Genomic DNA, 103,981 nt, shown 5'->3' on the forward strand with positions numbered 1-103,981 from the left:
GGCCTCGTGCAAAAACTCCTCGATCCGACGACCGGCGAACAGACCATACAGGAAAATCGCGAAGAACAGCAGAGAATCCGCGAAAAGCAGGAAGGCATAAAGGCCGGCGCCGCAAGCGCCATGGCCGCTGCCGAAAAGACGCCCGAAGAACGCCGCTACCAATGCGACTGGAGCAAGTACCAGCCTGTGGAACCGCCGTTCATGGGCGAAAGCAAACTCCCGCCCATCGCGCTCGAAAAAGTCATCCCGCTTATCAGCTGGGAATACTTCTTCTTTACCTGGAAAGTCAAGGCCGACTGCGAAGAAGCGCAAAAACTCAAGGCCGATGCCGAAGCGCTCATCAAGTCGCTCGCAAAGCCCGAATATGCGCTGCGTGCCGTGCAGGCGTTCTACCCTGCAGCCGGTACGGCAAGTTCAGTCATCTTTAACACGGGCCGTACCGGCACCGACTCCGACCTTGTCGAAGTCGCCACGGCACGCCAGCAGAACCCCGAAGGCACTTGCCTCGCCCTCTGCGACTATGTGGCGCCTGCCAACGCGAACACCGCAAGCGTCTTCGCCGCTCCCGCCGGTAAAAACGTATTCCGCGACATCGTGGGCGCCTTCGCCGTCACCGTGAGCGACGCCTTCGTCAAGCGCTTGGAAAAGCTCAAGGCCGAACAGGGCGGCAGCGACTACGACGTTCTCTTGATGCAGACTGTCGCCGACCGCCTAGCCGAAGCTGGCGCCGAATACCTGAGCCAGGAACTTGCACGCATCAAGGGCTGGAAGGGAATCCGCCCGGCCGTCGGCTACCCCGTGCTCCCGAACATCAAGGAAATCTTCAACGTGGCAAAACTCATCGACTTCGGTAGCGTAGGTATCAGCCTCACCGAGAATGGCGCCATGTACCCCCAGGCATCCGTCAGTGGGCTCTACATCAGCCATCCCGAAGTCGACTACTTCCAAGTTAAAGTATAACGCCCTATTGACTTCAGGCTCCTTTTTGTATAGATTGTGACGAGGGTATAATCCCGCATAAGTTGCGCATTTTCGATATGGTGAGGTACTATTGTAATGAAAGACAGACAAGATCTTCCTGAACTGGCAAAAGGGTACCTTTTCACCATCAAAATCAGTTTCGACAACATTCTCCCCGACAAGGCTGAAGAATTCGCAGAGCTTGCGAACAACCTTTCGGCTCGTTGCCGCAAGATAAAGTTCCTCAAGGAAAACACCAGCGATGTCTTCACTATCGTCGAGATATCCTTCGACGAGTTCGAAGACTTCCTTGTCACGACCTGCATCAAGAACGAGTACCTCAAGAGTTTCCGCATGACCATCGATCACTACTCGTCGAACATGAAACTCGTATATAGCGAAAAGTTCTTTGACTGCAAGGCCGTGTACGTAGAGGAATTCGCCTACGACAAGTTCGATACAAGTCAGGAACGCCTAGTCAAGACCATCGGCGTCAAGTGCAAGCGCGGGCATTAAGCGCCCGGCAAGTCAGCGGCGTACCGTAGGCACGCTTTCCAGAAGTCTCTTTGTATAATCGTGCTGCGGTTTTACGAGTACATCGTTTGCCGCGCCACGCTCCACGACACGCCCAAAGTACATCACGAGCACGTCATCTGACAAGGCGCGGACAACCTGCATATCATGACTGATAAACAGGATGCTCAGTCCGAGATCGCAACGCAGGGTGTTGAGCAGATGCAGTATCTGCGCCTGCACCGAGACGTCGAGGGCGCTCGTCACCTCGTCGCACAGAAGAATCTTCGGCCTTACCATCAGGCTGCGCGCTATGCACAGGCGCTGCCTTTGCCCGCCAGAAAACTCGTGGGGGAATTTTGCAAGTGCTTCGCGGGGAATCGAGACACGATCCAGCAATTCGCACGCCCGGGCATGGGCTTCACTAAACGAGGCTTTTCGAGCCATAAGCGGCGCGGTCAGGATTTCTTCAACGGTCTGGCGCGGGTTCAGGCTGCTGTACGGGTCCTGGAACACCATCTGCACCATATCACAAACTCGCGCACCCTTTTCGTGAGCATCGTGAACAAACCTTCCACCCTGAACCTCGCGGCCAAAGAGCTTTATACTCCCCGACGCAAGCGGAGCAAGGCCGACCAGAGATTTCGCCAGGGTCGACTTCCCGCAACCCGACTCGCCCACTACGCTCAGGATTTTCCCCTGTTCCAGGGTAAAGGATACGCCGTCAACAGCGGTGAAGTAGTCCTTCACCTTGCCCAGTACGCCACCACGCACCGGAAACCTGACCGTCAACCGCTGCGCCTCTATGGCAGGGATGCCGCCCAAATCAGGCATCGGCCTCCCCATCCAGGCTTTCCAGTGCCCCTTGTACACTTTTTTCCGTATCCAGCAGGATTTGCCGGCACTTTTTCAACAGTTCGGTTGCCTCCTGGACCTTACCAGCAAGTTCGTCGATTTCCATTTCGGAATTGTCGATACGTTCAAGAATCGCCTCCAGGCGCTCCATCGCGTTCTTGTACTCGAAGTTTTCTTTGCTCATACAATGGAATATAGTTAATCGAAGAAAGAATAAATTACATTTACTCCCGGTGAACATGCACAAGCATCACACCCCGCATAAACTATTCGCGGGTATACTTGGGAGATTCCGTTACATTCTCGGGACGGTTTTTGCCTGTATGCTTTTTGCCGGGTGTCTGGACATCCCGGACAAGCCCAACACCGAAAGTCAGCTGGAAAGCATTGATGTCGTCGTGCTTCAAGCCGGCAAAGAGGATTCCACGTTGCTCAAGATCCGCCCGAACGACTCGTCCGAGGTCCGCGTGGTGGTCTATCCCAGACAATACAGGAAACAGCTCTCGTTCCAGTGGTCCCGGGTCATCGGAGACTCGTCCTACGTGCTTGGCGAAGGGTCCGAATACACTATAGCCCCGAACACGGATAGGGATAAGATACCGAATGAACTTCAGGTCATGGACGAAGCGGGCAATTCCCTAAAGAAGGATTTCGAAATTTTCGTGAACATGGAACCCATACTGAGCAGTACAACTATTCCCGCCAACGAGGACACTCTCTACGGGAATACGCACACGGCGTTCCTTTTCAAGTGGAAATCATACGACAACGATTCATTTGACGACGGCAAGCTAGAGCACACGCTCATCATCGACGGAGTCTACCACCCTGTCGGAAGACTTACCGAAATCCGGCAGTCCGGATTCAACGAAGGCCAGCACTCGTTCCAGGTTATCGTATTCGATACCTTCGGGGATTCCGACACGCTCGCCCCCATGACATTCTATGTGGTCGATACGCTCGGAGGCATGCAATGAGATTCAAGATTTTCTTTGCCATGGCCCTTGCGACCGCCTTCATCTACACGGCCTGCACCAACAGCAGCGACTATCTGTACGACGAGAGCGAATCCACATTCATCGAAGTTTCTGCCGAGATGGCCTATTCCTTTGATTCCGTAAGCGAACGGAGCAAGGCAGACACCCTCCATCCAGGCGACTCCCTCATTTTCATTGCAAACATCATCCCGTCGAAATCCATCAAGATCAAGCGCTATATCTGGACCCTTGACGGAATTCCGTTCTCAAACGACTTCAGTTTCAGGAGCGCCGTCTGGGAACCCGGCCTGCACAAGATTGCCTTTATCCTCGAGACGTTCTTCGGGGACACCCTGAGCGACACACTCACGCTCCAGATTTCAAACCCGCCCATACTGCAGGACAGTTCCTTCATCCCGGCAAAAGGCTCGCAGAGGATTCCCACGACTGGCGGACTGTCCTTTGCCTGGAACGGCTACGACCCGGACTCCATCGCCAAGCTGTACTACCGATTCACCATCGACGGGCTTATCGACACCATCCTGGATGTTCCCTACTTTACCTACTGGAAAGACCTCGAACCGCTAAACCACTACCGATGGCATGTACAGGCAATAAACGAGTTCGGCTTTGCTTCAGATAATACCATCGAAGGGAACTTCTTCACAAGCGGCGGCCCGAACGAAAGCGGCATTACCGGATTTATCGACCTGTCGGCAAGGGATGCCGGTAACGCTTTCGCCTACTCTGCAAAAATTTCCATCCTTGACACAACCAACGGTGAACTGTTTAGCGACATCGTCAAGGGAGGAAGCCAAAGTGCCCTACCATTTGTAATCTCGCCCCTGAACGAGGGTAAATACAGGGCCGTATTCAGCCTCCCCAACTACCCCGATTTCGTATGCGACACCATTGACTTCAAACTTTTCGCAAACGACGTCCTGGAACTCGATACGGTCCGGCTCCGCGACACCATCGCCCCCACGATAGCCTTTATCGGAAACGAGGGCGCAAACGTGGTTATTGACTCACTGGAATATGCCGACACGTTGCGATTCCTGATTACCGACCACGGTACTCCACAATCCAAGAAGACCGTGCAGGCCTACCTCGAGTCCGTCCTGCTTTCTGAAAAGAACAACGTGAGCGACACCTTTACCGTAGTACTCCCCTCCAACACGAAATCCTGGAACAGGCGTCTACTGGACATCGTCGCCACCGATGCAAGCAAGAACAGGACCATCCGCAACTACATCATCGAGCCGGCAGAAAACTGGATCCAGACAAACAAGCCCTTTTCCACAAGCGGGTCTAAGACTATCGACCTTTTCATCATCGACAGCAACCCCTACGGATTCGAGATCAACTCCTGCAAGTTCATCATTAACGATGATTATGTCTTCCAGAAGAGTTCTCCGGGTGGCAACGTTTGCACAGTACGTACATCCACGGCCTACCTCATAGAAGGCAACAACACCATACGCAGCATCATTGAGTACACCAACGGCATAAGTCACTGGAAAACGTGGAATATCACATACACCAAAGAAGAGTAAAACATGGATAGGCGTCACAAGACATACTGTTACGTTCTCGCCGCGGCGCTTGCGCTAGCCGCCATGTTTGCCGTATCGGGTTGCGGAGACGACTACCTTGTTTCCGAGAATAACGTTTCCAACCTGAAGCAGCATATCTTCGTATTGCCCGACCGCTATTCCGGACAGCCCTACCTGTTCTCCGTCCCCGTAAAAACGGTATACCTCGACACGAACGAGACAGTCAAGTTCTGGGCAGCCTACTCGATCAGCGAGACCTACATGACATCGGACTCTGCCGACAAGCACTACATAAACCACAGTTGGACTATTGAAGGCGAAGAATACAACATTTCCCCGCTGCGATTCAGTTTCAAGACACCTGGGTACCGGCAGGCGATACTGCAAACGGTGGACCTGCTCATGGACACCCTACGCGACACGCTCAACATTTATGTGAACACGCCTATCAGCATTTCGCTCATCGCTCCCGTAAACGGCTACAACCAGGTAAAGCCGAATTCTAGCAGCGAGGTTGAAATACGCTGGTCGCTAAGCGGGCTAGACCCGTGGGAAACCTCCTTATGCAACGTATATGCCTCCTTTGATCCGAAGGAGGTCTGGAACCACAACCTGGGCTTTGTCGACTGTAATGAAGATGCCCGCTTTGTCGGAAGTTTCATCGAAGATTCCCTGCAGGAATATCTGGATGAACACCCGGAAAAGGATACGTCCGTGACCATCTTCTGGGGTATGCGTGCGGCGTTCCACGCAAGCGAAGGCTTCGTAGAAGCCGACTCCACGGAAATATTCCACTTTTCCACCTTGTTCCTGCACGAGGACTCCTCGGTCGTCACCATCCCCATTGTATACGAAGACTACCGCAAGGCCAAGGTATCTACGCGCGTCATCATCACTGACAACATGGGCGATACACTATTCGTTCACGACGAAAAGACGGCGCCATCGACTGTATCGGCTAAGGTCGCTCCGCAAACAGGGCTTCATATCTATGTACAAGAACGTTCCCTGCGGGAATTCCAAACCGAGCCCACCATCGTCAATACATCTCCCGGAGCACAGACTCTACTCGATACCATAAAGATGCAGGACAGGGTTCAGCCGCAGATAGCCCCCCGTTCCATCATAGAAATCGGGCCCGACATCAATGCCGGCGCCATAACGGGCGACACCGTATATTTCTATGCGCTGGATAACGGCAGCGGAATCAACCAGAACAGGATTACTGTCACCGCGGATTCGGACACGCTTGACCACGTATTCGATGAGCCCTTTATCAAGTTCAAGACTCCCTGCAAGAAGATTTGCAAGGTTCGCATTTACGCCGAAGACTACGCCCATAATTCAAGTCCGAAGCTTTACTGGAACTTTATCCCGGATGCAAGCAAGCCCTCGTTCACCGGGCCGTATTCCGAACTGGGAGGCGAATAATGAAACTGGCCTTCCGATTCGCTACGATTCTGCTTGTTCTCGGCGCCGTTCTGACGGGGGCACAGGAGTCCCCGAAATACCTGCACATTTCGACGAACCCCTCGTATGCCGAAGCCTATGTGGGCAGCATGCGGGCAAGGATTGCATCGAATCCAGATGTCGACCTTCCCGGATTCATCAAGGTTCCCGCAGGCGAGTCGAGCATACTTGTCACGATTTTCAAGCCCGGCTATAAGGACACATCGATTGCGGTCACGCTCAGCCAGGCTGACACATCGTACCTAATCGTTTCTCTCACCCCGAGTTACGACGACGAACACTTGCAATACCAGCAAAAAGCCCTCATGCACCGTTCCCGCAGGAACATCGGGCACAAGCTCATCGCCATATCCGCCGTCCCCCTAATTGCAAGCGGCATTACAGCCCTCATTGCAAGCAACGAGATTGACGAAGCCAACAGCAAGAAGGATATCATCGAAAAAAGCCTGATCCGCGAAGGCAAGGAATACGAAGCCAACCAGGAAAGTTTTAAAGACCACCGAAAGAATGCCAACACGTCTAGGAACATCGCCATCGGAACTCTTGTCGCTGGAGGAATCTTCCTCGGCTGCGGGATAGTCCTCTCCTTCTAGGTAGCAATATGAATAGCCCTATGAAAAAAATAGTCTTGACTCTAGCCTTCTGCTTCTTCTCGCAAGTAGGCGCCGCAGACCAGCAAGGCATATACGCCCAAGTAGAGCTCCTCTCGGGCACAAAGCAGAAGGCTCAGTTCCTCGGTATCGAGAAAGATACCGTGAGCCTCGGCGGCTACATCAAGAACAAGTTTACCATCGTAAAGTTCCCGAAGGCGCAATTCAAGAGTATCGTAGACGAGAAGGGCAACGACCTCCTGAATCAGGCAAGCACACCTGCGGACTCCGCCAGCACCGCCCCTGCCAATTCAACACCAAGCGTAGACCCCATCGTAGCAGATTCCGCAAAGGCAGATTCTACCATTTCGGATTCTGCAGCCACAGATACCGCAATCGCCACCACAGGCATTTCGAACAAAGTATTCGTCAGCTTTGAGCCCTCGGAGATTGACCAGGGAACAAGCGACCTGTTCAGCAACATCGCCTTCAGGCTTCTACATGAACTGGACACCGCCTTCTACATGCAGCGCTGGGAGAACACCCCTGAATGTAGCGACAGGGCCTGCATCCAGGAACACCTGAAAGGCTCAGGAGCAAAGGACATTATCTTCGGGAAGGCGATTCATGCAAAGCACCCCGACTCCATAAGCATCGAACTCACGCGCGTTTTCTACGAAGAAGACCTACCCACCATCAAGAAATCGCAGATTACCGTTTCGCGCGATGGAATCTTGCAGGACGCCCTCAAGGGAAATTCCTTTACATCACTCGTCAAGAAGGCTGCGGGCTTCCCCGTACCCACCAAGCAGGAACGCAGCTACATCCATGTGGAGACCGACCCGGAAGCGGCAACCATCTCGCGACCCGAGAAGGACGCCATCTGCAAGTCTCCCTGTACATTTGCCGTAACGGACACAGGGCGCATCGAAGTGAACGCCTACTGGAGCGTTGACAAGCACCTCTGGGGTGCGCAGACGTTCGTACATCCGCTCCCGGGCGATACCGCAAAAGTCTCGCTCAAACTCAAGCGCATTAATCCCGAAATCAAGATCGTGAGTAACCCCGTAGGGGCTGAAATTTTCCCGGGTACATCTGAAATCGATCGCAACAGCAAGTCCATCGGCACGACGCCGAAGGTCGTTACCCTCACGACGCCCGGCATGACAGCAATGCGCCTGAGGAAGGCCGGCTACCGCGACACGCTCGTAAACTTCTACGTGGCCCCCGTTTCGGAAATCAACATTGACGTTTCGATGGAACACCTCACCGACTTCCACGAAATCCAGAAGCAGGAGGAATGGTACCACCAGCGCAAAGTCTCGTACATCGGCAAGGTGCTAATGGGTTCTTCCATCGCGCCCGTATTGCTGGGTTCACTGCTGCTCTACCTGGGTCAGCAGGACTACGAAGACGCCGAAGATATCAAGAACGAGCTCACAATGCCAAGCGCATCGAAAGGCGCCAAATACAACGAGAAGGTAAAGAAGAACAAGGACCTTGTCGATTCCGGAGACCGCTATTCCATCATAGGCGGGACCCTTATCGGAGCGGGAATTGCCGTGTTCGGCCTGGGTCTATTCCTCACTTTCTAGCAAAAAACGCCAAATAGGTAAAAAAACACGTCTTTTTTACATGCTTGTGCACAGCAACCGCCCTTTAAAATGTAAATTTTTGATGATGCGAAGAACAGTTATCAAATTATTGCCCCTTTTGCTTTTGACTGCGACTGTATACGCGGCTGATTTCGAGCGCTCGAATTGGCGTAGCCAGATATACCTGCAGGCAGAACCCGCCTTTATAGAATTCGAAGCCCAGAACCCGCAGCTCCTTAAGGAGCCGCTCGACAAGGAAATCTTCACGGTTCCCCTAAGCGCGGGTTTCCTGTTCAGCCCCCTCTACACCCCCCTGTTCAAGGCCGATATTCCCTTCACCATCTGGCTTGGTGCCGAAGTAAACTCCATCCAGTTCCGTGAGATAGCAAGCGACCCCGAATACTGGGGAGTCGACGACAATGGCAACGTCGACAAGGAAAGTGACCTTTCCGAGTGGGGCGACGGCCGTACGCTTTCGTTCCGCGCCTATGCTCCTTCCGTAGTGGGCGGTTTCTCCGTGAACCTCGCCGGCGACTTCGACATCCGCGTGCTCGGCGGCTACGGCTTCCAGTTCTTCACCTTCATTAACGACTATTCCTCAAGCACCAGGGACCATACGGAAATACTCCCAACGGCATTCGTCTCCGGAGCCCTTGAATACCGCATCACCGAAATATTCCAGGACGTAGACCTCAAGATTGGCGTGAACGTACGCAAGGAATTCCTCCCCTACGAAAACGTCAAGGCGACCGACGCCTACAAATACGACAAGGAAAAGGACGTTGTCCCCTTTGGATACGAAGGCATAACTTTCGACAAGATCTCTTACAAGTGGCCCGTCCGCGTCGGCATCGAACTTTCGCTTGACTTCGGCCGCGAGAGCCACCGCGACCGTGGCATGCGTTTCAAGCTGCGTGACCGCGACCAGGTACTGCGCGACAACAGCGAAGTCAAGGATACCCTCAGCGACTGGGACTGCATGGCCATCGAGCGCGACTACCGGTTCTTCCTCGACGAAGACGGCGAACTGCCCGACATGAGCGAAGCCTACACCAAGACCCAGTTCTCCGATGTGCTGGAAAGTTTCCTCGCCTTCTGCCACCCGGCAGACCTCGCCACGAAGGAAAAGCTCTACGCGTCTCTCGATTCCGGAAAGGTCGAACTCAAGGAATACCAGGTCCGCCAGGAAGACTCCCGCTTTGACCAGGTCATGGCAAGCAACGACCCCGAGATGCTCGAAATGTTCCTGCAATACTACCCCGACTCCCCGCGCCGTGGCGAAGTCGAGGCCAAGATCCGCACTCTTAGCGAATACCACAAGTTCCGCGAGATTCAGGCACAGAACACCTTCAAGGCCTACCTCTCCTACCTGAACGACAACCCGAACGGAGCATTCAGGGACGAGGCAGAAGCAGGCATCTTCGAACTGGTGAAGAACAGCAACCGCCTGAAGGACTACGAAATTTACCTGAAGCGCTTCCCCAACGGCAAGTACGTTGAAGAAGCGAAGGCTGCCCTCAAGGGCGCAAACTCCAGCGCGCCGTCGCAGATGGAATACCAGGCTCCCGAGTACGTGCAGCCTGAGGAACCGGCACCCGCGGTGGAAGAGGACGATGACGACGAAGAAGAAGTCGAAGAAGCTCCGGCCCCCAAGGTAAAGAACAAGAAGGCAGCAAAGAAGGCGGCCAAGAAAAAAGCCAAAGCAAAAGCAAAGTCCAAGAAAAAGAGAAGATAATCTTCCCAAGCTCCAGGACTCATGAAAAAACTCGTCATACTAGCACTCCTCGTCGCAAGCCTTGCGTTTGCGACAGAATCCGTTATTGATTCCGCTACGCCCAACGCAACCGCACTCGAAGTGACAACACCCGAGACAGAAGCCGCACAGCAGGCTGGCATCTACGACAGGGTTATCGATTGGTACAACGACAACCTAAACTACGGGACAGTCGCACTTCTCATGGCAATCGAGAGTTCGTTCATTCCCTTCCCTTCGGAACTGGTAGTGCCGCCTGCAGCGTACAAGGCCATGCAGAAGGACTCCGACCTGAGCATAGTGCTCCTGGTACTATTCGCAACGCTCGGAGCACTCGCAGGAGCTTTCATCAACTACTTCCTATCCAAGTTCCTCGGCCGCCCGATTGTATACAAGTTTGCAGAAAGCCGTCTCGGGCATTTCCTGCTTCTCGACGCAAGCAAGGTCGAGAAGGCCGAAGTGTTTTTCCGCGACCACGGCGCCATCTCGACACTCGTCGGCAGGCTTATCCCTGCAATACGCCAACTGATATCGATTCCGGCGGGACTTTCCAACATGAAGATCTTGCCTTTCGCCCTATACACGGCCATCGGCGCCACGTTCTGGAATATCATCCTCGCCATACTCGGCTACCTCGCCCACGGGCAGAAGGATGTCATCCAGGCTTACAGTCATGAACTTTCTATAGGGCTGGTCGGGCTCGGCGTGCTGTTCATTGCCTACATGGCATGGAACGCCTTCAAGCCCAAGAAACAATAGCTAGAACTCGCAGTTCTTGACACAACGGTTTTTCTCGAAAATCGCTTCGAGGACCTTTATTCCCTTGTTGTACCTGCGGTAGGGACCATTGCGCAATCCGTACTCGAAGGTCATTTCTTCCTTGAGCGCACCCAGTTCGTCATAGATCTTCGCGACGCCATGGATTTGCCCCTTGGAATAGGGAATCTTGCGCCACACGAGTCCACGCTCATTGTATTCCTCGCTCATGCCGTCAAGGACCCCCGCATTGTAGATTTCGCGCTTTTTTTTCCGACCGTTATCAAAGTAGTCCGTGCTTATGCCGTCCTCGATGCCGTCCTTGTAGCCAATGGTCTGCCACGGTTTTCCGTTCTCGTAGAAACTCTTGAACACGCCATCGAGTTTTCCGTTCTTGTACGGAGCCTCGACCGCGACCTTCCCGTTAGGGTGGTAACTTATCGCCACGCCCTCACGGATATCCGTACCCTGTTGAACCATATAGACCCTAGAGACGCTCCCATCAGGAAAATTTTCGCGGACTGTGTCAAGTGCGGCAACGTTCGCCGGGGCAGGATCCTTCTGGGGAACCGCCTTTTTTTGCGCAGCAAGGCCGTTGCTAATAGCACAACACAAAATAAGCACGAAAATTTCTTTTTTCATCGACTAAAAATGTAGCATATTCGCTCTAGATTATGTATTTTGTGGGGCGTAATGCGTATTACTTTTTTAAATCCGCCCTTCCATCCGATGTTCAGTCGTGAGTCGCGCAGTCCGTGCGTGACCAAGTCCTCTACACTTTATTGGCCCATGTTCCTGAGCTACGCAGCCGGTACCGTCGAAGCCGACGGCAACGAAATCCAGCTCATCGACAGCCCCGCCATGGAACTCGACCTTCCAAAGACTTTGGAAGGCATCAAGAAGTTTGACCCGGCACTCGTCGTCTGCAGCACGAGTACACCGAGTATATTGAATGACCTCAAGGTGGTGCACGCCATCAAGGAAACTCTCCCGAACACGAAGGTCGCCATCATGGGCACGCACGCCACCGCCGAGCCGCTGGAATCCATGGAGATGGAACCCGCCCTCGATTTCGTGATTATCGGCGAGGCGGACTACACCGCGAGGAACCTCGTGCGCTACCTGCGCGGCGACATCAAGGAAATTTCTAGTATCGCGGGCCTCGCCTACCGCAAGGCGGACGGCACGACCGACTTCCAGCCCGAAGGCCCGAAGATCGAGAACCTCGACGAACTCCCGTGGGTCTCGAAGGTCTACCGCAAGCACCTCTACAGCTGCTACAAGAAGTATTTCTACGGTGCAAACCTCAACCCACTGATTGTGATACTCTCGGGTCGCGGTTGCCCGAACCGCTGCAGCTACTGCGTGATTCCGCAGACGCTCAACGGCCACAAGTTCCGCCGCCGCACGCCGAAGGACGTGGTGGACGAACTACAGTACATCAAGGACAATTTTGAAGACCTGGGCGAAGTCTTCTTCGAAGACGACACGTTCACCGCAAGCCACGAGCACGTGCGCGAAATCTGCAACCTGATTCTGGAACGCGGCCTCAAGATTACCTGGAGCTGCAACGCCCGCGCCGACGTACCGCTCGACCTGCTCAAGCTCATGAAGAAGGCTGGCGGCCGCGAAATGTGCGTAGGCTTCGAGAGTGCAAGCCCCGTGGTTCTCGAGAACATCCACAAGGGTGTGAAGAACACCGACAAGGCCATCGAGTTCACGAAGAACGCCCGCAAGGCAGGCCTGCTGGTGCATGGCTGCTTTATGGTAGGCAACCCGGGCGACACTCCGGAAACTCTCCGCATGACGCTCGACTACGCCAAGAAGTTGAACCCCAACACGGCGCAGTTCTACCCCATCATGGCGTACCCCGGTACCGAAGCGTACAAGGAAGCCCTCGAAAGCGGCGCATTACAGACAAAGGATTACAACCAGTGGCTCGACAAGGACGGGTTCCACCGCACCACCATCCAGCGTGGCGAACTCACCAGCCAGGCACTCGTTGACTTCTGCGACAAGGCCCGCCGCGAGTTTTACCTGCGCCCGAGCTACATATTCCGCCAGGGAATCATGGCCATCAAGAACCCGCGCGAACGCTACCGCGTAATGCGTGGATTCGGCACGCTCGTGAAGCACCTGTTCCGCAAGCACGGGCAATTGGCCCCTGTGGCACGCCAGGCCCCGACGATAAAGCAGTAGCGAATCGGCAGGCAAACCAACCTTATTTAAATCCCGGTTCTTACGCCGGGATTTTTTCCATTTTGCTATATTGCCCCCAAAAAGGAGAAACGATGATTTGCAAGAAGTGCGGTAGAAAATACAACGACGACATGCCCAAATGCCTGTGGTGCGACGCACCGAACGAAGGTCCGGACAACGCCCCCGAAACTGAGACCCAAACATCCGACGAGCAGCAAAGCGCATTCAACCAGGAAGAGCCTGAAAATGTCGTGCGCGGCAAGAGCGCCATCCTCTGGACAAAGATTGTCATCGTCCTGGGCGTTATCGTCGGGCTTTTTTCTGAATTTGCCATTATTGTTGTCAAGCCCTACCTGGAATCATCAGTGAACAAAGCCGCGATTCAGCCAACAATGTTCCTCGGTACCGCATTTGCATTCCTCTTTTACCTGTTCCTGGTCTTCGTATTCTGCTGTGTTCTCCTCGTCGCGGCATTCAAGTCCTGTAGATGGCTTTACAATACCGTCAAGACATTGCGTAAGTTCACAGCAACGACCTTTTCGCCCATTGCCGCCGCAATCTGTACTCTAATTCCCGGGTTTTGCGGAATTTTCGACTACTACATTTTCAAGGATATCCTCAACCGCCAAGAAAAAACGCTCGCACAACGGAAGGCCAAGTTTGTCGCGCCGGCCCCCGGGATGCTCAAGTGGATTCTCATGTTGTCGGTCGTAAGCCTCATCCCCTCTGTCGGCTACGAACAGATCGCCCTCCGCATGCTCTCCCTCGCCTTAATCGTTTCTGCCGCTGTAGTCTACATCAAGGTCATGACGGTAATCATCGAGAACGAGAAGACTCTCTCTATCATCCGCGAGCGCGAACTCCTGGAACGCAAAGTCGATGAAATCCTCGCCCAGCGGGAAAAACAATAAACTTTTTTACTACTATTACTTATACTATGAGTGAAAACTGCCTTTTCTGCAAAATCATCAAGGGTGAAATCCCTTCCAAGAAAATCTACGAAGACGATGACGTTTTCGCCTTCTACGACATAGCCCCGCAGGCCCCGGTGCACTTTCTGGTGGTGCCGAAGCGCCATATCGCGACCATCATGGACATGAAGCCCGAAGACTGCGAGCTCGTGGGCAAGATGCTTTACCGCGCACAGCTCATCGCGAAGGACCTCGGCCTCGAAGAGGGCGGCGCCCGTTTCGTGTTCAACTGCAAGGCTGATGCCGGCCAGACGGTATTCCACATCCACCTGCACGTCGTTGGCGGGCAGCAGATGGGCTGGCCTCCGTTCCCGACCGTCTAGGCAAACCGCGCCGCCGGCGCTAGAAGATGATCAAGTCCCGTGCCATAGTCCTGCACCGCTACGCCTACAGCGACTCCAGCTGGATCGTGAAGGCGCTTACGGAGGAATGCGGCATTGTCTCCTTCATCGTGAAGGGAGGCAAGCGCAAGGAGTCGCCCTTCAAGGGCGCGCTCGACCCGCTCGCCCTGAGCGAAGTCGTATTCCGCGAAAACCCGAACGCAGAACTGCTGTTCGTGAAAGAAGCTAGCGTCATCGAATGGCACCCCCACCTGCGCGAAAACCTCCTGAAAACGGCGAAGGCGCAGGTCATGACCGAAATCGTATTGCGGTACGCGCCCGCAGGCGTCCCGCTCGAAGGGGAATTCTCGCTACTGGAAAATGCGCTCGCCGCGCTCGATGCCGTGAACAGTAGATCAGGCATTTTCGCCCGCTGGCTACTTGGCATCTGTGACCTGTGGGGCTATACGCTCGACATGCACACCTGCAGCCGCTGCGGTCAAGCGATCGAGGGCGCTCCAGCGGATTTCCACCCGGAAACGGGCGCTTTTGTCTGCAAAAATTGTCTCGGAGTCGAAACTCCCCGCGCCAGGAAGGAAACTCTCGACGGTTTTTACGCACTACGCTCAGACAACGAGCCTGCGACTCCGGAATATGTCGAAAATGCGCTCCTCGCCTACCTGCGCAACCACATCGGGTTCATGCGCGAAATAAACTCGCTCAAATTTCTAAATGAAACACGCAAGTTATTTCCGGAAGTACAATAAGACCAAACCCCAACATAATTGCTAAATTTTACACGCTGAGAAAAGCGCGGTTTATAAGCGCGGTTCATAAATAGGAGATGCTATGCTTACTGCGGAAAATATCCGCGCCTTGAAGGGCACGGGCAAGAAAGTTTCGATGATTACCGCCTACGACTTCGCATTCGCCCAGATGGCAGAAGCCGCCGGAGTCGACCAGATTCTCGTGGGTGACAGCCTCGCGAACACCATGCTCGGCTACAAGAGCACCCGCGAAATCGGCATGACCGAAATGCTCATCTTCGTTGCCGCCGTCTGCCGCGGCGCACCCAACACACACGTAGTGGCCGACATGCCCTACCTGAGCGACAAGGATCCGCAAACCGCATACGATAACGCTAAGCGCTTCATGGACTTAGGTGCGGCAAGCGTCAAACTCGAGGGCACCCCCGAAGGCGTCATCGAATACCTGCGCAGCAAGGACATTCCCGTCTGCGCACACCTCGGGCTGCTCCCGCAGACTGCCGAAAACTTCAAGCAGAAGGGCAAGACCGAAGAAGAGGCCCGCGCCATCGAAGAAGCCGCCAAGTTCGTGGATAGCCTCGGCTGTTTCGAAACCGTACTCGAGCACATCCCCGAAGAACTCGGCAAAAAGATTACCGGCGAGGTGAAAAGCGTCACCATCGGTATCGGCGGCGGCAAGTTCACCGACGGACACGTGCTCGTGATGCATGATGCGCTCGGAATGCACCCGCGCAAGCTCCCGCCGTTCGCCACGAAGTTCGTCGACATGTATTCCCTGGGCGTAGAAGGCATGCGCAAGTACGTGGAGAGCGTGAAGAACGAAGCTTGATCCCGTCGATAGAATTTTTTCCACCGACAATTGATAAAATTTTTGATGCTAGGCAAAAAAAATCTCGTCGCTGACGAGATTTTTCTGTAGATGTTACGAAAATCACAATTAATTCTTTGAGTATCATTAAGTTACAAGCAAAAAATATTGACGCCGGCAAAAGGAGCCAAATCGCCTGGAAAGCGCGTAGTTACTGGGCTCCAGCGATTTTACATACAAACTAATTTTCGCATTCCCTAAGACAAAAAAATTGTCTTGTCAATAGTTTTTTGAAAAAAAATGAAAAAATTTTTAAAAAGGTGTTGATTTTTTGTGAAAATAAAGTTATTTTAATGTCATCAAAACAATTAACCCTCAAAAAAGGAAGAATACAATGGCTACAACAAAGAAACCCGCTGCTAAGAAACCCGCTGCCAAGAAGGCTGTCGCCGCTAAGAAGCCGGCTGCCAAGAAGGTCGCCGCCAAGAAGCCCGCTGCCAAGAAGGCTCCGGCTAAGAAGGCTGCTCCGGCCAAGAAGGCTGCTGCTAAGAAGCCGGCCGCCAAGAAGGTCGCTGCCAAGAAGCCGGCCGCCAAGAAGGTTGCCGCTAAGAAGCCGGCTGCCAAGAAGGCTCCTGCTAAGAAGGCTGCCAAGAAGTAATTCTTCTTTGCTCTCTTTTTGGAAAGGACCCGCTCTGCGGGCCCTTTCTTTTTTGTCGCGCTTATTGCTATCTTTAACGCATGATTTCGGAAAAAGACCTCGAAGAACTCCAGAAAATTCCCCTAGACGAACGCGTCAAGCGCGTCGAAGCCCTCCTCGAAAAGAAGGAAAACCCGCGCGGATTCGAACTCGGACTCCTCCTCGCCCTCAAAATGGGTCAGGAAATCCGCGAGAAGAAACCTCTCGGGAGCGAATCGGGCGACCTCGTCGCCAGCTGGAGCGACAAGTATTCCGAATACCTCATCGAAGAAGCCATCGCCAGTGCGAAGGAATTCATGCTCCATCCGGGCGCCATCGCCGAAAAGATCAAGGCGGGCATGAACAAGTTTGAGCAGAAACCGGAAGAAGGGCAACAGGATGCCGCGCCGGAGGCCAACAATGGCTAACAAGCTGCTTGCCACCATCGATATCGGGAGCATGAGCTGCATTATGCTCATCGCCGCCTTCGAGGACGGGAAACTCGTCCCGAAACTCCAGAAAGTGAAAATCTGCAAGCTCGGCGAAGATATATACGAGCACGGGCGCATTACCGAGAAGAAAATCCAGGAACTTGTCGACGTGATGACGTCGTTCCGCATGGACCTGCACGCCCTGGGCGCCGACATCCAGGCAGCCGCCATGACAGAAGCCATGCGCAAGGCAGAAAACCAGGAAGAAGTCGTCGATGCGGTCGAAAAGGCACTCTGGTTCCGCCCGCAAATTATCAGCGGCGAAGAAGAGGGCAAGCTCACCTACCGTTCCGTGAAGGAATGGCACGGCGAAGGCATCGTCACCATCGACATCGGCGGCGGTTCGACCGAACTCAGTAACGGCGAGACCACGTTCTCGATTCCCGTGGGCGCTCTCAAGATGTTCAAGGCGATGGGCCCCATCCCGGGCCCCGAATACAAGAAGTTCGTCAAGGAAACTTTCAAGGAAGTGAGCTTCAAGGGCATGACCAAGAAGCCCGTCTACCTTATCGGCGGTACGGGAACCGCTCTCGCCATGGTATTCCTGGACAAGCAGAAGTTCGACTACAAGGCCATCGAAGGGCTCGAGATGAGCATCGCCGACCTCGACGCCGTCACCACACGCATTTCGAACCTCTCGAAGGAACTCCGCGCGATGCTTCCCGGACTCGAGAACGGCCGCAGCGACGTCATCATCTGCGGGCTGTTCTGGCTCAAGTCGCTCCTGGAGAAGTTGCGCGTCGAAAGATTCTTCATCAGCACTGCCGGCATCCGCTTTGGCCTGCTGTACCCGCCGGAACCCGAGCCAGAAGCAAAACCGAAGGCGAAAAAGACTCCGCCCTGGCTGAAGAAGAAGGAAGAGAATTCCGCCGTTGAAGGTGAGGAAGGCGCAACCGACGCTGAATAATCCATGGACCCTATCTCCCCAAAGGGGATAACTCTACTACGGCAACAAGTTGCCAAGTATCGTATAGCATCTTCGATGCTCCAGGGTGACAGTTGCTTACACTTCAACGAGTGTCGCGACGAGGCAAGAAACCTTCGTGGCGCCGCTACCCGCAAAATCAATATCCTGCCCGCGCTTCCATGCAGTGCGGGCTTCTTTATACACCGACTTGACGGCGGCAAGCACGTCACGCGCAAAGGAATCGAGCGCGAATTCGCTGTAGTTGGAACTCACCATGATGAACCCGTTCTGGTTCAGGGCCTGCGCACATTCTGCAACGAGCGGCATCAGGTGTTCGCGCACGTTGAAGTTCAGGCCCTTGAAGCGCGCGAAACTCGGCGGGTCGAGCACGATTCCGTCGAACTTGAAGCCCTTCTTGATAGCCCAGCGCACGTATTCGAGCGCGTTCCCGCGGAAAAATTCACCTGGGCGCAGGTCGAGACCGTTCAGCGCGTAGTTTTCGCGGCCCTTGTCGAGAATCTTGCCGCTGATGTCGGCGTTTGTCGCAACTGCAGCACCCCCGAGGCGCGCGTGCACCGAGAAACTGCACGTGTAACTAAAGAGGTTGAGGAAACGCGGCCCGTTTATACCAGTATCGGACGCAGGTTTATCGCTGGCGTTAGACTGCGCGCCGACAGGAACTGCACCGGTCATCGCGCGGAAGCGGTCTTCCACCTCGAGGCGCACGTGACGCATGTCGAGGAACAGCCCCGGGTTGACAGTATCAAGTAAGTCCACATGGAAGCGCGCGTTGCCTTCTCGTACCGTACCTACGGCAGCCTCGCGGGTTCCGAAAGCCACCTCCATAGGCGCGTTCTCAAGCGACTTGCCCGAGCGGGAGAGACGCTCCTTCACCACAATGCACGCGGGGTTGAACATCGCGGCCACCGCATCCACGAACTCGCGGCGACGCGGGAGCATCTCCGACCCAAAGAACTGCACCTGCAGGCGGTCGCCGAAGCGGTCGAGCGTAAGCCCCGGAAAGCCATCGGCGGCTCCGTTCACAATGCGATAAGCGTCCGTCACATCGAACAGCGGCGAACGTTTTTCATTTGCAATTTCTAGGAGATGACGCATGGTAAAAAGCCGCGTCAAGCCTTGTCCATCGACTTGATCTGGTCGACGAACTCGCCCACTTCCTTGAACTCGCGGTAGATGGAGGCGAAACGCACATAGGCGACCGGGTCGAGTTTCTTGAGTTCCTGCATCACGAGGTTGCCGATGGTATCGTAGCCCACCTCGGAATTGTCGTTCACCGGCAGGGCGTTCTCGACGCGGGTTGCCAGTTCTTCGATATCCTCGGACGTAAGCGGACGCTTCTTGCACGAGTTCATGATGCCGCGAATCAGCTTTTCGCGCTGGAAAGGTTCCTTCTCGCCACTCCGCTTGACAACCGTCAAAGGCTGCATTTCGATATACTCGCGGGTCGTGAACCTGCGGCCGCAGGCCAGGCACTCACGCCGTCTGCGGATGGCGGTTCCACTCACGCGGCTATCGACCACCTTGTCGTTGTCGTTCTTGCAAAAGGGGCAAATCATGGCTAGAATATAGGATATTTTGCGGGAAAAAGCAATTATTTTCTCGCTCAGTCCTTGATGCAGCGGACACTGATCAGAGTATTCTTTCGGTTTTCGAACCAGCCCGTAGTGTCATTTTCGAAGCGAAGGTTCAAGGTAAAGGCCTCGTCGTCATCGATTTCGGCGGAACTCCAGAAGAACGCCCCGGAATTAATGATGGAGAGACGCCCTTCGCCACGGGTTTCGCTCCTGTCAAGCGCGACTCCCCCGGGGAGCGCCGTAAAACCATAGTCATCCGTACCGGCAGAATAGTTGCCCTTCTCGTTCCAGGCCGTCGTCGCCTTGAGCTTACCGCCCGCAACCTTGGTGCCCCCGGCAAAATCGACCAGGGTCGTCCAGTCGTCTTCACTCGGCAGGCGCCAACCGCGCGGGCACGCCTTCATGGCGGCATCCCAGTCGTAGAAGCACCCGTACATGGTAAACGCCTCAAACTCCCGGCACACGCTGCCTTCCATATCGTAGTTGAGGTTCTCCGCCATCCACACCTGCTCGCCAATCTGCACGGTCTTGTAAGTCTGACCATCGCGCAAGTCCTTGAGTGTTCCGGCATCGACATCATAATTCACGAAGGAACCACTGGACGTATCGTCACCGCAGGCAGCAAGCATCAACGACAAGAAGAGTGCCGCACATCCCGTGCCCACTGCGCCCCAAAAATTCCTGACCTTGATACTCATTCCTGCCCTCCATCAAGTATTGCGTGCATAAGAAATATAAAAAGGAGATGGCGGCTCGGAGGCCGCCATGACGTTATAAATGGCGGCGCAATGGTCGACATGAAAATAAAAAAGGCGGCTCGGAGGCCGCCATGACGTTTTTTACAGAGGAATGTCGACGCGAATCGCGAGCGATTGCCTTATCCGTTCACCTTCTTGAAGTCGGCGACGTTCTGCGCGAACTCGGCGAGGTATTCCTTGGCCTTCGCGGCAACTGCCTCGGGCACGTAGCCGAATTCCTTCTCAAGCACGCCAGCCGGAGCGGAAGCGCCGAAGCGTTCCAGGCCGCAAGCCTTGCCGAACCCGCCGACCACGCGGTCGAAGAGAACCGGAAGGCCGCTGGAGAGAGCGAACACCGGAGTCCAGGGCACGAGCACCTGGTCGCGGTAAGCCTTGTCCTGCTTGAGGAAGAGAGCCGGGCTGATCATGGAGACGACGCGCACGGCCTTGCCTTCGGCACGGAGGAGTTCAGCAGCCTGGTGTTCCAGGAGCACGTCAGAACCGTTTGCGACGAGAGTGAGGTCCGGGTTCTTGCCGGCGGCGGTATTGTCGCTCACGATGTAGGCGCCCTTGCGGCAGGCCTTCGCGGCTTCGTAGCGGTTTTCGCCGGGGAGCGTGTTCACCACCTGGCGGGTAAGGATAAGCGCCGTCGGGCTGTCGTTGTTCTCGAAAGCCATTTCCCAGGCGGCGAGAGTCTCGAAAGCGTCTGCCGGACGGAGCACGAGCATTTCGGCCTTGCCGTTTTCCTTCGTGAGGTCTTCGAGCAGGCGGATCTGCGTTTCGTGTTCGATGGGCTGGTGCGTCGGGCCATCTTCGCCCACGCGGAAGCTATCGTGCGTGAACACGTACTTGACCGGGAGGCCCATGAGGGCGGCCATGCGGATGGCGGGCTTCATGAAGTCGCTGAACACGAAGAACGTGGCGCAAATCGGGAACAGGCCCTTCTGCAGCGCAATACCGTTCATGATGGCGCCCATCGTGAGTTCCGCGACGCCCACCTGGACAAACGCGCCCTTGAAGTCGTTAGCGCGGAAAATACCCGTCTTGTTGAGGAACGCCTGCGTGTTGTCGGAGTTGGAGAGGTCGGCGGAACTGCAAATGATGTTGTGGAAGTTTTCGGCGAGGTAGCCGAGCACCGTACCGCTCGTAACGCGGGTAGCCACGCCTTCCTTGATGGGGAGGCTGGAGAGGTTGAGCACCGGAGCCTTGCCGGAGAGCCATTCATTGAGGGTCGCGGACTTCTCGGCATTTGCCTTGTCCCAAGCGGCCTTGGCCTTCTTCCATTCGGCAACTTCCTTGCGAAGTTCGTTTGCGCGGGCTTCGAATGCAGCCTTCACATCGTCGAACACCTGGAACGGGTCGTCCGGGTTACCGCCAAGGTTCTTGACCGTCGCGGTAGTAGAAGCACCGGCAGCGTTGAGCGGCTGCCCGTGCGTAGAAACTTCGCCTTCGTAGCTCTTGCCGTCTTCGGCAACGGCGCCCTTGGCCATCGTGGTGTGGCCGAACACGAGCGTCGGCTTTTCCTTCTCGGCCCAGGCTTCCTTGAATGCCTTGCGCAGTTCGGCGATGTTGGAACCGTCGCATTCGATAACGCGGAAACCCCATGCCTTGTACTGGCCGACGAAGTCGTGGCTCATCACGTCTTCGGTCTTGCAGCTCAGCTGCACCTGGTTCGCGTCGTAGAAGAAGATGAGGTTCGAAAGCTTGAGGTGACCCGCGATGCGGCCCACGCCGTAGGCAATTTCTTCTTCGAGGCCGCCGTCAGAAACGAGGCAGACCGTCTTGTGCTCGAGGATGGAACCGAAGCGTTCCACCATGAAGCGTTCGGCGATGGCGGCGCCAAGGGCGATGCCGTGGCCGATACCGAGCGGGCCCGAGGAGTTCTCGATGCCGAGCATCACGTCCAGTTCGGGGTGGCCGGGAGTGCGGCTGCCGAGCTGGCGGAAGTTCTTCACGTCGTCGAGCGTGAGGCGGTTCGTGAGGACGAGCTCGGAGTACAGGAGCGGGCTCATGTGGCCCGGGTCCATGAAGAAGCGGTCGCGGCCCATCCATTCGGCGTCGTCCGGGTCGTAGCGCAAGAATTCCGCGAACAACAGCGTGATGGCGTCGGCGGCGCCCATCGCACCACCCGGATGCCCGGACTTCGCCTTCTGCACCATCGCGGCAGAAAGGATTCGGACGTTGTCGGCTGCTTTCGTAACTAGGGAGTCTTGCACGGTAAAACCTCTTTAGGGTATTGTTATTTACGCGCCAAATTTAGTTTTTTTTACGCATTATCTCAAGGCATCCGCGCCAAGTTAAAGCACGATAACATAAAAAGTTATATTTTTGCCTACGCACAAAACCCGATACAAGGTATCGTCAAATGAAGATCAAAGACTCTATTTTATTGTTGCTCAAGAACTTACTACATCCCGTCGGCATTGCAGGCCTAGTAATAGCCCTCGCCATACCCTTCCTTATTTATCTTGCCGGCGACCCCAGCGGCAGCCACAAGGAAATCATCCGCCAGCTTGATCTGAAACTGCCCCTCTGGCTGTTCATTGTCCAGCTACTAGCCGGCATCGCCCTCCTTTGCTCCCTCCACAAGGATTTCGGCAAATGGTTCAAGGGAATTCTCCCCGAAAAGTCGTTCTGCATTGTCTCCGTAATCTTCGCCACAGCCATAGCCATCTTCGCCGGAACGCAAATCGAGGCTCGTCACCGCGTGCAAAGCGACGAGAGCGTGTTCATGGCCGTCGCCCAGAACATGTACTACAACAACGAGTCGGGCACGTGCAACCAGGGCATATTCACAGACCACACCCTCACCTGCACATCCAAGTCCAATAGTTTCAAGACAAAGGGACTAGCCTTCCTCTACTACCTCGGCATGCCCGTGTTCGGCAAGGACCTCCACTGGATTTTCAATGCCGAACTCATGATGCTCCCGCTCGCGTTCCTGCTCATGTTCCTCGCGATTGTCGCCTGGACTAGGCAGCCACTACTCGCCTTCTTCGCTTCACTCCTCATGGCACTGCAGCCCACTGTGCTGTTCCAGTTCCGTGCCATGTCGGTCGAACCGCTCTACATTTTCCTCTCCGCGCTCTCCCTGTTCTTCTTCAAGTGGGCCTACGACCGCAACACCGTCAAGCACTGGACTCTGCTCGCACTTACGCTCGCCTTCTTCGCGCAGACCCGTCAGGAGACCGCCTTCTGCCTTTTCGCTTTCATCTTCTTCGCACTTCCGAAACTGCTCGACAGGAGGGATTTCAAGGCCCCCTCTTTCTTCGTGACACTCTCGCTATTCTCGGTACCGGCACTCCTTACCATCAGCTACTTCCAGGGATTCGGATTCCAGGGCGGTGAATTCGAGGCACACGGGCATTTCTTCGAAGATCTAGCCAAGAACTGGACCGAAATGACCCGCCCGCTCAAGGAAAACGGCGAACTCGAGAACCCATTCCTCACCTACTTCAACTACCTGTTCGCCATCGGAGCCATCTACCTCGTATTCCGCGCCATCTACGACGCCAGGAAGGGTGACAGGTTCTACCTGTGGACACTCGTGTTCCTGGTCCTCTACCACGTCCAGACCTACATGATCCTCGAGAACGTCTCGGGAGACTTTTCTATCCAGATTAACCAGCGCTATAGCCTAGTGATGCTACCCAGCATGGCCTTCGTCGGGGCGCTCCCCATCGCGCATGCCATCGAGTACTTTGCAGATAGCATAGACAACAAGAACCGCGCAAAAATCGCCTTCGCCGGGATGCTCATCGCCGCAATAGTCTTCAGCGGCTGGACGTTCCACTACAAGGAAGACTTCAACAAGAATATCATGTACAACCGTAACCACCTGACCACCGAGGAGTATGAGATTCTCGGGTGGCTCAAAGAACAGCCCGCAAAGGACCGCTTCTTCATTTACGGCAGGCCGTGGCACTTCGTGGGTTACGGGATTTCGTCCATCCATTACGACAGGGCGCGCCAGATGTCCACCGCGGAACTGGATGAACTCGTCGAAAAGTACAAGGGCGAAGTCTACTACATTCGCGGTCTGGACTGCTGGGACAGCCACACCTATCACAAGAAGGCCGTGGAGCACCGCATTCCCACTACCTGCGACGTTTTCGAACGCGAAATGGACCTCGTGGGCGTGAAGAACATCCTCATCACCAATAATTACTGGGTACAAATAGCGAAATTCAACGGACGCAAGACATACAACCCGGAAAAAATCATCGTCGTAAAGGACATCGAGCCTGTCCTCGACAGCCTGGGCGTCAGCTTGAAAATTCTGCTCAAGGAAACCTCCGAGGCAAGCAAGAACTGGAACTACACGGCAACCCTCAACGGGAAAATCATAGGAGCCGCTCCGTACCAGGAAGGGTTCTACGAAATTTGGAATGCGGCCGACAGCCTGCAGCAGGGCTACAACCAGTTCCGAGTCGTCGTCATGGACACGGAAAAGCACACGAAGCTCGCCGACATTTCCAAGTACTACTTCAACAATGCCGGCGGCGCCATGCCGCTTCCGCAATCAATGCTTGCCGAAAACCGCCAGGACTGGGGCAAACTTCACTGGGGCAAGAGCATCGAGGACCACGAGATGGTACTTGATGGACAGCACTTCACCACGGGTTTCTCGACCCACGCCTCATCCGAAACGGCCTTCAATCTCGAGGGCAAGTACCGCGCATTCCGCATCTCCTTCGGGCTGGATGACGAAAGCCTCTGCAGCGAGGGTGTATCCGTCCAGATTCTCGGTGACGGCAACGTGCTCGCCACAAGCCCCGTATTCCAGAATGGCGTGATACACACCCTTTCCGCAAATACGGAAGGCATCCAGAAACTCACCCTCAAGACCGTGCCCAAGGGGAGCATCGACTGTAGCCACGTCGACTTCGTGCACCCCTTCCTGATACCTTAATTGCTATATTAATCGCATGTTGTTATCCGTAATCATCCCCGTCTTCAACGAAGAAGAAATCGTCGCAGAAACCTACCGCGTCCTGGAAGAAGAACTCAAGGACGTGGAGCACGAACTCATATTCGTGAACGACGGCTCGAAGGACAAGACGCGCGAAATCGTCGAGGGCCTGCTTCCTAGCAACCCGAACAACAAGATTATCAATTTCAGCAGGAATTTCGGGCACCAAGCCGCATTCAGCGCCGGCCTCGACCACGCCATCGGCGATGCAGTGGTCATCATTGACGGGGACCTGCAGGATCCGCCCAGCCTCATTCACGAAATGCTTGAGAAGTGGCGCGAGGGTTACCAGGTCGTCTATGCGCAGCGCAACAAGCGCAAGGGCGAAACCATCTTCAAGCGCTTTACCGCGTTCTGCTTCTACCGCCTTATCGGCAAGCTCACGAATATCGAGATTCCGCCCGATACCGGCGACTTCCGCCTGATGGACCGCTGCGTGGTGAACCAGCTCAAGAACCTCCCCGAAAGGAGCCGTTTCTTGCGCGGGCTCGTCTGCTGGGTCGGCTTCAAGAAAATCGGCGTCAAGTACGACCGCGCCGAGCGCACCGCAGGCAAGTCCAAGTACCCGCTCAAGAAGATGGTGCACCTCGCCTTCGACGGCATTACCGGCTTCAGTTCCGCTCCGCTCAAGGTCAGTTTCTACATGGGTGTTTTCGCGACCATCGTGGGCCTCGGCGTACTCGTCTGGTCCATCCTCGAGAAGTTCCTCAGCCCCGCAACGACCGTTCCCGGCTGGGCATCGCTCATGACGGCCATCGTGTTCTTTGCCGGCGTGCAGCTCATGACCATCGGCATCCTCGGTGAATACATCGGCCGCATCTACGACGAAGTCAAGCAGCGTCCGCTCTATATCGAAGACAAGGGACAAGACCGGAAAGCCTCGTAATAGCAGATTTTCCATGGCCCGCGCACGCAAGACAATCACTCCGGACCCGTATGCGAAACCGATAGCGAAACCGCTACCGCCCGAGAAGAGCTTACCCGGAAAACTGCAACAGTTCCAGTCGCCGACACGAGCGAACTTTGAACTCGTCAGCCCTTACGGGGCAGCAGGCGACCAGCCGAAAGCGATTGAAGAACTCACCGAAGGTTTCAAGAATGGCGAACAGTTCCAGACGCTCCTCGGCGTGACCGGTTCGGGCAAGACGTTCACCATGGCAAACGTCATCAAGAACGTGGGCAAGCCGACACTAATCCTCACGCACAACAAGACGCTCGCGGCACAGCTCTACCAGGAGTTCAAGGCGTTCTTCCCCCACAATGCGGTGGAATACTTCGTAAGCTATTATGACTACTTCCAGCCCGAAGCCTACATCCCGCACACGGACACCTTCATCGAAAAAGACGCCAGCATCAACGACGAGATTGACAAGTTGCGCCTGCGCGCGACCGCGAACTTGCTCACCCGCCGCGACGTGATTATCGTCGCCTCCGTGAGCTGCATCTACGGTCTGGGAAGCCCGAGCGAATACTTCGACCTGATGGTACGAATCAAGAAGGGTGACGTCTACGACCGCGACAAGATTCTGCACGACTTGGTGCGCATCCAATATACGCGAAACGACTTCAGCCTAGAGCGCGGCTCTTTCCGCGTGCACGGCGACGTGATCGAGATCCACCCGAGCTATGACGAAGAAGGACTCCGCATCGAACTTTTCGGCGATGAAGTAGACCGTCTCGTAAGATTCAACATCATTACCGGCGAAGTCACGCAGGAAATGGACGAGATGACCATCGCTCCGGCAAAGCACTTCGTCACGAAAGAAGAAGGCCGTGCGGGAATTTTGCAACGCATGCAGGTGGAACTCACCGAGCGCCTCGCGGAACTCGACAAGGAAGGCAAGGTACTGGAATCGGCCCGCCTCAGCAGCCGTACCCGCTACGACATGGAAATGATTCGCGAGACCGGCCAATGCAGCGGCATCGAGAACTACTCCCGCATCATTGAGAACCGCGCACCGGGTACGCGCCCCTTCACGCTTATCGACTACTTCGGCGATGACTGGCTCCTGATGATTGATGAATCCCACGTGAGCATTCCGCAAGTGGGCGGCATGGCCGAAGGCGACAAATCCCGCAAGACAACGCTGGTGCAGTACGGGTTCCGCCTCCCCTGCGCGCTGGACAACCGCCCGATGAACTTTGCCGAATTCGAGTACATGTACCCCAAGCAGGTGCTCTTCGTGAGCGCCACTCCCGGCGATTACGAGTTGAAAAAGACTGGCGGCGTGGTGACCGAACAAATTAACAGGCCGACCGGTCTCTTGGACCCGAAAATCGAGATGTTCCCCATCAAGGGTCAGATGGACGTTTTGCTGTATCGCATCGAGGAAGTCGTCAAGAACGGCGACCGCGTGCTGGTCACGACCCTCACCAAGAAGATGGCGCAGGACCTCACCGACTTCTTTGTGGAAGCGGGCATCCGCGCGCGTTACCTGCACAGCGACATCAAGACGCTGGAGCGCCACGAACTCATCCGGGGCTTGCGCACCGGAGAATTCGACGTTCTCGTAGGCATCAACCTGCTGCGCGAAGGCCTCGACCTGCCCGAAGTCAGCATGGTCGCGATTCTCGATGCCGACAAGGAAGGATTCCTGCGCAACTACCGCAGCCTCATCCAGACGATGGGCCGCGCGAGCCGTAACGTGAACGGCACAGTCTTGCTCTTTGCAGACAACATGACCGACAGCCTGGAGAAGGCCGTCACCGAGACCGCACGCCGTCGCAGCGTGCAGGAAGAATTCAACAAGGAACACGGCATTACGCCGAAGTCCGTGACCCGCAAGCTCGAAGACGATTTGAGAATCAACGATCCGCTCGGCGATATCGGCGACGATTCTGTCGACGACTGGGAAGACGACAACACCGGTATCCGCCCGATGGAACCGCTGCAGCCCTCCAGCAAGACGAAGAAGAAGAAAGCCTCCCGCTACTCCAAGCGTGCGGAGAACGCAAAGCTGAGCGCAGCCGTCGGCGCCACCGCAGCACGTCATCCTCGCGCAGGCGAGGATCAGTCTTCCAAACTCGAAGACCTGGAGCGCCAGATGAAAGAGGCCGCCGCACGCCTCGACTTCGAGGAAGCCGCCCGCCTCCGCGACATTATCCGCGGCATGAAATAAGCCACATTCCCCCTCATTTCACACGCCCCGCTGTGAGGCCCGTCACACCGTCACCACAGCAAGGTACCCCGCATATCCTCACACGCTATTAAAAGTAAACTTTTATTTACATTTGTTGAACAAATAAAAACGCTATTATCGCGCACAAGCACATTTTGCTTTATAAACGCTCCTCGCGAATCTAATTTCAAAGAAAACAATACTGCAAGGAGCAATTATGAACCTTTTTGGAATGTTTGGAATCGTCTGTGGTACGGCACTTTTCGCCGCCACTAGCGCATTCGCCCTCCCCAAGGCAACCGAAATCTTCCCCAAGATGGGTCTCGGCTACAACATCGGTAACACGATGGAAGTTCCCAAGAATCCGACACTCTGGGGCAACCCCTTCCCGGATGCCGCTTACGTGAAGGCCATCAAGGACGCCGGCTTCAACACCGTGCGTATTCCCTGCGCTTGGGACAGCCACGCTTCTAACGGCACCATTAACGCTGGCTGGCTTGACTCCGTAAAGACTGTTGTCGACCTCGTCATCAACAATGGTATGTACGCCATTCTGAACAGCCACTGGGACGAAGGTTGGCTCGAAGACCACGTTTTTGACGGCGAAGGCTACGACAAAACCGGCCTTGTCAACAGTTCTGCAGCAACTGTTGCCGCCAAGCAGGAAAGCTACTGGAAGCAGATTGCTACCAAGTTCGCCGCTTACGACGAACACCTGATTTTCGCATCCGCCAACGAACCGGGCGTGAACGACCCGTGGAACGGCGGCGCAGACAACGGCCAGTGGGCATTTGACGAAACCCGTATGCAGGTTCTCAAGAGCTATCACGAAGCATGCCTCAAGGCCGTGCGCTCTACCGGCGGCAACAACGCCACCCGTATCGTGGTCGTGCAGGCCCCGCGTACCGAAATCGACAAGTCTCCGCTCCTCGCCTCCATGTACCCGACCGACCCGGCTGGCGACGGCTACACCATGGCCGAAGTCCACTTCTACCCGTATCAGTTCTCCCTGATGACCGGCGGTGACGAAGACTGGGGCAAGATGTTCTACTACTGGGAAGACCAGACTCCGGGCAACGACGCCGCACACACCTGTTCCGGTTCCGCCCTCGGTTCCAAGAGTTCCATCGACCAGCTCTTCAGCGGTCTCAAGAGCCGTTTCTACGACAAGGGCATTCCTGTCGTGATCGGCGAAATGGGTGCCGTCAAGCGTCTCGGAGTTCTCACCGGCAACAATTTGAAAGTTCATTTGCAGGCACGTGCCGCCTGGTACGGCTACACTGTCGCCGCTGCCAAGAAGAACGGCCTCGTTCCCTGCGTATGGGATACCGGTGACGAAGGCGACGGCAACTTCACGATTATCCGCCGCCAGGTGAACAAGTTCGGTGGCAACGTGGGCGACATCACCGACGTCGAAACGCTCAACGCCATGCGCGAAGCTTACGGCCAGGCTGCTCTCCCGGGCAACAGCATTGATTCCATTGTCACTCAGAACCCTGACATTCCCGAAGGTTCCGGCAAGGGCGTTGAAGTTACCTACACAACCAAAACTGCCGATTCCAGCGAAACGGGTACCCTCCGCGTCAACCTCAGCGGCGCAAGCAAGGACCTCTCCAAGTACGTAGGCCTTGAAATCCGCCTGAAGGGTGCTGTTGAAACCGCTGGCCCCTGCACCGGTGAAAGCGACGGCTGCGGCGCTTATGGCTGGACCTCCATGGACCTCTTCATGATGACAGGCGACAGCTGGGATTGGTTTGACGCCAACGTGCTGGAACAGGCCGACAAGGGACTCGATGCGTCCAAGTTCCAGACAATTCAGGTCAAGTGGGAAGACTTCCGCAAGGAGCCCACGGGTCTCAACGAAGCAAACGCCATCGGCCTAAACCTTTACGGAACGCAGGTCACCGGCACAATCACCTTTGACTACATCGCAGGCATCAAGGCCGACGGTTCTATCGAAATCATCGACGACTTCGACAAGAAGCCCGGACTCGAAGGTACCGCCAGCGGCAAGGTCGTCTCCCTCAGCGGAGGCTCTGACGCCATCAGGCCTGTCCGCGTGGCAAGTTCCAGCAAGATGCTCGTAAGCGTACAGCCGGGCATGGTGACCGCCATGTTCAGCACCAACAAGGCCGCTCCGGCAAAGGCCCTGCTCTTGAACACCAAGGGCCAGGTCATCGCCCAGCAGGACTTCACCACAAGCAAGGGTTCGAACGCAGTTGAACTGCGTAACTCCTACCGCGGCGTTGCAATGCTCGTCGTGCGCCAGGGTAGCCAGCAGCTTGTACAGAAGGTTATACTAAAGTAAATACACATATTCCGGCACTGTTTAGAGGTGTTGGTGCCGGAAGCCCTTAACTGGGTGTGTGGAAGTCCCCCGCGGCATGGCCGCGGGGGATATTTAATACCGCTCGTTCGTCGTATTAGGTGCTGAACCTCCGGTTTCTCACTCGCTCTCGCCGCCACGCCTCATTAAGATGAGGCGCTTACGGCTCACGGGATACCGCTAGTTCATCGTATTGGATGCTGAAATTAAGACGCAGTCCTTACCACATCTTGTCGAACTTCTTGCGGTTCTTTTCTTCGTCTTTCTTTTCCTGCACGATGGCGTCAATTACGGCGGCAACCGTCAGGTTGAAGATGTCGTGCACGGAGGCATCGGAGTCGGTAAAATGCACCGGCTTGTTCAGGCCCATCTGCACGGGGCCGATGGATTCGCCCACGCCCATTTCGAGGAGCATCTTGCAAGTGGTATTTGCCGAAGATAGGCACGGGAAGATGAGCGTGTTGACCGTCTGGCCCTTGAGCTTGTTGAAGGGGTACTTCGTGTCGCGCAGTTCCTTGTCGAGCGCCACGTTCACCTGCATTTCGCCGTCAAGCACGTAGTCCGGGAACTGTTCGTGAATCATCTTCACCGCGTCGCGGGCCTTGTTGGCCGTACCGCGGGCCGCTTCCTTGTCGCTACCGAAATTCGCGTAGCTGAGCATCGCCATCACGGGTTCGTGAGCGAAGAAGCGGACGGCATCGTGCGTGAGTTTCGCAATATCCACGAGCGTATCGACATCGGGATCGCGGTTCACGAGCGTATCGGCCAGGAAGAACGTCCCCTTGCGCGTGCTCAAGATATGCATGGCACCGAAGTGCTTGTATTCCTCACGGATGCCAATGATTTCCTTCGCAAGTTCGATGGTCTCGGAGTACTTGGAGTAGCCGCCGGTAATGAACGCGTCGGCATCGCCTTGCTTCACCATCATCATGCCGAAGTGGTTCGGCTCGAACATGTCGTCGCGGGCCTCATCGAAGGTGACGCCGTTACGGCCGTTCTCTTCGGCATAAATGCCGGCATACTTGCGGCGACGTTCAAATTCTTCGGGCGAGCGCGGGTTCACAATCTTGATGCCCGTAAGGTCGAGCTGTTCCTTGTTCGCCATCAGCTGGATGCGTTCGGCATTACCCAGCAAAATCGGGTGAGCGACACCTTCGAGCTTCGCCTGCACGGCGGCCTTGAGCATGTTGAGGTTGTCGCCTTCGGCAAACACCACGCGCTTCGGGTTGCTGCGAGCCGTATCGCTGAACTGGCGGATAAGCTTGTTGTCGTAGCCCATCATGTCGCGGAGCCTGTCGTAGTAAGCGTCCCAGTCGGTAATCGGCTTGCGGGCCACACCGCTCTCGATGGCAGCCTTCGCGACGGCGATAGAAACTTCCGTAAGCAGGCGCGGGTCAAGCGGCTTCGGAATCAAGTATTCCTTGCCGAAAGTAAAGCGCTGCGCATTGTAGGCAATATTCACCACGTCGGGCACCGGCTGGTGCGCAAGCGCGGCAATCGCACGCACGGCGGCATGCTTCATGTGTTCGTTGATGCAGGTGGCGCGCACGTCAAGCGCACCGCGGAAAATGTACGGGAAACCGATGACGTTGTTCACCTGGTTCGGGTAGTCACTGCGGCCCGTCGCAAAAATCAAGTCGCCACGGCTCGCCATCGCCTCTTCGTAGCTGATTTCGGGAGTCGGATTCGCGAGTGCGAAAACAATCGGCTGGTCGGCCATGCTGCGCACCATCTCGCGCGTGAGGATGTTGCCCTTCGAGAGACCAACGAACACGTCGGCGCCCTTCATGGCGTCTTCAAGCGTCTCGATGTCGGTGCGGTCGGTCGCAAAGAAGGCCTTCGCTTCGGTAAGGCCCTTGCGGTCCTTGCGAATCACGCCCTTGCTGTCGCACATCACCAAGTTTTCCTTCTTGAGACCGAGCGACAGGTAGAGTCGCGTGCAGGCGCAAGCGGCTGCACCCGCACCGTTCACCACCATCTTCACGTCGCGAATGCTCTTGCCCGCAACTTCAATAGCGTTGAGGAGGCCTGCAGAAGAAATGATGGCCGTACCGTGCTGGTCGTCGTGCATCACGGGGATGTCGAGTTCGGCCTTCAGGGTGTCTTCGATTTCAAAGCATTCCGGAGCCTTGATATCTTCGAGGTTGATGCCGCCGAACGTCGGGGCGATGCCCTTCACGATTTCGATGAACTTCTTCGGGTCCTTCTCGTTGATTTCGATGTCGAAGACGTCGATGCCCGCGTAAATCTTGAACAGGAGCGCCTTGCCTTCCATCACCGGCTTGCCGGCGAGGGCGCCGATATCGCCGAGGCCGAGCACCGCCGTGCCGTTAGAAATCACGGCAACAAGGTTGCCCTTGCCCGTATATTCGTAGGCCAAGTTGTTGTCCTTCTCGATTTCGAGACAGGGGGCGGCAACGCCCGGAGTGTAAGCGAGGCCCAGGTCCGTCTGGGTGCTGTGCGGCTTGGTCGGCACGATTTCAATCTTGCCGGGTTTTCCCATGGAGTGGTATTCGAGGGCCTTTTCTTTCAAATCCTTGCTCATCTTGGCTCCTTGATTTTTTGGGGCCAAATATAGAAAAAAGTTTACAAAAGCCCAAGGATGCTATAGCAACATTCTTTGAAATTGTCATCCCGAACCCCTCCCAAAAGCCCCTTTTTAGGCGCCCCCCGCTCCAAAATGACGCTGACAAACAAAAACCACCTTTCTATCTTTTTGCCTATCAACGAGTTACAAGGATTTCAAAATGGAAGCTTTAAACGCTATTCTCGATACCATCGACGGTTACGTGTGGGGTATCCCGCTCATCGCCGTAATCCTGTTCGTGGGAATTTTGCTCACGAGCCGTCTTGGCGTGCTGCAGGTGACGAACCTCGGCAACGCACTGCGCTACATGACGAGCAGCGAAAAGGATGGCGAGGGCGAAGTCTCGAGTTTCGCCGCACTCTGCACGGCACTTGCGGCCACGGTCGGTACCGGCAACATCGTGGGTGTCGCGACCGCCATCGGCACGGGCGGCCCGGGTGCACTCTTCTGGATGGAAGTTGCCGCCTTTTTCGGCATGGCCACAAAATACTCCGAAGGCCTGCTCGCGGTCAAGTACCGCAAGGTCGATACTGACGGCAAGGTATTGGGCGGCCCCTTCTACTACATCGAGACGGGCATCAAGGAACGTTTCGGGCTCAACTTCAAGTGGCTCGCCGTGCTGTTCGCCGTGTTCGGCGTGCTTGCGGGCCTTCTCGGCATCGGCACCATCACGCAGGTGAACGGCATTACCTCGGCGGTCGCGACAGTCATCCCCACCGGCGAATTCATCAACCTCGCCGGCAACTCGGTCTCTTACTCCACGGCCATCGCGGGCCTGCTCTGCGCGGGCTTCACTGCCTGCGTCATCATCGGCGGGCTCAAGCGCATCGCGAAGGTTTCGCTCTACATCGTGCCGTTCATGGCCATCTTCTACATTCTCTTCTGCCTGCTCATCCTGGGATTCAACTTCTCGAAGATTTCGGGCGCCATCGAGACCATCATCCAGGCGGCATTCAACCCGAGCGCCGTCACAGGCGGCGTGGTAGGCACCATCTTCATCGCGATGCAGAAGGGTATCGCCCGCGGCATCTTCAGTAACGAGGCGGGCCTCGGCTCGGCCCCGATTGCAGCCGCAGCGGCCAAGACAAAGGAACCGGTTCGCCAGGGTCTCGTAAGCATGACGGGCACGTTCATCGACACGATCGTCATCTGCTCCATGACCGGCCTTGCCATCGTGGTCACGGGCGCGTGGACTCCGGAACTCGGCCTGCAGGGCGTGAACATCACCATGGAAGCATTCACCCGCGGGCTTACGAACCTGCCCGCCGGCGCAAGCATCGCCCCGTACGTCCTTACCGTGGCACTCGTGTTCTTCGCGTTCACCACCATCCTCGGGTGGGCTTACTACTCCGAGCGCTGCCTGGAATACCTCATCGGGCGCGGCAAGAAGAACGCCATCCTCGCCTACCGCTGGGTGTACGTGGCCGCGGTGTTCATCGGCCCCTACCTCACGGTGAGTGCGGTGTGGACTAGCGCCGACATCTTCAACGGGCTCATGGCCTTCCCGAACCTTGTGGCACTGGTATTGCTTAGCGGCATTGTCGCCCGCGAGACGAAGAAGTTCTTCGTGAAGCTCGAGAAAGAGAAGAACTAGTATTCATCAGTCCGTTGCGTTTAATTTATGCTGCTCTCTGACGAAGAAATCGAAGCGTATGAGAAGGAAGTCAAGAAGCTCTCTCTCGACGAGTTGAAAAAACGTCTTAACGAACTTCCTGAATACGACTCTTCCGACGAAAGGTCGCTCATTGAAGACCGGATAGACGAGCTCCTAAAGGAACAAGCCGAAAAGCTAGAGTATGACTATCAGAATACTCCCCACAGGATGTCTTTTATCATCAGGGCATTCTGCATCATCCTTTTTGTAGCGGGATTTCTCTATCCTTTTGTGGCTGGAGGGTCCATGATGGTAGTCGGCATCACCTCACTCTGTTCGTGCACCTTGTTCGGCATCGTAGCCATAATCGACAAGCGTTTCAAGCTGTTCTCAGAGCTTTATTACGAGGAGACCCACCCCAACGACTACCGGACGAGCGTGATAGCAACATTCCTTTTCGGAGTGTTTTGCTTCGCCATGTGTATGCTCACGTGAAGCATGCAGGCATTTGCTAGTCGCTTTCATTCGGCAACCCGCCGAGCATCTCGCAGAGTTCAGGACCGATAACGCCATCCTGCATCGTCGTCGAGAGGATGCGCTGCTCCAATTCGCTTGGCGGATCCATGGGGCCCGCATTTTTATTTGCGGCTACAGCTTCGCGACCCGCGCCGGCCTTGCCATAAACTGCGCCGCCTTCTTGCAAAAGCAGTTCCCCGAGCGCGGCATGCAGGGCAAGCGATGCGTCGATGTACTTGAGGTGCGTCGGTTCTTCGAGGATAAAGTTCAGCGGTTTCTTTTCGGCGAGCACGCGACTCGCCGGGACGCCTGGCCCGTATTCGTCCTCAACGCCCATGTTGGCAAGCACCGCGCCCGAGGCAAGCAAGGCTTCCACGATTTGCGGGCGGTCGAGCGCCCCCTTCACGCCGGTCGCAGTCACCACGAAGTCGGCACCGCGCACGAGCGATGCAACCGCATCAAGATCGTTGCAGTCCGTGACCGGAACGTCGTTTGCATCGAGGAACGGGTTTGCGTCTCGCGAGCAGTCCGTCACCACATGCACGTTTGCACCGGAGCGCAGCAGTTGCAGCACTATGCCTTGCCCCACCTTTCCGCTCCCGAAGACAATAAACTTCTTGCCGGCGGAAGGCGCGCCGTCCGTACCCGAATCTAAAGTGTCACGACCCGAATCTAAGCCATCCGCATCTAAACAGAAATCGTGCCCGAGCTGAGCGAGTGCGCGCACGTAGCCCTCGCCCGTCCCGAGGCAAGTCTCGATGCGTTTCACTATCCCGCTGTCGGCAACATACACCGGATGTTCGCTCTTCTCGTAAAACTGCACGCCGCTGCGCGTGAGTTCCACGAACCCGAAACGCGGATGGCATGCCGAAAACTGGCCCGCGCAATCCAGAACCAGGTCGAACCCGCGGCCAGCCGCCTCCATCTCGAGAGCTTCGCGCAACCCGATTACAGGGATTCCGTTCCCGCGCAAGACTTCCACGATTCCCGGGTCGCAGGGCATCCCGCCTGCCACACCCACGACAAGATCGGCACCGCCCGCGATAAGCGCCCGGTATTCCAGCAGCGTATTGCGAAATACGGGTGTCGCCACCAATACACGGAGAGCCCGAAACGGCCTCGTACCCGACCATTCACAGAAAAAAGCGGAAAGTGCCGGATATTCACGTTTCTCGTAGGCGTCGTTCACAATCTCGTCGAAAATCATACCCCCCAATATAGATAAATCCGCCCCCGGCCGAAAAGCCGGGGTAAAGTGCCCCGCAGTGCCTGTAAATTTTTAACAACACCCCCAAAAAACGCCATTTTTCCGCAAAAATCGCAATTTTCGCGTTGTAATGGACTACAATAGAAAAAGACCAACGCGAAAGCCCCCTACCCACCATTAATATAAATTCCTTATTGAACAAACAATTGGAGAGTAATATGGATAAGAAATTCCTACCCGCAGCCCTTGCCGTCACATTCGGCGTTGGGCTTTCTTTTGCCCAGACTGCCGAAATCGGTACCTGGGCAGGTTTCCGCAAGGGTGCCGCATCGTTCACGTTCGACGACGGCGCTCCGAGCCACGTGAGCGACGGCGGTCCGCTGTTCGACAAGTACGGCTATAAGGGAACCTTCAACGTGGTGGTGAACTGGAACCCCGACTGGAGCGGTTTCGGCAACATGGCCAAGAACGGTCACGAAATTGCAAGCCACAGCAACACCCACGGCCAGAACATGAGCGGCGAAGAAGCTTCTTCGAAGAAGAGCATTGAAGGCAAGATTCAGCAGAAGTACGGCGTCATCACGGTCGCCTATCCGAACTGCAACGTCCCGAACAAGAGCGCCGTGCAGCAGAACTACGTCATTGGCCGTATCTGCAACGGTTCCTGGCAGAGCCAGCCCGACATGATGAGCAAGGACGGTCCTAGCGACTGGACAATGGCATCCGCCATCATGACTGGTTCCACCGGCACGAACGACTTCAAGGGCAACATGCAGAAGGCCGTACAGCAGGGCGGCTGGATCGCATTCCTCACCCACGGTTTCGAGAACAAGAACAACGGTTCCGCTACCTACTCGCCCACGCCGCTCAGCGCCATTGAAGACGGTCTCAAGTGGGCCCAGCAGAACGATAAGGACATCTGGGTTGCCCCGATGGGCCATGTCGCCATGTACATCAAGGAACGCAAAGCCTCCAAGGTTGAAGCCAGCGGCAGCGGCACCATCACGGTTAAGCTCACGCACAACATCGCCGACAACGTTTCTAAGTACGACTACCCGCTTTCCATCCGCGTCAAGTACGACGGCTCTCAGGCAGAAGTCACGCAGGCCGGCGCAAAGCTTGAATCCAAGATCGATGGTGGCTATGTCTACTTCGACGCCGTTCCGAACGCAGGCGACATCGTCATCTCCGGTGGAGCAACTACTCCGTCTTCTTCCAGCGAAGTTACCTCCTCTAGCAGCGTAGCCTCCTCTTCTAGCACCGTGCCGCCGCAGTCTTCCAGCAGCGGATTCGGCCCGTGGCCGCCGCTTTCTTCCTCCTCGACCACCGCAATCGCTGCCGAACCGGCAGGCCTCGCTGCAGTCGCCGTCTACAGGACCGCCGATAACTACATCGAAGTTTCCGGTGCACAGGGCATGGCAATCACCGTCTACAACAACTTGGGCCAGGTAATCCGCACCACACGCAGCCTCGGCATTGTCCAGAAGGTGTACACCGGCGCGAAGGGCATGTACATCGTGAAGGTCGGTAGCAGGACGTTCAAGATTTCTCTCTAACAAATCCACACAAAAACAAGCCGCCCTCCTCGGGGCGGTTTGTTTTTACACACTCTTGTTTGTAAATTTCACTTTACATCACAATTCTTTCCGGCGTGCGAATTTCCCCTTTTTCGCATTTTTTTGTGATATGCTTGGCGCAGTCTCTGCACGCCCCTCGAAATTGCGTATTTTTTTGTTTTTTCCTCATTTTCGAGGGGACGATTTAACATAATAAATCTATTTTATAATTGGGATTATTGTGGTTTGACGAGGACTCTTGCAAGGGTCCTGTTTTTTAGGTTATTTAAAGGAGGCGGCATGCCTGCAAAAAGATCTTGGATTACAGTACTGCTCGCGACTGTCGGCATCATGGCGGCAGAGCAAGAACAGCCCACACCGTACGACCTGATTCGTCCGGTCTGGCCGCTCACGTGGGACAGCACCGTGTTCAACCACTTTGTCCCCGACGCGATTCCGAAGAACCCGATTCCGAAAAACAGGACTCCCGCCGCATTCGCCCCCAACGAATTTATTCCCGACACGCTGGACCAGGCCTACCTGGACGCCATGAACTACCGCATGTCACCCATCCGCGTGAACCAGGCCGGCTATCTCGAAAGTGACGCCGAGAAGCAGTTCTACTACGTCGGATCCGCCACCTCCTTCGAAGTCGTGGATGCCGATGGCAACTCCCTCTCCCCCGCAGCCACGGGAACCTTTACCTCAAGCGGTAAATCCGCATCGTCTTCCTGGATAATCAATGCAGGGACAAACGCGGCCACCAACAACAAGGACCGCTATTCCGTTACCATAAATGGCCCGTCGGGCACGATACAGATAGGCCAACTCGGCAACATGAGCCTGCCCACCAATACCCGCCTGCGCATCAAGGTGGGGAACAATATTTCGAGCACCTTCATCATTAGCGAACACGTGTATTCCATGGTGAAGGATGCAGCCCTCAAGTTCTACGGCATCAACCGTAGCGGTAATGGAGAATCCTGGTTCCACCCGGCAAGCCATACCAAGGATGGCGGCGGACCGGTTACCGAAGGTGCAGATGACGTCCGTGGACCGTTTAATGAAGCCCTTGCCGGAACGCTTGAAGGCGGCTACTACGACTGCGGAGACCACCTGAAGGAATCCCAGACCCAGATGTATGCCTTCATGGTGGCTGCCGTGATGGCAGCAACGAACGCCGACGCCGACGAAGACGTTTATGCCTACAACCAGGGGGAAACGGTCAATACCGACGGTATCCCCGACATGCTCCGCGAAGCTAAGCACGGCGCCGACTTTGTACTGCGTGCCTACAAGCGCGCCAACGGAGTCGTCGACGACATGGCCCTTTCCGTAGGTAACTTCGGTAGTGACCACGGTTGGTGGGGACGCCCCGAGAACCAGGACAAGCTCCCTGTCGACAACTCTGCATCGGCAACCGACCGCGGAGGCCCCGCCTCGCGCACGGTCCGCCTTGGCGAAGTCGGCTCGAACATCGGTGGCGAAACGGCCGCAGGCCTCGCCATCCTCGGCAAGATGTATGCCGAATACGACAAGCCCTTTGCCGATAGCTGCCTTATGGTGGCCAAGGCCATGTACAAGTTTGCAAAAGACCTCGCCCAAGGCGCGACCTTCACTCACAACAAGAAGGCTGCCGGCTGGTCTAGCCCGGCCTATAACGGCAACAACGAATTCTACGACGACATGGCTCTTGCCTCGGTGGCACTCCTCTATGCGACCGGAGAAAAAGAATACGCCGACGACATGATCCGCAACAAGAACATGGTGCAGGGCCAGGAATACGCTACCGGCGCCGGATTCTTCGAGGGCGGTTGGTTCGTCACCAACAACAAGGGCTTCTTTAAGGATGTCAAGAACACCGGATGGGCAAACGCCTATTCCTACGCGCTCTATGCCCTCTACAAGCTAATCCTGCAGGACAAGGACAAGGCGATAAACGAATACGGCCTATCTGAAACGGAATGGCTGAACGCCATCGAAGACTGTATCGCGGACATGATTGCGAACCTCGGCGACATGAGTGCCTACGGCGAAAGCCCGGAAACATTCGTATTCCCCACGGTTCCCAATGTCTGGAAGCAGAGCCAGGTCACATACGACAAGACCTGGTATACCATGCTCACGGACCAGGAATGGATCTACAACAGATACCGCGCTGGTGACATTTTCGAAGTGCTGGCATACGCCGACGTGGCGGCCGACATCGAAAAGCAGGGTATTTCACTCCCCAACATGGGAACCCCGAACTGGAAAGCGGCCGAGGCAAAGCAGTTCGCCATCAACCAGCTTAACTACCTGCTTGGCGTGAACCCGTGGGACGTTTCCTTCATCATGGGTGTCGGCGACAAGAACGACGCCCACCCGCACCACCGTGCATCCAACCCCGAAGGCAAGAACATGCCGGGCGCAGGCTACAAGTATAAACCGCCTGTAGGCGCCCTCTATGGTGGCGTTCCCCCTGCACTCAGTGTGACTATGGGTAAGAACGGACAGCGCAACTGGGAATACTACGAAATGTCGGAAGTCTGCATTGACGCAGCCGCAACCCTCGTCAGTAGCGTAAGCCTCGCCTCCCAGAAGATTGACCGCACCCGCGCACCCGGAATGCAGGTGGAAATCCGCCACGTCAGCATGGATTCCGCCATCGTGATGGTGAAACTCGATACCCGCGGCACGGCATCCATCAACTACGGCACAGGCGACCAGGCAACGCAAATGAACAAGGTTGCCGTCCCCGACGATTCCTCCTCCGGCGTGCAGCACGAGTTCATCCTGAGGAACCTGCAGCCGGGCACCACATACTACTTCTTCGCGACCGGTTATAACGCCTACAACCCAGAAAACTACACCATGAAGTTCATGGTCGACAGCACGCAGACTCCGTTCAGCTTCACGACGCTCAACACCGTCGAAAGCGCCGAAATCAAGAATGTAACCGTGTGTAACGTAAGTGCCGACAGTGCCGAAATCATGTGGTACACCCCGAACGGCGAATACGAATCCAAGCTCTACTGGGATACCATTCCGCACACGAACCCGAACGAGTATGCCCACAACACGGGCGCCGGCAATGCCGACATCTCGGGAATCCCGACCAAGTTCCACTATGTGAAAATCGGCGGACTCAAGGAAAAGACGACATACTACTACGCCGTCGAGAGCAACGGACAGTACACGAACGTGAACGAAGAAACAGGCGCCATGCTCAAGTTCACCACACCGGTGACGCAGTACGACTTCAGCGTGTACACCTACCAGTACTCTTGGGCAAGCAAACCCGCCATCAACGTGAACATCTTCAACAACGAGGCTAGAGCGTTCGACAGCCTTACCGTGCGCATGTTCATGCGTGGCGATGACGACCTGTACGATGACGTGGCCATCCGTACCGACATCTGCCAGGCATACGACGAAGCCGGTTTCAACAAGGCCTGCGATGCCACAACGCTAGAAGTTCTCAACCAAGGGTTCCGCCACGTGCGCCCCGTAAAGATCGAAGACACCTACGATGCCGCTTCTGGCACCTGGCAGTGGTACTTCCCCATCCCGCTCGGACCGACAGTCATCAAGAGTTCTAGCCGCTTCCGCGTGGACGTGCTGTTCGTAGCACGCATTCGCGCCCAGGGACAGGACGACCCGCTCGACGTGGCCCCGCAGAACAAGAAGCTTTACTGCAACGCCGACGGTACCTGGTACTGGGTGTCCGACGAGGACAAGATTGGCGCTACCCTCACGGCAAATCCGGGCGACTGGAGCTGGATGCCGCACAGCAAGGCCAACGGCGACTATGCCGACTACCCGGGCATGCCCTGCATCAGCAAGGATGCCGGCGACCTGGACTTCGGCGTGGCACCGGTGAACCCCTACGTGGCCGTGTACCGCAAGGACGAATTCGTCTGGGGCTACAGCCCCTCCAAGAGCGAAATGGAAACGAAGCGCGCGAACTACCAGATCGAGGTCACGTTCGACGAGCCCTTCAACGTGTCTAACGGCAGCTATGTGGAAATCGACCAGTCGAGCAGCACCGTGTTCGTGACCGGCCACGCCCATATTACCGAAGGCGGCTACATCACGAAGATTTGGGCAAACGGAACGCAGGTTCCGCTGGAACGCATGGATCTTGATGGCGAAATCTACATGATGAGCAATGGCGTCATCGTTGCGCACTACAACCTCGCTACCGACCTCTGGGATTTGAAGATTCCGGTTAAGATGGGCATCGGAAGCAACAAGGTCGACGTCACAGTATTCGCAGGGCCTGACCCCGATTGTGCTGCCTGTACCGAAAACGGAGGCTGTGCTTTCGTAAACCGTTCGTACTTCGTGCAGTTCACCAAGGGCGACGCTACCGCATCGGCCCTCACCATCAAGGATAGGGACGGCAACCCGGTGGCAAGCCCGGCCGACCCGGCGAACACGCAGTTCTACATCTACCTGACCGACAAGGACAAGGCAAAGTACAACCAAACTATCGAAGTGCTCGTCGTGAACAACAAGAAGGGCGATACCCTCAAGGTCGCCATGGAACCCGTTGCCGACAACCCTGGCATGTTCCAGAGCAAGACCTCCATCGCCGCACTTGAAGTTCCGAAGAACAACCGAGGGTCTGGCCAGATTTCGTTCTTTGCGGGCGATACCATCCAGGTCATCTATATCGACCCCGAAGACGAAGAAGATGTCTCGAAGCAGTCGTTCTACGCAGAATCCACGTACCCGGCGCCCAAACAGGTGCTTGCCCAGGACAGCGACTGCGACAACGTCGCCGACAAGTTGACCATCACCTTCTCCAATGCCTTCGACGAGAACTACGCGCTGGACAGCGTCCGCGTGTTTATCGAAGGCATGAGCGACTCGGTGACACTTTCTGTGCCCCAGCCGATACAGGGCCTAAACGAGATTACGATACCGCTCACAGGCGTAAACGTACCTGAAACGGCAGCACCCAGCGGAACCGCAACCGTATTCCTTGTCACGAAGGGGCAGATTTCCCGCGAAGTGGTGAAGATTACCGACGGTATCGCGCCACAGCTCCTGAGCGTAACGATTCTCGAGAATCCGGAACCGCGCTCCACCGAAGATACGCTGATGATCGCCTTCACCGAGCCTGTCATGTTACCCTCCCTGGGAGCATGGCCCCTCTCTATCGAAGGAGTCTCCGGCGACCACATCTCCGTGTCGGGCAAGGCAACCACAAACAACGGCGGCAAGAGTTGGCTGTTCGTGGTGACCGGGAACGACAACGGGAGCTACATCCCTGTTGGCGGAATCGCAAGCATCAAGAGCGGCATGAACATCACGGACGAAGCCCTGAACGCGCTCGACCCGGCATCGCCCTGCGCACAGGGCGTGAAGATTGCAGAAACCCCGAAGCCCGTGCCCATCACGCTTGCCGAAATCCGCGACAACGAGGGTGACGGTTTCGCTGACGAAATCTACCTGAAGTTCGAAAAGAAGCTACGCCCGCAGGACATGCTCGACAGTTTCGTCGTGGAATGGGGCATGAAGAACATCACCAAGAGTTTCCTCCCTGCCGACTGGAACCACACCATGGAATTCGGGGAACACTGGCAGCACAATCAGCAGCTGGATACCCTCACCGGTGTCGTCACCGACGATTCCACCCTGGTGCAAGATACGATTTCCATCATTACGATTCCGCTCACGACTGCAAACGGATTCCCGTTCGGCACGACAAGCGGTTCGTACGACGGCTACGGTCACGTGACACCGAGACTCGGACCCGCAGGCGGATTCTTCGACAAGTTCTACTTCGTAGTCGACAAGTGCCCGCCCGTCATTATCAAGGCGACGAAGTCCACATCGAATTCCTACGAGTTCCTCGAAGCCACCATGTCTGAGCCTCTCCAGACTATCGACAATTCCTCTCTCGAATACATCGAGCGCAAGCGCGGCTCGCAGGAAGGCATATACCTGAAGCCCAAGTCCGTATCGACCCGAAACGACGTGAAGGAATTCTACGGCTACTCCGACGAATCCGAAGGCGCCGTACGCGTAGGCGACTACATCAGGCTCGTGCCGCTCCCGGCACTTTCCCGCTACAAGGACAAGGCTGGCAACTACCCCACCGAACAGAACCCGTGGGTAATTGTCGGCGGTGCTTCCGCAGAAAAGACGAAGTTCAACGTGGTTCTCGTGCACAACGTGACGAAGCCTTCCGCCGACGTCCCCTATACGGGCGCTCCGGCCAGCGCAGGCGAAGTATTCCGTGCAACAATCATCAAGACTGGCGGCAACGAGGCCCTCATGACTCTCAAGGACGGCGTCCTTTCTGCAACGGGAATCGTCCTGGACACGAACCTCTACAAGCATGCCGGCCCGCAGTTCATTGTTGAAATCACGATGCCTTCGGCCCTGCAGACCAACGATCTCGGCCAGCCGCTCTTCGATTTCGACATCAAGTTCTCGGTCGATGTCTACGACAACCTCGGGCAGTTCATTACCAAGCAGAACGTACGCCTGAACATGAACGACATCGGTTACGACATGATCTCAGAAGATGGCGTGTTGCGCGTGAATATGGAATGGATGGCACCCGATGGTGCGCCCACGACAAAGACCGGCCGCAAGCTCGGCACAGGCGCATACATTGCGAAATTCGACTTCCTCTCCAAGGCCACCTACACCGCAGAGTCTACTCCGGTACAGGGAGAAAGTTCGAACTACAAGAAGGGCGATATCATCAAGACCACGGACAACACGACGAAGACTTTCGGATTCAAGCGCGCCAAGCGTAAGTAAGGTGAAGAAAGTATTAGGTGGAAAGCAATGAAAATGACGTACTTGAAAAAAATTCTTTTGGCAGCATTTGTCCTGGGCGACATCCTCGCCGTCCAGGCGATGGCGGAGTTACCCAATATCGACCGTACCGACAAGGTTCACGAACGCAGGTACCTCGACTCGTTGAACGTCTACAACCGTCGACCGATTCGAGTAAACCAATCCGGTTTCAGGCCACAAGACAACAAGTACGCCTACGTGGCGGACCCCTCGGCACAAACGTTCAAGGTCGTTGACGCGAATACAAAAAAAGACGTAATTTCCGCAAAAAATCTCAACTTAGTCGACGCCAATGCGCCAAAGCCCAACTTTTGGGTGGCGGGAGTCCTTAAAGCGGGAAACGACAACACCTTGTATTCTTTCAGCCTGGCAGACTCCGCAACCGCTGTCGCAGGCACCGAGGCCCTATACAAAGCAGATTTTAGCGAACTGGCGACCATAGGCGAATACTTTGTGGTTTGCGGAGGAGACACCTCCGCCACATTCCACGTTCACCCGTCTATTTTCAACTCGATTTTGGAATACTCCCTGCAATTCTTTGGCTCACAACGCTGCGGAAATACAAAATCACACACACATGCCGCCTGCCACATGAAGGACGGCTCTAAAATAGGCCACGACCTTACCGGTGGCTGGCACGACTGCGGAGACCACTTTAAAGTTTCAGAGACCCTGGGCTTTGCAGCCTACGTTTTGATTACCACATACCTGGTTTACCAAGACAAGGCAGAGGACCGCTACGGCAACTCCTACGCCGACACAGCCATCACGGACGGCATCCCTGACCTGCTTTACGAAGCCAAGATTGGCGCAGACTTTATCTTCAAATTGTACAAGGCGTCTAAAGCAGACGGGTTGATTGCCAGGGGCGACATGTACCACTCGGTTGGCGTAGACCAGGTGGACCATGAATACTGGGACGTGCCCGAAAAGCAGGATGCCCAGCCCCATTCCAAGGGAGGGCCCGACCGCGATGTAGCAGACTCTGCCGGCAACGTTTCGGGCATGTATGCCGCTGTCCTCGCCGAAGTGGCTGCCGCCTGGTTTGTTTTTGACCCGGTTTATGCAGACTCCCTTTTGGAAGCGGCAAAAGACATCTACGCAAATGTGGTCAAAAAATCCTACCGAAATATAACCGGCAATTTGAAGGGGTTCTATACCGGAAGCTCCAACATAACCAACAGAACCGACAATGCGGCCGCAGCCGCCTTGGCGCTTTGGTACGCCACCGCCGACCCCACCTACCAAAACGACCTGTACAAAGATTTGACAATCAACGACAATTCCACCAATTACGGTTACAACAACGAGCCCGACGACGCAGGTCCCTACTTCAAGGGCGGCTACCTTGGCCTCACAAGCGGATTTTACCCTGGCGGCTGGATGACGGACTACGAAAACGTCCACGCCCACGTTTTGTTCTCTTTTGTCAAGCTCATTTTGAAGGACCAGGAGACCGCGGCTAGTTACGGCGTTGGAGAACTGGAAAGGGATACATTAATACAGCGGTCCACCAACAGCCTCCGTCGTTTGACCGACGATGGTTCCGAGGGCACTCCGCGATTTACAAACCGTTTCGGATCGGTCAAGGCGGTCCCTCCTTACAACCTGATATGGACCAGCAGCGGCTGGGGATTGAACCGCTACAACCTGGGCGCGGCCAACGCCATCTTTATGCTTTCTGAAATCACCACCGGTGAAGAAAAGGAAGTATACAAGCAGCTTGCCCTCGACAACATTTATTATAGCCTTGGCGCGAACCCGTGGGATGTTTCATTCTTGATGGGTGCCGGCGACAAAAACTTGAACCACCCGCACAACCGTGCTGCCAACCCCGACGGATACAATGCTGGCGGCATGCCCTATAAGTACACCTGCCCACTGGGCGCCCTGATGGGCGGCACCTTCCCCGACGCCGTATTGCAAGATTTTTGGGAATTTTGGACAGTTACCGAAACGTGCATTGACTTTTCGGCACAGCTTTTGATCCCAGCCCAAAGCCTAGCAGAGACGCTGCCCGAAGATGCCGAAGGGCCCCTGTACAGCAATGTTGCCGGAGTTCCCATTTCTAATACCTCGGCCACCATTAGCTGGGACGTCAACGAAGTCGCCCTCACCACGGTGTTCTACAACACCACACCCGACGCTAGTACTGCAAAATCCGTCACGCAGACCACGGCCAGCAAGGGCGGCGCATTGACCATTGACGGGCTCGAGCCCAACCAAACCTATTACTTCTTCTTGGAGGGCATGGACGTCAAGCACAACATTGGCACCGACGACAATCACGGTCAATGGTACCAGTTCACCATGACCCCGCTCAACACCACCATCAGCGGCGTCACCATTTGCCAGGTAGACAACCGCAGCGCCAAGATTTACTGGTGGAGCAGCGACCGGCTGAACGGAGTCGTGAACTACGGGACCAGCAGTTCGAATCTTACCGAATCGCAACCCGCCGAAGGCGGCGCAGTCCTTTTCCACGAAGTCCTGCTTACAAACTTGAGCGCAGGCACCACCTACTACTTTAGCGTATCCTCGGGAGCAACCACAGACAATAACGGTGGAAACTACTACAGCTTTACCACGGAACAATACTCCACCTACGCCAACTTGGACATTTACATAAAGCCCACTTCTTACCAAGCAGAATGTACCGATTGGAAGGACTGCCACGAATTCATTGTTTCTATCGCCAACAACGACACGATGGCGTTCCACGATTTCGAGATTCGCCTCTACCTTGGCAAGAGTTCAACCTTCCAACCCATTTCGTGGACACCCCTCACCCAAAACTGGGGCGGCGAAGGAACGATGACCTCAATAAAAAGCATCTCATTCGGGTCGCCCACCTTGGAAAAAGACCAGTATTACATACCCATTACCATAGGGGACACCCTAAAGGTCTCTGGGCAAATGCTGTTCCAACTCAAGTTTATGACAGGAACCTTCAAGGACTTTGCCGAAGGATGGTCCCTTGTTGCGCATAATGCCGAGGACGACCCGGAGCAATTTGAAGGTATTGACCTTACCCAGGCCCCGTACTTCAGCAATTCCGAGACAACCCTAATTGAAGTCAACTCAAAGGGCGAAAGGGTCCCCGCCTTTACAAGAGACCCGTATGTAGTGGTTTACTACCACGGCAAGCACATTTACGGCTATGGCCCTGACTACACGCCCGAAAACGGCCCGCAAATGCCGCGTACAGTGAGCCTCAACTTTACAAGCCCATTTGTAACACCGCACAGTTCATTAGAAACTACCGACAGCAACATAGCCTATATCGGCGGCAGCCGTGTTACGCCGACAGGATTCCTAGATGACTTTGAAATGAACGCACTGTCGATTATTGATTTCGTTGAATTCCCCTCGGCGCCTCGCAAAGACTCCCTCTCGTTCAACTTCCCTTACAAGGCGCAATACGGCAACAACTACTACGAATGGGTCAGCTGGCACAACCACGCCGCAAACATGAGTTCCACAAACAAGTACGACTGCGCCTGTGCCGTGATCCGCACCAACGTCGAGGTTGACACCATCACCACGCCACCGGAAATCCGCCTGTTGCAGTTCACGACAGACACCGTTCGCGCCTATACCGGAAAGATGGTCGAAGTTCATCTACAGTTGCTCGACAGCAACTTCGAACTTCTCAAGACCGACCCGTTCAGCGTCTTGCTCACCTCGGAATCCGGTTTTGCCAAGTTCTACACGTCGGCAACATCGACTACCCCGGTCGAAAAGATTGACATTATCAACGGTACGGCCGTGTTCTACCTCCGTTCGGACAAGGCGACGACAACCATTCTCAAGGCTATCGGCAACAACACCTCCAAGGTAAACTACCTGCCGGCAATCGCGACGCTCATCATCGAGGATTTGCCTCCCTGGCCGATTATCGACAACGCCATCATGGTGGACAACAACTGCGACGACATTCCGGATGCGTTCCAGATAACTCTTTCCAACGAATACATCGCGGCAGAGAACCAGTCGTTCAACTCCATCAAGTTCGTATACGAAGGCGATACGCTTACAAGCGATTCCGTCATCTCGCTTAACGAACGCGACCTGGTTGTTGCGGCAAAGATCCCGAACGCGACCATGAATACCGCACCCTCCGGTGCGATTACGCTCATAAGCAACACCAATGCCGGGAAGAAGGAAGCGTCCGACTTCTACAAGGACGGCATCTCACCCGACCTGATATCGGTATCCGTACTGGAACGCCAGTCCGACGCGACAAGCGATTTCGTCTACATCCAGTTCAGCGAACCTGTCAAGGAGCCCTCGCCCGAATGGCCGCTCCGCATCAATTCGGCCGATATTGCAGCCCACGTGAAGGGAGTCAAGCTCTACAACGAAGCACTCAATATCTGGGAATTCGAAATCGACTTCGACGCAGGCGGAGGCTCGCTGGTGCAGGAGGGCATGAAGGCTCAGCTTTCACCCACGGCAACCATCAAGGACCTCGCAGGCAACGGCATCGGCAACTGCACTCCGAAAACCGTGGATGTGCTCCTGAAGATCCGTCCGATACCCATGACCTACGCAAGCATCGCCGACAAGGACGAAGACGGCCTTGCCGAACATATCGAAATCAAGTTCACGAAGGCAGTCGATGCCAAGCACTATCCGGACTCCATCTCGATTATCTTCGGTAGCGCCTTCCCCGAAACACTTTTCGTACGCAAGGCCGAAATCAGACTGAGCGCCGACCAGATGTCCACTTCGTTCGACCTGCCGACACCTTTCGCCCTCGGCAACACTAACGGCAACTACGAAGGCACCCTGGAAGGCAGGGACCTTATAGGCGCAGGGCTTGTTACCGAGCACCTGGGCAGCGGTGCCGCCTACGAGACCGAGTCTTCGATTGCAGAAGACCTCGCAGGCCCCGTATTCACTTCAGCAAGCCTCTCGTCATCGGGCAACCTCGAAGTCCTGATTATCCACGTAAGCGAACCGCTCATCATCGCAGATTCAGCGGCGATCCTCTATGTGCGCGAACGTTCTAGCATAGGCGTGCACAAGATCGACCTCACCGGATGGAACTTCTCGAACCAGTCCCTGACTATCAACGCGGTATACAAGCCCGAGGCCGAAATTGCCGTCATGGAAGGCGACCGCATCAACCTCGCCCCGAAGACAGCCAGCGCATTTACGGACCTGAGCAACAACATGCCGGCAGATGACAACCCGAAGGTGACCATCGGCGGCGAGGGCAATCCGAAGATCAAGTTCGATATCCATCTGCAAAAGCCGATTACGACCGTATCGTCCGCAGACCCCTCGCTTATCCCGAGCAACAAGACGATCAACCTTTACGTGGTTAACCCGAGCAACCACAAGCTCGACCGTATCGAAAAGGGCGCTGTCGTGCAAACCGGAATCGATACCACCGTAACGCCTCTTAACGGCGTCGTGTGGACAATGGACCTGACCGTCCCGCGCGGAGGCTCCCTGAACCAGCCCGCCTACTGGAGGAGCCTGAAGGTCAAGTACAGCCTGCCCATCTACACGAACATGGGCAGCTTCGTGAACCGCCTCTCCGGCACGTTCACCGTCGATTCCGACGTGTACTACTCGACGAACAACAAGGTCACCTTCTTCGTGGAATGGGTAAACGCGCCCAAGGGCGGTGTACGCTCGCAACAGGGCCGAGAAGTCGGTACCGGCGCCTATATCTACAAGGCAGAACTGAACTGCAAGTTCCTACCCAACGCCGACCTCGATGCAAAAACAAAGAAGCGCTTCGAGTCGTCAAATTCCTACGACAAGACCGAAACCTTCGGTATTCGCCGTTTAAAATAGACCTTGTAGCAAAATTTCAAGTCCCGCCGGCGCGGGACTTTTCTTTTATTCGATTTTTTATATAAGTTTCTAGAAGATATGCAAGAGATTCTGTTTTCCGACTCGCCTATCGCCACGGGGCTTTCCGCCGTAGCGCTTATACTCACGTTCCTGCTTCCCTATATCCTGGGCCAGAAAACGGGACTAAGGCAGTTTCCCAAGGCCATATACCAGCTGATGCTCATATGCACCTACTGGAATACACTCAGCCTTGTCGGCAGTCTATTCTTCAGCGGGCCGCATTTCGGTCTTGCCGCAAAGATCATCTTCGGTTTGCAGGCTATCGCCTGGATCCAGGCTGGCAACACCATCTACCATATTGCCGAACATGCCCTCCATTTCAGGCGATTCAACTTCTGGAGGCTCCTGAACGCCATAGGCGTAGCAAACGTCATCGCCGTCACCGTCATCTTCTGCGTAAACGAACCGTTTTTCACCGAATTCAAGATTCTCGGTTTCATGCCGCTGCACGACCATGCATACTTCAAGATTTATTCCATGATGTTCTTCCTGTACGTGTTCCCCGAGCTCCTGCTTACCATATACAAGCTGATGCGCAACACGCTCCAGACCGGCGACAAGGATTCGGCGCAGATCAACTTCTACATGGCCGGCAGCTTTATATTCTTCATCGCTCTTTCGTTCGTATTCGACTTCATGATCCCTGTCGCAAGTGGATTCAACGTCAACGGAAGACACCCGATATTCCTGCAATGGCACCAATACTCATGCATATTCCTCTCGGTTCTCTGCGGGCAGTACTTCACCTCGATTTCGTTCAAGAACAAGAGTTCCCACTGGCTCATGAAGAGCCTGTTCAACCAGCTCGGCGACTGCGTTTTCGCCATCCAGGCCGACGGCATCATCAGCTACTGCAACCCCGCAGCCCAGCTCCTGTTCCGCAAGACCGACAACGAAATGAAGATGTACCACATTCAGGACTTCATTCCCAGCCTGAAACTGGATAACGAAGTCGTGACAGAAAGCGTGAAGGTTCAGGTCAACGACGAACTACATTCCTTCAGTCTCTCGCTGTACAAGTACCGTACCACGCTTTCTACATACATGTGGCTTTTGCTCCTGAGCGACCAGACGAACTCGCTTTTCTACCAGCAGCGCATCAAGACGCTCAACCGACAGTTCGCCGACTACAAGAAGGACCTCATCCGCTACCAGGACCGTCTCGACAGCTCCGAAAAGAAATTCAAGGAGCAGAGCAGTTTCAGTTCCACGCTCATCAACGCGCTCCCCTTCCAGTTTTGGTCCAAGAACGAGCAGGGCGTCTACACCACACAGAACATCATGGACATCAAGAGCCGCGGCAACCTTATCCAAACGACGGACTCCACGGAATCCATATCGGACAGGGAACTGCAGGCGCGCAACAGTGGGCTATCGAGCATATTCACCACGTACGAAAACGACCGTCACGAAAAAATTTCCGAAGACGAAGCGAACAACCTGATCTTCAACAACAAGGCCGTATTCATTTACAACGAGCAGTTCATCCCGATTATATCGGAACAGAAACCATACAAGATTATCGGACTCAAGCAGGACATCACCGAACAGAAGCGTCTCGAAAGGGAACGCGACCTCCTGAGCGAACAGAAACGAATCCATTCGCGACTCGAAGACCTGGGCACGATGCTCGGCGGTTTCGCACACGACTACAAGAACAGTATCGGAGCCCAGATTGGGTTCTGCGAGCTGGCTCGTGAGACCCTCGAGAACTTGCCGACCGACGACATTCCCGAGAAAAAGGCAAAGACCATCGCGAAGGCAGGCGAACTTATCGGCGAAGCGAACAAGGCGGCGAACAAGGCAAAGGATTCCGTGAACCAGTTGCTAAGTGCCATAAGGAACGAGGCGTCCATCGCACCGAAACCGATGGTGTTCTCGCCATTCCTGATTATCGAGGACGTGGTAAAGAAGGTGCAGCTCACCCTCCCGTCGAACATCCACATATCGACCGAGGACATCGACAAGGACCTGAAGATAAAGTGCCTGCCGGCAGCGCTCGACCGCATATTGAGCAACTTGGCAAACAACGCCATATTCGCCATGAAGGACGACGGCGGAACGCTCACGTTCAAACTGGAGCGCGAAGAGGTAAAAACGAAAATCGTACAGCCCTTCTCGGACACCATCGAGCCGGGAGTTTATGCGAAATTCACCATCGCCGACACTGGCACGGGAATCGACTCCGGGACCCTCGAACGCATCTTTTCGCCGTTCTTTACCACGAAAGCGCCCGGCGAAGGGCTCGGCTTGGGGCTTACTTCAGCCCTCAGGCTCCTAAAAGACGGCAATGCGCATTTCACAGTGCACACGACCCTCGGCGAGGGCACGCAATTTAATCTATATTGGGACTTAGCAACCGAAAAAACGGAGGATGCATAATGGCCACTATCTTGATTATTGACGATGACGAACAGTTCAACTTGATGATGAAGACCGCCCTTGAAGTCAAGGGTTACGAAGTGGAAACCGCAAGCAACGGCAGAGAAGCAAAGACTCTCTACCAGAACAAGAAGTACGATGTCATCGTCACGGACATTATTATGCCGGACGTTGACGGCTACGAAGTCATTCTCGATTTGCGCCGCATGGGCATGAGCGACAGAACGATTGCCGTAAGCGCCGGCGGACGCACGGCCGCAGACGACTACCTGTTGACGGCCAAGCATTTCGATGTCGCGGTCACGTTCAATAAGCCCATCGATATCCAGCAGTTCCGCGAAAAGGTCGAAGAAATCATCAAAAGTCACCAGTAATAGATGCCGATGAACATCCTGATAGCTGATTCCGACAAGGAATTTATCAGCGACATTCGGCGTTCCTGGAATCTGGACGAAACAGAGCTCCTGCTCTGTGACGACAAGGACAATTTGATGCCACTGGTAAAGAACAACCCGATAGACCTCGCGTTTATCGAAGTTCCTTTCCTTACCTTCGACAACATGGATATCGTAAGCTATCTCAAGGAGAAGGACCCGAGCATCGAAATTTTTGTCCTGTGCGACAACAAGAACTGGCCCGGAGCCACCAGCGCGATTAACCGCGGGGCAAACAGTTTCTTGATGAAGCCTGCTTCGGTATCGCAACTTGAGGATACCGCAAAAAAGATACAGACCTTAAAGCAGAACAAGTCTACGCACCAGTTGATGGAATCCCAGGTGCTGGACACCCTACTTGGCGACACGCCCGAAATGAGGAAAATCCTCAAGACGGTCTACAAAATTTCCCCAACCACGAGTACCGTGCTCATCACCGGCGAATCCGGTTCGGGCAAGGAATTCCTCGCAAACGTCATTCACCGCTACAGCAAGCGCGCGGGCGAACCGTTCATCGCGGTCAACTGTGGCGCCATTCCCGAAAACCTGGTCGAAAGCGAACTCTTCGGAGCAAAGAAGGGCTCGTATACGGGTTCTACCGCCGACAAGAAGGGCCTGTTCGAGGCCGCCAACAAGGGGACCCTGTTCCTTGACGAAGTCGGCGAACTTTCTGCAGCGACGCAAGTGAAACTGTTGCGCTTTTTGCAGAGTCACGAAATTCGGCGCGTAGGCGAAACTGAAGCGCGCTACCTCGACATCCGCATTATCGCCGCGACCAACCGCGACCTGCAGGCGGCCATGCTCCGGGGCGAATTCCGCGAAGACCTTTTTTACCGTCTGAACACGTTCCACCTGACGCTCCCGCCGCTCCGCGAACGCAAGCCAGTGATTCCCACACTTATCCGCTATTTCATTTTGAAATACAAGGAGACGCACGGGAAGAACATCACCGACGTGGAACCGGCAGCACAGTACGCCCTGGCGAAGTACCCCTACCCGGGCAACATCCGCGAACTCGAGAACATCATCGAGCATGCAATTGTTCTTTCGGAAGGCGGCATATTGCGTCTGGAAGACCTGCCCGAGAACGTACAGGAAGAAGCCCGTGAAAAGACGGTCGCCATTCCGCACATCAAGGAAGACATTCCCGAACCGCGCCTGCTCACGAGCATCGAGGGCACACGCGTAGACACCCCCGCAAAGGCAGCGGACGAACCCGCAGACGCCGAAGACATCATCTCGCTCGAAGAGATGGAACGCCGGCACATACTGCATGCGCTGAGTGTCTGCAAGAACAACAAGACCGAAGTCTGCAAGAGGCTCGGCATTAGCCGCGCCACCCTCTGGAGAAAGTTGAAGGAACTCAAGATCCAGATGGACGGGGACGAATAATGCGCATCAACAAGTTCATATCCCTTTGCGGAGTCGCTAGCCGCCGCGCCGCCGACACCCTCGTACAGGAAGGTCGCGTGCAGGTAAACGGCGAGACCGTTACCGACATGGGCCACCAGGTAGACGAAAGCAACGACGAAGTTCTCGTCGACGGCAAGCCCGCGAAACTCCCGAAGAAGACGAAAGTCATCATGTTCCACAAGCCGGCCGGATGCGTATGCACCAAGGACGACCCGCAGGGGCGACGCACCGTATACGACTACCTGCCGCCGGGGTATGCCACCTTCAAGTATGTAGGGAGACTCGACCTGCAGAGCCGCGGGCTCCTGCTGTTTACCGACGACGGGGAACTGCTGCACCGGCTTACGCACCCGAGTTACGAAATCCCCCGCAGTTACTACGTGTGGACGACGCGGCCGCTTAGCGAAGCGGCCGCACAGAAACTTGTTGACGGTGTAGACATTCGCGACCCCGATGACCCGGACGCACAGGAAGAAATCGCATTTGCAACCGACGTGTATCTCGAAAACGGATTTGCGGAACTCGTGCTTATCGAAGGCAAGAACCGCGAAATCCGCCGCATGATGCGCGCCGTAGGTTACGAGATCCGCGACCTGAAGCGCGTGAGCTACAGCCATATTCAGCTGGGAGACTTGCCCGCAGGCGAATTCCGCGAACTCACCGCAAACGAACTGAACAAGTTGCGGCAAGCCGTACACCTGTAATAATGTGGAATGTGGGATGAGAAATGTGAAATGAAAAAAGTTATCTAATTACACATTACACATTTCCAAACCAGAACCTATCAACCATCATGTCAAGAACTCTCTACATAGGTGACGTACACGGCTGCGCCGATGAACTAGAACGCATCATAGACGCCTTCGGCTTTGTACGCGGGAGCGATACGCTCTACCAGACCGGAGACATCATCAACAAGGGCCCGGACATGATGCGGGCAATGCGCACCGTCATCGATCTCGGAATCCTTACCGTACGCGGGAACCACGAAGAACATTTAATCCGCTCGATGGAAGCCCCCGAAAGCATGTGGACCGAGAAGCAGCGCAACCGCTTCAAGGCGCTCCCGCTGGAAGACTGGGAGTTCATCCGCGATACGGTAAAAACATGGCCCCTCTGGCGCGACACCCCGCACGCCCTCCTCGTGCACGCAGGCCTAGAACCCGGCAAGACACGCCTTGAAGACATGAGCCCCGAAGTATTGCTGTCCATCCGCAAATGGAATGATGAGCCATGGTACAAACTGGTAAAATGGCCGAAAACCGTCGTGTTCGGGCACTGGGCAAAGAAGGGATTCGTGAACATTCCCGGATTCATCGGGCTCGATTCGGGCTGCGTCTACGGCAAGTGCCTTACCGCATGGTGCCCCGAAGAAGACAAGTTCTATACGGTACCTGCCGCCCGCGAATACACGCCGGTGAAGGACAAGGCAAAGGAATCCGAAGGCGCACCCTGCAAGGTGGTCGGCGACAACAGCCCTTCTGCAGTGCCGCCCAAGACATTCGACGAAATCAAGGCCCGCATCGAAAACGGCGATATCGCACCTGCAAAGGACAGCCCCGAAGAGAACACCATACGAAAAGCGAGCCCCTCCATCGCGGCAGAGTGGGCTGGTTACTAAAATTTTACTAAGTTTCCCCTAAATTGGTTGTTTAGAGGAAACATGAAGAAAATAATTGTAGCCCTAGTCTTTTTACTGACCGCAGGTACAGCATTCGCCGAAGAGGCATGGCCGCGCACGTTCTTTTTCAGCACTGGTATCGGACTTTACGCCTCCAAGGGCGACCTGAACGAGCGTGTGCTCTCGATGAAGGACACATCGGGTCGCAAGCAGACCATCCATTCCCCCGCTCTCGATATCTTTGCAAGCCCTGACTTTACAATCGGCGTTAATGTACGCGAATTCACCATCGGGCTTAACTTCCAGATCTGGAATTCAGAACAGGTCATCAACGGATTTCCGGACGAATCCCAGAAAGGGGAAAGCCTCATCTGGCGTATCAGCATGGAATTCACGTACAATTTCTTCTGGCCGGAGTTCTTCCAGATTGGGGTCGGCGCCGCCTATTCCTACACGACCGTCACAACGGAAAACACCGCCTATATCGATGGCGAGGCCAGCGATTCGGAACTTATGGGGTCAGCTGTCGGCCTTATTGCGAACATCAAGTACTTCCTGTTTGACAATTTCGCCATCGTCCCGTATGTAAAGATTTACGAGAACTGGTTCAAGAATGTCTATACCGAAGAAAGCGAGCTCTGCGACCTCGATTCCTACATGTGGCAGACGTTCTTCTTTGTCGGCGTAAACCTTCAGATACAGTTTTAATAACTAAATTTGGCAACGTATGAAAACGTTTGCCAAACTTTCAATCGCATTTCTAGCAGGCGCCGTCTCCTTTGCATCGGCAATGGACGAAAACGGCTGGGCATCCATCTACGAATCCATCGCCGCCTTCGAAGACAGGCCCGGCGCGGGCGCGCCCTTCAACCGCCCCGGCTACGTCAAGCCCATCATCGAGAACCTGGGCAACGTACTGAACAGCAACTGGTACGTAAGTGCAAACGTACCGCAGAGCCTTGCATTCGAATTTGGCATTCCCATTTCGCTCATCCCCATCAACGATGACGACCGCGTCTTTACCGAAAATGGCGTCGAAGTCCCGACTATTTTCGGCGAGAGCCACGACATGGCCCAGCCCTACGACGGCAAGACGATTTACGGTAACGAGACCTTGAACGGACTCGGTGTATTCACTTACCCGTACCTGCAGCTTGGCGTCAGCGCCTTCCATGCAAGGGTTGTTCTCCGCGGAATGTGGCTCCCGGCAATCAGCGAACTGCGCGGGTTCAGCCTGCTCGGCTTTGGCCTGCAGTACAGTTTCGGCAGGTGGTTCCAGTACATGCTCCCGCCAGCAGCGCAAGGCCTCGACGTGAGCCTCGTATTCGGCTACAACTCCAGCAGTATCGGTTACCGCCCCAAGGATTACAGTGGCCAGCTCGATCTCGACATTTCGGCATACACCTTCGATGTCGTTATCGGCTACAAGCCCTTTAGTTTCTTCGAAGTCCTGATGACACTCGGTTACCAGTCTGCAACCATGGAAGCCTCGGGCCACCTGGAACAGAACCAGAATCCCAACATGTTCATCAATCCGAACATCTCTGTCGACGGAAATTGCGGCTTCAAGTTCGGCATCGCGGTCGCATTCCAACTCGGCAAGACATACCACCCGGTTGTCGGGTTTGATTATGCCGGCAAGTCGAGCTTCACGACAAACGCCATCTATCTCAGGCAGCAGTTCGGCGAGGACAAGACTCCCGACGAGATCGCGAAGGACAAGGGTTACGTACGCGGAGCAAAGAAAGAAGAAGCTGCCCCCGCCGTGAACGAAACAAGCGAAAGCGCCCAGCAGGAGCTAGATCAGGAGGCAGAGCAGCCCGCGGAAGAACCCGCTGCTGACGAAGTCCCTGCCGAAGAAAGCGCAAAATAAGTTTTTAACTAAAAAGAAGGCATAACATGATTACATTCCTTATCGGTGTCGCCATCCTCATCGGCGGATACTTTACCTACGGAAAGTTTGTCGAACATGTCTTCGGCCCTGACGACCGCAAGACTCCGGCACTCGCCAACCCGGACGGCGTTGACCGCGTCCCCATGAAGCACTGGAAGAACATGCTCATCCAGCTCCTGAACATCGCGGGTATCGGCCCCGTCATCGGCGTGATACTCGGCATCAAGTTCGGCGCCATCGTGTTCATCATCCTCCCCATCGGCAACGTATTGGGCGGTGCGGTACACGACTACTTCAGCGGCATGATCAGCATGCGCAACAACGGCTACAACGTGCCGGCCCTTTCGCGCAAGTTCCTGGGCAAGGGCCCGTCCAAGGTGGTGATGGCCCTCATCTCCGTAGCCCTCATTCTCGTGGGAGCCGTGTTCACCAACACTCCGGCGCAGCTCATCAACACGCCCATCATCGCGGGCAGCGCAGTATCCCCCACGCTATTCTGGATTGCAGTTGGCGTTATTTTCACCTACTACTTCGTGAGCACATTCTTCCCCATCGACAAGATTATCGGGCGCATCTACCCGATTTTCGGCGGCATGCTCATCCTCGCCTCTCTCGGCATCATGATCGGTATCGCCCCGCACCTGAACGTGCTTGACGAATTCAACCTCAGCGACATTGCCTCGAACTTCACGCAGCATCCGGCACACCAGCCCATCATCCCGATGCTCTTCGTGACCATCGCCTGCGGCATCATCAGCGGTTTCCACAGCACACAGAGCCCGCTCGTGGCCCGCACCGAAGTCACTGAAAAGACCGGCCGCCAGACGTTCTACGGCATGATGATTATCGAAGGCCTTATCGGCATGATCTGGGCTGCCGGCGGCATGTTCATCTACCACATGCAACCCGAGCTCATGACAGCCGGCGGCGTGAAGGTCTTAAGCGTTCTCGTTTCTACCGTCATCCCGTTCGCCCCGATTTCCATCCTCGTGGTGGTGGGCGTCATTATCCTTGCGGTCACGAGTGGCGACACGAGCCTCCGCAGCCTCCGCCTCACCATCTCGGAACTCTTCGGCATCGACCAGGCCGACCCCAAGAAGCGCCTGCTCTTGACCGTCCCGATGTTCGCCATCTGCCTCGTGCTCATCTTCTGGAGCAACCTGAACCCGCAGGGATTCAACATCCTGTGGAACTACTTCAGCTGGAGTAACCAGCTCATGGCCGTCTGCAGCCTGTGCGTTGCGACAGTCTACCTCCGCAGCAAAAAGAAGAACTACCTGATTACGCTCATCCCGTGCATGTTCATGGCGTTCATCTGCTTCGATTACATCTTGTGGGTTAGCCCCGAGAACCTGAAGGGCGCTCCGCTGGGCTTTGGTCTCGACTACAAGACCGCCCTCGTGCTCGCCATCGAGAATGCAGCCGTCCTCGGCGCGCTCCTCTGCCTGCGCGGCAAGAAACTTGCTTCCAGGAAGGAATTCGACCCGGATAAGTGGGACAGTTCTATCGATGAAAAGAACGACTACGAACCGGACTAAGGAGAGTTAGCCCCTGCAGCTCGAAGGAACAATCAAGAACGTTACCTTTCACAGCCCGGACAGCGGATTCTCCGTATTCCGTGTGATTGTGAAAGACGAAAAAGCCCCCGTTGTCGTAACGGGGACTTTTCCCGATTTAAGGCAGGGAGAATCGCTCAAGATGGATGGCGATTGGGGGTACCACCCCAAGTACGGCCGTCAATTCAAGTGCACCTCGTTCACTGTTGCTGTAACCGAAAGCGAGAACATCGCCGAATATCTTTCCAGCGGTCTATTCAAGGGTATCGGCCCCAAGACGGCCGAGGCCATCGTGAAGGTTTTCGGCGAAGACACCGTCGACATCCTCGACAACCATCCGGACATTTTCCGCAAAGCAAAGATCAAGGGCATCACCGCCAAGAAGGTCGAAGCCTTCCTCGCCGCATGGCAAATGAACCGCCACAGCAGGGAAACGATGCTGTTCCTGTATGGCCACGGAATCGCGGGCAGTGTCGCCAGGAAACTCTGGAACCAGTTCGGGCAAGAGACTATCGCACGCATTACGGAAAACCCCTACCTGCTCTGCGAAGAAATCTGGGGTATCGGCTTCTTGAAGGCCGACGAAATCGCGACGAAGGTAGGCATTGCCAAGGATAGCCCCAAGCGCCTGCAGTCCGCCCTCATGTACGTGCTGCAGGAATCCAGCTTTAACGAAGGCCACGTGTACCTCCCCAAGGACACCCTGCTCGAAAAGACCTTCCGGATCTTGCGCATCCCGATGGAAGACGACGATGCCGCCTACGGGCTTATCCGACAGTTCGACGACCTTTGCGAACACGAGCGCATCCGGCGTGTCGACGACGACTGCTTTTACCCGCCGATGTTCCGCGCCGAACAGAGCATTGCAGACAACATCCTGTACCGGCTGGCGGGCAACGCGCTCCCGACCGCGGGTTTCGAGCGTTCCCTCATGGACTGGGAACACCAGCACAAGTTTGCCTTCGACCCCATACAAAGGAAGGCCATCGAGATGGCGCTCGCCTACCGCATTTCCATCATCACTGGCGGCCCCGGTACCGGCAAGACGACCATATTGAAGGGCATCCTCCACCTCGCACAGAAGATGGACGAGAGCGTTTTCCTCGCCGCCCCCACGGGCCGTGCGGCAAAGCGCATGAGCGACCTCTGCGGAATGCCTGCACGCACCATACACCGCATGCTCGAGATGGACCCCGCCACAAAGAAGTTCAACCGGAACGCCGAGAACAAGCTCCCCTGCGACTTGCTTATAATCGACGAATTCAGTATGGTCGACACCTGGCTTGCGGCCGCCCTCTTCGAGGCCATTCACGCAAAGACGCGCATCGTACTCGTGGGCGACTCAGACCAGCTACCAAGCGTAGGCCCCGGGAACGTGCTAAACGACCTCATCCGCTGCCCGCGGATTCCGACAACGCGCCTACAGCATATCTTTAGGCAAGCCGGCGGAAACGACATCGCCGACAAGGCTGCAAAGATCAACGCCGGAATCGTCCCCTCGCCCATCGAGGGTCCGAACTTCCACTTCATCCCGTTCGAGGATCCCGAAGAGGCGAAGAACATTCTGCGCGAACTGCTTACGACCGGAGTGCGAGCCAAACTCGACATCGACCAGAAAACCGACCTGCAGATCCTCACCCCGATGCGCAAGGGCCCCCTCGGCATATTCGAACTCAACAGTTTCTTGCAGGAACTGCAGAACCCGGGCAAGGCACGCCACAGGATTATGGGGGTCGGCTGGAGCGACGGCGACAAGGTGATGCAGATAAAGAACAACTACGACAAGAACGTGTTCAACGGTGACGTCGGCATCATCTTCAAGGTCCACAAGGACGACGAGAAGGTCACCGTATTCTACGACGACAAGACTGTCGAGTACGAGGGCGACGAACTGGAGCAGCTCACCCTCGCCTATGCCAGCACCATCCACAAGAGCCAGGGAAGCGAATACCCCGCCGTAATCGTCATCCTCGATTCTAGCCACTACATGATGCTCCAGAGGAACCTCATCTACACGGCGATTACCCGCGCCAAGGGCCACGTATGGGTACTTTCTGCCCCAGGGGCTTTCTCGACCGCGGTCCGCAACAACCGCAGCATACGCCGCTACACCCGCCTTACCGAGCGCCTAGGATAGCTATATGTGCAGGAGCGTTTCATGAAAAAGGCAAAAAAGGGTAATTTAGGCAATATGTTTCCGAAATTTCGCAGTTTTTTCACTTAAATCCTTTGCTTTTTGGCTTATTTTTGTTTATTTTCAAGAAAAACAGACTAGAGGTACTCTTATGAACTTCAAAAAAATTCTTCTCGGTTCTGCCATCGCAGCCGCATCCTTCGGATTTTTCGCATGCGGCGATGAAGGTTCCAGTGATCCCGTAGTCGGTCCCGACGGAAAGGAACCGGCCGGTCCCAAGATTGATATTCCCAAGCAATCCGCACTTTCCCCGATTACCGTTAACGGTCTGAAGGTGACCGTGATGTCCGGTACCAACGGCATGCGTGGTTCCCTGGGCGGCGTCATCAAGATCGACCCGGAATTCATGGACACCTCCGAGCCCTACACCGCCAATGTCGATGTCAAGATTGACAGCGTGTCTTTCGCCGTGGGTAGAGTCATCGACGGGAAGCCGTACCAGGAAAAGATCAACATCAACCTCGATGGTCAGGTGTTCCCGACCGACATGGTGTCGTTCTCCCAGAAATACATCGAGTTCTCTGAACTCAGCACCTGCGGCGAATTCCAGCTCTACATTTTTGCCTACTCCAGCAGCAAGGAAGAAGGTATCAAGACCTCGCTCTACACGACCGTCATCGATACGCTCAAGTTCACGCGCCCCGAAGCGGAATGCAAGACACCGGAGCCGATTGAGTCCTCCTCTTCTGCTGCCGCAGTCTGCACTCCGGTAACCGCAAACGAACTCGTGCTTTCCAACACCTCGGGTGGTGCCCTGACGGCCATCAACTTCGAAACCGGTGCTGCCGACAATCCGCACGTCACGCTTAAGTTCACGGGCGGAGATGCCTTCCTCGTTCCGGGTGCCGGCACGACCATTTACGAAGACAACAACCAGATTTCCGGCCTCCTGCCGACCAAGAGCCCTGTCTGCAAGGAAGACTTCTCGAGAAGCAGCATGCCTCTTGACGCCGATGAAGAACTGGTGAGCGGCCTCTGGCTTGATGTTGTCACCGCCGATGGCAAGATGTTCCCGCTCATGATCCAGAAGGTGATGAAGGAAGCCAACACCAAGGGCACTGTCAACATCGTCTACTACAAGTAATCGCTAGGCAAAACCTTTATCGAGCCCTCCCCCTGCGGGAGGGCTTTTTTGTGGAATAAAGCACTACTTTCTCATTTTTAAATTAAATTAGCCTAACTTTATTAGATTAATCTAATTTTAGCAAGGATTTTTTTCTATTATTGCTTTCATCAAAAACAATAAATAGGAGAAACCTCATGATTAAACTTGTACTAGTCCGCCACGGCGAAAGCGAATGGAACAAGAAGAACCTCTTTACCGGCTGGATGGATGTCGACCTGAGCGAAAAAGGTCACGAAGAAGCGACCGCTGCTGGCCAACTTTTAAAAGCCGAAGGCTACGATTTTGATTTGTGTTACACCTCGTACCTGAAGCGCGCCATCCATACGCTGAACCACATGCTCGACGAGATGGATAGAGCATGGCTCCCCGTCGTAAAGAGTTGGAAACTGAACGAGCGCCACTACGGAGACCTGCAGGGCAAGAACAAGTCCGAAGCCGCCGAGAAGTTCGGTGAAGAGCAGGTAAAGATTTGGCGTCGTTCCTTCGATATCAAACCGCCCGTACTCGCCGATGACGATGAGCGCAGCGCAAAGAAACAGGCCATGTACCGCGATGTAGACGAATCATTCCTCCCGCAGAACGAAAGCCTTGAAACGACAATTGCCCGCGTAATCCCCTACTACCTCGAAGAAATCAAGCCGCAAATGAAAGCCGGCAAGCGTGTCGTGATTGCCGCCCACGGCAACTCCCTTCGCGCCCTAGTGATGTACCTCGACAAGATGAGCAAGGAAGAAGTTCTCGGCCTGAACATCCCGACCGCAACCCCGCTCGTCTACGAGTTCGATGACAATCTGAACCCGGTTAAGCACTACTACCTAGGAGACCAGGAAGCCCTCAAGGCCAAAATGGAAGCCGTAGCCAACCAGGGCAAGAAAAAGTAGCGCACCATACTGTTGTGTCTTCAGAAAATTCGGAGCCGATGGCCCCGATGTTTTCTAAATTTGTGCTCGGATTTTAATTCAACTGGCTAGGCTCAGGCCGAGCTCAAGGAGACACAACATGCTCAAGAAGCTTTCCAATTTCCCCGGCATCAAGGGACCGGTCGTCACCATCGTGATGGACGGTTTTGGCATCACCGATAAGGTCGAAGGCAACGCCATCAAGGCTGCCCGCACCCCGACACTTGACAACCTCTTCAAGATGTACCCGAACGTGCTCCTGAAGGCTCACGGCCGCGCCGTGGGTATGCCGACCAACGAAGACATGGGTAACTCCGAAGTGGGTCACAACGCCATCGGTGCCGGCCAGGTGTACAACCAGGGTGCCGCCCTCGTGCAGGATTCCATCGTCTCCGGCGAAATCTTCGGCCGCGACGCCTGGAAGGAAATTGCCGAGAACGTTCGCGCCAAGAACACCGTGCTCCACTTCATCGGCCTCTTCAGCGACGGTAACGTCCACTCCAACATCAGCCACCTCAAGGCCATGGTCGCCCAGGCCAAGAAGGAAGGCCTCAAGAAGGTCCGCGTGCACATCCTCCTCGACGGTCGTGACGTGCCGGAAACTTCCGCTCTCGATTACGTCGGCCCGTTCGAAAAGTTCCTCGACGAACTCCGCAGCCCGGAATTCGACGTTTGCATCGCTAGCGGCGGTGGCCGTATGCAGATCACCATGGACCGTTACAACGCTAACTGGAAGATGGTGGAACTCGGCTGGAAGACCCACGTGCTCGGCGAAGGCCGCTACTTCGACAACGCCACCCAGGCTATCGAAACGCTCCGTGGCGAAACCAAGGCTATTGACCAAGACCTCCCGCCGTTCGTGATTGCGAAGGACGGTCAGCCGGTCGGTACCATCAACGATGGCGACTCCGTAGTGTTCTTCAACTTCCGTGGCGACCGCGCTATCGAAATCACCCGTGCCTTCGAAGAAGAATCCTTCAACGAATTTGACCGAGTGCGCTTCCCGAAGGTCTGCTACGCCGGCATGCTCCAGTACGACGGCGACCTCAAGCTCCCGAACCGCTTCTTGGTGCCGCCTCCGGCCATCAAGGAAACCAGCGGTGAATGGCTTGCCGAAACGGGCGTGAAGCAGTTCGCTTGCTCCGAAACGCAGAAGTACGGCCACGTGACCTACTTCTGGAATGGTAACCGTTCCAGCAAGTTCGACGGCGAAACCTACCTCGAAATTGAATCTGACGTTGTTCCGTTCGAACAGCGCCCGTGGATGAAGGCCGCCGAAATCACCGACGCCATGATCGAAGCCTTGAAGAGCGGCAAGTACCAGACGCTCCGCTGCAACTTCCCGAACGGCGACATGGTGGGCCACACTGGTAGCTTCCGCGCCGCTACGATGGCTATCGAAGCTGTGGACATCGGCCTCGCCCGCTTGCTCCCGGTAATCGACGCCCTCGGTGGTGTCGCCATCATCACGGCTGACCACGGTAACGCCGACGAAATGTACGAAATCGACAAGAAGACCGGCATGCCGAAGGTCAACAAGGACGGTACCTTCAAGGCCAAGACGAGCCACACGCTCAACAAGGTTCCTTGCATCCTTTACGATAACGTAACGGGTGGCAAGCTCGGTCTCAAGGAAGGCGACTGGGGTCTTTCCAACATCGCTGCTACGACGGCCAACCTCCTCGGCCTCGAAAAGCACGAAGCTTGGGATGATTCCATGCTCATCATCAAGTAACCCGAATGTCATCCCCGCTATACGATACTTGGCAACTTGTTGCCTCAGTAGAGTTATCCTCTTTGGGGAGAAGGCGGGGATCTTTCTTTCAAGAATAAAAAAAGCGCTCCCGAAGGAGCGCTTTTTAAATCTAATTCAGGCGATTAGTTGCAGCCACCGTACGGTCCAACCTTGGTAACGGCAAACGTACCGCTGACACCGTCAGCCCCCGTTATCTTGAACTTGAGCGAAGAAAGCTGCTTTGCGGCAACAGTTCCTGATATCTTCGTCGCTCCTGTATACCATGACGGCTGTTCAAATTCACCCCAAGCGATATCCACGACATTCAATGTCGTCGACTTTGCCAGTTCAAATGCCGGATTCGCATTTTGAATCGATTTTTCGACAGCATTGGTTAGACCAAGTTCAATCGACATCTTAACAGTCGCTTTGTATTCAACGCAAATACCACCCAACTTGGAAGCATCGCCCTCATACGAGTTGTTTTTTCCAAAGCCGAAAGCAAAGCCGACATATCCGTCGTAGCCAAGGTTTTCGGAACCACCAAGCGAGAAGCTACCACAAACGCCACCGCAAGCCTCGACCACAGGAGTCATGTCACCCTTGGCATCCGGTTCAACCTGCCAATCTATGGAGGATTCACCACCATTTTCATTATCATCGTACTTGTACCACCAGCCACCGTCGTTGTTTCCAACCGGCACATGCGACTTGCCGAGGGAGCCATCCCACAGTTCAAGCTTGATGGTGCCGTCGTCCACGACAACCGAACTGGAACTCTTCGGCGGGACCGTAGAGCTGGACACAGGCAATGCAGCAGAACTGCTGGACGGAGTCAGCTCGCTAGAAGAGCTGGGAATCAGCAGGGAACTGCTGGACAGGAGCGGCAGAGTCTCGCTGCTAACCGGAACGGCGTCAGATGAGGACTGGACCAGGCTTGCCTGGGCAATCGAATCAAGCACATGCTGACGAATGGAATCCGCATTCAGCGGGGTGTCCTGCGGGTTCTGGGCCTGAGGCTGGTCTCCTCCGACCGGAGGTGCCGTCACACCTGTTTCGCCAGATTCATTACAGGCAACCAAAGTGCAGATTGCCAAAAGACCGAGTAATTTTTTCATTTTGTCTCCTCGTGATATTTTCCTAATTATGGTATATATATATTTTTTTACCTGCAAAAGCCAATGAAAAACAAATTTTGACAGTCAAAATCACGGAAAATGCAAAAGAACGCACGAAAAAAGATTATGACAGTTGCCGCCCTCATCCTGATTGTAGCGGTGTAGAAGAACAAGGACGCCGACTTTATCTATTTTGACGGAATGATTGGCCGCGTAAACGGCACAGAAGTAAAATAGAAAATTCAAAAATTTCCCACGGTAGCACATTTTTAAGAATGTCAAGTTCTGACATTCTCTTTATGTATATTTGCGTATGACAGCATAAAAGCCATCATCAAACACGAGGAAAATCTATGGAATTCAAGGTAATGGAAAAGCCCGACATGACGGAAGAAGAACTCCGTTATTTTAACGAGCACGATTTTTCAGAAGATTTCAAAGAAGCCCTCGCCAATGGAACCGCAATCGTCAGCAACGGCCCCTGGGAAGAAACCGTAAAGGAAATCAAGGCGCGCAAGGCCCGCGAAGCAACGAAGATGGCATCTTTCCGTTTGCCAGTTTGGGTTATCGAAGGACTCAAGCGCAACGCGGCAAAAGGCGGCGTCAAGTACAGTGAATATGCCATCGAGGTCTTGTCAAAGGCCGCGGTATAAATATATATTCAATGTATGAAACTTCTCGACCAGTTCAGTTATTCGGAACTCAAGCCCGTCCTTTCGACAGAGGGGATGAGGGCGCTTGACAAAGCGGCAAAGGAAGCTCTCGCCGGAGGTGCGTCCGCAATTGAAGCTGGGTACGGCCTGATGAAGCAGGCGGGCGCCGCGCTGTTCGAGAAGGTAGTTGAGACTCTAGATAATTTCGGAATTGGAAAAACGCCGCGATCTGTCGCAGTATTTGTCGGCGGAGGCAATAACGGCGGTGACGGGCTCGTGCTCGCAAAACTACTGATTGAAGCAGGGATTCCCTGCACCACGTATTCGCTTGCCGCCGCGAACAAGTTCCAGAACGAAGCCAAGATGGCACTGGACGATTTTGCGCTGGCAGGCGGCCGTTTAATTCTGTATTCGCCGACAGCGGAAAGTTTGTCGCAGGCAGGAACTGCGCCACGCACGCCGCGGTTCGCTGATTTTGATTTGATTGTCGATTGCATGCTCGGGAACGGAGCGCACGGAGAACTCCGAGAACTGTACGCAGCCGCGGTCCGCGACATTGCCGCATCAAACATCCCGGTTGTCGCAGCCGACGCACCCACCGGTTACGACTCACAGGAACACGTGCGTCGCGAACCCTGTACCCGCGCTTGCGAAACCCTCCTGTTCGGGTTCCCGCGGCTGGATGCATACACTCGCGAAGGCGGGCCCACATTCGGGGAAGCCTCGGTTGCCTCGCTCGGCTACCCCGCAGGCACCGTCGCGCAGTTCAACGAGAACACGTTCCTCGCCACCGAATCGCTCATCCCGCAAATCTTGCCCGAGCGCGACGACTGGGGAGACAAGCGCGCCCAGGGCTGCGCCATGATTGTCGCAGGTTCCGGCGACATGCCGGGAGCCGCCGCGCTCTGCACGCAGGCAGCCCTCCGGAGCGGCGCCGGCCTCGTGACGCTCGCGAGTCCGGACGCCATAATGCCTGTGTTGCAGGCAAAGCTCTCGGAACCCGTATTCTGCAATTTGCAAGATATGTCCGGCCAGGACGGAGACACGGTCGACGACCGCGCCACCGCCCTCTCCCCCGCACACATCCCGCAGATTCTCGAGAAGGCATCACACAACCAGGCGCTCGCCATCGGGCCCGGAATCGGTAGCGCCGAATGCACGCGCGACGCCGTCATCGAAATACTCCCGCAAGTCAAGTGTCCGACGGTCATCGACGCCGACGCGCTGAACGCCATCGCCACACTCAACAAGACTTCGGCAAGCCCCGCCTCCGGCGCGGCATCGTTCCTGCACAGTATCGCCTCCGCGGCCGTGCTCACCCCGCACCGCCGCGAATTCGAAAGGCTTTTCGGCGCCCTCCCGACAAACGACATCGACATACCGAACCTACTGCGCGGCATCGCCCGCCACACGAAAAAGGCCATCCTCCTGAAGGGCGCGCCCACCTTCGTCGCGAGCCCCGACGGACGCGTGTTCATCGTGCCCGCACACAACTCGGGCCTCGCCAAGGGCGGCTCGGGCGACGTTCTTACCGGCATCATCACGGCTCTGCTCGCACAAGGCTTGCCCACCTGCGAAGCCGCCGTACTCGGAGCATTGCTGCATCAAAAAGCAGGCCACACAGCCCGCGAAAAACTCGGCGCATTCAGCATGCTCCCAAGCGATGTCATCGACGCACTGCCGCAAGCATTCGGTCGATAAATTTATCCTTAGAACTAATCCTTGAGGCAACGGACGGAGAAACCGCCGTACTTGCTGTAGGTGACCATGCTCATGGCGGTACCGATGTAGCTCACGTTTATCTGGTACGTGCTGTACGTGCTATTCTCAGTAGAACTCCAAAAGTCTACGCGGCCGCCCTCGCCGACATAATTCCCATTGTACTCCCTGTCGCCGGCAGGCAACGCCGAGAAGGAATAGGAGTCCGTGCCGTTGCCGCTACCATCCCAGCCGCTAGTAGATCTGAGTCTCTCAGCTCGTTCAACTGCGGTAGCCAGCGTTCTCCATTCCGTCAAATCCGGCAAGTGCCAACCCTTGGGACAAATTCCACGTACCGGATAAGTCGGAGAACAGCTCTTGCCAAAGCCACAATCCTTGCCGTTTGCAGACCACTCGCCCACGCTGTCCATCGCGGCTGCCCACGTATAAAGGCGACCGTACTTAGCACAATATTCTGCAGAATCATTATAGCACCAGCTAGTAGAATCGGAGGTGAACACCTCTTTGGCTTTCTCATATTCATAAGGAACGTCAGTGTATGCGTAGTTCAAATTCTCCGCCATCCACGTCTGCGTACCAATGGTCACAGTCTTATAGGTTTGGCCATCGCGTTCGTCGGTCATAGATCCCACAACCACAGCGGAAGGCTCTACGTAGCCACCGCTAGAACAGCTACTTGAAGCAACACTCGACGATGACGATTTCGCAGAACTGCTGCTGGACACACTTGTCTCGCCATCGCTCGACTGCGGTGAATCGCTGGACGAGGAAACGTCGCTCGACGAAGATTCCTTCCCGTCCGGGCGAGTCGTAAAATCGCTGTCGTCGTCACCGCAAGCGGCCAGACACAGGAATGCAACCAGGGCAAAAATTCTCCATCTCATAGTGGTCCTCCCATTTTACACACAATGTAATAAAAAGCGCCCGCCGTTATGCGGGCGCCGGTGTTTTGGAGGAGAACAATTTTAACGGGCCTTCACCACGTGGTTCTCGGTGCCGACACGTACGAGGTACGAGCCAGCCCCCGGCAACGCAAAGACGTTGTTCTGGCCAGTGACATTCCGGCGGAACAGCAGACGGCCCTGCATGTCGAACACGGTTACCTGCACGGAGCCCGCGGCCGTACCCAAGCCATAAATAGCGACTTCACGGCCCGACACAGCAAGGTTCATGCGGTTCGCCATCACAGCCACAATCGCATCGGAAGCCTCGCTGCTGCTGGACACATTCTGCACCTCGACAGGCTCGGTGACCTTGTTGCTACTGCTGGACACACTTGTCTCGCTATCGCTCGACCGCGGTGTGACGCTACTGCTGGACTTTGCAGAGGAACTCGACGCAGGCTCTGCACCGCTACCAGCCATCACGGTAATCGTCCCGCTCTTCGAGGCATTCGTCGTCGCACCCGTCGTCGTCACCGTATACTTGTACGCACCCGGAGCCACGCTCGACGCGACCGTTCCCGAAATGTAGAAGTCGCTACCCTTCAGCGTGCCCGAAACACCCTGCGGAAGCCCCGTCACCGTAGCGCCTGTCGCAACCGTAATCGTGTAGTAGAATTCCGTAATCGCAGCGCCCTGGGCCACCTCCTGGTTCGCACTGCCAGAACCATGCTTGGTAAGTGTCGCCTCGCCCGCGACAGTACCCTGCGACGAACTAGACTTTGCGACACTGCTGCTCGATTTCACGGAAGAACTCGATGCCACGCTAGAGCTCGACTTTGCGCTGCTGGAACTTGCCGGAGTCACCACAGACGATGCACCCGGATCCGGAAGTGTCGCTCCCGCATAGAGCTTGATGGAATCGCGCAGGGCATACGCCTTCGCCTGCGTACTCACGTCGGTGAGGCTCATGGAATAGCTCGGCTTGAACGCCGTGCCTGTCCCCGACTGCGGCTTCTTCACATTCTCTTCGTAATTTTCGATCATCTGCGCCGCCGTGATGGCACCGTCGCTCGTGTAGAGGTCAAGCGCCTTCTGCACGCCGATGAACACGTTCCTTTCGATGCGTATATCCGCCTCGATGGCAGCACGCACGCAGTAGCTCGCATCCTTGCTGTCGAAGAGGTTGTTCGCCACATGCACCTTGCCAAAGCGCACACGCGGCATGCGTTCCACCACGCCATCGGCCCACCACGTATGGTGAATCGTCACGTTCAGATGCCCGCGGTCGCTCGTCTTTGTCTTGCTGTTGCCAATCAGGTTGCTGAACTGGTGGCCGCTCGATGCCGAGGTATAGCTGAACTTGGTCCACGAAATCGTCACGTAGTCCGAGGCGTTGGTGATGTCCAGGTTGCCGTCGTGACCGTCGTAGACATCCACGTGGTCAATCCACACATTCTTGGATTCGTGATTCACCTGGAGGCAATCCTCGTCGTCGTCGTCATGCGCGCCCACGCCCTTGAATTTCAGGTTGCGGATGATGACGTTCTTCGAGCCGCTCAGCTTCATGGCGCTACCCGTGCTGGGCTGCGCGATAATGGCGCCCTGGTAACCGTAAATCGTCACGTTGCTGCCGACCTCGACGGGGCCCATGTACGTCCCCGGCTTCACGTAAATAATCTTGTTGCCCGCCTTGGCGTAGCTCTTGAGGTCACTCACGTTGTCCACCGTGACCTCGGAATAGCCCTTGCCGCCCGTAGTGCCGCCGTTCTGCGTCGCGAACCCCGCCATCGGGAAATCCGGCGAGGTGACCGCGAACGCGGAAGTCGCCGTACCGACAACCGTCGCCCCGCACACAAGCAGTGCCGAGAGCGACATCCTTAACGAATTACAACCCATAACATCCATCCTTTTTTGAGTCACAGGCAACCCGCCCGCATTGTTCTCAAAATTTTTCTCAAAAATTACATTCAAAAAAGGAAAAAGTCAATAGGCATTTTTGCCTTCAATGCCATTTTCCGCCCGTATTTTAGCCTAAAATAAACAAAAATGACGAAATTTGCAAAATTTCGCCATTCCTAAAATGTTCTCAAAAATTTATTTTACAAAGACAACTACGGCGATTTCTACGCCATCTCGGCCACGAGCTTGTCCATCGCGGCTTCGGATTCGGCGCTGAGCGTGGACTTCACCGTCACCACGGTCTCGGCGAGCGTCACGTTCTTGAGCGTAGCGAGGATTTCGGTCATCTTCTTGGCGGCCATCGGAGCCCAGGTACCGTTTTCCATGACACCCACCTTGCGGTTGGAGTAGTTCTTGGCCTTCAGGTGGTTCAAGAAATCTTCCATGACCGGGAAAAGGCCCGCATCGTACGTGGGAGCGGCCACCACCATGCGGTCGTAGCGGAAGGCGTCCTCGATGACTTCGGCCATGTCGCTGCGGGCAAGGTCAGAGACCACGACTTTCTCGACTCCGGCGGCGGTCAACTTTTCGGCAAGCTTCTCGGCAGCCTTCTTGGTTCCGCCGTAAATCGAGGCGAATGCCACAAGCACGCCCTTGTCTTCGGGAGCGTAGCTGCTCCAGGTATTGTACTTGTCGATGTAGTAGCCGAGATTTTCGGTGAGTACCGGGCCATGCAGCGGGCAAATCGTCTTGATGTCGAGCGCGGCAGCCTTCTTGAGAACCGCCTGCACCTGGTTGCCGTACTTGCCCACGATATTGAAGTAGTAACGGCGAGCTTCGCATGCCCAGTCGTCCGGGTCGGCATCATAAACACCGAACTTGCCGAATGCATCGGCCGCGAACAGCACTTTTTCGCTCTGTTCGTAGCTGAACAACACCTCGGGCCAGTGCACCATCGGGGCTCCGATAAACTGCAATGTGTGAGCACCAAGAGAAAGCGTTTCGCCTTCCTTCACGGTCTGCGTCTTGGTCGATGCAGGCAGCGCCATGAACTGCGGCAATAGCGCGAACGCCTTTGCCGAGGCCACGAGAGTCGTCTCCGGATACTTCGCCACAAAATCAGCAATGCCACCGGCATGATCCGGTTCCAGATGGTGAATTACCAAATAGTCCGGCTTGCGGCCAGCAAGAGCGGCCTCCAGATTGGCGAGCCACTCGCCCACCTTGTGCGCATCAACCGTATCGGCCACGGCAATCTTTTCGTCAACAATCACATACGAATTGTACGCCATGCCCTCGGGCACCACGTACTGGCCTTCGAACAAATCCAAATCGCGGTCATCCACACCGATGTACTTGATATTTTCGCTAAAGTTCTTCATGATAATTCCCTTTTTTTGGAGGAAAATATACAAAAGCCCACTTATGACTTGTAAAATCGGTGGCAAAATTTATATTATTTAGCCCACCCATCGACGACCCGGGAAAACATCCCGACAGCCGCCAGACGAGAACGGATAAACCTCCGGCTTAAAAGGCAAATAAAGGCAATACGATGGACATCAAGATTCTGCAACAGCCCGACGATGTGACATGCGGGCCAACAAGCCTCCAGGCGGTCTACAACCACCTCGGCTACAAGATTTCTCTAAAGCAGCTTATTTCTGAAATTGAGTTCCTGGAAGACGGAGGGACGCTAGGCGTATTCCTCGGCATCGACGCGCTCAAGCGCGGGTTCAAGGTCACGCTACACTCCTACAACCTGACGCTCTTGGACCCCACATGGAGCACGCTCAGCATGCCGGAACTGAAGGCGAAACTTGAACTGTTGCACAAGGCAAAACACGCGCCCAAGCTCCGCAAGGCCATCGAGGCGTACATCCGCTTCATTGACCTGGGCGGGAAAGTCGCATTCGAGGATTTGCGCGCGGCCATGTTCGAGAAGTACTTCAAGAAGGGCGTGCCCGTGCTCTGCGGGCTTTCAGCCACCTACCTGTACCGCAGCATGCGCGAGTTCACCGGTGCCGACGACAAGTCTGTATTCGACGACATCCACGGCGAGCCCATGGGGCATTTCGTGGTCGTATACGGCATCGACGAAAACAAGCAGTTCATGGTGGCGGACCCCGACGGCACCAATCCGCTCCACAAGACGCCCTATTACAAGGTCGACAAGTTTAGATTAATCCACAGCATATTGCTCGGCGTGATGACCTACGACGGCAACGTGCTCGTTATAGAGAATAAGAAATAAAGATTCCCGGTCAAGCCGGGAATGACAATTTGAAAAAAACATGAAGAAGTTAATAGTCGTAAACAACCCCAAGCACTGGAAGTTACACGTTCCGGGCATAGACATCATCTCGGCGCAGGACTACCTGATTTCGAGCAAGTACACGAACGAGCGCAACCTGCGCGTATTCAACCTCTGCCGCGATTACAGTTACCAGAGCAAGGGCTACTACGTGTCGCTCCTGGCCGAGGCCCGCGGACACAAGGTTATCCCGGGCGTCAAGAACATGCGCGACTTCAAGGCCCCGGCGGTAATCAAGCATATCTCCGACGAAATCGACAACCTGATTCAGAAAAGTTTCCACAAACTCACCGGCACGGAATTCGTGCTCTCGATATACTTCGGGCAGAACGTGAGCCCGCAATACCTGGAACTTTCGCAGGAACTCTACCGCTTGTTCCAGGCCCCGCTGCTGCGTGCGAAATTCGTGTTCAAGCAGAAATGGTTTATCCAGAGCATCCGCCCGATATGCGTAGACGAAATTCCCGAATCGCACATGGAATTCGTCGACAAGTTCGCGCAGGAATACTTCGAGAAGACCCGCTATGCCTCCAGCAAGGAGGAGGATTACCTGTACGACCTCGCCATCCTCACGAACCCGGACGAGGTTGAGCCGCCGAGCAACGCGGAAGCCATACAGCATTTTGTGAAGGCGGCAGAAGATACGGGATTCCGCGTGGAGATGATTACCCGCAAGGACTACCCGCGCGTGGGTGAATTCGATGCGCTGTTTATCCGCGAGACGACGAACGTGAACCACTACACGTACAGTTTTGCCCGCCGCGCACAGTCGCTGGGCATCGCCGTCATCGATGACCCAGACAGCATTCTGCGCTGCTCCAATAAGGTGTACCTGCAGGAACTGATGCAGGCGGCCAAGATTCATTCGCCGAAGACAATTATCGCGCACGCCGAAAACCGTCACACGCTCGCCAAGGAAATCGGATTCCCGATGGTCATCAAGTCGCCGGATTCAAGTTTCTCGATGGGTGTGAAAAAAGCCACCAACAAGGAAGAACTCGAGCAGATACTGGACGAAATGTTCGAGCACAGCGACCTGCTTATTGCGCAGGAATTCACGCCGACGGAATTCGACTGGCGCGTGGGCGTACTCGACGGCAAGCCGCTTTACGCCTGCAAGTACCACATGGCGAAGGGCCACTGGCAAATCTACAACTGGGAAAGCGACGACAAGCAGAGCGAAGCGTTCTCGGGCAAGTGCGAAAGCATCCCTATCGAGATGGTGCCGCATGGAATCGTGAAGACGGCGCTCCGCATCTGCAGCCTTATTGGCAACGGGCTCTATGGAGTCGACCTTAAGGAATGGCACGGGCACCCGATTGTAATCGAGGTGAACGACAACCCGAGTATTGACGCGGGCATTGAAGATGGCGTTGGCAAGAGCAAGGTGTATCTCGCCGTCATGAGGTCGCTGCGCCACCGCATCGAAGAACGCATGAACGCCGCCCAGCATAAACTGCAGCAACACGAGAGGGAATGGTTCTAATGTCCAATTATAAACTTTGGCAACGTTACGGCATCGAGATGGAGTACATGATCGTGGATCGCGACTCCCTGAATGTACTCCCCCGCGCCGATGTCCCCCTCGGAAAAGACGAAAAGGGCGAGCAGCTCTCGGACGTGGAACACGGCCCCATCGGTCTTTCGAACGAACTCGTGAGCCATGTGCTGGAATTCAAGTGCGCGGAGCCCGTTGAAAGCCTCCACCATCTGGGAAAGACTTTTCACAAGGAAATCCTGAAGGCGAACGAATCGCTCAAGAGCATCAACGCGATGCTCTTGCCCACGGCGGCACACCCCTTCATGGACCCCGCCGAAATGAAGCTCTGGCCCTACGACTGCCTCGACATCTACGAGACTTACGACCGCATTTTCAACTGCAAGGGGCACGGCTGGGCGAACCTGCAGTCTACCCATATAAACCTCTCCTTCAATGGCGACGAGGAATTCGGCAAACTGCACGCAGCCATCCGCGCATTGTTGCCGCTGATTCCCGCCGTGGCGGCCTCCAGCCCGTTTTTGGACAGCAAGTACTGCGGCTATCTGGACGGACGCATCGAGACATACCGCCACAACCAGGAGAAGATTCCGAGCATTACCGGCAAGGTGATTCCCGAAGCGGTATTCACGTACAAGGATTACGAGGAACAGATTTTCAATCGCGTGAAGGCGGACATCGCGCCGTACGACCCGGAGCACCTGCTGAACCACTTTTTCTTGAATAGCCGCGGAGCAATCGCCCGCTTCGACCGAGGAGCCGTGGAAATCCGCCTGGTCGACATCCAGGAATGCCCCGACGCAGACATCGCGATTGCCGAATGGGAAGTCGCCGTGTTGAAGGGCCTTGTGGAAGGCGCATTCGCTAGTGAAGCCGAAATCCGCGCGCTCGATACCGACGCGCTCGCAAAAATCCTGCTCAGCACCACGCATTCCGCCGAAAAGACGGTAATCAGCGACCGCGACTACCTAAAAATCTGGAATATTAACGCAAGCGAAATCACCGCCGGTGAACTTGTCCAGAAAATCACGGACAGGATAAAAGGCAAGATTTCCGCGCACTCCCAGGAACTGCTCGCCAGCATGTTCAAGCGCGGGACCCTCGCCAGCGCCCTCGTGAAAAACGTCGGTGCAGACCCCGACCGGGACGATTTCGTGTATGAATACGGAAAATTGGCGAAATGTCTGGCAGAAAACAGGCTATACGGAATATAAAAGAATATATTTCAAAGTATATGGTCCAGACAACAAAGAAACTCTCGATTCTTGCGACATTCCTTTTCTGCGCGCTGGTTTTTGTTGCCTGCGGCGATTCCGGCTCGTCCTCAGTCCCGGACGAGGTCACAGACCCCATAATTACGCCGGAAGAACCACCACTTGACACTATCACTGAACCTGATACCACCACAAGTGATTCCGTAGAAACCTATCCCACCATATTTGATAGTTCCGGACTCCACACATACATTCTGGAAAACGGGGTGTCGTCCGGTAACCTGTATATTTTCTATCCGGCCGATTCCTTCCTGACCAAATTTGAGATAGGAGACATCGTGACGGTTGCAATTGTCGGCTACGACACCCTTGAAATGCCCGTAGTCGAAAAAAACAGCGACGTTCCCATCGCCCACTTCTTGTTCTCGGCAGTCGCAGGCTCCAATTTCGTAAGCTTGAGCATCCATAACGGTTCCTTCTCCGATGTCATCGGAATAACCGCCCAGAATGCGCCCATAGAAGTCAACATTTCCTTGAAAGAAAAGGGCGGATTCCTATTCGGGCTCGAAATGCGCTACGTCCAGTACCTGGACGTCTATCCGGAAAGATATCCGGAACTTTCTGCCGAGGAATACGCGAACTTCAGGGAAATCCGCACCACGGGCATGGGAGAAAAGAAACTCTACCGTTCTTCGAGCCCGATTGACGACTGTCTAGGCCGCAACCTCTATGTCGATTCTCTCGCAAAAGAGGCGGGAGTCGCCACGTTTATCAACCTGACCGATACGGAAGACTACGCAAGGACATACAAGGACTTTGACAGCTCCTATTACGCGACACAGAACGCAATCTACTTGTCGCTTCCTGTGGAGTTCTACTCCCGTACATTCAAGGACGGAATTGTCAAGGGATTCCGTTTCATGATTGAGCACGAAGGGCCTTATCTGGTGCATTGTATCTACGGCATGGACCGCACCGGCTTTACTCTCGCCATCCTGGAAGCGCTGATGGGTGCAAAGACCGAAGAAATCCAGGCGGACTACGCAAAGACCTTCAGCAACTACTTCAATGTCGTCGACGGCCAACAAGTCACTCTGAACGAGCAACAGGTGGACTTTTTCAAGGCAGTCGTCACAAGGAACCTGCGGGCGGTCTATCGCGCCGACGGGATCGACATCGCCGATGCCGACGATATCGACTGGGCTACGCCTACGGAACAATTCCTGGAAAAACAGGGCATGACCAAAGAGGAAATTTCTGCCTTGAAGGACAGGTTGAAATAATGAAACTGATGCTCACCTGCGAGCACGCAAGCAATCGCCTACCGGCAGCATTCAAGAAGTTTGTACCGACGAATGTGCAAGGAACGCACCGCGCCTACGATATCGGGGCACTGAAGGTTTTCCGCAAGCTGGTAAAATTCGCAAAGCCGGAGTTTAGCTGCGAAGGAAAGTTCTCGCGTCTGTTCGTAGACCTAAACCGCACCATTACAAACAAGAGTGCATTCAGCGAATATTACGGGGAACTCGAAACCAGCGACAAGGCTGCCGCCGAGAAAGTGAAGACCGAGGCAACCGCCTACTGGAAGGAATACCGTGCGAACGTAGAAAGGTTCGTGACGCAGAACATCGGCAAAGGCTCCAAGGTCGCCGGCAATAAAGGCGCCACAATCGTCCACCTGGGCATACACAGCTTTACTCCCGTACTGAACGGCAAGCCCCGCAATACCGATATCGGAATCCTGTACGACCCCATGCGCCCGCAGGAACGCGCCTACGCGAATGTCATCAAGGACGAAATCAAACGCCTTTACCCGCACATGAAGGTCCGTTTCAACTACCCGTACAAGGGAACCTCCGACGGGCTCACCACATCGTTGCGCAAAAAGTTCGGCCCGCGGTATGTGGGGATTGAAATCGAGATAAACCAGAAATTCTTTATCTAACGGGCAACGCGCATCGCCCCAAACAGGCATTTTTTCTACATTCAAAACATGCCTGAAAAGACCTTATTATTGCTCGATTCCTACGCGCTCGCGTTCCGAATGTTCTACGCCTATTCGCAGAACCCGCTCAAGAACAGCCAGGGCGAAGACGTGTCGATGATGCACGGCTACTGGGGTGCGGTGCTCCGCATATTGGCAAAGCACAATCCTACGCACTTTGCGATTGCCCGCGACGTTGCGCACACGAAGACCTTCAGGCACGAACTTTACCCAGACTACAAGGCGAATCGCGGGCCCATGCCCGAAGAGATGGCGGCGCAGATGCCGCTGCTGGGCGAAAGCCTCGAGGCAAGCGGAATCCCGCTGCTTTCGGAACCGGGCTACGAAGCGGACGACGTGATGGCGAGTACCGCCACTGCGGCCATCGAAGCAGGCTTCGACCATGTGGTGATTCTCAGTAAAGACAAGGACATGTCGCAAATCGTGACGGACAAGATTCACCTTTTCCACCTGACAAAGGGCGCCGACGGAATTGATTTCGGCCCCGAGCAGGTATTGGAAAAGTACGGGCTCCCGCCGGAAAAGATTCGTGACTACCTCGCGCTTATGGGTGACGCGAGCGACAACGTTCCCGGCGTACCGAAGGTGGGCCCGAAGACGGCCATCCAGTTGCTGAACGACTACGGCGACATGGACAATCTGTACGCGAACCTTGACAAGATTACCAAGAAGGGATTGCACGACAATCTCGCGAACAACCGCGAGAAGGCTTTCCTGAGCCGCGAACTCGTGACGCTCCAGACAAAGCGAGCTTTCAACGGGAACCTAGAGGCCCTCGAATACAACGGTCTGCACGTGGATACGCTCGCGCAGATGTTCAAGGACCACGAAATCAACAGCCTGTTGCGCCTGCTGGAAAAAGTCCCGAGCAAGGCGGGATTCGTGCGCGAAGGCGAAGGCGCGGAAGGCGCCATCGAAAACGGAGACGGCGTAATTGTTGCCGCAAGCTTCCCCGCAGAAGACTTGCCCACGTATGTTTGCGTCGATACCGAAGAAGTTTTCGAGCAAATGAAGGCTGAATTCGCAGCCGCAAGCACCGTGGGCATAGACACCGAAACGGACGGTCTCGACCCGATGCAATGCAACATCGTGGGCCTCTGCCTTTCGGCAGACCCTGCGAAGGGCTACTACATCCCGCTTGCTCATACTGACGAAATCGGGTTCTCGCTCCCCGCTACAAAGGGCGGCAACTACGACTTCAACAAGGTCGCCAGTTGGTTCAAGGAATTCATTGCAGATGCTACCCCGATGGAAGCCACCGGGAAACCGCGCGAACTAGTATTCCACAATGCGAAATTCGATTTACACGTTCTCGCACGCACCTTCAAGATTCCGCAATCCGTTATCGACAGCGCAAACATCATCGACACGCTGATTGCCGCCTGGATGCTTTCGCCGGGGCAATCCGGCCTCGGGCTCGATAACCAGGTGATGCAACGATTGCAGCACGAGATGATTCCCATTGAGAACCTGATTGGACGTGGCAAGAACCAGATTACGTTCAACCGCACGCCCATCAAGGACGCCACCGAATACGGCGCCGAAGATGCAGTCTATACGCTGCGCCTTTGGAAGCCTCTCAAGCAGGAACTCGAAAAGCTCGACTACGTGAAATATTTCTTTGAGCAGGAAATGCCGCTACTGAAGGTACTGTACCAGATGGAAACGGTCGGCGTCGCGATTGACGTTCCGGCCCTCAAGACGCTGGAGCAGGAACTTGCCCGCCGCATCGAGAATCTAGAAAAGGAAATTTGCGACATGGCGGGCGTCGAGTTCAACATCGGAAGTCCAAAGCAGCTGGGCGATGTGCTTTTCGATACGCTTGGCCTCCCCGAAATCAAGAAGCGCAGTACCGACGCCGTCGTGCTCGAAGAACTGAGTTTCAAGGCGCCACACCCGATTGTTTTCGCCGTCATCGAATACCGTGAACTCAAGAAGATGCAGAGCACCTACATCTCGGTGCTCCCGACGCTCATCAATCCGGACACGCGCCGCATCCACACGAGCTTTATCCAATGGGGTACTGCGACGGGCCGCCTTTCGAGCCGCGATCCGAACCTGCAGAACATTCCCGTGCGTAGCGACTTGGGCAAAAAAATTCGCGCAGCATTCATCCCGCAGAGTAAGGACAACGTAATTCTTGCGGTGGACTACTCGCAGATTGAACTCAGAATGCTTGCGCACCTGAGTGGCGATGCAGCGCTCATCGAAAGCTACAAGGAAGGTATCGACATTCACGCCCGCACCGCCGCCGCGATTTACGGGGTGGATCTCGACGCCGTCACGAGCGACATGCGCCGTGATGCAAAGGTGGTGAATTTCGGCGTACTTTACGGGATGACGGCTTTCCGCCTCGCCCGTGACCTGAAAATCCCGATGTCGCAGGCAAGGGACTTCATCGACGGTTACTTCGGGATGTACCAGGGTGTACAGCAGTTTATTGAAGATACCAAGGCGGCCGCCCACCGCGACGGCTACGTGGAAACCCTGTCGGGCCGCCGCCGCTACATCGCTGGCATCGACAGCAGTGACCGCATGGAATCGCAAATGGCCGAACGCATGGCTGTGAACACGCCGGTGCAGGGTTCCGCCGCCGACCTCATCAAGATTGCGATGATTCGCATCCAGAAGCGCATCAACGACGAAAAGCTCCCGCTCAAGATGATGCTGCAGGTGCACGACGAACTCGTGTTCGAATGCCCCCGCGACCAGGTGGATGCGATGGCCCAGATGGTGAAATCCGAGATGGAAGGCGCCATGGAATTGAAGGTCCCGCTCATCGCCAGCGTCGGCTTCGGCGAAAACTGGCTCGAAGCGCATTAAGCGACCGCCCCACGGGGGTGTTGTAACCTGTTCAATGGTATTTTGCGGGCGACACATGTCGCACGGTCTTTCCGCCATTTTTCGATATAAATTATAAGATGTTGAATGGGGTCCCGAACCGGGATGTAAAAAAAGGACCTAAAAATGAACCATTTTCTCAAAAAAATTGCCATTGCAGGCGCCCTCACGGCAGTAGCAGCCTCGGCAGCCAACCTCCCCACCGCCAAGGAAGTCCAAGCCAAGATGGGCATGGGGTTCAACATCGGCAACTCCATGGAAGTGCCGAATAACCCGACAGCCTGGGGCAACCCCTTCCCCACGCAGGCCCTGCTCGACTCCGTGAAGGCGGCAGGCTTCAACACGGTGCGCATTCCCTGCGCATGGGATAGCCACACGAGCGGCGGCAAGGTCACCGAAACCTGGCTCGATTCCGTGAAGACTGTCGTCGACTACGCAATGCGTGCAGGCCTCTACACGATTTTGAACATCCACCACGAAGGTGAAGGCGGCTGGTTCCAGACAAACATCGGCACGAGCGTCAACTCGACTGTCGACAACAAGATGAAGACGTACTGGACGCAGATTGCGAACAAGTTCAAAAACTACAACGAGCGCCTGATTTTTGCGGGTGCGAACGAACCCGGCCCCAATGTGAACACCTGGACAGCACAGCACGTGAGCACGCTGATGCACTACTACCAGACGTTTATCGACGCAGTACGCGCCACGGGCGGCAACAACGCCACCCGTACCCTGATTATCCAAGGCCTCAATACCGACATCGACAAGTCTGTCGCGAGCGCCCCGGTGAGCACATTCCCCACCGACAAGGTCAGCGGCTACCTGATGTTCGAAGTGCATTACTACGACCCGTACCAGTACACGCTCATGACTAGCCAGCAGGACTGGGGCGCGAGCGAGCCCATTATGCCGCAGTACTACTACGGTAATTACCAGAAGGCAAGCGAGCCCAAGCGCAATGCGGGCTACAATGCGTGGGCAGGCTCCATCGATTCCAAACTTGCAAGCATCACCCATCCGCAGGAACAGTTCGCCAAGATGAAGACAAACTACGTGGACAAGGGCTACCCGGTCATTGTCGGCGAATTCGGCGCGAACGTGCGCTCACCGGAACTGAGCGGCAACGACCTGAATCTACACAAGCAGGGCCGCGTGCAGTGGCACAAGGACGTAGTATCTGCCGCCAAGCAATACGGCCTCACGCCAATTCTCTGGGACATGGGCAACGAGAGCAACACCAACTACGACAACATGGCCTACATCCGCCGTCAGTCTTCGCCGGTGGGCAAGGTTCTCGAAACGGACGTCATCAACGCCATGCGCAGCGTGTATAACCTCGGCAACTACAACAACACGGGCGTTACCCACGTAGAGGATTTTATCACGGGCGGCAGCGAACCCACATCGAGTTCCAGCAGCGCCACCATACAGCCGGAATCTTCATCTTCCACGACGGCACTGAACATGGTCGCTGGCACACATGTTGAATTCTACCGCGAAGGCAACACACTCTACGGCACCGGCAAGATTATGCTTTTCGACATGAACGGCAACCTGGTGCGCGCTTCGGGCAACACCGCCGGCAAGTCTACCTTGCAACTGCAGGGAATCAAGCAGGGACTCTACATCGCAAAGTGCGGCAATAAGTCCCTGAAGTTCATAGCAAAGTAACCACAAGAACCCAATCAAAAAATCCCCCGGCTCAACAGCCGAGGGATTTTTCACATTCGTCATCCCCGCGCAGGCGGGGAGCTAATTACACATCGACCACTTCAGTCCAGCCGAACGGGTCTTCGGCTTCGCCGAACTGGATAGCAGTGTACTTCGTGAAGAGTTCCGTGCAAACCGGGCCCGGATTCTTACCGTCACCGTAGGTGAATTCCTTGCCGGCAACCGGATCCACAATCTTCTTGATCGGGGTGATCACGGCAGCGGTACCGCATTCGGCGGTTTCGGAGAATTCAGCGAGTTCTTCGAACGGGACCTGGCGGCGTTCCACGGTGTAGCCGAGGTATTCAGCAAGCTGCTGCAGGCTCTTGTTCGTAATCGACGGCAGGATGGATTCGGACTTCGGGGTCACGTAGGTCTTGCCCTTGATGCCGAAGAAGTTTGCCGGACCGCATTCGTCGATGTACTTCTTTTCCTTCGCGTCCAGATAAATCGTGCTGGAGTAGCCGAGTTTCTTGGCCTCTGCGAGGGAAAGCAAGCTGGCAGCGTAGTTACCGCCGACCTTCACCGTACCCGTACCCTGCGGAGCGGCGCGGTCGAAGTTGCGGCTAATCATCATATCCACGGGCTTGAAACCGTCCTTGAAGTACGGACCCACCGGAGTCACGAACATCAACAGCAGGTATTCGTCGGAGGGCTTCACGCCGACTTCCGGGCTCGTACCGATGAGGAGCGGGCGGATGTAGAGCGTTGCACCGTGACCGTACGGCGGAATAAAGCGGGCGTTCGCCTTCACCACAGTGTGGACCATTTCGCGGAACAGCTCGACGGGCGGAACAGCCATGAGCACGCGGTTCGCGGTGTTCTGCATGCGCTTGGCATTCTCGTCGACGCGGAAGATACGGACCTTGCCGTCCTTGCCCGTGTAAGCCTTGAGGCCTTCGAAACCTTCCTGGCCGTAGTGCAAGCAAGTAGCGGCCATGTGGATGCTGATGTCCTTGGAAGAAGAAAGTTCAACCTTGCCCCACTTGCCATCGCGGTAGTAGCAGCGGACATTGTAATCGGTATCGTAATAACCGAAGGGGAGCGTCTTCCAATCGACAGTGTTCAAATCAAGCATATATTCACCTTTTTGTGCAATTTGTGCATTTTTAAAGGTATCATTCGGTACCGCACAGAAAAATACAATTATCGCAGGGATTTTGGCTTGCTTTCTAATGAAAAAAAGTCTTTTTTAACCCAACGATTTTCGCATTCTTATTACAAAAAATGTACAGCGGGGTCTTAGAGGTTTCCCCTTTTACCTATAGAAAACTTGAAAACTCCCCCTAAAAAAACTATCTTTGCGCGCGGAATTTTTAACAGGACCAAGGTCATGAGCTACAATCCTCTCGCCGAACAGGCAAACGCGGAACTCTCCGCAAACGGCTGCAACGTTCTCTCCATGCTCTCCGAAAGGGGCAAGGCAATCTTCTTCCCGCGCAAGGGCATTCTGGGCCAGGGCGCCGAAGCCAAGGGCTCCGAAATCAACGCGACTATCGGCACCGCCCTCGAAGACGACGGGAGCCCGCTCGTGCTCGACTGCGTGCTCAAGAGCCTGAACCTCCCCAAGCAGGCGTTCCTGTACGCCCCGAGTTTCGGCAATCCCGACCTCCGCAAGGCCTGGAAGGAACAGATTGTCCGCAAGAACCCGAGCCTCGCAGGCAAGCAGTTCAGCAACCCGGTCGTGACCTGCGCCCTCACCCACGCCATCAGCTGCGCGGGCTACCTCTTCCTCGACCCGGGTGACGAAGTCATCATCCCCGACCTCTACTGGGACAACTACGAGCTCGTGTTCGTGAACAGCTGCGGCGCGAAGATCAAGACGTTCAACACCTTCAAGGACGGCGGGTTCGATACCGAAGCCCTCAAGGCCGCCCTCGCCGAAAGCAAGAGCCAGAAGAAGGTCGTGCTCCTGAACTTCCCGAACAACCCGACCGGCTACACCGCCACCGAGAAGGAAGCGGTCGAAATCGCGAAGATCCTCACCGACTGCGCTGCCGCGGGCAACAAGGTCGTGGCCCTGCTCGACGATGCCTACTTCGGACTCGTGTACGAGGATGGCGTGACCAAGGAATCCCTGTTCGTGAAGCTGCTCGAGGCCAACGAGAACCTGCTCGCCGTCAAGCTCGACGGCCCCACCAAGGAAGACTACGTGTGGGGCTTCCGCGTCGGGTTCATGACCTTCGGTTTCAAGGGCGCCAGCGAAGCCCAGCTCAAGGCCCTCGAAGACAAGGCCGCCGGTACGGTCCGCGGCAATATCAGCAACGGCCCCTCCATCAGCCAGAAGATCCTGCTCGCCGCCTACCAGAGCCCCGAATACGTGGACCAGAAGGCTGAGAAGTACGCGACCCTCAAGAAGCGCTACGACATCATCAAGGAAGTGCTCGCAAGCCACCCCGAATATAAGGAAGCCTTCGAGGCCATGCCGTGCAACAGCGGTTACTTCATGTGCATCAAGCCGAAGGGCGTGGACGCCGAAGCACTGCGCCAGAAACTCATCAAGGACTACAGCACCGGCACAATCATGCTTTCGGGCCTTATTCGCGTGGCGTTCAGCGCCGTTCCGACCGATAAGCTCGGCAAGCTGTTCGAAAATATTTATAATTGCATTAAGGAAATGAAGTAAAACCGGCAGTTGGGCAACCAACTGCCAATCCGGAGGATAAATGTCCGACAAAGCGACCTTGAATTACAACGGAAAGAGCTTCGAGCTCCCCGTGGTTGAAGGCACCGAGAACGAACACGGTCTCGACATCAGTTCCCTCCGCAAGGAAACGGGACTTGTCACGCTTGATTACGGCTACCTGAACACGGGCAGCACCAAGAGCGCCATCACCTACGTGAATGGCGAAAAAGGCATTCTCCGTTACCGAGGCTACTCCATCGAAGACCTCGCCGAAAAGGCGACCTTCCCCGAGACAGCGTGGCTCCTGATTTACGGCGACCTCCCGACTCCGGAACAGCTCGGGCATTTCCGCACGCTCCTCACCGAGAATGCGCTCTTGCACGAGAACCTGTTGCACTTCTTCCGCGAAATGCCGCCGAGCGCGCACCCGATGGGCATCCTCAGTTCCATCGTGAACGCCGTGGGCCTGTTTACCCCGCGCTTCTACGACGACGAAAACATTGCGAGCGCCTTCGAACTCACGACTGCGGGCCTTATTTCCAAGATCCGCACCATCGCCGCATTCGCCTACAAGGCAAGCATCGGCGAACCGTTCGTTTACCCGGAAGCCGAACGCAGCTACTGCAGCAACTTCTTGAACATGATGTTCAGCAGTAAGGCGCGCCCGTACCACCCGGATCCGATTATGGAAAAGGCGCTCAACACGCTCCTGATTGTGCATGCCGACCACGAGCAGAACTGCTCCACGTCGACGGTGCGTATGGTGGGCAGTTCGCAGGCGAACCTTTACGCAAGTATCTGTGCCGGCATCTGCGCCCTCTGGGGCCCGCTCCACGGCGGTGCGAACCAGGCCGTGCTCGAAACGCTGCTGCGCATCCAGCAGAGCGGCATGACCATCGAGCAGGTGATGGACAAGGCTAAAGACAAGAACGACCCGTTCCGCCTTTCGGGCTTTGGCCACCGCGTGTACAAGAGCTATGACCCGCGCGCCAAGGTGCTCAAGAAGCTTATGTACCAGGTGTTCGAGCGCGAACACGTGCACGACCCGCTCCTGGATATCGCGCTCAAGCTCGAAGAAGCCGCCCTGAAGGACGACTACTTCATCGCACGCAAGCTCTACCCGAACGTAGACTTCTACTCGGGCATTCTCTACCGCGCGATGGGCATCCCGACGAACATGCTTACCGTGATGTTCGCCATCGGCCGCTTACCCGGCTGGATTGCCCACTGGAAGGAAATGCACGACGACCCGCAAAGCAAAATCAACCGTCCGCGCCAGATTTACACCGGCCAGACGGAACGCCCCTGGATCGACCGCGACAAGCGATAGACTCTACCAGAGCAGTCCGAGAGCAATCCTGATATCGGCCTTGACGGCCACGATATCGGCGTAGTTCATATCGAGTTCTATACCTAAACCGAGTATACCGAGCGTAGTGGCTTCGGTACGTACGTTCCTGTTGCGGAACGAGAAATCGTAACGCAGTCCCACTGCGTAATAGAATAGGTATTGCGTTTCGGGGTGGTCTTCGGGCACATTCCCGCTCCACCAGCCTACCCCGACATCCGCGGTCATCCTCTGGTGCGTTCCCTCGTAGAACGGGTAGCCATAGATAAAATCCATATCTATCATGGAAAATCCGGAATGCCCCTTGATGCGGTAACCATAATACGAGAATTCATCGTCGCCATTATGGCCGAAGTTGACGCCGACGCGCCATTCAACATCGCCACCAAACATGGCAAGGCCGACAACCGTCTTGAAGCCGCCAAGCCAGATATCGCTCGGCGCATCCGACCCGAAAACAGGATTGTAGAACAACGAAAGACCAATCCACGCAATCTGATACGGCTTGCGGAACGCCGAATACAGGAATGTTTCCGGATAGGTTTCGCCCGCATCCGTCGCGACAGAATCGGCCAGTTCCTGTATTTCGGAAACATCGTCCGCCTTCTCTCGAGCATCGACACTAGTGTTCCCGGACTTGAAGGCAAGGTAATCCCACTGCATTATCAACAACGTAACGCGACGACGTTCTGCTGGAGGCAGGCGACTAACGGAATCGAGTATTTCCTGCTGGTGCGCCAGATACAGCGGAGCGCTCTTCGCAGAAATTCCCCTACCAAAGCCGAGCTTCGAGAAATCCTTCCGGAGCAAGTAGAACTCGTTCTGGTCCACAAGCGGGAGCCACGATTGATTGCCCGGAGAAGCTCCACCGAACGTAAACAGAACATCTTCGTGTTCAACAGGAATTTCGGGATGTTCCATAAGATAGAGACAAAGGCTGTCACGTACCTGCGAAATCGTATTCGCAAAGACATCAAGATCCAATTCCAGTAGCGCGTATAGACTGGAATCCCCCTTCATGAAATAGGCGGAAAGTGAATCTACGGTCGCCTTGGCGAGTTCACGGCCCGGTTCATTACCCTTCATGCTCGCAAGTTCTCGTTCGAAGTCGCTCGCAGGAGAATCCTCCGCCATCGCCGTCATTGTCATGACAGCAACACAGAGCAAGGAAACAAAAAAACTCCTAACCATGATTACTCCCCGTCACCGCAAGACTAGCGCAGCCTTCTCAGTCCGCGCGGCATCGGGATCTCCTCCCCGTCTTCGCCGAGCAGGTAGATGTTATCAAGGCTGATGTAGCCCATGCCGCTATGGCGGGCACGGAACGCGAAGTTCTTTATCTTCGTCGGGTCAAGCTGCGGGATAGTCTTGCCCCAGCCTTCCTGCGCCATGTTCTCCCAGATGAGCGTATCGCGCACCCAGGAGCCACGGGTATTCTTCAGGCGTACCATGAACTCGTCGTAGTCTTCCACCTGGCTGCTCGCAATCTGCACCTCGAAGTAACCATCGGGATTGTTGTGGTTCGTCGCATAGTCAAACACGATACCCACAGACTTCTTGACTTCTTCAGGAATCACGTAGTAGGCACCCGCGAAGTTCGGCCAGCTCTGCGTAGGCGGCTGTTCGATCATAAAGTCGTGACGGATGAACCCGCCATGCGGAGGCGCCCCGTTAAATACCTTCGCGCCGATCGTCGTCGCGTTGTCGCCGTTTGCCACCGGATACCAGTCCACTGCATCGATGCCGTTGTCGAAATTCTGCATGACTTTCGTGGTGCGGTAGGCGCCACGCACACGGAACGGGATGTCCATCTTGCTGAGTTTCCCGCCAAGGCCCTGCACCTCCACGCGGATAGTGCGGGGCGCATTGCTCAGGTCTTCGGGTATAGGCACCTTCACATGGAAACTCTCGATGGAGGCATTCCACTTGCCGTCATCGGGCTCCACCGCAGCAATGTAGGAACCGCGCTTACCCCAGTTGCCGATTTTCACCACGCCGCTCGTAAGTTGGCCGTTTTCCTGCACCGCCGTCACGAACAAATCGAGCGTATCGCCTGCAAGCAAGACCTTCTTCTCGAGGGCGGCGGCAATAATCTGCGGGTCGGCCGCCTGCGCCTTGCTTGCCTCGTCAAGCCCAACAACACGTGGGTTAATCTTCACTACGGCAAGTCCGAACGCAGGAATCGTGATATCCTTGCTCTTACTCGGATTGATTCGGCGTCCACTCGGGCCCATCTTCGGGTACGGATAGGAATTCTGCCACGTACCCACCCACTTGAACTGCTCGGCACCGAACACGTCCACCTCGGTACGCACCAGGTCACCCTTGCCCACGTCGATTGCACCGCCAGCAGCAATAACACTCTCGCGGTCAATCTGCACCACCTGCGGAACCTCGGACAAGTTCACGAGCATCACGCGAGCGGAATCGCCCTTGCCAATCGCATACGCCTCCACGTCGGGGCTAGTGCTCTTAACCGGCAACACGGCAAAACCGTCTTCCAGGAACTGCTTGTACGTCATGTAGAGCCCGTAGTATTCCGCAGTCGGCTCCAGCGACTTCCAGTAGTTCCAGGAACCTTCCTTCAATAGCGCCGTCATGCTGATGGTACCCCAGGTATCGTCCGGGCCCTTGAACAGGTTGCCGAACGCATCCCACGGGAGCACTTCCAGGCGGTTGCCGAAACGTACCGCATGCTGGGCAAAGATGCTAGCCACCGCGGCGGCCTGCGGGTAGTCCATGAGCAGGCTGAATCCCTGCACGCAGGTGCTGAATTCAGAGAGGAACACGCGGCGTTCACCTTCGAGGTGGCGCTTCATCCACACGTCAAGCGTATCCATGTTCGGGCCCACCGCCAGCATGGCCTTGAGCATTTCGGCAGCGCTCGGGGCATTCGCCGTCCAGTACGGGTAATTGTGGAGGTCCACCACATCGAGGTAGCGCTTGCCATCGTTCTTCTCGGCCTCGCCCACAATGCGCAGGAACTCCTCCATCCAGTACTTGCCATCGAGAATGCCGGCGCCCTTCAACGTCATGTTGTAGGTACTCAGGAGCGGTCCGTGCAGGATAATCGTGGAGTCCACCGCCTTCATCGCGCGGGCATATTCCAGGAACCGTGCGGCATACTGCCTTGCCGAAATCGGTCCGGATTCCTCCCATTCGCCATCGAGTTCGTTACCGATTTCCCAGCGCTTGATGTTGTAGCCCTTCACCTTGTTCGCATAGCGCACCCAGGCGGCAGCCTCCTTCGAGGTTCCCGTTCCCGCGTTCACACAAATCACGGCCTTCGCGTTCGGGATTGTCTTTATATAATCCATGAACGCTTCGAAATCCCACTTGATGTCGGTCCAGTCCGTGCGGGCCTTGTCGCCGTTGCGGGTCGACATCGCGTAGAACTTGTAGTTGTTGCCCTCGAGCAAGTCGCTCTCGCCACTAAACAGCTTCATCTCGCGAATCTGCACGCCCTTGCTCGGCAGGTCGCTCGTCTTGAAACGAATCGCCACGTAGCGCGTACGGAGTTGTTTGAACTTGTACTTGGTCTTCTCGCCATTCACGCGCACCACGGATTCCGTCTTCAGCCTGTTTTCAAGCGCCTGGTGCACGCCCGGGTATTCGGCGTAGTCGCCATCCCAGTACGCGAACTCGAATGACTTCGGGCGCAAACTGCCCCAATCAATCTGCAGGGAATCGAGGTTCATCTTCTCGGGGAACTCGATCACGACCCAAGGCGGGTCGGCGGGGTCCAAAATTTCGCCCCACCACATCGTCTCCATCTTGCCGTCGGCAAGGTGGCTTCTGCGCACAAAGCCGTAGTTGTCCTTTGTCGTACCGCGATAAATCGTCTCGCCCAAGAAACCACGAGCCCACTTGGTGGAATCGGGCGTCCAGAGGCCAGTGCTGTCGTAACTACCGATGCCATTCCAGTGGTAATCGTTCGAAAGGCTGCCGTTCGGGAAGCGGAACACCGTGTAGCCGCCGTCCACAAGCGCCTGCGTCATGTCGTAGTAGCGGCTAGGCGGATTCCAGATGGCAAGGTCTGCAGCCATCATGTCAGTCTTGTTGATGGTAATTCCAGGATGCTGGTCATCAACAATCACAACGTTCTGTGCGGCAAAAGAAGCGCCCGCACAAAGGCCAAGGATGGCAGCAGCCGTTTTCGAAATGCGGCGGAGATTCTTATTCATAACTACCTACGGTGTAAACTATTCTCCTTGAATATATAAATAAAGACCGCAGCCATGCACCGCAGTCTCTATAATCGAAAACAAATTAGTGTATCAAATGTATTCCACTTCCGTTATTCTGCCGGGCGCGTAACCTCAAAGGAAAAACACCCCTCACCAAATTGCGAATCAGGCGATCCAATTGCGAATTCATATTTTCCCTCGGGCAATCCATACACATAGACAAACCCGTTCTCCTTGTCCTCTTCTGTCACCATCTGGCAAGGATAGAATTCAAAAGGGGTATTCCATTCATCGGGCGACCCCAGGTAAGCGTCCTCCACTTGTACGCAAATGCCAAAACCAGCTTCCGCGATGGTTTCATCGAGCATATCGTGGTACCATTCATCATCTTCTCCCGGCGCATAGATAGAATCCAAATACAGTTTTGCCGAATATACCGGTTCCAGAACAACATCCTCCAATTCGGCCACGGGTTCCCCGCCTATCATCACCACACGAGCATGTTCAAAAGAGGAGTACACATTGGCACCTAGGCTCGAATCTGCCGAAATGGCACGCAACTGCAGCTTCTCATAGCGAAGTTTATAGGCACTGTCCGGGCCCAATTCCTCCAAGGCTCCTTCGTACAATTCCAAATATGTCAGGTAATTCACGCTATCCAGATAGATATAGCCTTTCTTGTCCGTAGTATAATGGCAACCTTCATTACCATAGGCACACCGGCCTTCGTAGACATCCGCTCCCACCACAGGCCTGCCCGCAGCATCCACCACCCGGACTCTCGCGTTCATGTACATATAGATATCTGCATATCCTCCGCACATATTCCTACCGAGACTGAATTCATACGTCGTCTTAGCCAGCGCATGGAATTCATCCAATAATTCATCGCAGGGGATGCCCTCGACAACTTTCTTTCGAACAAGCGACGTATCCACGTCCGCAATGGGAGTCCCAGAACTCGTTTCACTGGATGTCGAAGCAGTACTGCCATTATCGCCACCACAGCCGGCAAGCATTCCAATGCCAAGTACCGCAAATGCAAGGCTCATCCTTGTCAATTTCTTAATAAACATACTGATTCCTCCTTAACTTACTTTTTCAAATTTGTAAATAAATGAATGTTCAACTGGTGGACCCCAGTTGCCTTTTTCCTGTCCTGTGCAATAATCTTGCGCACCCTGGCCTTCATGCCCTGGATTTCCTTGGCTATCGCCTTGAAAGCGTCATCGGAAACACTGAAGGTAAATGTCCCCATATCCGACGGATTATCATTATTCGCAAGCAGGGCCTGCTTGGAAAGTTCGAAACACTGCAACTGGTACTGGCGCACCAAATCGCTATTGTTGTAGGCACCGCTACTTACCGATTCTCGGCAACTTTTCCAGAATCCCTTTTCATTCTTCCGCACAAAACCAAGGCGTTCCAGCAATTCTAGGGAACGTTTCAGGGTACCCACAGAAACCTTCGGAAAAATCAACTTCTGGATGGGCTCAAGGTCATCCGAGACATCCACGACTTCCAACGCAGTAAACAGCACACTGTTGTACCAGTGATTGTAATATTCGTAGGCATCCTCGTTCAAGATGCGGTGGGAATCCGGATGCTGTTTCAACAGTTCCTCGAAAAAAGCATTCCGTTCCGTCGCGGTCTTCGCCTGATCCAGATTCACTAAAGTTTCAAAGTACCGGGCCTCCTTTTTGTTCAAGCCCAGCACTTCAACAAACTTGGGAATCATGCGACTAGAAAGTTTCTTTCCCTTGACGATGTCGTTATAGTAGCTGCGAGTCCTGGGAAGCCCCAGCAGCACACAAGCTCCAGCTCTTGTAAAACCAGGGTCTGTCAGTACACGGGCAGCCTGGTACTCGTCCAGATACTTGCGAAAATTTGTAAACTGAAATATGTCTATTATTCTATCCACATCTTAAATGTACTCAAATTTTGACTCAAAGTCAAGACCTTTCTGTAAAATTTTGAGATTATTTTTGAGTACATTCTACAATTATGGATTATCGTCCTTTGAACTGGTCGCCAAACTTAAGTTCGGTTTCCTTGGCACCGTTCAGGTTCACGAGGCGGCCAGGGTCGAACACGAGGTCTTTCGCGAGGCCTTCCTTGAGGGACTGCGCACGGTCCAAGAGTTCGGCGGCACAGCTGCTCGAAAGGAGCGCTTGCCTCACCTGCATCGCGACATCGTCAGCACCTTCCTTGCCAGAAGTTGCGCCATCCAAGCAGAACCCCTTGCAAAGCCTTGCCGCAAGCTGCTTGAGCCTGCCCTCGGCACCCTTGTCGGTACTGCCGTCCTCGATCTTGAAGCCGTAGTAAAGCTTGAACACGTCGAGCGCCTCGCCCGCGGTAATCACGCGCTTCAGCTTACCTTCCCAGGCGTCTGCAATCTGCCCGAAAATCCACGGGTTGTGCATGGCGCCGCGCCCGATGGCCACACCGGACACGCCGTAATTTTGAATACGCTCGCAGGCGACCTCCACGCTGTTCACGTCGCCATTCCCGATTACAGGAATCTTCGCGGCAGCGGCAGCCTTCCCAATCCAGTCCCAGTCGGCGAGGCCGTTGTACCCCTGCAGGCGGGTACGACCGTGCACCGTAAGCATTTCAACGCCCTCGCCCTCGGCAATCCGGAGGGTTTCCAGCACGTTGATGCTCTCGCTATCCCAGCCGATGCGGCACTTGAGCGTAAGGGGCATATCTACCCCGCAACCGTCCAGCGCGGCACGCACGTCGTGCAAAATCTCCTGCAGGCGCGGCAGGTCGCGCAAAAGGCCCGATCCGCTGCCCTTGCCCGCCACCTTCGGCGCCGGGCAGCCCGCATTCACCTCGATGTAATCTGGCTTGAGCGCTACGGCAATCTTCCGGGCTGCATCCGCCATCTTGTCGGGGAAACGCCCAAAAATCTGCACCCCAAAGGGCCTTTCTTCCGGGAAAAACCGGAGCTGCTTATGGCCTTCCAGGTTGAATACGGCATCGCCGTCCGTCGGCACGAACTCCGAAACCAGGAGCCCCATGCGGTTGCCGGAGAGCACCCTGCAAAGCCTGCGGAAGGGCGCATCCGTCACTCCGTCCATCGGACTGAGGATAGTATTCGGGAACACTTCCAGCCCCCGAAGGCGAAACGAAATTTTTGCCGGTTTTTGCGCCATTTTTAAACTTTCAACATTTGTCAACATTTAAACCACAATTATCCACACATTGTCCGCAATGAGAGCCCGAAAAAAATATTTAAATTTCAATTAGTTTACCCGCTAACTCTTTGTTAAACTTATATTTAAGTCGTCTAAAAAACTATTAACCCCACGAACGAACCGTGCCAAACATAACAAAACAAGCCCTTATCCAAGAGATTGCCAAATCCACCGGATTTGTGCGTAACGATATCAAGACCGTCGTCGAGCAGTTCCTCGACCTGGTCGGCGAAAAACTCATCGAAGGCAACACCATCGAAATCCGCGGTTTCGGTACGTTCGCCTGCAAGCCCCGCAAGGCACGCCCCGCAAGGAACCCGCGTACCGGCGAGACGGTGCAGATCGAAGAACGCATGGTGCCCACCTTCAAGTTCAGTAACGATATCAAGGACAAGATCAACGCTCTCGAAGGTGTCATCGGCGAAGCCGTCGAAGCCCCCGAAGAAGTCACGGCCGAGTCCGAAATCTAGTCCCCCACAGCACCCAAGTTTGAAAAAGCCGACGCGCCAGCGCCGGTTTATTTTTTTACATCAGCGAGGCGATTTCGGCCTCGGTTAAAAAACGCCATCCACCCCTTCCCAGCGTCTCATCCAGCGCCACAGGTCCGATGGCCTCCCGCTTGAGCGTCAGCACGTGGTTCCCTACGGCGGCAAACATGCGCCGGACCTGGTGGTACAGTCCCTCGCCGATTGCTATCACCACGGTATCGCCTTCCACCCGGATTTCCCGGGCAAGCACTGGGCGGCGTTCGTCCTTGAGCATCACGCCCTTCAAAAGTTCGGCTTCCTGCTCGGCGGTAAACGGGCGCGCAAGGCCCACGCGGTAATACTTGAGCATACCCTTCTTGGGGCTCTCGACCCTGTGGATAAAGTCCCCCTGGTTGCTCAGGAGCAAAAGGCCTTCCGAATCTGCGTCCAGGCGACCCACACTCTGGATGCCCATCGCGGTAAAGCGGTCGGGCAACAGCGAATACACCGATTCATGGTCGCGCGGGTTGTGACTGCATTCCACGTCGGTCGGCTTGTGGAGCATCACGTAGAGTTTCTCCTGCGTGGTGACCTCCTCGCCGTTCACGGTAATGCACTCGGGCCGTTCCTTGAACTCCATGAACGGGTCGTCCAGGACCTTGCCGTCCAGTTCCACAAAGCCCATGCGCACCAGTGCGCGGGCTTCCTTGCGGCTTCCAAATCCGATACTTGCCAGAAGGCGGTCCAAAGTCAAAGCGGGCATTATTCCTCCACCATCCAGCCGACAATCTTCTTGCGGATAAACCCGAGTTCGGGCAGTTCACCTGTCTTGAGCACGCGGGCACGCCTGCGCCAGAACAGCAGGAAGAGGATTCCGGCATACACGAGCGTCACCAGCAGCAGGTACAGGAATCGGCACAGGTTCGTACGGGCATGGATTGCACCCTGCGCCCGCAGTTCGCGGTCACGGCACCAGTCCATCCTAAAGTCCCAGGCCTGCAGGTACGGGAAACTCTTGAATATCCCGTTCAGGGCAGCGCCATAGCCCATCGTCTCGTAATCGCTACGGATACCCTCGACAAAGCAATCCACGAACTTTATGTTGAACAAGTTCACGATAATGGCAAGCAGGCTTTTTACGTAACGGAATGCGCGGGCATCCAGGTCGGGCGTAAGGATAATCGTCCAGAACTGCTCATCCGTAAGCTTGGGCTTTTCTTTTTTTTCTGGCTCAGGTTCCGGTGCAGGCGGCTCGCTTGCCTTCGGCGTTTCAGTCTTCGGAGGTTCTGACTTCGGGAGCTCAGTTTTCGGCGGTTCCGCTTTCGGGGTTTCCACCTTCTCGGCAGGAACATCTCCAGCTACCGTTTTCTCAGTCTGGACTTCCCTAGCCGGCGAAGCATTTTCGACTGGTTCAACCTTCTTTTCCTCGGCGGGAGCGGTCTTTTTCTCTATAGGCTTTGTAGGAGTCGTCGCCACGAACTCAGGCTCGGCAACGTCATCATCCACATCCTTGTCCAAGCTGTCATCCGATTCCTTGCTTTTCTTTCCCCAGGTTTTCTCGCCCGTCCAAATCTTTTTCTTGAAAAAGAAAAACAGCGCCCGGCACCCGTGTTCCCCCGCCTCGAATTCAACCCTGAACCGGAACGGGAAAAACAGCAGTACCAGCGCTACTACACAAATGACAATGGCAAGCCAGAAAAGGAATCCGCCCATCACTTCTCGGCTTCGTCAGCCTTCTTGCTAATAATGTCAATGAGTTCGGCAAAGCTCTTGGTCTTGAGAATCTGGCCGAACTGTTCCTTGTAGTTACGGGCAGTCGAAAGGTCATCGATTACCAAGTCCCAGGCCTTCCAGTTGCCGTTCACGAGGCTCATCTTGTATTCAAGCACAGATTCCTTGCCCTTGTTCCAGAGATGAGCGACCACGCGGGCCTCGTCCGAGCCCTTCATCTTCGCGGGTTCATAGATGGTAGAATCCGCGCGGTAGAGTTCCAGGCGCTTGGCGCTAGAATTACGGACCATGCGCTGGAATTCCGCAACGAACTTCTCCTGCGAGGCGGCATCCTGCTTGTCCCAGTCGCCCTTCGAAAGCGACTTCTTCGCCAGGAGCGCGAAGTCGAAGGAATCGTTCAGCAACGACTTGACGCGTTCCGTTTCCTTCGCGTTGCGGCTAGACTTCTTAAGGAGCGTCTGGAGCTCCGCATCCTTCTTCTTCACTGCATTTACGGGATCATCGGCAGCAAAAGCCAGCACCGATGCGAGCGAAAGCAGCACAAACATCTTCCTAATCATACACATCTCCTTTTATTTGCCCATGTATTCCTGATGGAATTCCTTGAGCGACATGCCCATCCTGGACACGAGTTGAGCAAATTCCACGTTGTACTTGCAGACTGCAAAATAGTAGTCCTTCTGCAAAGATACATTCTGCGTATAGGCCGAGACCAGGTCACCTGTCTTGGACTTGTCCAAATCGTACTGCATCGCCGCCCCCTTCAGGATGGCATCGGAAGCACGGAGGCTTTCCCTGAGCGCGTCCATCTTTTCCTTGGCTGCGACAGTCTGGTAGTACTGTTCCTCGGCTTTCGCCACAAGGCCAATCGCCGCATAGTCTTCCTTCATCTGCAAGCCACGATATTCCGTGCGAGCCGCCCGGAATGCAGCCCAGTCCTTCCAGAAGTTCAGGCGGTAGCGCAAGCCCACGCCGATATAGCCCGAAAGTTTGTTCACCGCGTCTTCGGCAAAGGCGTTCTTCACCATCACCTTGCGGTTGCCTGCCCAGCTCTTCACGTATTCGAACTTGCCCATGATAAAGAACTCGGGCGCAAGTTTCGCCTCGGCCAGGTCCATCTGGAGTTTGCGTGCATCCAGCCCTGCAGCAAGTTGCTTGAGTTCAGGGTGATACTTGATCGTATGATCGCGGACATCGTCGAGTGTCGGGAGCGGCTCTGGCCTTGCCGTAAGGCAGGTATCTTCGGCCTCAAAAGTGTCGCCCTCGGGCAATGCGAGCGAAAAACGGATAGCAAGCTGGATACGCTTCATACCCAGTTCCGCATCCGTCACGCCTTCCTTCACCGAGTACATTTTCGCCTTTAGGTTCAGGAGGTCCATCTGCGAAACGTTCGGGTCATCATCGTCAAGCGCTTCCTCGAGTTTCTCGTAGGCATCATCCACACGTTTCTGCGCATCGGCAGCCAGTTTCTGCATTTCCTTCGCGAGCAGGTAGTTATAATAGTAGGTCTGCAGTTCCACATCCTTCTTGTGGATTTCCTGCTCCACCGCCATCGTTTTCTGCTTCAGGTCGGCTTCGAGTGCCTTCTTGCCCGAACGGTACTGGCCAAAGTTTAGCGGCTGGATGAACTTTCCCTCGACACCCCAGAACGGGCCCATTCTCGTAAAGTCATAGACATCCACCGTATCTCCCCAGTTGTCCACCGATTCCTTGAGGCCGGGGGCGGGACCCACCATGGTCGATACGTAGAATGTCGGCAGAATCACCTCGGAAGTGAGCGCAGCAAGTTTGTTCTTCTTTTCTTCGGTAGCATGCTTGGATTCCGCCAGTTGCGGATCCTTGGCCAGCCCTTCTTCTACAAACCGCATACAGTCGTAACGGACTTCGCCAGAAAAAGCCAAAGTCGCCAACAGAAGGACTACCACACAGCGGAACATACTATAAATCTAGCAAAAAAAGGCCTAGAAACGCAAGCCAATGGTCAGCAAATACCGACCGTTAATCGGAAGATTGCGAGTTACCTGTCCGCAAGAAAATCTATATGCGAAAGGTTCCTGTACTTTTCCATCACATGCTCGTAGTAGCCTGTAGGCAGCGGCCGGTTCAGTTCCTGCATCCTGTCTACAGCCGAATGCCCGATGTTATAGGCTATAAGCGCATCTTTCCAGTTGCCGTACTTCGCGATGAGACGGATAAGGTAGGCAGTGCCCACAATCACGTTCACCTCGGGTTTCATCAGGTCTTCCGTCGTCTGGATATTGAGACCGAACCGGCGACCCATCTTTTGCGCCGTCTCGAGCTTGATCTGCATTAACCCGAGCGCACCCGAAAATGCCCCCGACTGCATGCGCCCGCGGGCATTGGGATTTCCATGGCTTTCCTGAGCCACGACTGCCAAAATCAGGAGAGGGTCCGTCGAATACGAGTGAGCATTCTTCCAGATGAGTTCCGTCAGTTCCAGACGCGTTTCAGGAGATATGCGTCCCTTGGACAGGTAGGCTAGCGCCTTGTCAATCTTCACGTATTCGATAGTCCAGCGGCCCCAGGTATCGAGCCTCTGGAGGTCGCTCCGCAAGGCAAGTTCCTGCGCAGCCAGGTCGGAAAGTTCGTTTTTACGTACAAGCCACAAGTTGGCGAATACAAGTATCGCAAGGAACGAAACGGCAAAGGCGACGGCAATAACCGGTCCCGAAATCCGCACGCTACTTTTCACGGCGGTCGTTCTCCAGGTATTCGAGATACGAGACCCAGTCCTGAATTACGCCAAAAGAACTGAGCATTGTCGTATCTTGCACCACGCCCAGCTTGCGTAAAGGCCCTATGGAAGATTCCAATCGGTCGATTTCATGCACATACCGGTCCTTCTGAGCCTGAAGCGCAATTATCTGCGCCTGCTTGTCGGCAATATCACGGCCCTGCGCCGCGATGATAAAGAACAAAGTAATAGCCCACCCGAGAATCAAGAGAGCAAGAGCAATTGCTACGGTGGGGCTCAGACGCACGCCAGTCTTCGAAGTGTAGTAAACGCCAATCTGCTGCAACTGCTTAGATACGCCGGAATCCTTGTACGCCTCGCGGCTCGGGAAAATTTCAAAAATATTCTTATATGGCGCAAAATATTCGCGCTGTTCGTCGCTGTCGAAAATCAAGACTAGTTTCGACTTCTGCGCATGCATCTTGTTCAAGAGTTCGAGGAATAAATCCAGGTAGTCGCCCACCTTGAAATGAGCCCGCTGCAAGTTCAAGAAGACAAAGCAACCCGGGCCCTCGGTAAGCATTTCGATCTTTTCACGGACTGCAGCAAGCTGGTACGACCCAAGCGAGCCGGAGAGGGTAATCTCCACGTCGTCACCATGGTCTTCTACTTGAATGTCAATAAGGTCGGCTCTCACGCATTACCCCTTCGAAACCGATATGTTTATCTTGAACTTCTTTTCTTCGGCAACGGTCAGAGCCGTACGCCAGAAGGGATACACGCGCACCCCCTGGTACATCTCGGGTGCAGCAGCAGACGAAGCGCCGAATATCGCCCCCACGAACACCGCTGCGGGCGAGCCGAACTTCATCGTGACAACACACTTGCGACCATAATCGTGAATCGTGAGCTTGCTCGCCTCCGGATAGACCATCGGGCTCTTCCCGTCCCATTTCAGGTCAAAGCCATCGATGGTAATCTTGCCCGAATCCTCGCCAAGCAGGCCAAACTCGAATATCGTTCCAAAGAAACATCTCGAATCCATGTAGGTAGAATTCTCTATCCGGTAGTCTACAGCGAGTTCCGCCGACGAAGTATTCAGGCCGAATGTCTTCGCGACATGGAAAACACCGCGCTTCGCACCGACCGTAAAGCCTTGCTCTTCGAGGAGCTCTATCTCCGCGCCCGAATCGATTCGCTTGATGCGGTATTCGTACGGGTCCTTCAGCAGGTATTCGCGCATCGAAAGCGCCTGGTCTATCTGCGATGCGGTCAGATCGGCATTCGGCAACAGGCAGTCGAGAAACCCGAACGAAGGTTCCGCGTCATCGCGCCAGGCATTGAGGAGATTGACCTCGGAATCCTTATGGCAAAAAACTCGCAGCGCGCCACCCGCATGGTAGTCAAGCAGGAACATGATGTCGTTATTGCCAGCCCATATCTGCTTGCGCCCCTGTAGCAGGTAGTCACAGACTTCCATGCGGAGCCCGTCGAACGAGAGCTTGGAATCAAGCAGGTGCGATGCTGCAGTCAAGTAGCGGAAACCCCAGTCGCGCACGTTCATGCAGCGCATGCCTTCCGCATTTCCCAGGTCGCGGAAGAATATCGGGGACATCGCAGGCATCAGCGCTTCGCAGAAGTCATCGAAGTCCTTGCCTTCAAGGGTAGCCTGGCCGCGACGGTACAAGCTTAGGAACGTCTTCTGGAACAAGTTGATTTCGGGCCTACGCACGAGCGTCTCGCGACAAGTCACTGCCGAAGCCGGAAGTCCGAGTTTCTTACCCGAAGACATCAAGTAGCTTAGCGAACCTTCCGGCGGGAGCTGGTTAATCAGGTAACCCACGGGCCAGGTCTGTACGTCGTTCGTTTCCACAAAATCAACAAGACGCTCGAAAAACGCGACAATCTCTTCGGGGTTTGGAGGCAGGTCCAGGACCACGACCGCAGACTTCCCGCCATGGCAGTACGATTCCGCAATCACGCGCCAACGCAGGTCATCGTTCTCTATCGCGCGGGTCAACGCATCGGCTACGGGCACAATGCGCATCAGCGAGCCCTTGTCTTCTACGGTGAACCAGCCGGACACCGGAGTCGAGCGTCCAACGGTCGCCTGTACAGCAGCCTCGCTCACAAGCGCATAATCGAACCCCGACTTTTCGAGCACGGCAGTCATGCCCATTTCCCACACGAACGAGGAATTGAAGTAACCCTGCGGCTCAATACCGAAATACTTCTTCAGGATTTCACGATGCCGGTCCAATTGCAGGGACTGCGCCTCTTCGGGGAACAGCGGGAGCATCGGGTCGTAGTAGCCACCGCCAAGAAATTCCAGGATGCCTTCACTTATGCCATTCCTGATCTTGCCGAACGCGAGCGGCTTCGCCACCTTGCGTAACATCTTGATGGTCGGGCCATCCATATAGACCGAACATTTCACCAATCCAGACGTAAGCAGCACGTCAAGGCCATCTAGTACGTTGCGGGCAACCGCCTCAAGATTCTTATACGCAGTCGAAGGCGACAGCTGGAGCACAAATGAAATCGTCGGTTTCATAGCAAGAAGAATAGAAAATTTAGTTGCTAGTTATTGACCATTTGCGGGGGCCAAGGATAATAACTGCGGCTAAAAACCGAGCTGCAGGAATAGGCCGCCACCAGGTTCCTGCAAGTTTATCGCCGGCGCGATGCTGATCTTGTACCGATCTTTGTACCGCTCGGCCTTTTCCATATAGCGTTTGCCCATTTCCCTTTGCTCTGACGAGCCAGAAATATCGGAAACTCCCAATCCGAAGGTAAAGGGAACTACAGTTAGCAATGTTCCTATACCAAAAGTTCGCCCCAATATAGCCGTTCCCAAATAATCATAATCTACAACGAATGTGAGCGTTAGCCCCAAAGCAGCAAAGAACACCCCCATGGCAACAGTTTGCCAGCCATCATACAATCTGTCTGATGCGTATTTCTGGCAATTGTCGCCCCAACCGCGATAAATATCTGCACTATCCGGACTAGGAACGTTTCCGTATACGAGGGACAGGAGTGAATCCTGCGGAAGGTTCTTGTCTATCAAGGAATCCTGCTTGATATACTCGGAACGACATCCACGAGAGACGACTATAGCTGAATGAGGATTTTCGACGCCCAAGTCAACCACTTTAACGGTGTCCGAAGTCGCCATTCCATAAGAAACGGGGACGGCGAAGGAAATTGCAGAAAAAGACAGTAAAAGCAAAAGAAAGTGTTTTATGCTTGTCATTACAAAGAAAATAAATAATGCAAGCAGCTTACGCAAGAATGCCTGTCGGCCAATTTTACCCTTCGTCTAGAAAGGGTAACAGCACGTGCAAGCAAGATGACAAGCGGGTAAAAAAAAGCCCCCCACGAGGTTTACCTCATGGGGGCGTGAGCGACAAGCGACTCGTATTGACGAGTCGTGGCCGCGAGAGTGTAGCCGCAAAGCGGCGGAACGGTATAAAAAACGAAGAGGCCCCCCGCCGTTAGGCGAGGGGCCTCGAGAATCCAGCGGCGCCCTACTCTCCCGGGCCCGGGGGCCAGGTACCATCGGCGAAG

The 103,981-nt window shown here is 55.2% G+C and carries 77 protein-coding genes (1 of these 77 running past the window's edge); 50 read left to right on the forward strand and 27 right to left on the reverse strand.

Annotation, left to right across the window (positions count from 1 at the left end):
- Together metH and B7994_RS10855 are read left to right on the forward strand one after the other, a co-directional pair.
- On the forward strand, positions 1–960 hold the 3' end of the coding sequence (metH, locus tag B7994_RS10850; protein WP_233143179.1) for a methionine synthase. The gene continues 2,700 nt to the left of window position 1, outside the view; the window shows 960 of its 3,660 coding nt (coding positions 2,701–3,660); the start codon falls outside the window, past its left edge; its stop codon occupies positions 958–960.
- A 96-nt stretch (positions 961–1,056) separates the two neighbouring features.
- Positions 1,057–1,476: a hypothetical protein gene (locus tag B7994_RS10855; protein ID WP_088638481.1), complete on the forward strand. Its 420-nt coding sequence runs from the start codon at positions 1,057–1,059 to the stop codon at positions 1,474–1,476.
- 12 nt (positions 1,477–1,488) lie between these two features.
- Here B7994_RS10855 and B7994_RS10860 read toward each other — a convergent pair whose 3' ends face one another.
- Positions 1,489–2,265, reverse strand: a complete 777-nt coding sequence (locus tag B7994_RS10860) for an ABC transporter ATP-binding protein (protein WP_233143180.1) — start codon at positions 2,263–2,265, stop codon at positions 1,489–1,491.
- 34 nt (positions 2,266–2,299) lie between these two features.
- Positions 2,300–2,512 carry an exodeoxyribonuclease VII small subunit gene (gene xseB, locus B7994_RS10865; RefSeq protein ID WP_088638482.1) on the reverse strand — a complete coding sequence of 71 codons (213 nt, stop codon included), beginning with the start codon at positions 2,510–2,512 and terminating at the stop codon, positions 2,300–2,302.
- A 139-nt stretch (positions 2,513–2,651) separates the two neighbouring features.
- Between xseB and B7994_RS10870 the strand changes: the two genes are divergently transcribed.
- From B7994_RS10870 to B7994_RS10900, 7 genes are all read left to right on the forward strand, one after another.
- Positions 2,652–3,305: a hypothetical protein gene (locus B7994_RS10870; RefSeq protein WP_144063855.1), complete on the forward strand. Its 654-nt coding sequence runs from the start codon at positions 2,652–2,654 to the stop codon at positions 3,303–3,305.
- Complete coding sequence (locus tag B7994_RS10875; RefSeq protein WP_088638484.1) at positions 3,302–4,861, forward strand: hypothetical protein; 1,560 nt, start codon at positions 3,302–3,304, stop codon at positions 4,859–4,861. The genes B7994_RS10870 and B7994_RS10875 overlap by 4 nt, the downstream gene beginning before the upstream one ends.
- A gap of 3 nt (positions 4,862–4,864) precedes the next feature.
- Positions 4,865–6,292, forward strand: a complete 1,428-nt coding sequence (locus B7994_RS10880; RefSeq protein WP_088638485.1) for a hypothetical protein — start codon at positions 4,865–4,867, stop codon at positions 6,290–6,292.
- Complete coding sequence (locus B7994_RS10885) at positions 6,292–6,924, forward strand: hypothetical protein (protein WP_088638486.1); 633 nt, start codon at positions 6,292–6,294, stop codon at positions 6,922–6,924. Before B7994_RS10880 ends, B7994_RS10885 begins: the two co-directional genes overlap by 1 nt.
- A 20-nt stretch (positions 6,925–6,944) precedes the next feature.
- Positions 6,945–8,516: a hypothetical protein gene (locus B7994_RS10890; protein WP_144063856.1), complete on the forward strand. Its 1,572-nt coding sequence runs from the start codon at positions 6,945–6,947 to the stop codon at positions 8,514–8,516.
- A gap of 124 nt (positions 8,517–8,640) precedes the next feature.
- Positions 8,641–10,251 carry a hypothetical protein gene (locus B7994_RS10895; RefSeq protein WP_088638488.1) on the forward strand — a complete coding sequence of 537 codons (1,611 nt, stop codon included), beginning with the start codon at positions 8,641–8,643 and terminating at the stop codon, positions 10,249–10,251.
- Positions 10,252–10,272: 21 nt separating this feature from the next.
- Positions 10,273–11,028, forward strand: a complete 756-nt coding sequence (locus tag B7994_RS10900; RefSeq protein ID WP_088638489.1) for a DedA family protein — start codon at positions 10,273–10,275, stop codon at positions 11,026–11,028.
- On the opposite strand, the gene B7994_RS10905 is transcribed toward B7994_RS10900, so the two are convergent.
- The gene (locus B7994_RS10905; protein WP_088638490.1) at positions 11,029–11,667 is read right to left on the reverse strand and encodes a toxin-antitoxin system YwqK family antitoxin; all 639 of its coding nucleotides are present in this window, start codon (positions 11,665–11,667) and stop codon (positions 11,029–11,031) included.
- Positions 11,668–11,718: 51 nt separating this feature from the next.
- Between B7994_RS10905 and B7994_RS10910 the strand changes: the two genes are divergently transcribed.
- The 8 genes from B7994_RS10910 (at position 11,719) to B7994_RS10945 (ending at position 18,164) form a co-directional block, all read left to right on the forward strand.
- On the forward strand, positions 11,719–13,224 hold the full coding sequence (locus tag B7994_RS10910) for a radical SAM protein (protein ID WP_088638491.1): 1,506 nt from the start codon (positions 11,719–11,721) through the stop codon (positions 13,222–13,224).
- 92 nt (positions 13,225–13,316) lie between these two features.
- Complete coding sequence (locus B7994_RS10915; RefSeq protein WP_088638492.1) at positions 13,317–14,135, forward strand: hypothetical protein; 819 nt, start codon at positions 13,317–13,319, stop codon at positions 14,133–14,135.
- Between the two features lie 26 nt (positions 14,136–14,161).
- Positions 14,162–14,518, forward strand: a complete 357-nt coding sequence (locus B7994_RS10920) for a histidine triad nucleotide-binding protein (protein WP_088638493.1) — start codon at positions 14,162–14,164, stop codon at positions 14,516–14,518.
- A 26-nt stretch (positions 14,519–14,544) separates the two neighbouring features.
- Complete coding sequence (gene recO, locus B7994_RS10925; RefSeq protein WP_088638494.1) at positions 14,545–15,282, forward strand: DNA repair protein RecO; 738 nt, start codon at positions 14,545–14,547, stop codon at positions 15,280–15,282.
- A gap of 82 nt (positions 15,283–15,364) precedes the next feature.
- The gene (panB, locus tag B7994_RS10930; RefSeq protein WP_088638495.1) at positions 15,365–16,111 is read left to right on the forward strand and encodes a 3-methyl-2-oxobutanoate hydroxymethyltransferase; all 747 of its coding nucleotides are present in this window, start codon (positions 15,365–15,367) and stop codon (positions 16,109–16,111) included.
- A gap of 373 nt (positions 16,112–16,484) precedes the next feature.
- The gene (locus B7994_RS10935) at positions 16,485–16,748 is read left to right on the forward strand and encodes a histone H1-like repetitive region-containing protein (protein ID WP_088638496.1); all 264 of its coding nucleotides are present in this window, start codon (positions 16,485–16,487) and stop codon (positions 16,746–16,748) included.
- Positions 16,749–16,828: 80 nt separating this feature from the next.
- A complete protein-coding gene (locus B7994_RS10940; RefSeq protein WP_088638497.1) occupies positions 16,829–17,194 on the forward strand; it encodes a hypothetical protein in 366 nt (121 codons plus the stop codon).
- Complete coding sequence (locus tag B7994_RS10945; RefSeq protein WP_088638498.1) at positions 17,187–18,164, forward strand: phosphatase; 978 nt, start codon at positions 17,187–17,189, stop codon at positions 18,162–18,164. Before B7994_RS10940 ends, B7994_RS10945 begins: the two co-directional genes overlap by 8 nt.
- Before the next feature lie 96 nt (positions 18,165–18,260).
- Here B7994_RS10945 and B7994_RS10950 read toward each other — a convergent pair whose 3' ends face one another.
- The 4 genes from B7994_RS10950 to B7994_RS10965 form a co-directional block, all read right to left on the reverse strand.
- Entirely contained in the window at positions 18,261–19,280 is a 1,020-nt protein-coding gene (locus B7994_RS10950) for a class I SAM-dependent rRNA methyltransferase (protein WP_088638499.1), read from the reverse strand.
- A 14-nt stretch (positions 19,281–19,294) separates the two neighbouring features.
- Positions 19,295–19,741 carry a transcriptional regulator NrdR gene (gene nrdR / locus B7994_RS10955; protein ID WP_088638500.1) on the reverse strand — a complete coding sequence of 149 codons (447 nt, stop codon included), beginning with the start codon at positions 19,739–19,741 and terminating at the stop codon, positions 19,295–19,297.
- Between the two features lie 47 nt (positions 19,742–19,788).
- On the reverse strand, positions 19,789–20,457 hold the full coding sequence (locus B7994_RS10960) for a fibrobacter succinogenes major paralogous domain-containing protein (protein ID WP_088638501.1): 669 nt from the start codon (positions 20,455–20,457) through the stop codon (positions 19,789–19,791).
- A gap of 179 nt (positions 20,458–20,636) precedes the next feature.
- Positions 20,637–22,712 carry a transketolase gene (locus B7994_RS10965; RefSeq protein WP_088638502.1) on the reverse strand — a complete coding sequence of 692 codons (2,076 nt, stop codon included), beginning with the start codon at positions 22,710–22,712 and terminating at the stop codon, positions 20,637–20,639.
- 149 nt (positions 22,713–22,861) lie between these two features.
- Between B7994_RS10965 and B7994_RS10970 the strand changes: the two genes are divergently transcribed.
- The 4 genes from B7994_RS10970 (at position 22,862) to B7994_RS10985 (ending at position 30,895) form a co-directional block, all read left to right on the forward strand.
- A complete protein-coding gene (locus B7994_RS10970; protein WP_088638503.1) occupies positions 22,862–25,408 on the forward strand; it encodes an NPCBM/NEW2 domain-containing protein in 2,547 nt (848 codons plus the stop codon).
- A 16-nt stretch (positions 25,409–25,424) separates the two neighbouring features.
- Positions 25,425–26,354, forward strand: a complete 930-nt coding sequence (locus B7994_RS10975) for a glycosyltransferase family 2 protein (protein WP_088638504.1) — start codon at positions 25,425–25,427, stop codon at positions 26,352–26,354.
- Positions 26,355–26,367: 13 nt separating this feature from the next.
- On the forward strand, positions 26,368–28,587 hold the full coding sequence (gene uvrB, locus B7994_RS10980) for an excinuclease ABC subunit UvrB (protein WP_088638505.1): 2,220 nt from the start codon (positions 26,368–26,370) through the stop codon (positions 28,585–28,587).
- Positions 28,588–28,804: 217 nt separating this feature from the next.
- The gene (locus B7994_RS10985) at positions 28,805–30,895 is read left to right on the forward strand and encodes a glycoside hydrolase family 5 protein (protein WP_233143181.1); all 2,091 of its coding nucleotides are present in this window, start codon (positions 28,805–28,807) and stop codon (positions 30,893–30,895) included.
- A gap of 238 nt (positions 30,896–31,133) precedes the next feature.
- Here B7994_RS10985 and B7994_RS10990 read toward each other — a convergent pair whose 3' ends face one another.
- Entirely contained in the window at positions 31,134–33,458 is a 2,325-nt protein-coding gene (locus B7994_RS10990; protein ID WP_088638506.1) for an NADP-dependent malic enzyme, read from the reverse strand.
- 202 nt (positions 33,459–33,660) lie between these two features.
- Between B7994_RS10990 and B7994_RS10995 the strand changes: the two genes are divergently transcribed.
- On the forward strand, positions 33,661–35,094 hold the full coding sequence (locus B7994_RS10995) for a sodium:alanine symporter family protein (RefSeq protein WP_088638507.1): 1,434 nt from the start codon (positions 33,661–33,663) through the stop codon (positions 35,092–35,094).
- A gap of 27 nt (positions 35,095–35,121) precedes the next feature.
- Entirely contained in the window at positions 35,122–35,589 is a 468-nt protein-coding gene (locus tag B7994_RS11000; protein WP_088638508.1) for a hypothetical protein, read from the forward strand.
- Positions 35,590–35,605: 16 nt separating this feature from the next.
- Here B7994_RS11000 and B7994_RS11005 read toward each other — a convergent pair whose 3' ends face one another.
- On the reverse strand, positions 35,606–36,817 hold the full coding sequence (locus B7994_RS11005; protein ID WP_088638509.1) for an NAD(P)-dependent oxidoreductase: 1,212 nt from the start codon (positions 36,815–36,817) through the stop codon (positions 35,606–35,608).
- Positions 36,818–37,035: 218 nt separating this feature from the next.
- On the opposite strand from B7994_RS11005, the gene B7994_RS11010 reads away from it, so the two are divergent.
- From B7994_RS11010 to gpmI, 15 genes are all read left to right on the forward strand, one after another.
- On the forward strand, positions 37,036–38,373 hold the full coding sequence (locus B7994_RS11010) for a polysaccharide deacetylase family protein (protein ID WP_088638510.1): 1,338 nt from the start codon (positions 37,036–37,038) through the stop codon (positions 38,371–38,373).
- A 300-nt stretch (positions 38,374–38,673) separates the two neighbouring features.
- Positions 38,674–45,135, forward strand: coding sequence for a glycoside hydrolase family 9 protein (locus B7994_RS11015; RefSeq protein WP_088638511.1), 6,462 nt, complete (start codon positions 38,674–38,676; stop codon positions 45,133–45,135).
- Between the two features lie 27 nt (positions 45,136–45,162).
- Positions 45,163–50,985, forward strand: coding sequence for a glycoside hydrolase family 9 protein (locus B7994_RS11020; RefSeq protein WP_233143182.1), 5,823 nt, complete (start codon positions 45,163–45,165; stop codon positions 50,983–50,985).
- A 78-nt stretch (positions 50,986–51,063) separates the two neighbouring features.
- Complete coding sequence (locus tag B7994_RS11025) at positions 51,064–53,427, forward strand: ATP-binding protein (protein ID WP_088638512.1); 2,364 nt, start codon at positions 51,064–51,066, stop codon at positions 53,425–53,427.
- Positions 53,427–53,801 (forward strand): response regulator transcription factor, encoded by a 375-nt coding sequence (locus B7994_RS11030; protein ID WP_088638513.1) that lies wholly within the window; start codon positions 53,427–53,429, stop codon positions 53,799–53,801. Before B7994_RS11025 ends, B7994_RS11030 begins: the two co-directional genes overlap by 1 nt.
- Before the next feature lie 9 nt (positions 53,802–53,810).
- Positions 53,811–55,253, forward strand: coding sequence for a sigma-54 dependent transcriptional regulator (locus B7994_RS11035; RefSeq protein WP_088638558.1), 1,443 nt, complete (start codon positions 53,811–53,813; stop codon positions 55,251–55,253).
- The gene (locus B7994_RS11040) at positions 55,253–55,978 is read left to right on the forward strand and encodes a pseudouridine synthase (RefSeq protein ID WP_088638514.1); all 726 of its coding nucleotides are present in this window, start codon (positions 55,253–55,255) and stop codon (positions 55,976–55,978) included. The genes B7994_RS11035 and B7994_RS11040 overlap by 1 nt, the downstream gene beginning before the upstream one ends.
- Before the next feature lie 89 nt (positions 55,979–56,067).
- Positions 56,068–56,895, forward strand: coding sequence for a metallophosphoesterase (locus B7994_RS11045; protein ID WP_088638515.1), 828 nt, complete (start codon positions 56,068–56,070; stop codon positions 56,893–56,895).
- A gap of 42 nt (positions 56,896–56,937) precedes the next feature.
- The gene (locus tag B7994_RS11050) at positions 56,938–57,603 is read left to right on the forward strand and encodes a hypothetical protein (RefSeq protein ID WP_088638516.1); all 666 of its coding nucleotides are present in this window, start codon (positions 56,938–56,940) and stop codon (positions 57,601–57,603) included.
- Between the two features lie 19 nt (positions 57,604–57,622).
- Complete coding sequence (locus B7994_RS11055) at positions 57,623–58,768, forward strand: DUF6588 family protein (RefSeq protein ID WP_088638517.1); 1,146 nt, start codon at positions 57,623–57,625, stop codon at positions 58,766–58,768.
- A 26-nt stretch (positions 58,769–58,794) separates the two neighbouring features.
- Positions 58,795–60,327, forward strand: coding sequence for a carbon starvation protein A (locus tag B7994_RS11060; protein ID WP_088638518.1), 1,533 nt, complete (start codon positions 58,795–58,797; stop codon positions 60,325–60,327).
- Between the two features lie 31 nt (positions 60,328–60,358).
- A complete protein-coding gene (locus B7994_RS11065; RefSeq protein ID WP_233143187.1) occupies positions 60,359–62,482 on the forward strand; it encodes an ATP-dependent RecD-like DNA helicase in 2,124 nt (707 codons plus the stop codon).
- Between the two features lie 148 nt (positions 62,483–62,630).
- On the forward strand, positions 62,631–63,623 hold the full coding sequence (locus tag B7994_RS11070; RefSeq protein WP_088638520.1) for a hypothetical protein: 993 nt from the start codon (positions 62,631–62,633) through the stop codon (positions 63,621–63,623).
- 176 nt (positions 63,624–63,799) lie between these two features.
- The gene (gene gpmA / locus B7994_RS11075) at positions 63,800–64,546 is read left to right on the forward strand and encodes a 2,3-diphosphoglycerate-dependent phosphoglycerate mutase (protein ID WP_233143183.1); all 747 of its coding nucleotides are present in this window, start codon (positions 63,800–63,802) and stop codon (positions 64,544–64,546) included.
- A 118-nt stretch (positions 64,547–64,664) separates the two neighbouring features.
- Entirely contained in the window at positions 64,665–66,299 is a 1,635-nt protein-coding gene (gene gpmI, locus B7994_RS11080) for a 2,3-bisphosphoglycerate-independent phosphoglycerate mutase (RefSeq protein ID WP_088638521.1), read from the forward strand.
- Between the two features lie 143 nt (positions 66,300–66,442).
- Here gpmI and B7994_RS11085 read toward each other — a convergent pair whose 3' ends face one another.
- Positions 66,443–67,417, reverse strand: a complete 975-nt coding sequence (locus tag B7994_RS11085; RefSeq protein WP_144063858.1) for a hypothetical protein — start codon at positions 67,415–67,417, stop codon at positions 66,443–66,445.
- Positions 67,418–67,770: 353 nt separating this feature from the next.
- Between B7994_RS11085 and B7994_RS11090 the strand changes: the two genes are divergently transcribed.
- A complete protein-coding gene (locus B7994_RS11090; RefSeq protein ID WP_088638523.1) occupies positions 67,771–68,070 on the forward strand; it encodes a hypothetical protein in 300 nt (99 codons plus the stop codon).
- A 15-nt stretch (positions 68,071–68,085) separates the two neighbouring features.
- Positions 68,086–69,771 (forward strand): NAD(P)H-hydrate dehydratase, encoded by a 1,686-nt coding sequence (locus B7994_RS11095; protein WP_233143184.1) that lies wholly within the window; start codon positions 68,086–68,088, stop codon positions 69,769–69,771.
- A gap of 14 nt (positions 69,772–69,785) precedes the next feature.
- Here B7994_RS11095 and B7994_RS11100 read toward each other — a convergent pair whose 3' ends face one another.
- The 3 genes from B7994_RS11100 to B7994_RS11110 form a co-directional block, all read right to left on the reverse strand.
- Positions 69,786–70,673: a fibrobacter succinogenes major paralogous domain-containing protein gene (locus B7994_RS11100; protein ID WP_088638524.1), complete on the reverse strand. Its 888-nt coding sequence runs from the start codon at positions 70,671–70,673 to the stop codon at positions 69,786–69,788.
- An 81-nt stretch (positions 70,674–70,754) separates the two neighbouring features.
- Complete coding sequence (locus B7994_RS11105) at positions 70,755–72,569, reverse strand: T9SS type A sorting domain-containing protein (protein ID WP_088638561.1); 1,815 nt, start codon at positions 72,567–72,569, stop codon at positions 70,755–70,757.
- 227 nt (positions 72,570–72,796) lie between these two features.
- Entirely contained in the window at positions 72,797–73,954 is a 1,158-nt protein-coding gene (locus B7994_RS11110) for an FprA family A-type flavoprotein (RefSeq protein WP_233143185.1), read from the reverse strand.
- Positions 73,955–74,127: 173 nt separating this feature from the next.
- Here B7994_RS11110 and B7994_RS11115 point away from each other — a divergent pair, with 173 nt between their 5' ends.
- The 7 genes from B7994_RS11115 (at position 74,128) to B7994_RS11145 (ending at position 84,118) form a co-directional block, all read left to right on the forward strand.
- A complete protein-coding gene (locus B7994_RS11115) occupies positions 74,128–74,826 on the forward strand; it encodes a peptidase-C39 like family protein (protein ID WP_088638525.1) in 699 nt (232 codons plus the stop codon).
- Positions 74,827–74,866: 40 nt separating this feature from the next.
- On the forward strand, positions 74,867–76,372 hold the full coding sequence (locus B7994_RS11120) for a RimK family protein (protein WP_088638526.1): 1,506 nt from the start codon (positions 74,867–74,869) through the stop codon (positions 76,370–76,372).
- The gene (locus B7994_RS11125; protein ID WP_088638527.1) at positions 76,372–77,598 is read left to right on the forward strand and encodes a glutamate-cysteine ligase family protein; all 1,227 of its coding nucleotides are present in this window, start codon (positions 76,372–76,374) and stop codon (positions 77,596–77,598) included. Before B7994_RS11120 ends, B7994_RS11125 begins: the two co-directional genes overlap by 1 nt.
- A gap of 20 nt (positions 77,599–77,618) precedes the next feature.
- A complete protein-coding gene (locus B7994_RS11130) occupies positions 77,619–78,881 on the forward strand; it encodes a tyrosine-protein phosphatase (protein WP_158213138.1) in 1,263 nt (420 codons plus the stop codon).
- Positions 78,881–79,543 (forward strand): N-formylglutamate amidohydrolase, encoded by a 663-nt coding sequence (locus B7994_RS11135; RefSeq protein WP_088638529.1) that lies wholly within the window; start codon positions 78,881–78,883, stop codon positions 79,541–79,543. Before B7994_RS11130 ends, B7994_RS11135 begins: the two co-directional genes overlap by 1 nt.
- 48 nt (positions 79,544–79,591) lie before the next feature.
- A complete protein-coding gene (polA, locus tag B7994_RS11140; RefSeq protein ID WP_088638530.1) occupies positions 79,592–82,426 on the forward strand; it encodes a DNA polymerase I in 2,835 nt (944 codons plus the stop codon).
- 144 nt (positions 82,427–82,570) lie between these two features.
- Positions 82,571–84,118 carry a glycoside hydrolase family 5 protein gene (locus B7994_RS11145; RefSeq protein ID WP_088638531.1) on the forward strand — a complete coding sequence of 516 codons (1,548 nt, stop codon included), beginning with the start codon at positions 82,571–82,573 and terminating at the stop codon, positions 84,116–84,118.
- Positions 84,119–84,203: 85 nt separating this feature from the next.
- Here the strand turns inward: B7994_RS11145 and B7994_RS11150 are convergent, their stop codons facing one another.
- Positions 84,204–85,226 (reverse strand): branched-chain amino acid aminotransferase, encoded by a 1,023-nt coding sequence (locus B7994_RS11150; RefSeq protein WP_088638563.1) that lies wholly within the window; start codon positions 85,224–85,226, stop codon positions 84,204–84,206.
- Positions 85,227–85,490: 264 nt separating this feature from the next.
- On the opposite strand from B7994_RS11150, the gene B7994_RS11155 reads away from it, so the two are divergent.
- Together B7994_RS11155 and B7994_RS11160 are read left to right on the forward strand one after the other, a co-directional pair.
- On the forward strand, positions 85,491–86,783 hold the full coding sequence (locus B7994_RS11155) for an aminotransferase class I/II-fold pyridoxal phosphate-dependent enzyme (RefSeq protein WP_088638532.1): 1,293 nt from the start codon (positions 85,491–85,493) through the stop codon (positions 86,781–86,783).
- Positions 86,784–86,823: 40 nt separating this feature from the next.
- Positions 86,824–88,113 (forward strand): citrate synthase, encoded by a 1,290-nt coding sequence (locus tag B7994_RS11160; protein WP_088638533.1) that lies wholly within the window; start codon positions 86,824–86,826, stop codon positions 88,111–88,113.
- Positions 88,114–88,116: 3 nt separating this feature from the next.
- On the opposite strand, the gene B7994_RS11165 is transcribed toward B7994_RS11160, so the two are convergent.
- From B7994_RS11165 to B7994_RS11185, 5 genes are all read right to left on the reverse strand, one after another.
- The gene (locus B7994_RS11165; RefSeq protein ID WP_088638534.1) at positions 88,117–89,322 is read right to left on the reverse strand and encodes a hypothetical protein; all 1,206 of its coding nucleotides are present in this window, start codon (positions 89,320–89,322) and stop codon (positions 88,117–88,119) included.
- 23 nt (positions 89,323–89,345) lie between these two features.
- Positions 89,346–92,315, reverse strand: a complete 2,970-nt coding sequence (locus B7994_RS11170; RefSeq protein WP_088638535.1) for a glycoside hydrolase family 44 protein — start codon at positions 92,313–92,315, stop codon at positions 89,346–89,348.
- Positions 92,316–92,428: 113 nt separating this feature from the next.
- The gene (locus tag B7994_RS11175) at positions 92,429–93,394 is read right to left on the reverse strand and encodes a hypothetical protein (protein WP_088638536.1); all 966 of its coding nucleotides are present in this window, start codon (positions 93,392–93,394) and stop codon (positions 92,429–92,431) included.
- 17 nt (positions 93,395–93,411) lie between these two features.
- Positions 93,412–94,239, reverse strand: a complete 828-nt coding sequence (locus B7994_RS11180; protein ID WP_088638537.1) for a TIGR02147 family protein — start codon at positions 94,237–94,239, stop codon at positions 93,412–93,414.
- 88 nt (positions 94,240–94,327) lie between these two features.
- Positions 94,328–95,428 carry a tRNA-dihydrouridine synthase gene (locus B7994_RS11185; RefSeq protein ID WP_233143186.1) on the reverse strand — a complete coding sequence of 367 codons (1,101 nt, stop codon included), beginning with the start codon at positions 95,426–95,428 and terminating at the stop codon, positions 94,328–94,330.
- Between the two features lie 212 nt (positions 95,429–95,640).
- Between B7994_RS11185 and B7994_RS11190 the strand changes: the two genes are divergently transcribed.
- Positions 95,641–95,988 (forward strand): HU family DNA-binding protein, encoded by a 348-nt coding sequence (locus B7994_RS11190; RefSeq protein ID WP_088638539.1) that lies wholly within the window; start codon positions 95,641–95,643, stop codon positions 95,986–95,988.
- Between the two features lie 55 nt (positions 95,989–96,043).
- Here the strand turns inward: B7994_RS11190 and B7994_RS11195 are convergent, their stop codons facing one another.
- The 8 genes from B7994_RS11195 to B7994_RS11230 all read right to left on the reverse strand — a co-directional run bounded on the left by B7994_RS11195 (position 96,044) and on the right by B7994_RS11230 (position 103,703).
- Positions 96,044–96,748 carry a pseudouridine synthase gene (locus tag B7994_RS11195; RefSeq protein ID WP_088638540.1) on the reverse strand — a complete coding sequence of 235 codons (705 nt, stop codon included), beginning with the start codon at positions 96,746–96,748 and terminating at the stop codon, positions 96,044–96,046.
- Positions 96,748–97,698: a hypothetical protein gene (locus B7994_RS11200; protein WP_088638541.1), complete on the reverse strand. Its 951-nt coding sequence runs from the start codon at positions 97,696–97,698 to the stop codon at positions 96,748–96,750. The genes B7994_RS11195 and B7994_RS11200 overlap by 1 nt, the downstream gene beginning before the upstream one ends.
- Positions 97,698–98,276 (reverse strand): phospholipid-binding protein MlaC, encoded by a 579-nt coding sequence (locus B7994_RS11205; protein WP_088638542.1) that lies wholly within the window; start codon positions 98,274–98,276, stop codon positions 97,698–97,700. The genes B7994_RS11200 and B7994_RS11205 overlap by 1 nt, the downstream gene beginning before the upstream one ends.
- 12 nt (positions 98,277–98,288) lie before the next feature.
- Positions 98,289–99,653 (reverse strand): TolC family protein, encoded by a 1,365-nt coding sequence (locus B7994_RS11210; RefSeq protein WP_088638543.1) that lies wholly within the window; start codon positions 99,651–99,653, stop codon positions 98,289–98,291.
- An 80-nt stretch (positions 99,654–99,733) separates the two neighbouring features.
- Positions 99,734–100,429 (reverse strand): lytic transglycosylase domain-containing protein, encoded by a 696-nt coding sequence (locus tag B7994_RS11215; protein ID WP_158213139.1) that lies wholly within the window; start codon positions 100,427–100,429, stop codon positions 99,734–99,736.
- Entirely contained in the window at positions 100,419–101,108 is a 690-nt protein-coding gene (locus tag B7994_RS11220; RefSeq protein ID WP_088638545.1) for a hypothetical protein, read from the reverse strand. Before B7994_RS11220 ends, B7994_RS11215 begins: the two co-directional genes overlap by 11 nt.
- A 3-nt stretch (positions 101,109–101,111) precedes the next feature.
- A complete protein-coding gene (locus tag B7994_RS11225; protein WP_088638546.1) occupies positions 101,112–102,965 on the reverse strand; it encodes a DUF1926 domain-containing protein in 1,854 nt (617 codons plus the stop codon).
- Positions 102,966–103,034: 69 nt separating this feature from the next.
- On the reverse strand, positions 103,035–103,703 hold the full coding sequence (locus B7994_RS11230) for a hypothetical protein (protein ID WP_088638547.1): 669 nt from the start codon (positions 103,701–103,703) through the stop codon (positions 103,035–103,037).
- Positions 103,704–103,981 lie beyond the last annotated feature (278 nt).

This window comes from Fibrobacter sp. UWR2, assembly GCF_002210285.1.
Lineage (GTDB): Bacteria > Fibrobacterota > Fibrobacteria > Fibrobacterales > Fibrobacteraceae > Fibrobacter.

What these genes read in the sequence shown, in the direction of transcription:
- B7994_RS10855 (WP_088638481.1), top strand. Translation starts at nt 1,057, where the DNA reads ATGAAAGACAGACAAGATCTTCCTGAACTGGCAAAAGGGTACCTTTTC.
- xseB (WP_088638482.1), bottom strand. Translation starts at nt 2,512, where the DNA reads ATGAGCAAAGAAAACTTCGAGTACAAGAACGCGATGGAGCGCCTGGAG.
- B7994_RS10870 (WP_144063855.1), top strand. Translation starts at nt 2,652, where the DNA reads ATGCTTTTTGCCGGGTGTCTGGACATCCCGGACAAGCCCAACACCGAA.
- B7994_RS10875 (WP_088638484.1), top strand. Translation starts at nt 3,302, where the DNA reads ATGAGATTCAAGATTTTCTTTGCCATGGCCCTTGCGACCGCCTTCATC.
- B7994_RS10880 (WP_088638485.1), top strand. Translation starts at nt 4,865, where the DNA reads ATGGATAGGCGTCACAAGACATACTGTTACGTTCTCGCCGCGGCGCTT.
- B7994_RS10885 (WP_088638486.1), top strand. Translation starts at nt 6,292, where the DNA reads ATGAAACTGGCCTTCCGATTCGCTACGATTCTGCTTGTTCTCGGCGCC.
- B7994_RS10890 (WP_144063856.1), top strand. Translation starts at nt 6,945, where the DNA reads ATGAAAAAAATAGTCTTGACTCTAGCCTTCTGCTTCTTCTCGCAAGTA.
- B7994_RS10900 (WP_088638489.1), top strand. Translation starts at nt 10,273, where the DNA reads ATGAAAAAACTCGTCATACTAGCACTCCTCGTCGCAAGCCTTGCGTTT.
- B7994_RS10905 (WP_088638490.1), bottom strand. Translation starts at nt 11,667, where the DNA reads ATGAAAAAAGAAATTTTCGTGCTTATTTTGTGTTGTGCTATTAGCAAC.
- B7994_RS10910 (WP_088638491.1), top strand. Translation starts at nt 11,719, where the DNA reads ATGCGTATTACTTTTTTAAATCCGCCCTTCCATCCGATGTTCAGTCGT.
- B7994_RS10915 (WP_088638492.1), top strand. Translation starts at nt 13,317, where the DNA reads ATGATTTGCAAGAAGTGCGGTAGAAAATACAACGACGACATGCCCAAA.
- B7994_RS10920 (WP_088638493.1), top strand. Translation starts at nt 14,162, where the DNA reads ATGAGTGAAAACTGCCTTTTCTGCAAAATCATCAAGGGTGAAATCCCT.
- recO (WP_088638494.1), top strand. Translation starts at nt 14,545, where the DNA reads ATGATCAAGTCCCGTGCCATAGTCCTGCACCGCTACGCCTACAGCGAC.
- panB (WP_088638495.1), top strand. Translation starts at nt 15,365, where the DNA reads ATGCTTACTGCGGAAAATATCCGCGCCTTGAAGGGCACGGGCAAGAAA.
- B7994_RS10935 (WP_088638496.1), top strand. Translation starts at nt 16,485, where the DNA reads ATGGCTACAACAAAGAAACCCGCTGCTAAGAAACCCGCTGCCAAGAAG.
- B7994_RS10940 (WP_088638497.1), top strand. Translation starts at nt 16,829, where the DNA reads ATGATTTCGGAAAAAGACCTCGAAGAACTCCAGAAAATTCCCCTAGAC.
- B7994_RS10945 (WP_088638498.1), top strand. Translation starts at nt 17,187, where the DNA reads ATGGCTAACAAGCTGCTTGCCACCATCGATATCGGGAGCATGAGCTGC.
- B7994_RS10950 (WP_088638499.1), bottom strand. Translation starts at nt 19,280, where the DNA reads ATGCGTCATCTCCTAGAAATTGCAAATGAAAAACGTTCGCCGCTGTTC.
- nrdR (WP_088638500.1), bottom strand. Translation starts at nt 19,741, where the DNA reads ATGATTTGCCCCTTTTGCAAGAACGACAACGACAAGGTGGTCGATAGC.
- B7994_RS10960 (WP_088638501.1), bottom strand. Translation starts at nt 20,457, where the DNA reads ATGAGTATCAAGGTCAGGAATTTTTGGGGCGCAGTGGGCACGGGATGT.
- B7994_RS10970 (WP_088638503.1), top strand. Translation starts at nt 22,862, where the DNA reads ATGAAGATCAAAGACTCTATTTTATTGTTGCTCAAGAACTTACTACAT.
- B7994_RS10975 (WP_088638504.1), top strand. Translation starts at nt 25,425, where the DNA reads ATGTTGTTATCCGTAATCATCCCCGTCTTCAACGAAGAAGAAATCGTC.
- uvrB (WP_088638505.1), top strand. Translation starts at nt 26,368, where the DNA reads ATGGCCCGCGCACGCAAGACAATCACTCCGGACCCGTATGCGAAACCG.
- B7994_RS10985 (WP_233143181.1), top strand. Translation starts at nt 28,805, where the DNA reads ATGAACCTTTTTGGAATGTTTGGAATCGTCTGTGGTACGGCACTTTTC.
- B7994_RS10990 (WP_088638506.1), bottom strand. Translation starts at nt 33,458, where the DNA reads ATGAGCAAGGATTTGAAAGAAAAGGCCCTCGAATACCACTCCATGGGA.
- B7994_RS10995 (WP_088638507.1), top strand. Translation starts at nt 33,661, where the DNA reads ATGGAAGCTTTAAACGCTATTCTCGATACCATCGACGGTTACGTGTGG.
- B7994_RS11000 (WP_088638508.1), top strand. Translation starts at nt 35,122, where the DNA reads ATGCTGCTCTCTGACGAAGAAATCGAAGCGTATGAGAAGGAAGTCAAG.
- B7994_RS11005 (WP_088638509.1), bottom strand. Translation starts at nt 36,817, where the DNA reads ATGATTTTCGACGAGATTGTGAACGACGCCTACGAGAAACGTGAATAT.
- B7994_RS11010 (WP_088638510.1), top strand. Translation starts at nt 37,036, where the DNA reads ATGGATAAGAAATTCCTACCCGCAGCCCTTGCCGTCACATTCGGCGTT.
- B7994_RS11015 (WP_088638511.1), top strand. Translation starts at nt 38,674, where the DNA reads ATGCCTGCAAAAAGATCTTGGATTACAGTACTGCTCGCGACTGTCGGC.
- B7994_RS11020 (WP_233143182.1), top strand. Translation starts at nt 45,163, where the DNA reads ATGAAAATGACGTACTTGAAAAAAATTCTTTTGGCAGCATTTGTCCTG.
- B7994_RS11025 (WP_088638512.1), top strand. Translation starts at nt 51,064, where the DNA reads ATGCAAGAGATTCTGTTTTCCGACTCGCCTATCGCCACGGGGCTTTCC.
- B7994_RS11030 (WP_088638513.1), top strand. Translation starts at nt 53,427, where the DNA reads ATGGCCACTATCTTGATTATTGACGATGACGAACAGTTCAACTTGATG.
- B7994_RS11035 (WP_088638558.1), top strand. Translation starts at nt 53,811, where the DNA reads ATGAACATCCTGATAGCTGATTCCGACAAGGAATTTATCAGCGACATT.
- B7994_RS11040 (WP_088638514.1), top strand. Translation starts at nt 55,253, where the DNA reads ATGCGCATCAACAAGTTCATATCCCTTTGCGGAGTCGCTAGCCGCCGC.
- B7994_RS11045 (WP_088638515.1), top strand. Translation starts at nt 56,068, where the DNA reads ATGTCAAGAACTCTCTACATAGGTGACGTACACGGCTGCGCCGATGAA.
- B7994_RS11050 (WP_088638516.1), top strand. Translation starts at nt 56,938, where the DNA reads ATGAAGAAAATAATTGTAGCCCTAGTCTTTTTACTGACCGCAGGTACA.
- B7994_RS11055 (WP_088638517.1), top strand. Translation starts at nt 57,623, where the DNA reads ATGAAAACGTTTGCCAAACTTTCAATCGCATTTCTAGCAGGCGCCGTC.
- B7994_RS11060 (WP_088638518.1), top strand. Translation starts at nt 58,795, where the DNA reads ATGATTACATTCCTTATCGGTGTCGCCATCCTCATCGGCGGATACTTT.
- B7994_RS11070 (WP_088638520.1), top strand. Translation starts at nt 62,631, where the DNA reads ATGAACTTCAAAAAAATTCTTCTCGGTTCTGCCATCGCAGCCGCATCC.
- gpmA (WP_233143183.1), top strand. Translation starts at nt 63,800, where the DNA reads ATGATTAAACTTGTACTAGTCCGCCACGGCGAAAGCGAATGGAACAAG.
- gpmI (WP_088638521.1), top strand. Translation starts at nt 64,665, where the DNA reads ATGCTCAAGAAGCTTTCCAATTTCCCCGGCATCAAGGGACCGGTCGTC.
- B7994_RS11085 (WP_144063858.1), bottom strand. Translation starts at nt 67,417, where the DNA reads ATGAAAAAATTACTCGGTCTTTTGGCAATCTGCACTTTGGTTGCCTGT.
- B7994_RS11090 (WP_088638523.1), top strand. Translation starts at nt 67,771, where the DNA reads ATGGAATTCAAGGTAATGGAAAAGCCCGACATGACGGAAGAAGAACTC.
- B7994_RS11095 (WP_233143184.1), top strand. Translation starts at nt 68,086, where the DNA reads ATGAAACTTCTCGACCAGTTCAGTTATTCGGAACTCAAGCCCGTCCTT.
- B7994_RS11100 (WP_088638524.1), bottom strand. Translation starts at nt 70,673, where the DNA reads ATGAGATGGAGAATTTTTGCCCTGGTTGCATTCCTGTGTCTGGCCGCT.
- B7994_RS11105 (WP_088638561.1), bottom strand. Translation starts at nt 72,569, where the DNA reads ATGGGTTGTAATTCGTTAAGGATGTCGCTCTCGGCACTGCTTGTGTGC.
- B7994_RS11110 (WP_233143185.1), bottom strand. Translation starts at nt 73,954, where the DNA reads ATGAAGAACTTTAGCGAAAATATCAAGTACATCGGTGTGGATGACCGC.
- B7994_RS11115 (WP_088638525.1), top strand. Translation starts at nt 74,128, where the DNA reads ATGGACATCAAGATTCTGCAACAGCCCGACGATGTGACATGCGGGCCA.
- B7994_RS11120 (WP_088638526.1), top strand. Translation starts at nt 74,867, where the DNA reads ATGAAGAAGTTAATAGTCGTAAACAACCCCAAGCACTGGAAGTTACAC.
- B7994_RS11125 (WP_088638527.1), top strand. Translation starts at nt 76,372, where the DNA reads ATGTCCAATTATAAACTTTGGCAACGTTACGGCATCGAGATGGAGTAC.
- B7994_RS11130 (WP_158213138.1), top strand. Translation starts at nt 77,619, where the DNA reads ATGGTCCAGACAACAAAGAAACTCTCGATTCTTGCGACATTCCTTTTC.
- B7994_RS11135 (WP_088638529.1), top strand. Translation starts at nt 78,881, where the DNA reads ATGAAACTGATGCTCACCTGCGAGCACGCAAGCAATCGCCTACCGGCA.
- polA (WP_088638530.1), top strand. Translation starts at nt 79,592, where the DNA reads ATGCCTGAAAAGACCTTATTATTGCTCGATTCCTACGCGCTCGCGTTC.
- B7994_RS11145 (WP_088638531.1), top strand. Translation starts at nt 82,571, where the DNA reads ATGAACCATTTTCTCAAAAAAATTGCCATTGCAGGCGCCCTCACGGCA.
- B7994_RS11155 (WP_088638532.1), top strand. Translation starts at nt 85,491, where the DNA reads ATGAGCTACAATCCTCTCGCCGAACAGGCAAACGCGGAACTCTCCGCA.
- B7994_RS11160 (WP_088638533.1), top strand. Translation starts at nt 86,824, where the DNA reads ATGTCCGACAAAGCGACCTTGAATTACAACGGAAAGAGCTTCGAGCTC.
- B7994_RS11165 (WP_088638534.1), bottom strand. Translation starts at nt 89,322, where the DNA reads ATGGTTAGGAGTTTTTTTGTTTCCTTGCTCTGTGTTGCTGTCATGACA.
- B7994_RS11170 (WP_088638535.1), bottom strand. Translation starts at nt 92,315, where the DNA reads ATGAATAAGAATCTCCGCCGCATTTCGAAAACGGCTGCTGCCATCCTT.
- B7994_RS11175 (WP_088638536.1), bottom strand. Translation starts at nt 93,394, where the DNA reads ATGTTTATTAAGAAATTGACAAGGATGAGCCTTGCATTTGCGGTACTT.
- B7994_RS11195 (WP_088638540.1), bottom strand. Translation starts at nt 96,748, where the DNA reads ATGCCCGCTTTGACTTTGGACCGCCTTCTGGCAAGTATCGGATTTGGA.
- B7994_RS11200 (WP_088638541.1), bottom strand. Translation starts at nt 97,698, where the DNA reads ATGGGCGGATTCCTTTTCTGGCTTGCCATTGTCATTTGTGTAGTAGCG.
- B7994_RS11205 (WP_088638542.1), bottom strand. Translation starts at nt 98,276, where the DNA reads ATGATTAGGAAGATGTTTGTGCTGCTTTCGCTCGCATCGGTGCTGGCT.
- B7994_RS11210 (WP_088638543.1), bottom strand. Translation starts at nt 99,653, where the DNA reads ATGTTCCGCTGTGTGGTAGTCCTTCTGTTGGCGACTTTGGCTTTTTCT.
- B7994_RS11225 (WP_088638546.1), bottom strand. Translation starts at nt 102,965, where the DNA reads ATGAAACCGACGATTTCATTTGTGCTCCAGCTGTCGCCTTCGACTGCG.